The sequence below is a fragment of the Janthinobacterium sp. J1-1 genome (genome assembly GCF_030944405.1).
Taxonomy (GTDB): domain Bacteria; phylum Pseudomonadota; class Gammaproteobacteria; order Burkholderiales; family Burkholderiaceae_D; genus Janthinobacterium.
On sequence record NZ_CP132339.1, the window covers coordinates 911767 to 1027109 of the forward strand.

The window sequence follows — 115343 nt, forward strand, 5'->3', positions numbered from 1 at the left end:
CTTGTCCGAAGCGGAAGCCGGTTCGCGCCTGGGTTACAAGAAGCAGATTGAACAGCGCGCCGACCACGCGCGCGCCCTGCTGGCGCTGCGCCGCGCCTGGCGCCATTTGCCGCGCAGCTGGCGCCGTCCCGCGCGCCGCGCCGCGCTGGTGGCCGAACACCAGAATGCGCACCAGGTCGACCTGCGCGTGTCCAGCCTGCAAAGCAGCCTGGCGCGTGACGACTGGGAACTGGACGCCACCGTGATCGACCAGCATCACCGCCTGTCGGAACAACTGAGTGGCCGCCAGTCCGAAACGGACGAGCGCCGCTACCAGAACAACCGTGCCATCGAAGCGACGGGCAATGCGCGTGGCGCCTATATGGAGCGGCTGCGCTACACCATCAAGACCTACAGCAAGAACATCAAGGAGCTGGGGGAATTGGCCGGCATCGAAGTGCATGCCGACCCGGTGCGCCTGGAAAACGACGACGTGCAGCTGTCGCAGGCGGGCCTGCACGTGCGCTTCAAGTTCGACGGCAAAGGTATCATCGGCATGAACGATGGCGAAGCATCGGGCGGCCAGCAGGTGATGAAGTCGCTGGTGCTGCTGATCGGCCTGCTGAAATCGGAAGGCGGCTCGGGCGGCTTCGTGTTTATCGACGAACCGTTTGCCCACCTCGATATCCGCAATATCCAGCTGGTCGGCGAGTTCCTGAAAAACACCGAAGCGCAGTATTTGATGACCACGCCGCTGACGCACAATACCGACGTCTACGATCCATCGGAACTGACTTTGATTACCAGCAAAAAGAAAAAGGACACGCAATGGGCGCAACCGATATTCGTACTGCAGCGGCGCCAGGAACCGGCCGCTGGCAAAGTGGCGTAGCCAGCCTGCTGGTGGCACTGGCCATTCCCGCCAGTGCCCTGGCCAATGACGGCATCGGCTCGGTCAGCGCCGGCGGCATTATCGTCGGCAAGACCGATGCCGTGGCCATGAAAAAGGAAGTGCTGACCGTCAGCCCGGACCTGATCAAGGTCGAGTACGAGTTCCTCAACGAATCGAAAAGCGACGTGGAAGAGACCATCATCTTCCCGCTGCCCGCCTACGAGGCCGGCTATCATCCGTCGCCCACGTATTACGGCCAGCCGCAGCAGTTTTCGATCGAGGTCGACGGCCAGCGCAAGGACTACCAGACGGTGCTGGTCGCCAAACGCGACGGCAAGGACGTCACGGCGCACCTGAAAGCGCTGGGCCTGACGGACAAGCAGGTGGCGTATTTCCCGTCGTTCAGCCCCTTCGACAGGAAGGTGGAGCCCTTGACCGCCGCACAGAAAAAAACGCTGATCGACGACGACTTGCTGGCCAAGCTGTCCGACGACGAACAGTGGGTGCCGGCCTGGTCCGTGACGGTGGTCTACCAGTGGAAGCAGAAATTCCCGGCCGGTAAAACGGTGCGCGTGCGCCATCAATATGCGCCCTTCGTGGCGGCCGGTCCCGGCGCCTCCTACCTGGGCGAAGGCAAGGAATTCGAACAGAAATACTGCGGCGACAAGGCCTTTTATGCGAGCTGGAACAAGCTGGCCAAGAAGCAGGGCGAGAGCGGGTTCGTCAACGCCAAGTGGGTCTCGTACATCCTGAAGACCGGTAACACCTGGAAGAACGGCATCGAGGACTTTACCCTGAACCTGGTCAAGGGCAAGCCGGACGAGCTGATCAGCCTGTGCTTCCCCGGCACCTTCACCAAGCTTAATCCGACCACCTTGCAAGTGAAACTGCGCAATTTCCGCCCCACCCAGGACTTGAACGTCTACTTCGGCAATGTCGAGGGTGGCAGCGAGAATACGGGCGAGGCGCCCGTGCTGCGCGGCAATTATTTAATCAAGAAATAGAAAGAAGCGCCGTGAGTCCTGTTGCCATCCACCGTGTTGTTCGTCTGCTGTGCCTGGGCACGGCGTTCGCCGCCTCTGCCGCCCATGCGGGTACTTACACCGATTTCGTGCAAGCCAATGACCGCTATGCCGTGCTGATGCTGCACGCCAAGCCCGAGCAGGGCTTGCCGCAGCTGAGCGATCCGGCCGTCGCGCCGCTGCTGGCCATCGTCACCGACGGGCCGCGCCTGTTCGCGCAGCCTGAAGCGCCGCTGGCCAATATGCAGACCAGCCTCGGCATCTGTACCCAGGTCACCGACTATGCCAGGTATTACCAGAAGGCCGGTCTGGCCGGCCTGTCGTCGCAGGAGGCGCAGCGCGCGCAGGTCGAGCGGAACCTGGCCCGTTATGGCGATGAAATGAGCGCGCTGTTCGGCTTTGTGATCGATTGCAATGCGCACCTGGTCACCCTGATGGAGGCGGAACGCCAGGCCAAGCCGGAAGAGGCCGCCACGGAAGCCGGCAAGGCGCGCCTGCACGACTTCAGCGTCAATTCGGCGCGGGCCTATGCGGGCCTGGTGCAGTTCGTGGCCATGCCGTACTGGAAGCTGCCGCAAAAGAAAACCATGCTCGAGGCGGCGGCGCGCCATGCCACCGTTCATGCGGCCATGATGAAGCCGGAACTGCGCCAGGCGCTGCTGTCCGGTTTGTCCGAAGCTTATCCCAGTGTGGATCCGTCGCTGGCCGCGCCGCTGGCCACCATCCGCCAGGCGCTGGCCGTCACCGGCTGCACGGGGCTGTGCGAGTATTGACCTAAACCACCCTGGCCTCGGTTTCCAGGGGGGCCAGGTCGCGCAAATCGTTCTTCTGGAAATAGCTGGCGCAGATGGCCCGTACCGCTTCCGCCGTATAGCGGATCACGGGCCGCGCATCGATCATGTGCCACTGCGACAGCAGCATCGGCTTCGGTTCGGGCAGCGCCAGTTGCACCAGATTCCCGTTGCGCAATTCTTCCTTGACCAGCAGGCCGGGCACCACGGCCACGCCCAGGCCTTCCTTGACCAGCGACACCAGCGCCGCCAGTGACGGCGTGCTGGTGATGCGCAAGTCCGCCAGCGGAATCGCGCTTGAGGTCGCCATCTGTTGTATATGGCTGACGGTGGCGTTGTACGGCGCGGAATTGCTGATTTGCGTCATCAGCGGGTGGCGGAAAATTTCCGACATGTCCGCGCCTTCGCGCAGCAAGCCTTGCTTTGACACCCACAGATTACGCAAGGTCAGCAGATTCTCGGTGACGAAATGCGGCCCGATCGGGTCGACGCCGATGCAGATGATCAGATCGAGTTCGCCATCGGCCAGGCGGCGGATCAGATTGGTCGTGATATCGACCGTCAGGTCGACATCGATGCCCGCATACTTTTCCCGCATGAACATCATAAAGTCGGGCAGCAAGGTCAGCACGACCGTTTCGATAATGCCGGCCCGGATGCGGCCGGAAATCACCTCCGATTGTTGCGCCGCATCAGCCAGCTCCACCACCGTTTTCAACACCGCTTCCGCGTAGGGCTGCAAGCGCCGTCCCGTATCGGTCAGCACCAGCGCATTCTGCGTTTTCTCAACAGCTTCACTCCCAGTTCTTCTTCCAGGCTGCGGATGCGCATGGAGATCGTGCTGGGCGTGGAATGGAGGCGGTCGGCCACGCGCCGCAGCTGCGGCGTGCGCGCGAGCTCGACGAATGTCTCTAAAAATCGACTGTTCATGTTTTTTTTCTGCACCAATAGTGGGAATCGATTGCACCAGGAAGGCACGCATTTTGCCGTGCCGGCAGCCGAAAAAGAGTGCCGATGGACACCGCCATGGGCATGCCGTTTATCGTGCAGTGCACCAGTTTGGGTGTTCGTTTTTCTTGATGACTCGTGCATTTTATTTCTTGATGGACGCAGTGTACATGGCTTTTTATAGTGGTCCACAAGCCCGATGGCAGACCATCGGGCTGGCAGCAAGCCTGTACGCAAACGGTTTATATCAAGGAGTCTTCATGCCACAATTCAAGGAAATCGGCGCGCCGTCACTGGACGATATCCGCGCCGCAGCACAGCGCATCGCGCCGCATGCCATCGTCACCCCGCTGCTGGAAAGCGCCAGCATCAATGCGCTGACCGGCGCGCGCGTGCTGTTCAAGGCCGAGGTCTTGCAGAAGGCCGGTTCGTTCAAATTCCGCGGCGCCTGCAACCGCCTGCTGCAGCTTAACGAGGAACAAAGAAAGGCCGGCGTGGTCGCGTTTTCCTCGGGCAACCATGCGCTGGCCATCTCGACGGTGGCACGCCAGCTGGGCATCGCCGCCACCATCATCATGCCGCAGGATGCACCCAGGACCAAGATCGACGGCGCGCGCAACAACGGCGCCACCGTGCGCCTGTACGACCGCAAGACCGATGACCGCGAAGCCATCGGCCGCGAGATCGCGGGGCCGACCGGCGCGGTGATCGTGCCGCCATATGACGACCTGTTCATCATGACCGGCCAGGCCACCGTCGGCCTGGAAATCATCGACGCCGCGCAGGCTGCCGGCATCCATGTCGACGCCGTGCTGGCCGCCTGCAGCGGCGGCGGGCTGGTGGCCGGCGTGGCCTCGGCCGTGCGCGCGCTGTCGCCAAGCACCGCCGTGTATGCGGTGGAACCGATTGAATTCAATGAACTGCAGCGCTCGCTGGCCAGTGGCCAGCCTGAAAAAAATCCGCCCGAGGCGCAGTCGATCTGCGATGCGCTGCAAGTGGCCACGCCCGGCAAGCTGACCTTTGCCGTCAACCGCGAGTTGCTCGCTGGCAGCCTGACGGTGACCGATGACGAGGTACGCCACGCCATGCGGGTCGCCTTCAGCCAGCTGAAGCTGGTGGTCGAACCGGGCGGCGCCGTGGGCCTGGCGGCCGTGCTGGCCAACAAACTCGATCTCCAGGGCAAGACCATCGTGGTGATGCTGAGCGGCGGCAATGTCGACGCCGACCTGTACGCCGCCACCCTGCAAGCCTGAATCCCTTCCTTTCCTTCACCTCTGCACAGGAACAGACCATGCTCGACAAAAATTCAACGCGCTACCAGAACGTGGCGCGCACCATCGACAGTTTCATGACGCTCGACTATACGGGCGTCGGCCTGATCGGCAAGATCTACGGCGCGCTGCAACAGCATCAGGACGGCTATTGCTGCATGGGCGCGGCCGAGCGCCTGGTCGCCACCGCGCGCGCCCATCCCGGCGCCCCGATGCTGATCGCCACCGGCTTTCCCGAAGGCGGCGGCGTGCCCGAAACCGACGGGCCGGTGGGCGCGGCCCTGCTGGCGCGCGCGCTGTTCATGGGCCTGGGCGTCATTTCCGTGATCGTCGTCGACGAGGACTGGGCCGGCATGATGAAGGCCACCTGCATGGGCGCCGGCATGTCGCCGCGCGACCTGCCCGCCTCGGGCAAGGCCGAACCGGTGGAATTCCTGCGTCCGGTCTATATCAAGACCGTGCCGAAAGACGATGCCGGCTGCCACCGCATCAGCGATGCGCTGCTGGACGTCACGCGGCCGTCGCTGCTGCTGGCGATCGAGCGTCCCGGCTGCAATGTCAACGGCCTGTATCACGGCCTGGGCGGGCGCCCGCTGGACGGCATGGTGGCCGATCTCGACTATCTGTTCCGCCAGGCCAAGTCGCAAGGCGTGCTGACGCTGGGCATCGGCGACGGCGGCAATGAACTGGGCATGGGCGTGATCGCCGCCGAGCTGCCGACCTTTTCGCCCAAGGCGGTCGATTGCGGCATTCCGGGGCGTGGCGGCGTCGGCGCGGCCACGGCCGCCGACTGGCTGGTGGTGTCGAATGTATCGAACTGGGGCGCCACCGGCATTATCGCCGCGCTGTCGGCCCTGTTGGAAAACCCGCAGGTGTTCCACGAGCCGGAACTGGAAGTGCGCGCCACCGAGCTGTGCGTGGCCAATGGCGGCGTGGACGGCATGTTTATGGCGCCCGAACCGGCCAATGACGGCATCCATATCCGCGAATGGGAAGGCATGGTGCGCAGCCTGCGCGGCAGCGTCATGCGCGCGATGGGCCATTCGATCAACTGGAAGGGCGACCAGGGCGACTGGAGGCAATTGAAATGAGCGCAAGCACCAATATTGCACTGTCGGCGGCCGGCCAGGCCATCGAGGCGCGCCTGGCGCAACTGGGCATCACCCTGCCGGCACCGGGCATCGCCAGGGGCAGTTATGTGCCCTGGGTGATCAGCGGCAAGCAGGTCTTTATCGCCGGCCAGGGGCCGCGCCTGGACGGCAAGATGATGCATGCCGGGCAGGTCGGCGTGGACATCGGCGTGGACGAGGGCAGGGATGCGGCGCGCATCTGTGCGCTGAACCTGGTCGCGCAGCTCAAGTCCGCATGTGGAGGCGACCTGGGCCGTGTGGTGCGCGTGCTGCGCCTGGCGGGCGTGGTGAACTCCGGCGCCGGCTTTGCCGAGCACTCGAAGGTGCTCGACGGCGCTTCCGACCTGATGCGGCAAGTGTTCCTGGAACGGGGCTTGCATGTACGCATGGCAACAGGAGCATCGTCGCTGCCGTCGAACATGGCGGTGGAGATCGAAGCGGTAGTCGAGATCGACTGAACGGGGCCGCTGCCAGCCGGCAGCGGTCAGTGACCTATTGATATGAAATGTACGGGAGAAATACTATGACCACCCTCAGCATGGCCGCCCCCCTGGACGCGCCGCCGAAAGCCGCCGTCTACCGCAAGGTGGCGTTTCACATCATGCCTTTCCTGATGCTGTGCTATGTGGCAGCCTACCTGGACCGCATCAATATCGGTTTCGCCAAGCTGCACATGCTCAATGACCTGGGCTTCAGCGAAACGGCGTATGGCCTGGGCGCCGGCCTGTTTTTCATCGGCTACCTGATCTTCGAAGTGCCGAGCAACCTGCTGATGATGCGCATCGGCGCCAAGCGCACCATCTCGCGCATCATGATCTTGTGGGCCTTCGTGTCGGCCTGCTTTGCCTTCGTGCAAACGCCGACCCAGTTCTACATCCTGCGTTTCCTGCTGGGCGTGGCCGAAGCGGGCTTTTATCCGGGCGTGATCCTGTACCTGACCTACTGGTTTCCGTCGGCGCGCCGCGCCAAGATGGTGGCCCTGTTTGTCGGCGCGGTACCGTTGTCGGGCATGCTCGGCGCACCGCTGTCGGGGACCATCATCAGCATGAGCGACGGCCTGCACGGCCTGACGGGATGGCAGTGGATGTTCATTATCGAAGCGATTCCTTCGCTGGTGCTGGGCTTGCTGTGCCTGAAGTTCCTCGATGACCGTCCATCTGACGCCAACTGGCTGAGCAAGGAAGAAAAAGCGGCGATCGAGGCCGACCTGGAAGCCGACCGCGAACGTCACAAGGGCGACGCCTCGACGGTCTCGCTGCTGGCCACCTTCAAGGACCCGCGCGTGTGGAAAATGACGGCCATCTGCTTCTGCTCGGCGGTGTGCTCGTACGGCGTGTCGTTCTGGCTGCCGACCCTGGTGTCGCAGCTGAAGGTGGGCGACGTGATGCACGTGGGCCTGTACACGGCGGTGCCGTTCACCGCGGCATTCGTCTGCATGTATCTGATCGGCCGCCATTCGGACCAGACCCGCGAGCGCCGCTGGCACCTGGTGGGCCCGTTTGCCTGCGTCTGCCTGGGCCTGGTGGGCAGCATCACCCTGCACGATTCCATGGGCTGGGCGCTGGTGGCCCTGTCGGTAGCGGCGGTGGGCGCCTACAGCACCACGGCCATGCTGTTCAGCATTTCCAGCCTGATCCTGTCCGGCGTGGGCATGGCGGCCGGCGTGGCGGCGATCAACTGCGTGGGCGGCCTGGGCGGCTTCCTCAGCCCGTATATCGTCGGCCTGGTCAAGGACATGACGGGCAGCACCGACAACGGCGTGTATTTCATCGCCTGCTTTGCGGTGGTCGGCGCGCTGATCACCCTGAGCCTGCCCAAGAAACTCGTCAACCGTTGATCTGAGGAAAATGACATGCTTGACACAGTAAAACAAGGCGCCGCACTGGCATTGATCGCCACTGCCGCCATCGCCGGCAGCGCCCACGCGCAGAGCGCCGTCACCCTCTACGGCCTGCTGGACACGGCGCTCGTCAAGGAGAGCGGCGGCAGCGCCTGCTCGGTAAGCAAGCTCAGCAGCGGAGTGGGGGCCGGCTCGCGCCTCGGTTTCAGGGGAAAGGAAGAGCTGGGCAATGGCTGGTCGGCCGTCTTCCTGCTGGAAAATGGTTTCCAGTCCGACACGGGCGCCATGGGGCAGGGCAGCCTGCTGTTCGGCCGGCAAGCCTATGTCGGCCTGCAAAGCCCTTACGGCACGCTATTGCTGGGGCGCCAGTACACGCCGGAATACCTGGTCAAGGCCAGCACCGATCCGTTTGGCGCCGGCCATGTCGGCGACATCAAGAATATTGTCGCCACCAGCGGCAATGCGTCGAGCCGGATGGACAACACGCTCAAGTATCTGTCGCCGGCCATGGCCGGCGTGACTGTGGAACTGGTGGCGGCGCCCGGCGAGGTGGCGGGTGACAGCGCGGCCGGCCGGCAGTACGGCGGCGCGGTCGCCTATGTGGCGGGGCCGCTGCAGCTGCGCGCCGGCTATCACAACCGCAACAATGACACGGCGACCCTGAAAAACACGGACAACGCCCGCAATGCGGTGGTGGCCGCCGTCTATGACTTCGGCGTCGCCAGGGCCCACCTGCTGTACGGCACGAATCATGGCCTGAACAGTTCGTCATTCCGCAACAACGCCAACCCGTTCGGCCGGGCCGTCACGCCGGTGGCCTCGGCCGACAGCCGCGATGCGATGCTGGGCCTGACGGTGCCGTTCGGGCCCCATGCGCTGCTGGCCTCATACTTGCGCAAGGATGACCGGACGGCGCGCAACCAGGATGCCAGCCAGGTGGCGCTGGGCTACCGCTACAGCTTGTCGAAGCGCACCAGCCTGTACGCGGTCTATGCCCGCATCGACAACCGCAACGGCGCCAGCTATACGGTGGGCAACTCGATCGAAGCGGGCACAGGCGACCGTGCCGCCAGCGCCGGCATCAGCCACGCCTTCTGAGCGGGTTGTTTACCGGGCCGCTTCCAAGGGCTTGTTGCGCTGGCGCCAGCGCAGCAGGCCCCAGGCGTAAGCGGCGTAGTAGCCGGTGACCATGCCGTAGGCGGCCATGGTCAGCGGGCTCTGGCCGAACGGCGGTGGCGGCACCGGCACGTCCAGGCGCGTGTTCAGGTAGATTTCCATGCCGCGGTACAGCAGGCGGGCGATGAACAGCATGGTGATGGCCAGGCCCAGGTAGCGGTGCTGGGTGAAATAATAATCTTTGCCGACCTGTTCGAAGCGGGTCAGCTTGATGCCCAGCACGCCCAGCCAGCCGCCGGCCAGCACGCCGGCGCCCAGGCTCGACAGCGGCAGGATCTCGAACTTGGTCGTCGTTGCCAGGAACACGATCAGCGCGGGAACGCCGAACGCCACCAGGCGGTGCCGCCACAGCTGCGACTTCTGGCGCGCCACCAGTTTTTTCAGGCGCGAATAGATGCGCCAGACCAGCAGCGGGACCAGGAACAGCAGGGCGAGGGTGGTGGTTTCCATGGATGATGAGCGAACGGTAAAACAACGATTGTAAGCCAGATCGCCATGGCCATGGCCGGTGATGAAATGTTGCTTATTGACATTTTGATGGCGGGTCAGCACTATGCCCTGTCACAGGGCGCCGCCACGAGCGAGCGCGCTGGGCCACCGCCTCTCTTCATAGACCCTCATTGGAGCGCCATGTCACCCCGTTTTCCCTTGCTGCCTGTTACCGTCGGCCTGATCGCCGCTTCCTCCATGGCCACCGCCCAGACCGGCGGCTATCAACAGCCACCGGCTGCCCTGCAAGCCATCGTCGATGCGCCGCGCGCGCCCACCCTGAGCCTGAGCCCGAAACGCAACCTGGCGGCCATGCTGCCCACGCCTTCCTTGCCCAGCATCAGCGAAGTGGCGCAACCGGAATTGAAACTGGCCGGCCTGCGCATCAACCCGCGCACCTATTCCGCCAGCCGTTTCAGTTTTTACACGGGGCTGGGCCTGCTCGATATCGACACGCAAAAAGAACTCAAGGTCAGCGGCCTGCCGGCGGCGCCGCGCATCGCCGACCTGGCCTGGTCGCCCGACCAGCGCTACCTGGCGTTCAGCAATGTGGTGTATGCCGACGCCGCCAAGGGCGTCAAGGAATCCGGCGTGGAACTGTGGCTGCTTGACGTGCAGAGCAAGGTCGCGCGCAAGCTGTCCAGCCAGCCTTTGTCCGGCGTGTCCGGCCGCGGCTTTTCGTGGATGCCAGACAGCAAGACCTTGCTGGTGCAGCTGAAACCGGCCAAGCTGGGCGCGGCGCCCGCCGTGAACGGCATTCCGACCGGCCCGGCCATCCAGGACAGCCTGCCTGGCGGCGCCGTCAAGCAATTGCGCACCTATCCCGACCTGCTGAAAAACGAGCAGGACGCGCAGCTGTTCGAACACTACATCACGGTGCAGCTGGCCTTGCTGGACGTCACCGGCAAGCAGCGCCTGGTGGGCCAGCCCGGTGCGTACTCGCGCGCCACCGTGGCGCCGGGCGGCAAGTATCTGCTGACGGAAACCATCGAACGTCCGTACTCCTACATCGTGCCGGCGCGCGACTTCGGCAGCAAGATCGAAGTGCGCGACCTGGCCGGCAAGGTGGTGCATCTGGTGGCCACCCTGCCGCTGGAGGAAGGCCTGCCACCGGGTAATGACGCCGTCTCGCCCGGCGTGCGCAAGGTCAGCTGGCGCGTCGATGCGCCGGCCACCCTGGTGTGGGCCGAAGCGCAGGATGGCGGCGACCCGGCGAAGAACGCCGAGATCCGCGACATCGTCTACACCCAGGCCGCGCCGTTCACGGCCCAGCCTGGCGTGCTGGCCAAGCTCGCTTCGCGCTACGGCGGCATCGCCTGGGGCCGTGGCGACCTGGCCCTGTTGAGCGAAGCGTGGTACAAGACGCGCGCCGTCAAGCAATGGCGCATCAAGCCGGATCAACCATCGGTTGAAGCCGGCACGCCGGGCGACCTGGTGTATTCGGGTTCGTTCGAGGACCGCTACAACGATCCGGGCCAGCCCGTGATGCGGGCCGATGCGGCCGGCTTGCCGCGCATCCTGATCGCCGCGGACGGCACTATCCTGCTCGACGGCGCCGGCGCCTCGAAGGACGGCGACCGTCCCTTTATCGACCGCCTGGACCTGGTGTCGAAGAAAAAGGAACGCCTGTTCCAGAGCGCCGCGCCCTACTATGAAAACGTGGTGGCCGTGCTGGACGAAGACGGCGGCCGTTTCCTGTCGACGCGCGAATCGCCGACCGAGCAGCCGAACTACTATGTGCGCAATCTGAAACCGGGCGCGACCGCGTTGACGCCGCTGACGCATTTCCCGCATCCGCTGCCGCAACTGAAAGACGTGCAAAAGGAACTGATCCGCTACAAGCGCGCCGACTGTGTCGACCTGACGGCGACCCTGATGCTGCCACCCAACTATGACGTGAAACGCGACGGCCCGCTGCCGACCCTGATGTGGGCCTACCCGCAGGAATTCAAGACGGCCAGCGCCGCCAGCCAGACCAAGGGCTCGCCGTACAAATTCAATGCCGTCAGCTACTGGGGTCCGGCCGCTTTCCTGTCCATGGGTTACGCCGTGCTCGACAATCCGTCCTTCCCTATCGTGGGCAATGGCGAACAGGAGCCGAACGACACCTATCTGCCGCAGCTGGTGGCCGACGCCGAAGCGGCTGTCGACGAGGTGGTGCGCCGTGGCGTGGCGGACCGCGACCGCATTGCCATTGGCGGCCACTCGTATGGCGCCTTTATGACCGGCAACCTGCTGGCCCATACGCGGCTGTTCCGCGCCGGCATTGCCCGCAGCGGCGCCTACAACCGCACCCTGACGCCGTTCGGCTTCCAGTCGGAAGACCGGCCATTCTGGCAGGCGCAGACGGTGTACCAGGCCATGTCGCCGTTTAACTACGCCGACAAGATCAAGGACGCGCTGCTGATGATCCATGGCGAGCAGGACAACAATTCGGGTACCTTCCCGATCCAGAGCGAGCGGATGTTCCAGGCCATCAAGGGCCTGGGCGGCACGGCCCGCCTGGTGATGTTGCCCAACGAAAGCCACGCCTACCGCGCGCGCGAATCGATCATGCACATGCTGTATGAAAGCAACAAATGGCTGGAAAAATACGTGAAAAACGCCGCCCCGCGCACGCCAGTGGCAGCCAGGGACGGCCAATAAGGGGCGGCGGCCAGCGAGTCGTGGTATGGTCTTCCTTTGCCTGTTCGCCAACGGAGGCCTGCCATGACAAGCTATGCCATTGAAGCGCACCGCGCGCCCGACCCGGCGCCGGTCGACGATCCGCAACCGGTGCCCGAGCCCGATACGAGCCCGGGCCACCGGCCTGGCCCGGTCCATCCGGTGCCGCAGGATGATCCGGTCCCCGATCCGCACCCAAGTTAATTCGTCAAAGAAAGGCTGTACCAGATGGCATTGATCAAGGAAAACTACACCCGCAAGGTCAGCGGAGAATCGTTCGACTATGAACTCGAGTACACGCCCGGCAGCGACGTCGGCTGGATCGCCCGCGTCTACCACGACGGCGTGCTGAAGGGTTCGCCGCACGGCGCGCTGACGGCCAACGTGCTGTCCGGCCCGGCGCTGGAACAGTATCTGAGCGCGTATGTCGAAGGCATGATCGAGCGCGGGCTCGATGTGGCCGAATAAGCGCCAGCAAGCAGCAGCAAAAGAAAAGGGCGCCGAGGCGCCCTTTGTGTTTTCCGCTACCGTTCCGGGTCAGTCAAACGCCCACGTATACAACACATCCAGCGCATTGTTGGTGCCGGTCTGGAACTGCAAGGTAAAGCGGCGGTTCAGCTTGTAGCGCAGTTTCACCAGGCTCGACGCCGTGCTGGCGCCTTGCTCGAACGTCAGGTAGGCGCGCGACGACAAACGCTTGCCGACCGTGACGACCGTGCTTTCCAGGCCGGCCGCTTGCGACAGCCCCACTTCGTCGAGGCCCAGCGAGCTGGCCAGCTTGCCTTGCATGCCGCCGCCCGAGCCGCCGAAGAGGGCGCCGGCCGCCGTGGTCAGCAAGGCCATTTCATCGCCGGCCGCCGTTTCCGCGCCGTGGCCCAGGATCAGCCAGGCCAGCTTGTCGCTGTCCGACACGTTCGGCGTCGATACCAGCTTGGCCGTCGGCGCCTGCGCCGTGCCGCGCACTTCCACGCCCGCTTCGACATTGGTTTCCGACAGCGCTTCGCCTTCGGGACGCTTGCGCACGGCCAGCACGTTCAGCGACGGATTGTCGTAGGCGCCCGTGAAATTGATCACACCGCGGTCGATCGACAGCTTCTGGCCGTAGGCCGCATACAGGCCGTTGACGACGCGGATGCTGCCGGTGACGCGCGGCGCATTGCGGTTCTGTACGCGGGCGCGGATATTGCCGGCGAGATCAGCATCGATGCCCATGCCGCGCAGGTGGAAAGCGTTGCCCAGGTCGAATTCCACGTCGATATTCAATGGCAGTTCGGGCGCGGCCTTGGTGGCGCGGCTGTTCTTGCCCAGTACCACCACGTCATCGCTTTGCGTTGGCGTGCCTTCCGGCGCCAGTTCGATCAGCGCGCGGTTGGCCTTGAACTTGCCTTCCAGGCTGAACAATTTCTCGTTGCGCAGCACGGTGGCGTTGCCCGACAGGATCAGGGTGCGGTCCGGACGCGACAGGGCCGTCAGGCGGTCGGCCAGCAGTTTCAGTTCCATCGTCGCTTCGCCGTTCGCAAAGCGCACCCAGCCGTCAAGCTGGGCCTTGCCGTTGCCGCCGTCAAAGCTCAGGCGTTGCAGCTGCAATTGATCGCCAGCCAGTTTCGCCTGCAGCACGCCATTGCGCAATTTCAAACCTTGCTCGGCCCAGTTCACCAGCAGACCGGTGCCCGCGATGTCGCCGTTCAGCAAGGGCGCGCCGATAGTGCCGCTGCCCGTCAACGCCACTTTCAGGGCGCCGCCCAGTTCCAGTCCCGGTTGTCCCGCCAGTGGCGCCACCCACGCCAGCGAGGCGATATTGGTGGTGCCCGTCAGGCTCAAGGCGCTGCTGTTGCTGATGCGTCCGCCCAGCATTTGCACGGTGGCATTGATATCGCTCTGGCCGGCGCGCGTGCCGTCCAGTTTGACATTCAGGCGCAATTGCTGGTTGGCGACATCGATCCTCGCGTCCAGGGTGCGCAGGCCCAGGGTCAATGGCTGGTCGACGCCTACCGTGACATCGCCTTTTTCGCGGAAGACATGCAGCATGCCGGCCAGCGCCGGTTCCTTCTGGCTGGCGGTGGCGGCTTGCATGTCGAGCGACCATTGCGCGCCCAGGGTCAGGTCGCCACGCATGTTTTCCTTCAGCGCCGGCGCGAACTGCGCCAGGTAGTTCAAGGCCACGCCGGTCGCCTGGCCGGTGCTGGTCCAGCGCGGACCGTTCTTGGCCAGGCTTTGCATGGTGATGCTGCCGGCCGGCAGCTTGATCACGGTATTGCCCACGCTCAGCTGCTCGGGATTGCCCAGGCCGGCCACGCCGCTACCGGCCGGGCCCGCCACTTTCACGGGTACCGGCGCCTGCAGCACCAGCGCATAGCGGCCCTTGTTCTGCAGGCTGTCGATGCTGCCGGTCCAGCTGGCGCCGCTCTGGCTGCCCCTGGCGGCAATCGTGGCGTCGAAGTCGTCATTGCGCGCCGCCACACTGATCGTGTGGTTGCCGCGCGTGCCGGTGGTGCCCAAGCGGGCCGTGGCCAGCTTGAAGGTCGGCGTGCTGTAGCCGGTGATTTCCAGCGCGCTGACCATCGGGTCCTGCGCGCCCTGGCCGGAGCCGACGCTGGCGCTGCCCTTGACGGCTTGCAGGCGCTGGTCGCCGAAGAAGGTGAGATTGCTGCCGTCCAGGCTCAGTTGCGCGGCCGGTGCATCCATCTTGCCCGAGACCACGCCCGACGCATGCAGCACGCCGGCAAATTGCGGCCCCAGGGTGGCCAGCTGCGGCGCATCAAGTTTCCAGTTCAGCTTGTCATTCGCGCCGCCCAGCGCGCCCTTGGCGACCAGGCTGTTGGGGCCCAGGCGCAGTTCCACGTCGGCATTGTCGACCCGTTTGGCGGACGCCGTCAGCTTGGCGTAGCCGGCCAGCGGCGCATTCTGCAAGGTCGATTCGCGCAGCGCCAGGGTCAAGGCCATGCGCCAGTCGGCACTCAAATTGCCGCTGCCGTTGAAGTCCGCATTGATATTGCCGACTGGCAGGTCGCCGAAGGCGGCCGGGTTGAGTTTTTGCACGGTGCCGGCCATTTTCACTTCCGGCGACTGCTTCGGTCCCGTCAGGCCGATGTCGCCGCTGGCGTGGATCACGCTGTCGGGCGCCGGGCGCTTGCTGCTGGACAATCCCAAGCCTTTCGCGTCGGCCACGAACGTCGTGCGCGGTTCTTTCATGGTCCCTTGCACCACGCCGCTGGCCAGTACCGCGCCGACCAGGTCGCCCTGCACGGCGGACAGTTGCCGCGCATCGACATTCCAGTTCAGTTTTTCGCCGGCGCCGCCAAAGTTGCCCTTGGCCGCGATGGTGTTCTTGCCCAGCGCCAGCTGCACATCGATGCCGCTGAAATGCTGCGCATCGGCCGTCAGCTTGCCCTTGCCGGACAGTGGCTGGTCGAGCAGCTTGCTGGGGCGCACCGTGAAGTCGGCATTGGCCAGCCATTGCGGGGCCACATGGCCATGCGCGCGCACGTCCAGGTTCAGGTCGGCGACGGGAAACGCGCCGAAGTCGGCGGGGTTCAAGCGGCTGGTGCTGGCGACGGCCTTGAACGGTTGATCGTCCTTCAGGCTGAGCTGGCCGCTGGCGTTGATGCTGCTCTTGCCCGCTTGCAGGGTGGCTTTGCTGAGGTTGACCAGGGAATCGGCCAGCGTGGCTTCCAGGTCCAGGCGCAGCTTGGCTTCACCGAGTTTGGCGCGCACGGTCTGCGTCTTGCCGTCGCTGTCGAGGGTGATGTCGCCGGCGATCTTGGTGCTGTTGATGCTGCTGTAGATTTGCTGCAGGTCGATCTTGTCGGTATGCAGCGCGATATTCGCCTGGCCGATGCCGGCGTCGGGCGCATCGCGGTCGATCTTGCCGCTGCCGGTAAATTTGCCGGCATTGCCGAAGTCGATGATGGCCGAGTCCAGCGTGGTGGCCGTCAGGGTGCCACCCAGGCGTGCGTCGAACTGGCGCAGCGGCAGCTTCTGCTGGTCCAGCGGACCCGGCGTGGCGTGGTTGACGATCGCCAGCTTGCCCGAGACACTCTGATTGGCGCCGATGGCCGCATCGAGGTCCAGGCTCAGGTCGGCCTGCGGCAAGGTCGCATCGAACTTGCCCGGATTGATATTGCTGCCCTTGACCTTGGCCGAGCGCAGGATGATGACCGGATCGAACGGCGCCAGCGCCAGTTGCGCATCGGCCGTGGCGGCGCCGGCATTGCCCTTGGCGTTGATATTGAGCACATTCAAATCGCCACCGAGCGCCAGGTTCAGGGCCGCCGGTTTTTCACCGGCCGGCGCCACCGCCTGCGTCAGGCTGGCCGTGCCCTTGAGCTTGAACGGTTTCACCGCGGCGATGGTGGCGTCGGCTTTCGCCAGGCCGAACGGCGTCACGCCCGAGGCGTTTTTCAGCTGCCATTCGGTCTTGTCGCCTGACAAAGCAAAGCGGATCTTTTCAAACACGGTATTGCCGGTATCGCCGATCAGGGTGATCTTGTCGAGGCGCGCCTCGCTGATGCCGATTTTAAAAGGCGAGGCCAGGCTGTCGGGCATGGTCGACGGTTCGTCGGACTTGCCGATGGTTTGCACCGACAGGCTGGCCACATGCAGCTCGGAAATCGCGATGCCTTCCGAGAAGTACTGGAATGGCGACCAGTTGATGTCGATATTGTCGGCCGTGATGTGCTGGGTCTTGCTGCGGTAGCTGACATGGTCCAGGTGCATGCGGTCATACAGCGAGCCGGACACGCCGGACACTGCGATCTGGCCGCCGCTGGCGCTGGCCACTTTTTGCACCAGCAGTTGCAGGGTCGATTCGCGGCCCAGGAACCAGAAGGCGCCGCCCAGCAGCACGGCCAGGCTGGCGACGGCGATCAGCAGGTAGCGCGGCCAGCGGCGCTTTTTCGCCGGCGGCGGTGGTGGTGGCGAGGCGGTGGAGGACTCGTTGGTAAGATCGGACATCAGAAAGTGAATCCCAGAGAAAAGTGCAAACGATAGGCATGGACGGCGTGGCCGTACGCCACGTCGACATTGATGGGGCCGACGGGGCTCTTGTAGCGCCCGCCCAGGCCATAGCCCGATTTCAGTTCCAGCGCATCCTTGACGCTGTCGGCCGAATTGCCGGCGTCATAAAAGGCGGCAATCGCCCATTTCGGCTTGAACCAGTACTGGTATTCGGCGCTGGCGGTGGCCAGGTAGCGCCCGCCGACGGTGGCGTCGCCTTCCTTCACGCCCAGTTCCTGGTAGGCATAGCCGCGCACGGACTGGTCGCCGCCGGCGCGGAACAGGTAGACGGCCGGAACGCCTTTTTTCTCTTTCGAGCCCAGCGCGCCCATTTCGCCGCGCACGATCAGTTCGCCTTTTTCACCGAGCGGCTTGTAGTACACGCCCTTGCCGGAGACGCGCACGAAGCGCTCGTCGGTCAGCACCGGCAGCAGCGCGCCGCCGACCTGGGCATTGATCACATAGCCCTTGGTGGGAAACAGCAGGCTGTCGAGGCTGCGCTTGGTGATGGCATAGGTCAGCGGCAAGCTCTTGCTGCGCGTCTGTTCCAGGCCGACCACGGTTTTGTCCTCGCTCAAGAATTCGAAGGTCAGGCTGCGTTCCAAATTGGTGCCGCCCCAGTTGCGCTTGGCGGCGATGGTCGACACGGCCGTAATCTCGTTGGAGATGTCGCTGCGCTCGAACGAGGCGCCGATACTGTCGTTGTAGCCGCGCTCGGTGGTGGGGAAATAGAAATTGGTGTGCGCCGCCTGTTTCTTGGTTTCCATCGTGATCGCGCTCTTGAACCGCGTGCCCCAGACATTCAGGTTGTCGTAGTTGAGCTGGGCGCGGTTCCCCGTATTGGTACTGAAACCGATACCGGCGCTGACGTTCTGCTGCTTGTTTTCCGTCACGCGCACCACCAGCGGCAGTTGCGGCGCGGGGCCGCGGCTGGCCTGGGCGGTTTCCACGCTCTCGCCCTCCTGCACCGCCTGGCCCGCCTCGATCTGCTCGCCCAGGATGGTGCTCATGTCGGCGCTCACTTCCACGCTGGCAAAGTAGCCGGTGTCCTGCAGGCGCGCCTGGTACAGCTGCAGCGCCGATTCGCTGTAGTAGTCGCCGGGGCCGATCTTGTTCAGGTTGCGGATGATGCTCGGGTCGTAGCGCTTCAGGCCCTCGATGCGCAGCTCGCCAAAGCGCAGCTCGGGGCCGCTGCTGAGGATCACCAGCAGCGACACTTTGTGGGTCTCGGGATCGACCACCGCTTGCGTATCGACCAGCTGGGCGCGCGGGTAGCGCGTCTGCACCACTTCGCGCAGCAGGGCACGCTTGGCGGACTCCCATTCGGACTGGCGGAAGATGGCGCCCTTCTTCAGGCCCCAGCTGCGCTTCAGGCCTTCGGTATCGTAGGGTTCGCTGGCCGCCAGCGGCGGGGTCGGATCGAAACCGCGCAATTCCAGCTCGACCTTGTCGACCGTCACCGGCTGGCCCGGTTCGACATCGACGGTGACGACGGGCCGGCTGCCGGCGGTGTCGACGTTGACCGTGACGACGGGCGTATAGAAGCCGGCCGTGGCCACCAGGTTTTTCACCTGCTCGGGCGCGTCGCGCACCAGGCGCTGCAACTGTTCGCGGTCCATGCGCGGATTGCCGCGAAAACGTTCCAGATCGAGGTTTTTTTCCAGCAGCTCATCGAGGTCGCCCGGCGCATTGACGCGCACATCGTATTGCAGGGCTGGCGCGACGGGCGCGGTCTCGGCGGCCGGCTCTTCAACCGGCGTGTCCGCCATGGCTTCCGGAGCGGTTGCCGGGGCCGTTTCCGGGGTGGCGGGAACCGGCACCGCAACGGCCTCCTGCGCGCGCGCAGGGGCCATGGGGAGGGCCAGGATGGCGCCGCCGGCGGCGGCCAGTGTCAGTTGCCCCATTACTTTTGCCACCAGTTGTGCCAAAATTCGTGGTCGTATCGCCTTGCCGGTGGCTAAGTGCCGTATGGGACGTGCAGAAAACATGGTGCTCCAGATGAGTAAATGCTGATCGCATGTTACCGGAAGTGAGAAATTGATGGCGGACGAATAAGACTATTTTGTGCAGGGTATTTTATTGCCCGGCGCAAGCTCTGCCAGCGTGTCCTTAATTAAGAAAGAATATTATGTTAGCAACTGATACGGCACTCGTATTGTTTAGCGGTGGGCAAGACTCCACCACCTGCCTGGCCTGGGCCCTGGAGCACTACAGCCGTGTGGAAACCATCGGCTTTGACTACGGCCAGCGCCATGCGATCGAGCTGACCGTGCGCCCGGGCCTGCTGGCCAAGATGCGCGAGCACTCGCCCGAGTGGAATGCGCGCCTCGGCGAAGACCATATGATAGACCTGTCCCTGATTTCGGCCATTTCCGATACGGCGATGACGCAGGACGTGGAAATCGTGATGCAGGAAAATGGCCTGCCGAACACCTTCGTGCCTGGCCGCAACCTGCTGTTCATGACGGTGGCCGCCACCGTGGCCTACCGCCGCGGCCTGACGGTGCTGGTGGGCGGCATGTGCGAAACGGATTTCTCGGGCTACCCCGATTGCCGCGACGACACCATGAAGGCGCTGCAAGTGGCGCTGAACCTGGGCATGGCCACGCGCCTGAAGCTGGAAACACCGCTGATGTGGCTGGACAAGGCGCAAAGCTGGGACCTGGCGGAACGCCTCGGCGGCCAGAGCCTGGTCGACCTGATCCGCAGCGACACGCATACCTGCTACCTGGGCGAACGCGGCCAGCTGCACGACTGGGGCTATGGCTGCGGCACCTGCCCGGCCTGCGCGCTGCGCGCGAATGGTTATCGCCAGTACATCGCGAGCAAGGCGGCCTTGCCTGTACTGTAACAGTGTGGTCTTTTTGATACAGGGTGCAAAATTTGCAAGGCCACCCGTTGTAACGTAGTATCGTTGACATCCGCTACCGATGGTAGATGCGCGCCGCCGCGCTTGCGCTGGCGCGAATTTCGATCAGTCTTCCAGCCCGCCATGAACAGACGCGCGTCGCCGTTGTCGTCCAGATCGCACCGCCCGCAATGGGTGGGACCGCCGTTGTTTGCGGCCCTGGTGCTGACCTTGGGACTGGGCCTGAGCTATGGCGCCTGGCGCGCCGCCAGCGATGCCAGCGAACAACAGCTGCGCGCCGATTTCGATTTCCATGTACGCGAACTGGTGGGCAGCATCAGCGGCCGCATGCGTACCTACACCGACCTGTTGCATGGCGTGCAGGGCCTGTACGCCAGCTCGACGAATGTCACGCGCGAGGAATTCCATGCCTACCTGGCGGTGCGCGACCTGGCCCGCCACTACCCCGGCATCCAGGGCGTCGGCTATTTGCCGCTGCTGCCCGGCGCGCAGCGCGCGGCGCACGAAGCGCAGGCGCGCGCGCAGGGCTTTCCCGGCTACGTGATCCAACCGCCGGGAGCGCGGCCGGCGATCGCGCCGATCACCTACCTGGAACCGGTCAGCGACAGCAACCTGCGCGCCATGGGCCATGACCTGCTGGCCGAACCGGCGCGGCGCGCGGCCCTGGAGCAGGCGCGCGACACGGGGCAGGCGGCCATGACGGGCAAGCTCCAGCTGTTGCAGGATGGCGGCGCCAGCGCCAGTACCACGGTGTACGGCTTTCTGCTGGTGATGCCGATCTTCGACAATGGCCTGGCGCACGACAGCGTGCAGCAGCGCCGCGCCGCCCTGCGCGCCTGGGTCTTCGCGCCGTTTCGCATGCAGGACCTGATGCGTGGCGTGGGTGGCGAGGCGTCGCGCCTGCTGGACCTGGAAATCTACGACGGTGACCACCTGGACGCCGGCGCCCGGCTGTACGACAGCCTGCCCGGGATGCCGGTGGCGCCGGGCCGGCTGGCCAGCACGCAGGCATTGACCATCGCCGGCCATGTCTGGACCGTGCGCGTGCGCGCGCTGCCTGCTTTTGACGGCGACCTGCTGGCGCGCCCGCGCATGGTGGCCTGGACCGGCCTGTTCGTCAGCCTGGCGCTGGCGCTGGCCACCTGGCTGCTGGCGGCCAGCCGCTACCAGGCGCAGCGTTCGCTGGCGCGCGCCAACGAACTGGCTGGCCAGCTGGAGCAGGGCCAGGCCAGCGTGCTGGCGATGGCCGAGGCGGCGCAGCGCAGCCAGGCGATGCTGCGCAATATCCTCGATTCCACCCTCGACGGCATCCTGGTCGACAGCGCCGATGGCCGCATCTTCACCTCGAACCGGCGCTTTCGCGACCTGTGGCAAGTGCCCGATACGCTCGACTGGCAGGCCGACAGCGCGGCGCTGGTACTGCATGTGCAAAGCCGGCTGGAAGAGGCCACGCCTTTCCTCGACGCGCGCCGCCATGCGCCGCACGGCCACCGCGAACAGCGCGACCTGCTGCACCTGCGTGACGGCCGGGTGATCGAACAATATATCCGCAGCATGCAACTGGGTAATGAGCAGGCCAGGCTGTGGACCTTCCGCGATATCAGCGAGCGCAGCCTGGCCGAGCGGCGCGAAACGACGCGGCGCCAGGTGCTGGAAATGCTGGCCATCGGCGCGCCGCTGGAGCGGGTGCTGGAAAGCGTGGTGCTGGGGGTGCAGGCCGATCATCCGGCCATGGTCTGCAGCATCCTGCTGCTCGACGAACACCGGCATCGCCTGGTGCTGGGCGCGGCACCCTCGCTGCCGGCGTTTTTCAACCTGTCCAGCCATGGCCATGGCGTCGACATGCTGCGCGGCGTGCATGGCGTGGCGGCGCTGGCCGTGCGCAGCGGCCAGCGCATCAGCGTACCCGACCTGCGCGCGGCCGAAACACTGCCGGGAGAGATGGAACTGGCGACGCAGGCCGGCCTGCAGTCGTGCTGGGCCGAGCCGGTGCGCGGCGGCTCGGGCAAGCTGCTGGGGGTGCTGATGGCCTACCACCGCCAGCCGCTGGCGCCGGGCGCCTCGCACCTGGCGCGCTTGAGCGAAGCGGCGCACCTGGCCGGCATGGCGATCGAACAGGCGCAGGTGGCGCAGGCGCTGCGCGCCGGCGAAGCGCGTTTTCGCAGCCTGTACGACCATGCGCCGGTGGCCTTGTGGGAGCAGGACTGGTCTGCCGTGCGCGAGGCGCTTGACGTCATCAAACAGTCGGAGGTACAGGATTTGCCGGCGTATTTCCAGCAGCGTCCCGACGAACTCAAGCGACTGGCCGGCCTGGTGACCATCATCGACGCGAACGGCGCCGCGCTGGCGCAGGTCAGGGCCAACCTGGACGACCAGCGGCGCGGCAAGCTGGGCCTGGCGCAAAACTTCGACGAGGCGGCCTTGCCCGCGTTTGGCGCGGCGCTGCTGGCGCTGGCCGGCGGCGCCCACCTGTATGAATGCGAGAGCAGTTTTCTGCGCCTCGATGGGGCGGCGCGGCAAAACGAACTGAGCTTGCTGGTGATGCCGGGCCATGCCGACAGCCTGGACTTCGTGATGGTGTCCTCGCTCGATATCACCGAACGCAAGCGCATGAATGCCGAGCTATTGCAGCTGGCCACCACCGACTTTTTGACCGGGCTGCCGAACCGCCGCCATTTCATGACGGCCTTGGCCAATGAGCATGCGCGGTTGCAGCGCGAACTGGCCAGCGTGGCCACCGTGCTGATGCTCGATATCGATCATTTCAAGCGCGTCAACGATGAACACGGCCATGCGGTGGGCGACGTGGTGCTGCGCCACCTGGGCGCCCTGATATGCCAGGCGCTGCGCAAGGTCGATGTGCCGGGCAGGGTGGGCGGCGAGGAATTCGCCATCCTGTTGCCGGGCACCGACATGGCGTCGGCGGCCGTGTTTGCCGAGCGCTTGCGCGCCCGCGTGGCCGACAGTTCGGTCAGCATCGACGGTGGCGTGCTGCTGTGCGTGACGGTGAGCATCGGCATGGCGGCCATGAGCGGCACCGATGCCGGTTGCGATGCGGTACTGGTGCGCGCAGATGAAGCGCTGTACCGCGCCAAGCGGGGCGGACGCAACCGGGTGGAACATCATGACGGCGGTGGCTCTGGCGGGGTGCTGAGCCAGTTCATGGCCAACTGATCAGAGACCTGCCCGGTGCGCCCGCGCCTGCTTGCGGCTGCGGCTGGACAACAGCCAGATCACGGCGGCAATCACCAGCAGCGGCAGCAGGACCGGCGCACTGCAGGCCAGCAGCACCAGGACCAGCACGCCCCCGCCCAGCACCACGCCGGCCACCATGAACATGCCGACACCGGCCACCACCACGCCCACCACCATGGCGGCGCAGACCAGCGCGATCAGTGCGATCAGCAGGCCGCCGCCGGCAAACACCAGCCCGAACAGCCATTCCAGCGGACCGTCGAAATCGTCGCCGTTGAACTGCATGTGCACGTCGCTGGCGCCGATCTTGTCAAGGAACAGGCAGGCCAGCACGAGGATCAGGACGAAGGTGAGTATTTTTTTCATGGCAGGCCTCTGAAAGATGTATTGGGATAAAGCATGTTCACACTGTAGCGGCGGCCCGGTGGCCCTGCCAGACGCGTGCGACAGGCGGTCGTTTTCGCGGCATGGATGGCACGTGGACGGATGAGATGGTGGTGTCAAACAAGTTTTCTTTTCTTGCAATACGCGCATGGCGACCTATACTGAGCATTCACATTTGCAAGGAGGGCACCATGCTTGTGACTGCAGCTATCGGGGATCAATCGCTATCCCTGCATCATTGTCGAATCACGCGCCAGCGTAGCGCCGTCAAGTCTTGCGCCGAGCCTGTCGGCGCGCCATCGGCAATACCGCCGATCATCATCAACCCCTACAATTACCGCGTGCCGCTGCCGGCCATCGACCCGCGTTGGACCCCGCCGGGGCCACCGCTGACCTGGCCGGCGCGGCCCGCCATGTCGATGTGCTGAGCGGGGTGTGAAAAGGTGGGGCGGCATGCTGTTTGCAGTGTGCCAAACGCGGCACGGGCGGGCGATTTCGTCTATCATGCAGGCCCCACCTTCCATCACGAGCACCGCCATGAGTACCGATCTTCCCGAGTTTTCCGAGCCAGATGAGCAAGACAGCGACGCGCCCATTCAGGAGCCGCGCCTGTGGACCGGCAACGGCTGGACCGCGCGCGTGATCAAGAACGAGGAAGACGAAGGCTGGGCGGTGGCCATGATCAAGGATGGCGAACCGGAACCGGCCCTGGTCGGCCCGTGGACCATGGGCCGCGACAAGAAAAACCCCAAGCCGCTCGACGTCAACGCCTTCAACACCCTGGTGAAAACGGCGTCCGAGGTGCTGCGCCGCCATGAACAGCAACTGCACGCGCAATTGCACAAGAGCCTGTACGTGGCCACCGACGAAGGCCAGGTCAAGGTCATGTTCGACATCGTGCCCGACGAAGAGCACCCGTATGCCGAGCTGAGCGCGTATGACGCCGACGGCGAACAGATCGCCAAGGTGCGCGCCCCGGCCGCATTCAAATTCAACGCGACCGCGGCGGCCAACTGGATCGAGGGCGGTTACCGCAAACCGTAATAATTCGAATAACAACCGGCATGACCGTAGATACTGTTATCCCCGTCAAGCGTTGTGCAAGGTTGGATCAAATATTTTTCCCGACCTGAGCACGCCGAATGCCACGTGCACCAGCTTGCGCATCATGGCGCCGATGATCAGTTTCGGTGCCTTGCCGGCAGCGCTGAGCCGCTGGCCAAAGCGCTGACCCCATGGTGTCCTGTATACGGTCACCATGGCTGGCATGTACAGCGCCTTTCGCAGGAAACTGTGACCAATCTTCGACATGCGTGGCTTGCCACGTACGCTCGATCCTGACTCGTGCTGGCGCGGGTCGAGTCCCGCAAACGCCACGGCTTGCTTGGCGTTGTCGAAGCGCTCGGTATCGGCATAGTACGACAGCAACACTGGTATCGTGCGCTCACCCAGGCCAGGGATGCTGTCGAGCAGCTCGCGCTTGTCGCGTAAATCCGGATCATCGTCGATATGGCGCTTGATGGCGCGAATGAGTTCCTTGATTTCTTTGTCGAGCCAGGCAATGTGATCCTCGATACCCTGGCGGTCCGCTTCTCGAGCGACGTCGAGCCGATTCGTTTCCTGCAACCGCATCGCTTGCACCGCTTCGAGGCGCAGCACCAAGGCGCGCAGTGCCTGCGCGGCGGGCGACGGCGCTGTCCACGGCTCCGGTTGGCGCTCATGGGCAAAGTCGGCAATCAACTGCGCATCGACCTTGTCGGTCTTGGTGCGCACCATGCGCGAGGCGCCAAAGGCCTTCATCTGTGCCGGATTGATGACACTGACCACCATGCCAAGTCCGGCCAGATATTCGGCAACCCCTTCCCAGTAAGTGCCAGTCGCTTCCATACATACTCTCGGGTTGCCGGCATCATGCTTGAGCAGCCATTCGCTCAGTGCAGCAAATCCTTTGTGATTGTTCTCTACTACCTTGTTACGGTGCTTGCCATTGGGCAGGCGCAGTGCGCAGTCCAGCTTGGCCTTGGCAACGTCGATTCCTAAATTAAACATGCTGTGGTCCTCTTGCGATCTACCTTGTGAATGCGGGCTACCGGCGTGCCGGTGCCAAAGATACTGTCCGATCTTGACATGGAGGGTGGGTAAGTGGTGCGAGATCTACATCGCTGGCTTTGAGCCTAAGGGCGGATACGGCATCCAGTTACCCGGTCTTGATATGCCTACCAAGAATTTTGACAGCGGCCGATGTTGTTCGCAACACCACCAACCGCATGAGAGGAATAATACAAGGTCGGATTAGGCCGCAGGCCGTAATCCGACAACATTGTTGGCTCCAAAAATGCACCGCCAACAATGTTGTCGGGTTACGCGCGTAGCGCTAACCCGACCTACGCTGACTCTTTCTTCCGGTAAGCCAGGCTATACAACAGCGGCAACACCAGCAAAGTAAGCACCGTCGACGACAATATCCCGCCGATCACCACCGTGGCCAGCGGGCGCTGCACTTCGGCGCCGGTGCCGGTGGCGATCGCCATCGGCACGAAACCCAGTGACGCCACCAGCGCTGTCATCAGCACCGGCCGCAAGCGCGAGAGGGCGCCGTCGCGGATGGCGTCGTGCACAGCAAAACCCTGTTCGCGCAGCTGGCGAATAAACGAAATCATCACCAGCCCGTTCAGCACGGCCACGCCGGACAGGGCGATAAAGCCTACCGCCGCCGAGATTGACAGCGGTATGTCGCGCAGCCACAGCGCGAGTATGCCGCCCGTCAGCGCAAACGGAATGCCGCTGAACACCAGCAGGCCATCCTTCACATTGCCGAACATGGCAAACAGCAAGATGAACACCAGGCCCAGGGCCAGCGGTACCACCAGCTGCAATCGCGCGGTGGCCGACTGCAATTGCTCGAACTGGCCGCCCCAGCTGGTCCAGTAGCCGGCCGGTATATTGACCTGGGCTTGCAGCTGCTGCGTGGCGTCGGCCACAAACGAGCCGATATCGCGCCCGCGCACATTGGCGCTGATGACGATGCGGCGCTTGCCGTCCTCGCGGCTGATCTGGTTCGGCCCGGGCGCCACTTGCAGGCTGGCGACTTCGCCGAGCGGAATGAAGCGCGCGCGGCCTTCCGCATTGGCGCCCTGGGGCAGGGCGATCGGCAGGCGGCGCAATTGCTCCAGGTCGCTGCGCAGGCTGTCGGGCAGGCGCACCACGATGTCGAACCGGCGGTCGCCCTGGAACAGGGTGCCGGCCTGCTGGCCGCCGATGGCGGTCGAGATCGCCGCCTGCACGTCGGCCATGTTCAGGCCATAGCGGGCCGTCTGCTCGCGGTCGATCTGCACCGTCAGCATCGGCAGGCCGCTGGTCTGTTCGACCTTCACTTCGGTGGCGCCGGCCACCTTGCCCAGCACGCCGGCAATGGCGGCCGCCGTCGCATCGAGCACGGCCATGTCGTCGCCATACAGTTTCACCGCCACGTCGCTGCGCACGCCGGAAATCAGCTCGTTGAAACGCAGCTGGATCGGCTGCGAGAACTCGTAGTTGCTGCCCGGCAGGCTGGTGGCCGTCGCCTCGATTTCGGCCAGCAATTGCTCGCGCGGCTTTTTCGGTTGCGGCCACTGCGCGCGCGGTTTCAGCATGATGTAGCCGTCCGAGATATTCGGCGGCATCGGGTCGGAGGCGATCTCGGCCGTTCCCGTGCGGGCGAAGACGCGCTCGATTTCCTTGTGATTGCTCATCAGCCTGGTTTCCAGCTGCTGCTGCATCGCCAGGGATTGCGTGAGGCTGGTGCCGGGAATGCGTAGCGCCTGGATCGCGATATCGCCCTCGTTCAGGCTGGGCACGAACTCGCTGCCCATGCGCGTCGCCAGCAAGCCCGACAGCAGCACGGCCACCGCCGCGAACACCAGCACCACCGGCGTGTTGGCCATGGCCTTGTCCAGCGCCGGCGCATACCAGCGCTTGGCCGCGCGCATGATGGCGTTTTCCTTTTCCGCCACCTTGTCGCCGATAAACAGCGCCACCGCGGCCGGAATAAAGGTGATCGACAGCAGCATGGCGCCCAGCAGCGCAATCACGACTGTGAACGCCATCGGCGTAAACATCCTTCCTTCCACGCCCGTCAGCGCAAAGATCGGCAGATACACGACCATGATGATCAGCTGGCCGTACAGCAGCGGCCGGCGCGCTTCCTGCGAGGCCGCAAAGACTTCCTCGTACCGTTCCTGCAGGGTCAGGCGCCGGCCCAGCTTTTGCTGGGCATGGGCCAGGCGGCGCACGCAGTTTTCCACGATCACCACGGCGCCGTCGATAATGATGCCGAAGTCCAGCGCGCCCAGGCTCATCAGGTTGGCGCTGACGTGGTACTGCACCATGCCGGTAAATGTGAACAGCATGGCGAGTGGAATCACCATCGCCGTGATCAGCGCGGCCCTTATGTTCCCCAGGAACATAAAGAGGATGGCGATCACCAATACCGCCCCTTCCAGCAGGTTTTTCTTGACCGTATTGATGGCTTTGTCGACCAGCACCGTACGGTCGTACACGGTGACGGCATGCACGCCTTCCGGCAGGCTGCGGTTGATCTCGACCATTTTTTTATCCACCGCCTGCGACACGGCGCGGCTGTTCTGTCCGATCAGCATGAAGACGGTGCCGAGCACCACTTCGCGCCCGTTTTCGGTGGCCGCGCCGGTGCGCAGTTCGCGCCCGATGACGACGTCGGCCACGTCGCGGATGCGGATCGCCACGCCTTCGCGGTTGGCCACCACGATATTGGCGATATCGTCCTGGCTCCCGACCTGGCCCGGCGCGCGTATCAGCAGCTGCTCGCCCTGGCGTTCGATATAGCCGGCGCCCACATTGCCGTTGTTGCGCTCCAGCGCCGCCACGATTTCCTGCAGGCTGATGCCGTAGGAGCCCAGCTTGTCCGGATGCGGCGCCACCTGGTACTGCTTGGCGTAGCCGCCGATGGCGTTAATTTCCGTGACCCCCGGTACATTGCGCAGCTGCGGCTTGATGATCCAGTCCTGGATTTCGCGCAGGTCGGTCGGCGTGTAGGGCGTGCCGTCGGCCTTCCTGGCGCCCGGTTTGGTTTCCACCGTCCACAGATAGATCTCACCGAGGCCGGTGGACACCGGCCCCATCTTCGGCGTGATGCCGGCCGGCAGGCTTTCCTTCGCTTCCTGCAGGCGCTCGTTGATCATCTGGCGCGCAAAATAGATGTCGGTGCCGTCCTTGAAAATCACGGTGACCTGCGACAGGCCGTAGCGCGACAGCGAACGGGTTTCTTCGAGCTTCGGCAGGCCGGCCATCGCCGTTTCGATCGGAAAGGTGATGCGCTGCTCGGTTTCCAGCGGCGAGTAGCCGGCGGCGGCCGTATTGATTTGCACCTGCACATTGGTGATATCGGGCACGGCGTCGATCGGCAACCGCTGATAACTGTAGATGCCGAAGGCGGCCATGGCGGCCACGGCCAGCATGACCAGCCAGCGCTGCGCGATGGCAAAGCGGATCAAGCGTTCAAACATGATGGTTTCCTTGGCGTGATCAGTGTTCGTGGCCGGCGGATGCCTTGCCCAGCTCGGATTTCAGGGTAAAGCTGCCTTGCGCCGCGTACTGCGTGCCCACCGCCAGCCCCCTGGTGATTTCCGTCAACTGGCCGTCGCTGCGGCCGGTAATCACCGGCGTGGCCTGGTAGCCGCCCTTGACCTGCACGAACACGGACGGTTTGTCTTCCACCGACTGGATCGCCGTGCTGTGCACCGTGACCGGCGCATCCTGTTCGCCGGCGATCACCTCCACGCTGACGAACAGGCCCGGGCGCCAGGCCATGTCGGGGTTCTGCAGGCTGATGCGCGCCTTGGCCGTGCGCGTCTGTTCACCGAGCAGCGCGCCGACATAGGTGATGGTGCCCTTGGCGCTGGCATTGAAGGCCGAGGCTTTGACCAGCACCTTGCCACCGGTGCGCACGGTGGCCAGGTCCTTGGCCGGCACGGCGATTTCCGCCCACACGGTCGACAGGTCGGAGATCACAAAGATATTCGCGTCTTCCTTGACGGCTTCACCGAGCGTGATGTGTTTTTCCAGCACCATGGCGTCGAACGGCGCGCGGATCTCGTAGCGGTTCAGCGGTCCTTTGCCGGCGCCCACGGCGCCCAGCGCCTGCAGTTTCTGCTGCGCATTGAGCACCGCGATTTCCGCTTCGCGCCAGGCCTGCTGGGCTTGCAGGTAATCGAGTTCGGCCGAGATCTTTTCCTGCCACAGCATTTTTTCGCGCTCGTAGGTGGCATGCGCCAGCGACAGCCGCCGCTGGGCCGACAGCAGTGCGCTGCGCTGCTCGGACAATTCCGTGCTGGCGATCACGGCCAGCACCTGTCCTTTTTTCACCAGCTGGCCCAGGTCCGCATGCACGGCTTCCACCACGCCGGCCAGGCGCGGCACCACGTGCGCCGTGCGGTCTTCATTGAAGCGGATTTCGCCGGGCAGGGCGACGCTGGTCCGGATGCGGCCAGGCGCGGCGGTGGCGATCACCACGCCGGCCGCCTTGCCTTGTTCTGCCGTCAGCTGCAACAGGCCCTCGCCTGGCGGCGCGGTTTTCTCTTCGGCATGGCCGTGTTTTTCCTCTTCATGCGCATGGTCGTCCCTGGCGCCGCCGCCGGTGCTGAGGATCAGGAATGCCAGCACGATGCCGGCGATGAGGATGGCCGCGATGGCGGTCAGCTGTTTTTTGTTCAATTGGATATTCATGGCATCTTTCTTACGGAGTCACGGGGGCGCCCAGCAGGCGCTCGAGTTCGGCGGCCGCGTGGTGCGCTTCGGTCAGCGCGCGCAGGGTCTGGCTTTTGGCTTGCAGCAAGGTGCGCTGGGCATCGAGCACATCGAGAAAGGCGAACTTGCCGAACTCGAAACCCTTGCTGGCCGCGTCCCAGGCGCTTTGCGCGCCGGGCACGATCTCGTTTTGCAGGCTCTCCACGTCCAGCCTGGCCGTGGCCAGCCGCTCGCGCGCCTGCGCCAGCGCCGCTTGCAGCTGCACTTGGGCGGCGGCCAGTTCATCGCCAGCCTTGTCGCTGCGGCGCAAGGCCTCCAGCTTGTTGCCGGCATTGCGGTCGAACAGCGGCAGCGGCAAGGCCAGGCCGATGATGGCCTGGTTGCGGCCCAGTTCCTCCGAGCGTTTCATGCCGATGCTCACCGTCACGTCCGGCGTGGCGCGCCGTTGTTCCACGTCCAGCATGGCTTGCCGCTGCGCCAGGTGGCTGCGCGCCTGCCGCACGCTTGGGGCGGCGTCCGATCGCGCCGCCAGTTCCAACGGCGAGGGCAGCGGCGGCAGCAGGTCGAGCCGGCCATCGGCGTAGGTAAAACGCGGCGCGCCGGCGCCCCACAGCGCGGCCAGGCGCTGGCGGGCCTGGGTGAGGTTGCCGCGCGCCAGGTTCAGTTCGAGCCGCACACTTGCTTCGGCTACCTTGGCGCGCGTCGCTTCCACCGGCGACGCCTTGCCGGCCGCCACGCGGCGCGCCGTGATCTCGCTGGCGCGCGCCGCCAGCGCCTGTGCGCTGTCGGCCAGGCGCAAGCCTTCCTGCGCGGCCAGCACGTCGACAAACGCGGTGGTGACAGCGGCGCGCGTGTCGGCCGCTTGCAGGGCCAGGGCCGCCTGCGCCAGGTCCTGGCCGCGCAGGGCGACGGCGGCGCGCGCGCCGCGCTTGCCGCCCAGTTCGATCAGCTGATTCAGTTGCACGGTGGTGCTGCGCGTGGCGCGGCGCGTATCTTCCACCACGGTTTGCAGTTCGGGGTTGGGCAGCGCTTGCGCCTGTTGCAGCGCGCCACCCTGGGCAGCCAGTTCGTGGCGCGCGGCCGACAGGGTGGGGTTGCCGGCCTCGGCCAGTTGCAGGGCGGCGGCCAGGGTCAGTGGGGCAGGTGGTTCGGCCGCGCCTTGGGCGCGGGCGGGCAGGGTCAGCAAGCTGACGCTGATGAACAAGATAAATCGGTACATCGAATTCTCCAGGCAATGGAAAGGAATTCGACGGGATGCGCAGCCATGCACGCGCATCAAGCGCGGCGCATGCTGTAACAGTGAAACTATCCCGCCGGTCTAGACGATGACCGGCGACCAGTCGGGCCGCTTGGGCCCATCGGGAATATGCGAGACGTACAGGAAGGAGGAAGTGTCGATGGTCAATGATGCCGTGTCGAACACGGGCATGCTGGCGCCGGGCGGCAACCAGGCGTGGCCGATGCCATGGCAGACATTGCAGTCGCTGTGCGCCTTGGCCTTGGCGTTCAGGTCCTTGCCGGCGTCGGCTTGTGGTTCGTCGCCGGCGCTGGCCTTGTGCTGGTGGCTGTGGTGGCCCGGGTGCTGGGCCGCCTTGCCTTCTTCGTGCAGGCAATAGGCGCTCGCCGCGGCCCAGGACATCTGGAGCGGAAGCACGAACAGCAGCAGGAGCAGGAAGAATTTTTTCATGGCTGCGCCCATTGTACCGAATTTACCGGGGCTGGGCGCGCCAGTTTTTCAGTTGCTGGGCGATCGCCTTGCCCTGGTAAATTTGCGGTTCGGAGTGTTCCTCTTCGCCGTCGCCACTGTACTTGAAGTCCTGCGCTTCGCGCGCGCGCACCAGCGTTTTCGCTTTCTCGAACGCTTCGGCAAAGCCTGCGCTTGTGGGCAAGGCTTGCTTGAAATACGCTTCGCTGAAATAGGTGAAATCGGCCTGGTCGTCGCAGCCGAACGAGGTGCGGTCCGGCCGCGCGGCCGTGATGATCAGGGTGTTGTCGTCCTTCAAGGGGCCGATAAAGCCGCCCGAATAGCAGGCCGAGACGACGATCACGCGCCACTTGACGCCGCTGTGTTTCAGCATGCCGGCCAGGTCCTGCGCCGGCAGGCTGTGCAGGTCCATGCCGTTTTGCGCCAGCGCCAGCTGGTGGTCGGCCGAGCCGTGGCTGGTCAGGAACAGGAACAGCACGTCGTTGTTCTTGTCCATTTTCGCGCCCAGCGCGTCGAGGCTGGCGCGGATGCTGGTGCGGGTGGCCATCGGCTGCTGCGCCACCGTATTGCGGCTGTTGACCAGCACCATCGAGCGCCCGGCCGTGCCATAGTCGCGGTCGAACTGGCGCTGCACGAAGGCCGTTTCGCGCCGGAACACTTCCTGCGCGCCATCGCCGCCGACACCGAGGAAATACAGATTGATCTTTTTCGCCGGGTCGCGCGGCAGCACCCCGGCCAGGGTTTTTTCCAGCAGGGCCGGCTGGTTGTACAACGCCAGTTCGATATTGTCGCGCGTGAGTTTCTCCAGCGCCGGGTCGTCGAGCTGGCCTTCGGTCCAGTTGCCGCTGTCGCTGGTGCGCCCGTCCGGCTGGGCATGCGCGTAGCGCAGCACGCCGGCGCCGTCGAACAGGCCGTTGCTGAAGTGGCCCCGGTATTCGTCGCCATCCGGCGTGCGCAACACGCCCTCGCCATCGAACTTCCAGTCCTTCAGTTCGCCTGTGTAAACGATGCCGTCGGGCGAACGCACCTGCATCGTGCCCTGCGGCTGGCCCTGCACGAAGCTACCCTGGAACTCCATGCCGTCGCTGTCGGTCAGCACCCCCGCGCCGTGCGGCTTCCAGTTGCGAAACGCGCCCACATAGCTGCCGTCCAGGCCCTGGTAGCTGCCCTGGCCGTCGAAATTGCCCTTGCTGAAATTGCCCGCATAGACTTCGCCCTTGGGCGAGGTGTAGCGGCCCTGGCCCTCGAACGCGCCCAGGCGGAACTGGCCCTCGTAGCGCACGCCGGAAGGCTGGCGCAAGCTGCCCTGGCCGCTGAACACGCCGCGCTCGAAACCGCCTTCATAGTAGGCGCCGCTGGCGTATTCCAGCCGCCCCTTGCCATGCATCTTGCCGTCGACCAGCGGACCGAAATAGCGTCCGCCATCGGCCGTCTGCGCCGCCGGCACGCGTGCCGGCGCGGCGCACAGGGGCGGCATGCCGAAGGCGGAAAACAACAGCAGGCCGGCAAGTGTGTAAGGGCGGACTGCGGCGCGTAGCGGTGTGGTCATGGGGGAATCGTGCGTGGAAGAGTCGCTAGTGTAGCCACTGTCGGCCGGTGCTGGCAAATCCTTGCCTGTTTATCGTGCCAAGGGGCAATTGAACTGATAATATTGATTTTTGGAATTATTTCAGCAGCAGTCAGGGAATCCCATGGAAAGTCGTCTCAGCCGCCTGGAAGCGGTACAAACCGTATTGCTGGAAATCGGCCAGCGTTCCAGCACCTGCAGCGATATCGCCGACTTCCTGCAAGCCGTGCATGCGGCGCTGGGGCGCATCATGTATGCGGCCAATTTTTACGTGGCCTTGAGCGACCGTGACGAAGGCACCGTGCGCTTTCCGTATTTCGTCGACGAGTTCGACAGTGCGCCCGATGCCGGGCAGGTGGTGCGCCTGGCCGGCTCCGAGCAGTCGCCCACGGCCTGGGTCATCGTCAACGGCAAGCAGCTGGTGATGACGGCCGGTGACGCGGCCATGCATGTGGACGGCGGCGCCGCCTGGGGCGGCGGCACGGCGGCCGAGCACTGGATCGGCTGCCCGCTGCTGGACCAGCAGCACCAGGTGCTGGGCGCCATCGTGATCCAGAGCTACGATGCCGAGCACCGTTTCAGCCTGGAAGACCAGGCCCTGTTCGCGCTGATTGCCACCCATGTGTCGAGCGCGCTGCAAGGCCTGCAAAGCATGGACCGGCTGGAAAAGGCGGTGCAGGAACGCACGGCCTTGCTGGCCCATGAAGTGGCCGAGCGGCGCCGCGCGGAAAACCTGCAGCATGCGCTGTTTGAAATCGCCAACCTGTCGGCCCAGGCAGCCGACGCCGCCACCCTGTATGCGCGCCTGCACGTGATTATCAGCGAGCTGGTGACGGCCAAGAATTTCCTGATCGCCCTGTATCACCCGGACACGCTTGACATCACGATCCCGTATTTTGTCGATGAAAAAGATGCACAGGCGCCCGTCAAGCGCTTTCATTATGGCGTCGGCATGAGTTCGTATATTTTGGCGCGGCGCCAGCCCTGTTTGCTCGATGCCGGCAGCTACGCGGCGCTGGTGGCCAGCGGCGAAATGAACGAGCCGCTGGGCAATGTGGGCATCGCCAGCTGGATGGGCGCGCCGATGCTGCTGGGCGAGCGCGCGTATGGCGTGATCATCGTGCAAAGCTATGACGCGTCGGTGGTGTATGGCCAAGCGGAACTGGACGTGCTGGCCTTCATGGCCAGCCATGTGGCGGTGGCGATCGCCCGCATGCAGGCCGACCGCGCCATGCGCCAGGCCAAGGAAACCCTGGAAGAGCAGAACGCGGCCCTGAACAGCGCGCTGCAAGCCTTGAAGGAGGCGCAGTCGGAACTGGTGCGCCAGGAAAAGCTGGCCTCCTTGGGCCGCCTGGTGGCCGGCGTGGCGCATGAAATCAATACCCCGCTGGGCATCTGCGTGACGGCCACCAGCCACCTGGTGCAGGAACTGAAACTGACGCGCGAGGACCTGGCCAGCGGCCAGTTGGATGAAGACGGCTTGCAGGAGTTTTTCGGCATTATCGACCAGACCCTGCGCATCATGACCACCAACACCCAGCGTGCCGCCGCGCTGGTGCGCAGCTTCAAGCAGGTCGCCGTCGACCAGTCGTCGGACGACATGCGCAGCTTCAACCTGCGCAAATATCTCGATGAAATTTTATTGTCGCTGCAGCCCAAGCTGAAGGGCAAGCCGATCAAGGTGGAAGTCGAGTGCGCGCCCGAGTTGCAGCTGCGCAGCTATCCCGGCGCGATTTCACAGATCGTCACCAATATGGTGGTCAATTCCATGGTGCATGGTTTTGCGGAAGGCGAACCGGGCAAGATACGGATCAGCGCCCGCAGCGACGGCGACATGCTGGCGCTCGATTACAGCGACGATGGGCTGGGCATGGACAGCGCCACGCTGGGGCAGCTATTCGATCCGTTTTTCACCACCAAACGGGGTTCCGGCGGCAGTGGGCTGGGGGCGCATATTTTGTATAACCTGGTGACGGGGCCGCTGGGGGGGACGGTCAAGGTTGCCAGTGCGCCGGGGATGGGGTTGCATTACACGATCCGCTTTCCCCTCGAACCGAAGAGTGTTTAAAAAGGCCTTGAACAGCGGGCCGGAGACGCGGGTCTGAGAAAATGCCGATGGCGGCGTTGCGGCTCCTCGCCGACCATGCGTACTGTCTTCGTCGCCGCGCCTTGCCCTCGACATTTTTCAGGCCCGCTTGGCCCGGAATGCCCAAGTTGGTGGCTTGGGCCGAAGCGTGGTTTGCTGGTGTGCGTATTGCTAGGGCAGGGAGCACTTGGTTATTTGATGAGTGGCTGCTGTCGACCCAAAGCGGACGTGGGCTAATAGTAATCTAGCTCACCGCGTGCGTGTGCTTCCCGAAGCAAAGCATCGACATCGACCAGCGGTTGCTCCGCGAATACCGTGTCCCACGGCGGGATTGGTCCGTCGGGCTCCTGAACCAATATAGTAAGCTGCTCGCTTCGCCTGCACCAGTCCACATAGAACCCTTCATCAATACAGTTCTCGACTTCCTCACAGACTTCAGAAAGTGAAACATCTTTTGCATTCGGTGCATTTGCACCTACATAGTGAACTAAACGCACCGGCGAGCTATCAGTGTGTTTCGAAAAAAAATCATAAAACGCTAATTTTCGTAAAGCTTTCTTCGTCGTCATTTCGTGTGTTTTGGTCATATTCCCTTGCCGTCCGCTCTTGGCCGAATGCCGTCGTTGCCCGGTTCCGCCCCAGAGCGGCACTTCAGCTTTGAGCTGAACAAGGAAGTTGTTTCGACGGTCAAATGCAAATAAACTATCGAGGGGACTTTGACATTAAGGCGCCGGTAACAACTCCAATTGCGATCCCCGTACCAATGCCTAGAGCAAGGTTGCCGATCGCGACGCCAATTCCACATCCAATCGCAACTCCAAGACAAATTCCAACGCCTATGAATTTGCCATCTTTTTTGTCGGGTGAATCGCTCATAGAATCCTTTTATGAAGGGGCCGAAAGGCCGCTACTGGCCGATTGCCGACCCTTGCCGATCCCCACCACTTTCGCAAACCGTGCATGACGAGATCAGCCGTAGCCACTTCTGCCTATCCTTCAGAGCCACATACTGCACGTGATAGAAACGGCTGTGACTGCACTGCCCATGCCGCGTCTGCCTTGCGTATCGCTACCGGTTGCGGCAATCCCGCCTAGTCCGGAAACCGCTGATTCAGCGCCAGCGCCGCATCCAGATTCGCAATCAACAACTCCACATACTGCGGATCGAGGTGGCTGCCGCTCACTTCGCGCAGGTAGCTGACCACGCGTTCAAGCGGCCAGGCGTCTTTGTAGCAGCGCTTGTGCATCAGCGCGTCGAAGACGTCGGCGACGGCGGCGATGCGGGCGTATTTGTGGATGTGCTCGCCGACCAGGCCTTGCGGGTAGCCGCTGCCGTCGTATTTTTCATGGTGCTGGTGGGCGATCACGGCGGCCGCCTTCAATAGCGGGCGTTGCGAGCCGTCGAGGATCGACATGCCGACCGTCGGGTGCTGCTTCATGATTTCCCACTCGGCCGCATCGAGCTTGCCCGGTTTCAGCAGCACCGCGTCGGGGGTCGAGATCTTGCCGATGTCGTGCATTGGCGCCGCATGGCGCAGCACCATGGTTTCCTCGTCCGACATGCCCGACGCCTGCGCCAGCAGCTGGCACACTTCGGCCATGCGGCGCACGTGGTTGCCGCCTTCGTGCGAGCGCGATTCGACCACGTCGCCCAGGCGCAGGATCAGCTCGGCCTGGGTGTCGGTGATTTCCTGCGTCAGCAGGATATTGTCGAAGGCGATCGCCACGCCCGAGCAGAATACTTCCAGCAGTTGCGCGTCGAGATCGGAAATTTCTTCCACGCCCTTCAGTACCAGCAGCGACGCCTTGCCGCTGCTGTTCGGAAAATAGCCGACATAGGTGTCGCCATGCAGGCGCGAGATTTTATTGCTCTTGGCGTGATCCAGCTGCGACAGCAGGGCAGGGCTCAGCATGCCGTCGTCGGTGTCGCCGATCTGCGCCAGGATTTCATAGTCCTGCTCGCCGCTGATGGCGCTGGCGCCGCGCAGGCGCAGCAGCATGCTCGTTTCCAGGCGCAGCAGGGCGACCACTTGCTGCAGCAGGCCGCTGGCGAAGTCGCGCAGGTTGCGCTGCTTGAAAATATGCGCCGAGGCGGCGATCACGCGCTCCAGGCCTTCGCGGTAATGCAGCTGCGACAAGCGCGCTTCCTCGACCTTCATGATGTCGCGGTAGGCGCGCAGGGCGGCAAAGGTGGTGGTAAACAGCTTGGTGCGGTCGAGCTCGGTTTTTTCCTTGTAATCGTTGATGTCGTAATTGACGATCACGCGTTCTTCCGGCGCCTGGCCCGGCTGCCCCGTGCGCAGCACGATGCGGGTAAATTGATTGCCCAGGTCTTCGCGCATCCAGCGCGCCACTTCCAGGCCGCTGTCTTCGCGCTCCATCACCACGTCGAGAAACACCAGCGCAATGCCTTCTTCGCGGGCCAGCACCTGCTTGGCTTCGGCGCCGCTGTAGGCGTGCAGGAAACTCAAGGCGCGGCCTTCGAGGCGGAAACGGGTGAGTGTCAATTTGGTGATGTCGTGGATGTCGGGTTCATCGTCGACAAGCAAGACTTTCCACGGCGGTAACTTGGGCGAGGCTGAAGACAAAAATGACATAAGGGCGAGTTCCGCTAAAGGGCATGACTGACCGCCACGCGCCAGGCAATCCCTGTGCGCCACCGCTGGCGTTGCGCGTTTTCCGGGCGCATTCTGACGATTGTAGACCGAGCGCATGGTATTAACAACAGGCAAGAAAAATTGTCCTGCTTCCATGCAACAGTGCTTTCAACTACATGGAAATATTGCCATACATACTTTATCGCTTACGCAACTATATTTTCAAGACAATACTTTGTTTTAATCAATATTGCCAATAAAACCGTTATAAAAGTCGGTGCGCGCCAGCGCGGCGCCTGGCCCCGACTTCGTAACAAGGTATGAATTCCAGTGGCGACGGCAGCACATGCGCGTATATTTGACACGGATGTTTTTTGAAAGGGATGATCATGAAAAAGAAAATCACGCATCTGCTGCTGGCGGGAACCGTCTTGCTGGCTGCTGGTGCCGCGTGGGCGCAAAGTCCCGTGTCGGGTCCGGCTTCCGGCAATACCGAAGTGCTGTATGACAAGCCGGATCAATTCACCGATATCTCGTTCGATCCGCGCAAGCGCGAAGAGGCATTGACGGAGTTGACGCGCCACTTTGACAAGCTGGGCGCGTCCTTGCCGGCCGGCCAGCGCTTGAAGATCGTGGTCACCGATGTCGACCTGGCAGGCCGCGAAGATCCGCACGTGCGCTCGGCGAACGAGATCCGCGTGCTGACGGGCGGCGTCGACTGGCCGCGCATCAGCCTGTCGTATGCGCTGGAACAGGACGGCAAGGTGATCAAGAGCGACAAGGCGCAACTGTCCGACATGTCTTACCTGACGCGCATGAACCGTTATTCCAGCGGCGAGCGCCTGCGCTATGAAAAACTGATGATCGACGAATGGTTCGCCAAAACTTTCAATGTACCGCGCAGCTAACGCTCAAGCCATGATCAGTCGATCCAGTTCACCTGGGTAAATTTGCTGCCGAATTCTTCCGGCATGGGCACGACCTGGCTGCGTTTGTAGTTGAAAAATACAAAGCCGGACTTGGCCATCGCGATCAGGGTGTTGTCGCGCGGACGCGTGATGCGGAAGGTGATGTCGCCGCCGTATTTGTTGAAGTCCATCACGCCCACTTCGAACAGCAACTGGTCGCGCGCATGGGCTTCGGCGCGGTAGGTGGTGGCCAGGTCAGTGACGATGATGCCGGTGCCGTCGGCCTCGATGTCGCGCACGCCGAATTCGAACAGGAAGCGGGCGCGCGCCTCCGAAATCATGGAGATCATGGAATCGTTGCCGAGATGGTTGCCGGCATTGATGTCGGTGGTGCGCACCGTCAATTGCGAAGAATAGCAGTATTGGTCTTCGGGAAATTCAAGTGTCAAACGGGCCATGGGTCTCTCTTGATCAGGTGTGCCGGACGTGGCGGGAAAGTCAATTCTAGCCGCTTCCCCGCCATGCGTCGAAAAAACCACCTGCGCGATTACTTGCGCACGATGCGGTAAACCTTGCCGCTGCTGCTGAGCATGTACAGCTCTTTCTGCGCATCCTGGCCGAACGACACGATATTGCCCACGTTGGTGATGGCCCAATCCGTCACGGCCGAGGCGCTGCCATTGCTGTAAGTAAAACTCTTCAGCCAGCCGCTGCAATAGTCGGAATACAGATAGTGGCCGGCCAGTTCCGGCAGGGCCGTGCCGCGGTACACATAACCGCCCGTGATCGAACAGCCGCCGGCGCTGTCGTGGCCGTAGTCGACCTTGGGCAGCACCAGCCCCGCCTGGTTGCAAGTGGCGCTGTTATAGCACTGCGTGCCTTCCATGATGTTCCAGCCGTAATTGTTGCCTGCCGTGCCGACTGGCGCCACATTGACCTCTTCGCGCTGGCCCTGGCCCACGTCGGCGATATACAGCAGTTGCGCGGTGGTATCGAAGGCATAGCGCCAGGGATTGCGCAGGCCATACGCCCAGATTTCCGCGCGCTTGCCTGCCGTATTGACAAACGGGTTGCTGGCCGGGATGGCATACGGTTGCGCGATGCTGCTGGCGTTGACGTCCAGGCGCAGCATTTTGCCGAGCAACAGATTGGTGTTTTGCGCATTGCCGGACGGGTCGCCGGCACCGCCGCCGTCACCCGTGGCCGCATACAGATAGCCGTCCGGGCCAAAACTGAGCAGGCCGCCGTTGTGGTTGCTGAAGCCGGGGTGGGGAATCGCGATGATCTGCACGCTGGCCAGCGCATCGGCGAGATTGGGGTTGCCGGCCGAAACCTGGCGCCGCTCGATGATGATATTGCCGATCAGGTCGGTGTAGTACAGGAAAAAGTAGCCATTGCTGGCGTACTGCGGATGAAAGGCCATCGACAGCAGGCCCCGTTCGCCATCGGTGCTGGTGCGGCTGCTGATGTCGAGGAACGGCGTGGCCAGCAGGTTGCCATTGTCGACGATGCGGATACGCCCGGCGCGCTCGACGATGAAGAGGCGGCTGTCGCCTGCCGGCGCGGTCAGGAAGGTCGGCGCCTGCAAGCCGCTGGCGACCTCCTGCAAGGCCAGCGCCAGCGGCGCCGTGGCCGCGTAGGCGACGCCGGCGCTGGTGGTGGCGCCGGCGGCAACCTGCACTTGCCGGGTCGCCGGCGTGGCCGCCAGGCTGCCACTGCCGTAAGCCACATTGGCGGCAGTGACGGCATACGCGCCTGGCGCCAGGTTGTTCAGGGTGGTCGACGCCGTCAGCAGCTTGCTGTAGGACGCCGGCCCGGTCACGGTGACGGCGCCACTCACGCCGGCCGGCAGGCCGCTGATGGTCACCACCAGGCTGCCGGTCGTGGGGCCGGGTGCGGGATCGTCGTCATCGTCATGGCCGCCGCACGAGGCCAGCAGGCCCAGGCTGAACAGCAACAGCAGCGCCAGCAAGGATTGTTTGAATGCAGTGAAGCAAGTTCGATTGCGCATGTCAGTCTCCAGGGATGGAACGACGCAGCCGCCTGTCAAATGATGGACGGCGTTGGAATACAATCATTCATTTTTTCGCTGGCAGACTTGATCCTTCGCAAGCGAGCGTGAACTGTCGCGAGCATACGCCTGCCGCAATCAGCTGTTCCGTTCGCTGCCGCACGATCGGACAACGGCGCCGCGTTTTCAGACAATCTCCCCGTTTGCCGCCCCGCCTGCGGTGTCGTCCGGCCATAATGCGCCATCTGAAACCGAGCAGGAGCAACCCATGAAAACCAAAGCAGCCGTGGCCTGGAAGGCCGGCGCCCCCCTGACCATCGAAACAGTCGACCTGGCCGGCCCGCGCGAAGGCGAAGTGCTGATCGAACTGAAAGCGACCGGCATCTGCCATACCGATTACTACACCCTGTCCGGCGCCGATCCGGAAGGCATCTTCCCGGCCATCCTGGGCCATGAAGGCGCCGGCATCGTGGTCGACGTGGGCCCGGGCGTCAAAACGCTGAAAAAAGACGACCACGTGATTCCGCTGTACACACCGGAATGCCGCGAGTGCAAGTTCTGCCTGTCGCAGAAGACCAATCTGTGCCAGAAAATCCGCAGCACCCAGGGCCGTGGCCTGATGCCGGACGCCACCAGTCGTTTCTCGCTGGACGGCAAACCGCTGTTCCACTACATGGGCACCTCGACCTTTTCCAACTACATCGTGGTGCCGGAAATCGCCCTGGCCAAGATCCGCGAAGACGCGCCGTTCGACAAGGTCTGCTATATCGGTTGCGGCGTGACCACCGGCGTGGGCGCGGTGCTGTTCTCGGCCAAGGTCGAGGCGGGCGCCAACGTGGCCGTGTTCGGCCTGGGCGGTATCGGCCTGAACGTGATCCAGGCCGCGAAAATGGTGGGTGCCGACAAAATCATCGGCATCGACATCAACCCGGCGCGCCAGGCGATCGCCCGCAAGTTCGGCATGACGCACTTTATCAACCCGAACGAGGTGGAAAACGTGGTCGACGCCATCGTCCAGCTGACCGACGGCGGCGCCGATTACAGTTTTGAATGCGTCGGCAACACCACCCTGATGCGCCAGGCGCTCGAGTGCACGCATAAAGGCTGGGGCAAATCGTTCATTATCGGCGTGGCGGCTGCGGGCCAGGAAATTTCCACCCGTCCGTTCCAGCTGGTGACGGGCCGCGAATGGCGCGGGTCGGCCTTCGGCGGCGCGCGTGGTCGCACCGATGTGCCGAAGATCGTCGACTGGTATATGGAAGGCAAGCTCAATATCGACGACCTGATCACCCATCGCCTGCCGCTCGAACGCATCAACGAAGGTTTTGATCTGATGAAGAGCGGCGAGTCGATCCGGTCGGTAGTGCTGTACTAAAGCAACATTTGCGACCAGCAGGGGATGGCGCGCTGTACTTCGCCGTCCGCCCCTGCTAATGTCAGGGCATCGCTGCGCAATCTTTGATGCCGGGAGCCCTGATGTTCGCCACTGCCTATCTGCTGACCTTGCGGCGCATGCTGCCCGTGTTGCTCGGCGCCAGCCTGTCCGCCGTGCTGGCGCTGTGGTGGCGCGACGCCGCCATCCTCGCCACGCCCGTCATCTGGCTGGCCTTGCTGGCCACGTATCTGCTGTGCGCGCTGATGTTTACGCCGCTGGAATGGCATCGCCAGCAACTGGCAACGCGGCATGTGCGTACCGGAAAATCGCGCTAGCGGCTGGTGCTGGAAAAGCGTTCGCGGTAGTCGCGCGGCGTGACGCCGAGCTTCTTGTGAAACAGGCGGCGCAGCCTTTCCTCGCTGTGCAAGCCCGTTTGCGCGGCCACCTGTTTCAGTGACGACACGTTTTCTTCCAGCAGCCGGCGCGCCACTTCGAAGCGCGCCGTTTCGATGAATTCGGTGGGATTGGTCTGCGTTTCGCGCTGGAACACGCGCGTAAAATTGCGCTCGCTCATGGCCAGGCTGGCCGCCAGCTGCGGCACGCTCAAGTCTTCGGCCAGGTGTTCCATGATCCATGCCTGCAACTGGCGTATGGTCGGGTGCGTCGTCATCTGGCTCGACAGGTGCACGGAAAACTGCGACTGCCCGCCCGGCCGTTTCAAATACACCACCAGGTCGCGCGCCACTTCCAGGGCGATATCGCGGCTGAAATCCTCCTCCACCAGCGCCAGCGCCAGGTCGATGCCGGCGGTGACGCCCGCCGAAGTCCATACATTGCCTTCCCTCACGAAGATCGCATCGGCATTGACGTCGACCTGTGGATAGCGCCGGCGCAGGCTGTCGACCGCGCTCCAGTGCGTGGCGGCGCGCTTGCCGTCGAGCACGCCTGCCTCGGCCAGGAAAAAGCAGCCCGTGCACAGCGCCGCCAGGGTATCGATGCGCGGCGCGGCCTCGGCCACCCAGGCGGCGATCGCCGGGATTTCATCGAGTACCTGCTCGACATGGTGGCAACCGACAATCACGGCCAAGTCCGGCAAGCGGCTGGCGTCCAGCGCCTTGCTGGCATGCAAACTCATCAGCGTATCCGACTCCACCGGGCCGATGGCGGTGGACGCGATGCGCATGTCATAACCACCCGGCAAGTTGCGCAGGCGCAGATGGGTGTTGGCATAATCAAACACCTTCATGGCACCGATGGCTTCGAGGGCCTTGAAGCCCGGGTAAATAATGATATCGACAGTGCGCAGGGGGAAGGACTGGGGAGTGGGCTTGATCATTCTGTAGCGGCTGAGAGAGGAATGCTGCCATAATGCAACAACATGCATGAGGCGATGAGCTTAGCATGGATCATCACATGCAGTTACGCCTGCCATCCTTAGACTACGGACCATCGTGCGCATACCTCTCTTTGCTATAGGCCTATTTTTCTTGCTGTGGACTGGTTTAGCTCAGGCCGCTAATATTAACTTCGATGGCAGCAACATCACAAATTGTCCCAAATCTGGTAATCAATACACTTGTGATGCTTTTAATAAAGTAGATGCGTATACGATAGCAAGCGGCTATGCGGTAACGGTTAAGAGCAGCGTCACGCTCGACTACAATCAGTTTTTCACCATGAGTGGTACTGCCAAACTGACGGTTGTAGGCGATATAAGCTTTAGTGGCATCAAGCCTGCCAATTTGAACGTAACTGGCGGCTCTATTGTCGCGGAACCTGGCAATTTTGTTGTAGGGGCAATCGAAGGGGCGGTTGTGGTGGCCGATATTACAGCGGCTTCCGTCACACTCGGTACTGCACCAACTACGGTCAAAGGTAATATTACAGCTACTGGCGAGGTTAAAATTTCTTCCCGTTCGCTTGTGACTGGCTCAATCAAGGGTAACGTTATCAAAACCGATTCGGGTGTCACTATCAATGGCAATGTTACTGCCAAAAATTCCTTTGACTTGGGCTCAGGTAGCAAGATGAAAGGTGACATTATCGCGCCTAAAGTAAATATTTTGCCGGATAGCGTTCAGGTCGAAGGCAATATCACTGCCAGCACATCGCTGACAATTGGTGCCAAGAGTGAGATCAAAGGCAATGTCGATGCCGGCGATGTATCCCTCGCACCGGAAAATGCATATATCAGTGGCACTGCTCTTGTAGGAAAAATCTTCCTTGACTGGAGCACGCGCGTCTACCAGACGATTACCTGTAAAGCTGACACGGCAGATACCAAATGCACTTGCGTGACAAACAAAAGCGGCTTTCCCGTAGATAGCGTTAAGGGCCCCAAATGCGGCCCCGGCGTCCAATCCGGCCCCCACCATTTCGAAATCTCCCACCCGGCCGCGGCGCTAAGCTGCTCCCCGGAAAAAGTCACCGTCAAAGCCTGCGCCGACGCCAGCTGCGGCAGCCTTTATAAGAATGGCGCGACTGTCGTTCTGTCGCCTGGCGGCGCCACGGCGCAGACGGGCAATACCGGCAGCGTCGACAGCACGGTGGCGCAATATGCGGGGGGCACGGCCACCCTGAGCCTGACCAGCACGCCGTCCACCACGGGCGCGCTGGTGTGCAAAGACAGCACCACCGGCAGCACCACCAATTGCCAGATGCCGTTCAACAGCAGCGGCCTGCAGGTGAGCGGCGATCCGCGCTATGCGGAAGATGCGCAGTCGGTGTCGATCAGCGCGGTGCAGGCGTCGGGCAGCAATCCCCAGGTTTGCGTGCCGCTGTTTGCCAACCAGAATAAAACCATCAAGTTGAAATGCAGCTATGCCAACCCTGCCAGCGGCACCTTGCCCACGCGCATACAGGGGACGAACGGTACTTATGTGCCGCTGGCCGGTAACACCAGCAGCGCTTGCAGCGCGGCTGGCGCCGATGTCTTGTTGGGCTTCAATAGCGCAGGCGTGGCGACCCCCAGGATGCAATATGCGGATGTGGGCCAGGTGGGGCTGACTGCGACCTACACCTCGACCAGCGGCGCCGACAGTGGCTTGAGCATGACGGGCAGCGGCAATGTCATCGTCGCGCCGGCCAAGTTTGCCTTTAGCGCGATTGCCAGCCCGCAGCGTGCGGGCCAGGAAGTGCCGTCGGTGACGGTCACGGCGCAAAACAAGGCGGGCGCCACCACGCCCAATTTCGGTCGTGAGACGGTTACTCCGGATGTGGCACTCGACCGTGTTTTTGTGAAACCGGTCTTCAATGCGCCCAAGGTCGTCGCCAATCCCAAGCTTGAAGGCAAGCTTGTCTTCAGTAGTGGTGTTGGCACCGCAAGCGAGCTGGCATGGGCGGAAACAGGCACCATCAATATGACCGCCACCTTGAATAATTACCTGGGCGTGCAAAAAATCGATACTGTCACGCCACTGGCGACGGGCGTCAGCAATAATGTGCTGTTCATTCCTCATCATTTTCAGACCGCTGTTGATTTGTCCACCGAACCATACAAGCAATTTCCCGCCTTGTGCGGCACCCAGCTGGCCTGTCCTGACACCGGCGCAGACCCGCGGTTTGTGTATTCGCGCCAGCCTTTCGCGCTGGCCGTCACGGCGCAAAATTTGCAGGGCGTGACGACGGAGAATTTCGATGACGCCGATGGTGACTTGAAGAATCAGCAGGTATTGCTGTTGGCGCTTGATGCCAAGGATACGAGCAATGCGCCACCAGTCAATCCGGCCGGCGGCAAGCTGACCGATGGCAGCGCGGCCGGCACCACCCTGACCGGCGTGCCGATGAGCTCCTTCAGCAAGGGCGTGGCGCGCCAGGTGCTGGCCTATCAATTTCCCGGTGCCTATTCGCCCTCGGCCGCAGCATCGACGCTGGCGGCGCCGACAGGCGTGCTGTTGCGCGCCAACTTTACGTATTCGGTCAACAATCTGGTCACGTCGAAGCCCTCGTCGCAGGGCAAGGAAGCGGCGCTGACGGTGTTGACCGGCTTTATTTCCGTGCCCAACAGTTCCGGCTCGGAACTGCTGCCCATGCGCCTGGACGTGCAGCTGAAGTACTGGGATGGCAAGCTCTGGCGCGTCAACCTGGCCGACGGCATCAGCCGTTTCGGCAAGCCCCAGGTGGTGCTGGCCAACTGCCTCAAACAGCTGGTCTGCAGCAATCTGGTGGTGGCCGACCAGGTGTATCAGTTCAGCGGGGGCGTGCTGGCAGGCAATGGGCGGCTGACCCTGCAGGCGCCGAAGGTAGCCGGCAGCGTCGATGTGTCGGTCGGCGGCTTTTCCTATTTGCCATCGAGCGTGGGCCGCGTGGTGTTCGGCGTATTCAAATCCGGTCCGGTATTGTACTTGCGCGAAATGTACTAGGAATGTACCAGGTTCCGCGATTGTCGCCTGTCACAAGGCAGGGGCGGGGCGGGCGCAGGAAGCGGAAAAAACCAGTAAGATGCTTTTCTGTTTCCCCCTCACAGAACTGGAGTCTTCATGAGCATCACTACGCAGTGGATCGATATCACCGGCGCCGACGGCGCCACCTTCCAGGCCTACCTGGCCGTGCCGCATATCGGCAAAGGCCCCGGCATCGTGCTGTTGCAGGAAATTTTTGGCGTCAATGAACATATCCGCACGGTTGCCGAGCAATATGCGCTTGATGGCTATGTGGTGCTGGTGCCCGACCTGTTCTGGCGCGAAGGCGCGCACATCGAACTGGGCTATGACGAATCGGGCTGGAAGCGCGCCGTCGAACTGATGCAGGCGACTGACAACCCGCAAGCGCTGGCCGACATCACCGCCACCGTCGCCGCCCTGCGCGCGCGTCCTGAAGTCGAAGGCAAGATCGCTTCGATTGGCTATTGCTTTGGCGGCCGCTTGTCCTACCAGGCGGCAGCGGCCGGCCTGGTCGATACCGCCATCGCCTACTATGGCGGCGGCATCCAGAACAAGCTGGACCTGGCCGGCGAGATCAAGGTGCCGCTGCTGATGCATTTTGGCGGCAGCGACAGCCATATCCCGGCCGATGCCGTGAAAGCCATCGCCGAGCGTTTCGACGGCCGCGAAGAAGTGGAAATCCATGTCTACGCGCAAGCCGAACACGGTTTCAACTGCAATTACCGCGACAGCTACAACCAGCGCGCGTCGGTGCAGGCACACGGCAATTCGCTCATTTTCCTATCAGAAAATCTGTAAGCATTCGGCAGCAACGCGGCATGGGCGCTAAAATAGCGCCTGTGCCGGGCATTCCGGCCGGCCCGGCCCGCCTCGGCGCCCGGCAAACCTGGATGAGGAACCGAATTAAAGATGGCCCAAGTAACTGTTTCTGTGACACTGGCGGCAAGCGCCGAACGCGTGTGGGATTTTATCGGCGGCTTCCAGTCGCTGGCGGAGTGGTCGAGCTCGATCAAGACCAGCTTGCCGGAGCAGGGCGGCCGCGTGCGCCGCCTGAAAACCACGGACGGCGCCATCATCGCCGAACGCCTGCAAAGCTTCAGCGAAGCGGACAAAAGCTACAGCTACACCATCGTCTCGGGTCCGATCCCCGTGAAAAACTACCGTTCCACCCTGCGCGTCACCGGCGAGCCGGGCGCCACCTCCTGCGTGGCCGAATGGTCGAGCCAGTTCGACGCGGCCGAAGGCGTGGAAGAGGTAATGGTCGGCGCCTTCCAGCACCTGTATGAAACGGCGTTTGTCGACCTGAAACGGATCATGGCGATTTGAACTACAGCTCGTAGTTCCCGATGATATCCCTGGCGCGCGCCTGCTTCAGCCACGCCGGGAACTCCTGCATCATGCGGTCGTACAGCTCGGCTTCCGAAATCTGGCGCAGGTCGTCGATGGCGAAAAAATTGGCGTTGTCGATATGGCGGCCGGACAGGTCATCGAGCTTTTCCAGCGCGCCGTAGCTGGAGCCGCCGATGCCGATAAATTGCCAGAAGATCGGCAAGGTGCTGGCCCAGCGGATCAGGAACTGGATTTCGTCGTTGTGCGACACGCCGCCATCCGAAATGAACAGCACGAAGACCGGCGCCTTGGCAGCGATGGCGGGAGCAAATCCTTCCGGAAATACCTTTTTCGACGAGAAAATTCCTTTCTTCTCGGTCACGACAGCCGGTGGCGTCAAACCGGAAAAATGCGTGATCACGTCACGGATCACGGCCGGTTCATTGTTGTAGCCGGCATTCAAGTCGCTCATCCATTGCTGCCAGCCGCCTTTGTCTTTCTTGACATAGTTCTTGAAATTGCCGAAGGTGACATTCGACAGCTGCTTGCTCTTGAGCGCAAAAGCCCACGTCTCCAGTTCCTCGTCGTCATCGAAGTGCACACCGAGGGGAAACACGCGATTGACCACCTCCTGCACCTGCCCGCTGTCATATTGCCCGTACATCGAGCCGGACGCGTCGAGGACAAACGCCACCTTGGCGCGCACCCGCTCCAGCTGGTTCTTGGCCAGCGAGACACCGGCGATTTTTGCCAGCGAGACCAGTTGCGGCGCCTGTTGCTCGAAGCGTTTTTCCAGCGAGACCCTGGCTGGGGCCGCCGCTGCCGGCGTCGCAGTAGCGCCGGCGGGCGCGACGGCGCCGCCGAAATGCACCAGCAGGGCGTCGAGGCCGCCATTGAAACCCTGGCCGTTGACGCCGAGGCGCCAGTCGCCGTCTTTCCGGTACAGCTCGGCGACCATGATCGCCTTTTCGCCGCTGAAGTCCAGGCCGCTCAAGGCAAACACATGTTCGCCCAGGCGAAACTCCAGGCGGCCCAGTTCGCGCATGGTCTGGCTGTGCGCGGGATCGATGGCGGCGGTAAACACCAGCTTGTCGATCCGCGCCGGCAGCCTGGCCAGCTGGACCATGAACTGGCTGTCGGGCACATCGGCCAGCAGGCGGATTTCTTCCTTGGGCGAGGCGGTCTGGTTGTAGAACACCATATACGCCTCGTCGGACAACTTGCCGTTCGCATCAAGGCCGAAACAGCTGACGTCGATATGGAACGGCGCCTTGAGCGTGCACCTGACGGTGATGTCCGCCGCCACCGTACTGCTGTCGAGCTTGAGTTTCTGGCCTTTTTGTAATGACATGCTGGTCCTTGTCCGATAATCGATAGAGTTGCTTTTAAGTATTTAGCGCTTCACTTTGCCGAACGCCTCATCCTTGTTCCACACCGGCATGGTTTTGTCGTTGGCCACTTCGTAGCCCAGGTTCAGGGTGAACTGCGCCTGCTGCACCATGCCCGACAGGTCCCAGGACGGGTTGTATTCATCCGTGACCTGATGGTAGTCTTTCTTGAACGCAACCAGGCGCGCGCTTGATTCTTTCGGGTCCTTGACGAAGTCGAACGAGCCGTCGCCCGAGAACACGGCCGAGCCCACGTTGAAGGCGGGAATGCCGGCCTTGGCAAAGGCGAAATGGTCGGCCCGGTAGAAGGCGCCGGACAGGTCGGGAATGGCCGGTGCCAGGCGCAGGCCCATGCGCTTGGCGACCTTGGCGGCGCTGGCGTACAGGCTGCTGCGCTCGGCGCCGGCGACACCGATGTCGTGCGTCTTGCCGACAAAATTCATGCTGTCGAGATTCAGGTCGGCGGCGGTCCTGGCCAGCGGCCACAGCGGTGCACGCACGTAGGCATTGGCGCCCAGCATGCCGGTTTCCTCGCCGGCAGGCCACAGGAAGATCTGCGTGCGCCGTGCCGGTTGCTTGACGGCCACTTGCGCCATCGCCAGCAGGGCGGCCGCGCCCGAGGCGTTGTCGATCGCGCCGTTATAGATATGGTCGCTGCCGGCTTTGGCGCTACCGTCGTCATCCTTGCCCAGGTGATCCCAGTGCGCTGAGTAAATCACTGCCTCGTCTTTCAACTTCGGATCGGTGCCGGGCACGATGCCGGCCACGTTGAATTGTTCGATGGTACGGATGGTGCTGTTGAGGCTGACCTTGACGGTGGCGTTCAGGGCCACCGGCTTGAAGTCGCGCGTTTCGGCCTGGGCGCGCAGGGCGTCCAGATCCTGGCCCGCTGCCTTGAACAGGGTGCGCGCCATGTCTTCCTGCAGCCAGCCTTCCATCGCATTGCCGCTGCCGGCCAGGTTGAAACGCTCATGGCCGAAACCGTTGGCCGGTACCGACCATGGGTACGAGGCCGACGCCGTCGTGTGGATCAGCAGCACGCCGGCCGCGCCCTGGCGCAGCGCTTCCTCGTATTTGTAGACCCAGCGGCCATACCAGGTCAGCGACTTGCCGGCAAAGCGGTTCGGCTCGCTGGCGGTTGGCTGCGGATCATTGACCATCATGATCACCAGCTTGCCCTTCAGGTCGACGCCCTTGAAGTCGTCCCATTTTTCTTCCGGAGCGTCGATGCCGTAGCCGGCAAACACCACGGGGGCGTCGAACGCCACTTTTTCCTGCCCATTCGACGCGCCAAACACGATGCCCTCGCCAAACTTGGGCGCGATGGTCTTGCCGCCAGCGCTGAAGGTCACGGTGCTGTCGGGCAAGGCCTTGCTGCCGACGATCTTCAAGCCCTGGCGATACGTGCCGTCCTTCAGTGGCTGCAAGCCGGCCAGCGCCGCCTGGGTTTCCAGGTAGCGCACGGCCAGGTCGCCGCCGCGCTGGCCGGTGCCGCGTCCTTCGAGCAGGTCGTCGGCAAGAAAGGACAGGTGGGCGCGCAGCGGCGCTTCGGCAACGACAGGCAGTTTCTGGGCGCTGGCAGCCGTGCCAAACAGGGCAAGGCTGGCGGCGAGGGCGAAAGAGGTACGCATAAAGACTCCAAAATTTAAACAAGGACATGGCATGACGATGATGTGTCGGCAGCAATCTTACTCTACGGATCATCTTTCCTGAACGTACAGCGCGGCGTGCATGAGTCGAATCGGGCCACAATGGCCGCGAGGGCCGCCAACCGGCAGGCCATGACCAAGGAGGCTGGCATGACCGACGCACGCAGCACGACCGATAAGGCAACCGCAGGCAATACCCTGCGCACTCGTGATGGCACGACGATTTACTACAAGGACTGGGGCAGCGGCGCGCCCGTGGTGTTCAGCCATGGCTGGCCGCTGTCGGCCGATGCCTGGGAAGACCAGATGTTTTTCCTCGCTTCCAACGGCTACCGCGTGATCGCCCACGACCGGCGCGGCCATGGCCGTTCCAGCCAGCCGTTTGACGGCAACGACATGGATACCTATGCCGACGACCTGGCCGAACTGATCGAGGCGCTCGATTTGCAGGGCGCGACCCTGGTCGGCCATTCGACCGGCGGCGGCGAGGTGGCGCGCTATATCGGCCGCCATGGCACGGGTCGATTGTCGGGCGCGGTGCTGGTGGGCGCCGTGCCGCCGCTGATGCTGCAAACGCCGGACAACCCGCTGGGCTTGCCGATCGAAGCGTTTGACGATATCCGTAGCGGCGTGCAGGCCGACCGCAGCCAGTTCTTTCGCGACCTGAGCGAAGGGTTTTATGGCTACAACCGGCCCGATGCCAAGCCGTCGCAAGGCGTGCGTGACGCGTTCTGGCGGCAGGGCATGCAAGCAGGCATGCCGGCCGCCTATCTGTGCATCAAGCAGTTTTCGGAAACGGATTTTACGCAGGACCTGGCGAAATTCGACATTCCGACCCTGGTGATCCATGGCGACGATGACCAGATCGTGCCGATTGCCGCCTCGGCGCGGCGCTCGGCCGAACTTGTTATCGGCAGCCGGCTGCTGGTGTATCCGGGCGCGCCGCATGGCCTGGCGACCACCCACAAGGACCAGTTGAACGCGGACTTGCTGGAATTCCTGCGCCATGCGGCGGACGCGCCAACACTTGCTCCCGAGCATCTGTAACAGGATATGAATATATTGCAAAACAGGTAAGATTGCCTGGTTTTTGCACCAATTGCGTGCGGATCGCCGATTTTTCTGCGTTTTGGATGGCAAAAATTGGCGATCTGCGCTGCTGTTCCACCCGGTACGGGCCAGTAAAGAGTAAACTAGCAGATACACTCTTTCGCATTGGGCGATTCGAGCGAACTTGTGAGTGATTTCATGTCTGATACACCAATTTCCTTATTTTCCGATCTCAACCTGAGCGAGCCGCTGATACGTGCGCTCAAGGATGTCGGTTACGAAACACCGTCGCCTATCCAGGCGGCCACGATTCCCTTGTTGCTCGCCAACCGCGACGTGCTGGGCCAGGCGCAGACAGGTACCGGTAAAACCGCCGCCTTTGCCCTGCCCATCCTGTCGCGCATCGATCTGAAACAAAGCTCACCCCAAGCCCTGGTCCTGGCCCCGACGCGCGAACTGGCGATCCAGGTCGCCGAAGCGTTCCAGGTCTACGCTGCCCACATTCCCGGCTTCCATGTGCTGCCGATCTACGGCGGCCAAAGCTATGGCCCGCAACTGTCGGCGCTGCGCCGCGGCGTGCACGTCATTGTCGGCACGCCAGGCCGCGTCATCGATCACCTGGACAAGGGGTCGCTCGACCTGTCCAAGCTGAAAACCCTGGTGCTCGACGAAGCCGATGAAATGCTGCGCATGGGCTTTATCGACGACGTCGAACGCATCTTGAAAGAAACACCGGAAGGCCATCAGACGGCGCTGTTCTCGGCCACCATGCCTTCCGTCATCAAGCGCATCGCCACAACGTACCTGGTCAATCCGGCCGAAGTGACGGTGGCCGCCAAGACCGGCACGGCCGACAATATTCGCCAGCGCTACTGGCTGGTGTCGGGCATGCACAAGCTCGACGCGCTGACCCGCATCCTGGAAGCGGAAGCGTTTGACGGCATGATCATCTTCGCCCGCACCAAGCTGGGCACGGAAGAGCTGGCCGGCAAGTTGCAGGCGCGCGGTTTCTCGGCCGCCGCCATCAACGGCGACATCCAGCAGGCACAGCGCGAGCGCACCATCCAGCAGCTGAAAGACGGCAAGATCGACATCCTGGTCGCCACCGACGTGGCCGCGCGCGGCCTGGACGTGGAACGCATCAGCCATGTGGTCAACTACGACGTGCCGCACGATCCGGAAAGCTATACCCACCGTATCGGCCGCACCGGCCGCGCCGGCCGCAGCGGCGAAGCGATCCTGTTCATCACCCCGCGTGAAAAGAACTTGTTGAAAGCCATCGAACGCTCGACCCGCCAGCCGATCGGCATGCTGGAACTGCCGACCATCCAGGCCGTCAACGATGTGCGCATCGCCAAGTTCAAGGAACAGATCACGGAAACCCTGGCGCTGGGCGAACTGGAACAATTCCAGTCGCTGATCGAAGACTTCGAACGCGAACAGAATATCCCGGCGATTGAAATCGCCGCCGCCCTGGCGAAGATGGCACGTGGCAATACGCCGCTGCTGCTGGACAAGAACAAGGCGCGCGAACAGGCCACCTGGCAGGATGACCGCCCGGTACGCCAGGAGCGTTTCGAACGCAACGACCGGCCTGAACGCGGTGACCGCTTCGAACGTGGCGAGCGCAGCGAACGCCCGGCCTTCCCGAAAAAGGAACGCGTGCAACGCCCGGCGGACGCCGGCATGCAGACCTTCCGCATCGAAGTGGGCCATCAGCATGGCGTGAAACCTGGCAATATCGTCGGCGCCATCGCCAACGAAGCAGGCATCGATTCGAAAAACATCGGCCGCATCGAAATCTACGACGACTACAGCGTCCTGGACTTGCCGGACAGCATGCCGAAAGAATTGCTGGATCAGCTGAAAACCGTATGGGTCGCCGGCCAGCAACTGCGCATCAGCCGCGATGGCGATGCGCCCGACCTGGCGCCGGCAGCCGCACCGCGCAAGCCGTTTGCCGCCAAGGCCGCGCCTGCGTTCAAGGACGCCGCACCGGAAGTGCCTGCCAGCGACGCTCCTGTGCGTGCGCCAAAGAAAGAGCGTCCACGTCCGGGCGTGACGGCTTACCGCATCGAAGTGGGCCGCGATCATCTGGTTACGCCTAGCAATATCGTCGGCGCCATCGCCAACGAAGCGAACCTGGAAGCCAAGCATATCGGCCGCATCGATATCTTTGACAAGCACAGTGTACTGGACCTGCCGGAAGGCATGCCGCCGGAAATCCTCGATCACCTGAAATCGGTGTGGGTGGCTGGCCAGCAACTGCGCATCACCCTGGACGACGGTACCTCGGAGCGCAAGCCTGCGCCGCCGCGCCCGAAAGCGCCGCGCAAGACCTACAAGTAATCCTGCAGCGTCAGCCGCAGTGAGCAAAGGCGCCTTCGGGCGCCTTTTTTGTCGCCTATCGGCAACAATAATTTCTCTGTGGGAAACGCTTTTTTGCACCGCTGGCGCAATAAGTGTTCCTACTTACGGTTTGAATCGCGGCGTACCGCTTGGTAATGGTTGCCGGTAACTGGCAGGCATCGCCGTGCATTGCGCAGCGTATTGGAATGTTGAAGGCGAATGCGCAATGATGGCAGCGTAATGTATTAATATTTTTCGTGTTAATAAAATCAAGTCGATTAAATAAAAGGAAATATAAATAGATAAATGCCGTGTGTTTATGTTATTCCTTTACCTACGGCAAAACTGGCGCCATGGTATGGGCGCAAGGCTTGATGTGGTATATTGTTTTTATAATTTTGCTATGCTATTTACAAAAACAAGGAGCGAGAATGCGCTTGAATATGCCCGTCACGCAAAAAGAAACTATTCTTAATGAAGGCATGACGATTGTTTCCACCACGGATTTACAGGGAAACATTAATTATGTCAATCAGTATTTTATTGAAGTCAGCGGATTTTCCGAATCAGAATTGCTGGGTGCGCCGCAAAATATCCTGCGGCACCCCGATATGCCGGCCGAGGCCTTTGCCGACCTGTGGCGTACCATCCAGAGCGGCATGCCGTGGACCGGCATGGTCAAGAACCGCTGCAAGAACGGCGATTATTACTGGGTGCTGGCCAATATCACGCCGGTGATCGAAAACGGCCGTCCGGTCGGTTATATGTCGGTGCGCACCAAACCCACGCGCGAGCAGGTGGCCGAAGCGGCGGCGCTGTACCAGGGCTTCAAGGATGGCAACGAGGCCAAGCTGGCCTTCCGCAATGGCCGGATCGTTGGCCAGGGCCTGGGCGCCAGGCTGAAAGCCTTGAGCCAGCCCAGCCTGTCGCAAGGCATGGCCGTCAACGCCATCTTCTTCTGCGTCTCCATGGCCGTGCTCGCTGGCGCCGTCTGGAATATCGACAGCGACACCCATGCCGCCACGCGCGGCTGGCTGATTGCGCTGGCCGCCATGGCGTCGGTGATCATGCTGGTGTTCTGCGCCTATCTGCACAACTCGGTGGTGCAGCCGCTGAGCGAGGCCGTGATGGTGGCGCGCAAGATGGCCGGCGGCGACCTGACCGGCGTGATCGACAAGGTGCGCGACGACGACATGGGCCAGCTGATGGCGGCCCTGCGCCAGACCAATATCAATCTGCACAGCATCATCGGCGACGTGCGCGCCAATTTCGAGGATATCCGCGTCACCACCGCCGAGATCGCGACCGGCAATATGGACTTGTCCAGCCGCACCGAATCGCAGGCGTCCAGCCTGGAGCAGACGGCCGCCAGCATGGAAGAGCTGACTTCGACCGTGCAGAGCAGCGCCGATCACGTGGCCACCGCCAATGACCTGGCGGTGCAGGCCTCCGCCGTGGCCGCGAAGGGCGGCGCGATTGTTACCGAAGTGGTCAGCACCATGGATGAAATCAGCGGCTCGTCGCGCAAGATTCTCGATATTATCGGCCTGATCGACGGCATCGCCTTCCAGACCAATATCCTGGCCCTGAATGCGGCCGTCGAAGCGGCGCGCGCCGGTGAACACGGCCGTGGTTTTGCGGTGGTGGCCGGCGAAGTACGCAGCCTGGCCCAGCGTTCGGCCACGGCCGCCAAGGAAGTCAAACACCTGATCGATCATTCGATCGCCACCGTGAATGCGGGTACCGTGCTGACCAGCAATGCCGGCGCCACCATGCGGGAAGTGATCGCGTCGGTGGCGCGCGTGACGGAGGTGATGGATGAAATCTCGTCGACCACCCGCGAGCAGAACCAGGGCATCGGCCAGGTCAACCAGGCGGTGATCCATATGGACGGCATCACCCAGCAAAATGCGGCGCTGGTGGAGCAGGCCGCCGCCGCCGCCACCAACCTGGCGCAGCGCACCGACAGCGTGGCCAAGTCCATGTTCGTGTTCAAGCTGAAGCAGGCGCCAAGGCGCAGGGCGAGTGGCGGTGCGGTGCGGGCGCTGGCCAAGTAAGCCGGGCTATTTCTTCAGCTGGTACACCTCGCCGCGGCGCACCTTTTTTACCACCCCGTCCGGCCCGAACAGGATCAGGTACTCGCCGCCCGTTCCGGCGGCGGCGGGGTAGGTATACATCCACACCTCATTGCCGCTATCAAACCGTATCGAGGTGCTCTCGCCGAGCGCGGCGCGCACCTGTTCGCGGGTGCTGCTGCCCACCTGCACTGTCTGCTCCAGGGTGGCTTGCGGCACGGATTTGCTCGCTTGCAGGGCGCGCGTGCCGGAGCAGGCGGCCAGTGACAGCAGCAGGGGAAATATCAGCCACCTCATGGCGCCGCCTCATCCATGTAATCGAACTCCAGCAGGGTATCGTCGGGCCAGGCCTGGTCCCATAGTGGCGCGTAATAGGTGCGGTCCAGCAACACCTGGCAATCGCAATACGGCAGCGAGGCGGGTGTCTGTTCGCCGCCCGCATACAGCATCCTGAAGGGCAGGGCCAGGCGGCGCTCGCCGTGCACCAGGGTGACGCCCAGCAAGGGCCGGTCGGTAAAGAACAGGTAATTGCCGTCCGGCTCGGAACAGACCTTGTCGGTGCTGTACAGCATGCTCGATAGCCAGGAAATAATGGCGGGGTCGTTCGAGATCAGGCCCGAATCCATGCCGGCGCGGCATTCCAGGCGCAGGTCGCCCAGGCGCCGCGTTCCCGGTGGCAAGCCCGGCGTGGTGACCTGGGCGCGCCAGCTCATGGTGGTGGCCTTGCGGTTGGCGATCAGCACGGCATCTTCGCGCAGGGCCTGCGCGTTGCGCACGGGGGCGAAGCTATTGTCCTCAAGCAAGGGCAGCGGCACGCTGACAGTGTCGCCGGCGATGCGCAATTTCACGCCTTGCATGTCGACGCCGGGCTGGCGCGGCAGCAAGCGAAAACGCAGGCTGGCCTGCGGCGCCAGGCCATGGTCGCGTTCGAAGCGGTCCACGCCCTGCATCATCTTGCGGTAGGACTTGTCGACCGGGTCGCGCGTGGCGTCAACTTTTACCTGCGGCACGGGCGACGTTTGCGCCAGCGCAGCACCACACGGCAACACGGCCGCAAAAAGGAGAATAAATGGAATACGCATGGCCCGATGCTACGCCGATTCGCGTATCGGCCACGCACGGATGGGGGTAGGCTCAGTACTCGGAATATTTGCGGGCGTCGCCGCGCACCTGTCCGGCCGGGTATTTCAGCGCGTTCAGTTCCATCTTTTCCAGCACCGCCGCATGCAGGTCGACGCCGCTCTTGTCGGCCAGGCGCACCAGGTACATCAGCACGTCGGCCAGTTCATGGCGGATGCCGGTGCGTTTCGCCTCGTCGAGTTCCTCGTCCGCGCCGGTCGGCAGCCACTGGTAGTGTTCCACCAGCTCGGCCACTTCCACCGACAGCGCCATGGCCAGGTTTTTCGGCGTATGGAACTGGTCCCAGTCGCGCTCTTGCGCAAAGGCGGCCAGGCGTAGACGGATATCGATCAGGCTGTCGTTCATGATGGCGGTACGTTGACATAAAAGCCGATGGTATCACTGCGGCGTGGCCAGCCGCAGCGACAGGCCCACCGGCGACATCACAAAACCCATCAGCTCCTGCGCTTCGCCGCCGTCCGGCGTATCGACGCCGGCGATATCGAAGCTGCCCAGCAGCATGGCCATGGCGATCTTGATTTCCAGCAGCGCCAGATAGCGGCCCGGGCAGGTGCGCAGGCCCGAGCCAAACGGCATGGCGGCGCGCTTGTTGTTGACTTCCTGCTGGCCCTCTTCAAGCCAGCGTTCGGGCCTGAATGCCTGGGCATCGGGAAAGTGCGCGTCGGACAGCGTATCGTGGCGCAGCACGCACCACACCAGGCTGCCGGCCGGCACGGCCACGTCGCCCACCACCGTGTCGCGCAAGGCTTCGAGCGGCAAAAACGGCGCCACCGGCTTCAAACGCATCGCTTCGCTGGCGCAGGCGCCCAGATAGTCCAGGCGGTCCATCTGCTCGATGGTAAAGCCGGCCACGTCGGGCGCCACGCTGCGCACTTCCTCGCGCGCCCGCGCCAGGGCAGACGGGTTGCAACGCAGCAAATAAATCATCCACGAGATCGTGTTGGCCGTCGTGTCTTCGCCGGCCAGCAGCATGGTCAGCACATTGCCTGCCACGGCGCGGTCGTCCAAGCCGCTGTCCTGCTCGTCGGCGGCGGCGATCATCGCTTCGAGCAGATTGGGCGGACGCACGCGGCGTGCCGGGTCCTGGGCCATGCGCGCCCGCGCCTGTTCCACCAGATCGGTCACGGCCCGGTCCAGCGCCGCCACGTCGCGGTCCAGTCGCTTGTCGGCGGGCAATTTGAAATAGCGCCAGTAGGGCAGCATCGACAGGCTGCGCCGCGCCACGGCGGGCAGGATCGCATCCATATGGCGCTGGATCACGTCCTCGCCCGCTTCCAGCGTATTGACCTCGGTGCCGAACGCCAGCCCGGCGATGATGTCTACCGTATAGCGCTTCAGGTCGCCATCGAGATGGATCGCTTCGCCCCGGCTGGCGGCGCCGTGCCAGCGCCGCTGCAGGCGCTGCGCCACCGTCACCAGCGACGGGAAATACGCCTTGATGGCACCGGGCGCCATGCCGGCCATCACCATGCGGCGCTGGTTGCGCCAGGCGCTGCCTTCGGCCAGGAACAGGCCCGGGATGCCGCCCATTTCCTCGGACACGATGTAGCTCGATAGCGGGCGGCGAAAGCCGTCGGGCCGGTCACGCAGGATGGCGGAGACGGCCTCGCTGTCGGCCACCACCAGCACCAGGGTACGGCCAAACCAGGCGCGCATATAGGGGCCGTAGCGGCGTACCCAGCCTTCCACATCGCGGTGGATGCGTGGCAGTTTCAATTGGAAACTGTTGCCGAAGAAGGGCAGGGCGTATGGGCCTGGCAAGTGGCGGATCTGGCGCAGCGTGCGCGGAACGGCGGGCGCGGCAGGTGGGATGGCGAGGTCGAGTGGCGGCATGGCAAACTCCGGTGAACGGCGAACAATGGCCTGACTGTAGCGCGCTTGAATCGGCAAGTCTTGAACGTATACGACATCGCCCGTTCGCCGACGTTTCTCGCTACAATCGTTGTCATGGTTACCACCTCCCTGCCTGTCACGCGCCTGATCGCGCCGCGCCTGGCGCTCGCTTCCTGCGTGCGCGCCTTTCTCGTGCGCGACACCACGGCTTGCGCGCCGCTGCTGCCGGCGCAGCGCCTGAACCGTTTTCCGGCCGCACCGATGTGCAGCATCAGCTGGACGGTGTCGGGCGAGCTGGAAGCGGCCGCGCCGGGTTTGATGCTGCCTGACGTGCGCATGCCGGCGGCGCTGTTCGGTGGCCCGCGGTCCTATCCGCTGGTCAGCTATAACCCGGGACCGGTGCACTCGTTTATCGTGATGTTTTATCCGGCCGCGCTGCATGCCTTGACGGGCGTGGCGATGGGGCCGATGCTGGACCAGTTTCGCCCGTTTGACGAACTGTTCGATGCCGACTGGCAATCGTTGTCGCAGGCGGTGCTGGCCGCGCCTGACGATGAGGCGCGCGTGGCCCTGGTGGAGACTTTTCTTGCGCCGCGCTGGCAGCTGGCGCGCCAGCAGGACGATCATCCGGCCAGCGCCATCCACGACTGGGTGCGGCGCCTGGGCGTGCAGGCGGCGTCCAGCGGACTGGCCAGCGGCGCGCGCAATATCGAGCGCCGCATCAAGACCTGGGCCGGCCAGCCCATGCGTACCCTGCGCCGCATGCGCCGCGCCGAGCAGCTGTTTCTCGACGAGCGCGACGCCATGTTGCAGGGCAAGGTGTCGTGGTCCGATCTGGCGGCCCAGGGCGGCTATGCCGACCAGGCGCATTTCTGCCGCGAGACGCGGGAGATTACGGGATTGAGCCCGACCGAGCTGGCGCAGGCCAGCAGAAACGATGAAAGCTACTGGATTTATCGGGTGTGGGCGTAGAGCACCCCTTTCGCCAAGGTGATTTGATGATGGCCCGCGCCCGGCGCCATCATGGGAAAGCAGTTCTCTTCGCCATGCACGCGCACATCGAGGAAATACGGGCCGCTGGAAGCCATGCATTCGGCCAGCGCCGCATCTAGTTCTTCACGCTTTTCCACCGTCCGGGCCTGCCAGCCAAACGCGCGCGCCAGGGCCACGAAATCGGGCAGCGCCTCGGTATAGCTGTGGCTGTAGCGCCCGCCGTGGATCAGCTCCTGCCATTGCCGCACCATGCCCATGTAGCCATTGTTCGACAGCACCACCTTGACGGGCAGGCGGTGCTGCACGGCGGTGGCCAGTTCCTGGATATTCATCAGGATCGAGGCGTCGCCGCTGACGCACACCACGCGCTTGCCAGGGTGGGCGACTTGGGCGCCGATGGCGGCCGGCAAGCCATAACCCATGGTGCCGGCGCCGCCCGAGGTCAGCCAGCGGCCCGGCTGCTCGAAGCGCAAGTGTTGCGCCGCCCACATCTGATGCTGGCCGACATCGGTCGAGACAATGGCGTCCTGTCCCGCCAGCGCCGCCTGCAGCCTCTGCATCAGCGCCTGCGGCGCGATGACGTTCGGCGTGTCGTCGAACGTCAGGCAGTGTTCGTCGCGCCAATGGCCGATGCGTTGCCACCATGGCGCCAGATCGGGCAGGGCGCGTCCGCGCAGTCGTTCCAGCAAGGCCGCCAGCACCGGCGCGCAATCGCCGCGCAGGGCCACGTCGGCGCGCACCACCTTGTCGATGGACGCAGGGTCGATATCGACATGGATGACCTTGGCGCCGGGGCAGAAGGCGTCCAGCTTGCCCGTGACCCGGTCGTCGAAGCGGGCGCCCACGCACACCACCAGGTCCGCATGGTGCATGGCCAGGTTCGCTTCCAAAGTCCCATGCATGCCCAGCATGCCGAGAAATTGCGGACTGGAGGCTGGACAGGCGCCCAGGCCCAGCAGGGTCAAGGTACACGGTGCGCCGGTCAGCTCGACCAGGTCCGTGAAATGCGCGCAGGCGGCGTCGCCGGAATTGATCAGGCCGCCACCACCGTAAAACACGGGCTGGCGTGCGCCGGCGATCAGGCCGGCCGCCTGTTCCAGATCGGCCAGCTCGGGCAAGCGCAGTGGGGGCCTGGCGGCCGGCATAAATACGGGCGGGGGCGTGGCTGCCAGTTGCAGATCCTTGGGGAAATCGATCAATACGGGACCGGGCCGGCCCTGCGTGGCCTGCAGATAGGCTTCCTGCACCACCGCCGCCGTTTCTTCTGGAGTACGGATCTGCCGGTTCCATTTGGTGACGGGGCGGGAAATGCCGAGCGCATCGCATTCCTGGAAGGCGTTGGTGCCGATCGCCGTGGTCGCCACCTGGCCGCTGATGCAGATGATGGGAATCGAATCGCATAGCGCGTCGAGCAGGCCGGTGGTGGTGTTGCTCATGCCGGGGCCGGAAGTGACGAACACCACGCCGGGCCGGCCGGTGCTGCGCGCATAGCCTTCGGCCGCGTGCACGGCCGCCTGTTCGTGGCGCACCAGCACATGGCGCAGGCGCGGCTGGGCGTGCAGGGCGTCATACAGCGGCAGCACGGCGCCGCCCGGATAGCCGAAGACGGTGTCGACGCCGAGCGCCAGCAGGGTGTCGATCAGCACACTGGCGCCATTGCTGGCGGGAGGGGGAGAGTGAAGTGTTTGCATGCCTTATTTTCTGCGGGCAGATGCAGAAAAGGTTGCTGCTTTTCTCGATTAAAATACGATGTTCAGCAAAATTTGCTGCCAAATACAGAAAGTGCGGAATGAAACTCGATAAATTCGACCTCGCCATCCTGGCCGCGCTGCAGCAGGACGCCCGCATCAGCCTGCAGGAACTGAGCAGCCAGGTCGGCCTGACCTCCTCTCCCTGCTGGGCCCGCATCAAGCGCATGGAGGAAGACGGCGTGATCGAAGGCTATACGGTGCAGGTCAATGCGGCCAAAGTGGGGCTGGCCGATACCGTGATCGTGCAGGTCACGCTGGACGACCATTCCGACCAGGCGCTGTTCGAATTCGGCCATGCGCTGGCGCTGATACCGGAAGTGCTGGAAGCGTTTCTGGTGTCGGGCGACTATGATTATTATCTGCGCATCGCGGTCAGCGACACGCGCGACTACGAGCGGCTGCTGCGCGAGCGGCTGTATAAAATCCCCGGCATTCGCCACAGCAAATCGAGCTTTGTGCTGCGCCAGCTCAAGCACAGCCATTTGCCGCTGCAGCGTTGAACGCCGCAGGCAGGCGCCGTTCGATAGGAATAGCGCTTGCACGCAAGCATGTCCGCCGGTATCTTGTCGTTCAGCCATGGCTGTGTTGCCTGGCATTTCAGGAGGATCGCGAGTGACCAGTTTCCGCAACAATACCGACCGCCTGCTCGAAGTGCGCTTGCAGGACGAAAAAGTGCTGGCGATCGCCGGCGCCATGGTCGCCTACACGGGCAGCATCAAGTTTGAAAAATCCCTGCTCGGTGGCGAAGGCATCTTTGGCGCGCTCAAGCGCAAGGTGACGAACGAGGGCATGCAGCTGATGCAGGCCTCGGGCAATGGCACCGTGTTCTTTGCGCACAATGCGTTCGAGATCACCGTGCTGGCGCTGGCCGGCGAAAAGCTGACCATCGAAAGCAGCAGCCTGCTGGCCTACGACACCAGCCTGAAGACCGGCACCAGCTTTGCCGGCTTGCGCGGCGCCAGCTCTGGCCAGGGCCTGTTTTCCACCACGGTGGAAGGCAGCGGCAATATCGCCGTCATTTCGCAGGGCAATCTGATCATGCTGGAAGTGACCCCATCGACACCCTTGCGCGTGGACCCGGACGCCTTTGTCGGCTTCAAGGGCGATATCCGCCAGGAATTCGTGTTCGACGTCAACTGGCGCACGATGATAGGACAAAGCTCGGGCGAGTCCTACCAGCACAAATTCACCGGCCAGGGCGTGGTGTATATCCAGCCCGCCGAACGTTAAGCAGCCAGGAGCCACGCGATGCCGGTTTATCAGCAGATCAATGAAAAAATGCTCGAGGTCAAACTCAGCAACGAAGAAGTATTCGCGCGCAAGGGCGCCATGGTGTCCTACCAGGGCGAGGTGCAGTTCAGCCGCTCCTTCCTGGCGGGCCAGGGCGTACAAAGCCTGGCCATGCGCGCCGTCACCAACGAAGGCTACGCCATGATGGCGGCCAAGGGCAGCGGCAGCGTGTACTACGCGCATGCCGGCCTGTTCGTCACCATCATCCCGGTGCGCGGCGAAACGTTATACGTCGAAAGCGACACCCTGCTGGCCTTCGACGCCCGCCTGACGGCCGGCACCATGTTCCTCGGCAACCAGGGCGGCATCCAGGGCGTGGTACGCGGCGCGGTATCGGGCCAGGGCTTGTTTACCACCACCTTGCAGGGCACGGGAGAAGTGGCGATTTTGTCCGACGGCAATACCATCGGCCTGCCGGTCACGCACGACGTGCCGGTATTCGTCGACCCGCAAGCCTATATCGGCCACACGGGCCAGCTCAGTTCCAATATCGTCACCGACCTGAACTGGAAAACCTTTGTCGGCCAGGCCTCGGGCGAATCGTACCAGGTGAAATTCACGGGCCAGGGAACGGTCTATATCCAAGCGAGCGAAAGGTAAGCCATGACGATCTACAATCCCTCCACCTTGCCCAAAAACGATAACCTGAACCGCTTCTCGTACGTGATCGACGTCAAGGAACAGATCTTCATTCGCAAGGGCAAGATGATCGCCTTTTATGGCGAGCTGCGCTTCGAAGCCATGGGCAGCAGCGTGCTCGACCTGATCGTGCGCACGGCCTTCAATGCGCCCAAGTATGTGCACCATTTCGTGGTTGCCAACGGCCAGGGCCAGCTGATTTTGGGCGACAACGGCAACGACCTGGCCTGTTACGACCTCGACAACGCCAACATGACCATCCGCGCGAAAAACCTGCTGGGTTTTACCAAGGACGTGGTCTGCCAGGAATCGACCTTGCCAGGCTACCTGACCATGATCGGCACCGGCAAGGTGATCGCCTCGTCGAACGGCCCGGTGCACTTCCTGGAGCTGCCGTGCAGGGTCGACGAGCAGGCCGTGCTGGGTTGGGCCGATTGCCCCAGCCCCTCGTATCACTACGATTACGCCCACGTGCAGGGTTGGGCTTCGGCGGCCGGCGCGCTGACGGGCTTTACCCTGTCGGGTGAAGAAAAGCAGATCGACTTCACGGGCGCCGGCACGGTGCTGGTGCAGTCATCGGAACTCGACACGGTGGGCAGCTCGACCCTGTCGCACCTGCTGTCGCAACTGCCGCTGCTGGGCCAGGACGATCTGAACAAACTCAGCGCATCGGCACAGCAGCAGATGAAGGAAAACCGCCAGTCTTGAACTCACGCTCGCCAGTTCGGCGAGCGTTTTTCCAGGAAGGCGGCAACGCCTTCGCTGGCGTCTTCCTCCATCATGTTTTTCGCCATCACTTCGCCCGCATACGCATACGCCTCGGCCAGCGCCATTTGCCGCTGGCGGTAGAACATCGCCTTGCCGTGGCGCACTGCCGCCGGGCTCTTGTCCATGATGCTTTGCGCCAGCCGCGCCACCTCGTCGTCCAGCGCTTCGTCGGCCACGGCCGCGTTGATCAGGCCCCAGTCGGCGGCCGTGCCGGCATCGATAAAGCGGCCCGTCATCAGCATCTCGAAGGCGCGCTTGGTCGATACATTCCTCGACAAGGCCACCGACGGCGTGGCGCAGAACAGGCCCACGTTAATGCCGGACACGGCAAACCGGGCCGACGCACCGGCCACCGCCAGGTCGCAGCTGGCCACCAGCTGGCAACCGGCCGCCGTGGCGATGCCATGTACGCGCGCAATCACCGGCACCGGCAATTCCTGTATCCACCGCATCACGCGCGAGCACTGTGCAAACAGCGTCTTGTAATAGGCAAGGTTGCGCGTGGCCTGCATTTCGCGCAAGTCGTGGCCGGCGCAAAACGCCTTGCCTTCGGCCGCCAGCACCACGCAGCGTACTTCGGGCTGACCGGCGATGATGTCGAGTTCGGCCTGCAGCGCCGCCAGCATCGCTTCCGACAAAGCATTGAATTGCAGCGGACGGTTCAGGCGCAGGGTGGCCAGGCCGCCGGTGTTTTCGCGCAGTACCAGTGGCGCCGCCGTATCGCTTGAGGTATGCATAGAAGTCTCCACTGATGGATGGGCTTATTTGGCCGCGCTGACGCTGCCAATGCCGGCCACCGACTTGTGCACGATCTTCGGCTTGCCGTAATACACCAATTCGCCCATGCCGCGCACCACGGCGTTCAGTTCGCCCGAGGAATACACTTTGACCGAGCCGATGCCGTCGAAATTGACGTCGACGTTTTTTGCCAGCAAGGCTTGCGTATCGACTTCGCCCACGCCCTGGGCTTTCAGGCGCAGCCAGTCGATCTTGCCGTCAGCCAGCAGGCGTCCGGCGCCCTGGTAGCTGATATCGACGCGTGGGCCGTTCAGCTTGGTGAGGATTTTTTCACCGGCGCCATCGGCGATCAGCTTGCGCAACTGCGGCATGGTAACGATCACGCGCGGATCGCCTTCTACCTTCTTGATGGTCTTGTCCTTCATGGAAATCTTCAGTTCGCCATTGACCACTTCCGTGATCACGCCGCCGAGGAATTTCTGGTCGCCGCGCAGCACCAGGCTATGCTCCTTGCCCGATTCCACTTCGATGCTGATCGGGCCGCGGATATCGATGGCGTTGAAGGCAGTGACCGGGCGGGTCTGCTCGTCGGCATGGACCAATGGGCTGGCAACGAGGGCGGCGAACAGGAGCAGGTGGCGCATGGCGATTTCCTTGTAAGGTTGATCCGTCTATTCTAAGTTGCAATTTGAGCAAATGGGAAAATTTGCGATGAACGTCAACGATTGCGGCTTCAGCTGCGCGCCCGGCACGGTACTGTTGGGCTATGCTGGAGGTTGACGAGTCCAGGAGCTGCCATGAAAAATTATCACAAAGAAGATTATCCCGTCGCCGATATCCGCCGTTTTCTCGAACCGGGACCGGTGGTGCTGGTCAGCTCCACCTGGAAGGGCGAAAGCGACATCATGACCATGGGCTGGCACATGCTGATGGAGTTCACGCCCTCGCTATTGGGTTGCTTTATTTCCGACGCCAACCACAGCTACGAAATGATCAAGCGCAGCATGGAATGCGTGATCAACCTGCCGACCTCGGACATGGTCGACCAGGTGGTGGCGATCGGCAACTGCAGCGGCGAAGACACCGATAAATTCACCACCTTCGGCCTGACGGCGCAGCCAGCCGAGAAAGTGGGGGCGCCCCTGATCGCCGAATGCTACGCCAACTTCGAATGCAAACTGGCGCAGGTGGCGGGCAACCCCAAGGGCGGCTTCTTCATTTTCGAATGCGTGAAAGCCCATGTGGCCACCTCGCCCAAGCTGCCCGAAACCCTGCATTACCGGGGCAATGGCGAGTTCATGGTCTCGGGCAGGACGATCAGCCGCAAGAGTCTGATGAAGCCGGAAATGCGTTGACAGCCGTAGGTCGGATTAGCGCGCAGCGCGTAATCCGACAACATTGTTGACCTCGGCGACGGCTTAAATCACCCCCTGCGCCAGCATCGCGTCGGCCACTTTCACAAAGCCGGCGATATTGGCGCCATCGACATAACTGACCGTGCCGTCGGCGCGCGTGCCGTAGCGCTTGCACGCGGCATGGATGCCCTGCATGATCTGCAGCAGGCGCGCATCGACTTCCTCGCGCGGCCACGACAGGCGCGCCGCGTTCTGGCTCATTTCCAGGCCGGATGTCGCCACCCCGCCCGCATTGCTGGCCTTGCCCGGGGCGTACAGCACGCCGGCCGCCTCGAAGGCCTTGGCCGCTTCGATGGTGGTCGGCATATTGGCGCCTTCTGCCACGCACTGCACGCCATTGGCGATCAGGGTGCGCGCGTCGTCCAGCGTCAGCTCGTTCTGCGTGGCGCAGGGCAGGGCGATATCGACCGGCACATGCCATGGCGACACGCCCGCTTCGAAGCGCACGCCCGTGCGTTCGGCGTAATCGCTGACCCTGCCGTACAGATGGTTCTTGATCTCCATCAGGATCGCCAGCTTGTCGGTGGTAAAACCGTCTTCATCGATGATGGTGCCGCTCGAATCGGACACCGTGACGACTTTCGCGCCCATCGCCAGCGCTTTTTCCACCGCATATTGCGCCACATTGCCCGAGCCGGAGATGCTCACGCGCTTGCCTTCGAACGAGGTGCCGCGGGTTGTCAGCATTTCCTGTGCAAAATAGACGGTGCCATAGCCGGTCGCTTCCGGGCGCATCAGCGAGCCGCCATAGCTGGCGCCCTTGCCCGTAAACACGCAGTCGGCGCGGTTGCTGAGCTTTTTCATCATGCCGGCCATATAGCCGATCTCGCGCCCGCCAACGCCGATATCGCCGGCCGGCACGTCCGTGTCCGCGCCCACATGGCGGAACAGTTCGCTGACAAACGCCTGGCAGAAGCGCATCACCTCGCCCGAGCTCTTGCCCTTGGGATCGAAATCGGCCCCACCCTTGCCGCCACCCATCGGCAAGGTCGTCAGCGCATTCTTGAAGGTCTGCTCGAATGCCAAAAATTTCAGCACCGACAGATTGACGGACGGGTGGAAACGGATGCCGCCCTTGTACGGCCCGATGGCCATGCTGTGCTGGATGCGATAGCCGCGGTTGACCTGCACCTGGCCATGGTCGTCGACCCACGATACGCGAAACATCACCACGCGTTCCGGCTCGATCAAGCGTTCCAGCAAGCCTTGCTCCGCGTATTTCGGGTGCTGCTCCAAGAACGGCCACAAGCTTTCCATCACTTCCGTGACGGCTTGCAGAAACTCGGGTTGACCTGGATTGCGTGCGGCGACATGCTGGACATACTCGTGAGCAGATGCGTATTTCATCAGAATTCCATGGAGGTAAACAGTTATTTGGGCAACTATCTTCGCAGATTTTGCACGAAAATGGTGTGGAAATTTTGTTTGGAGGGGATTCTGCTACGTTTTGGAGCGTTTTTTCAGGCCGCCAAGATGTGAAAAATGCTTACGGTTTGCATATTTCGCCGCTGACCGAGCCACCGATACTGAGTCCTGTCGACAGATCGAAACCGAACTCGCAGCGATAGCCATCCTGGGCGCGATGGCGGCACAGCAGCATGTCGCGGTTGCGCAGGCGGATTTGTGGGTCGGGACAGCCATCGGGCAAATCGGGACCGATGGCCTCGAACATGTCCTTTGCGGCTGTGCCCCTCAAACGAAAGGCGACCTTGGTATCGCCGGCAACGGGAGGCACGGGGTCATCGAGATAAGCGCCATAAATGGCGTAGGAAGCTGAAAAATCCCTTTGGACATACTCCCAGACCGCGCGGGCTTGGTGTGCCAGCAACAGGCATAGCGCAGCGGCAAAAAGCAGGCTGGCGCGTTTCAGCATGTGGAGCCGCCGATGCTGTGCCCGCTCAGCAGATCGAAACCGAAGTCGCAATGATGGCCATCCCGAGGATGATAGGAACAGCTCACGTGCGCCCGTTGGCGCAAACGGTTTTCACCCTCCACACCGCAGGTATTGCGCAAGTCCGGACCCATCGCATCGAACAGTTGCTTTGCCGCTTTGCCGTCGATCCGGAACGCGATGCGCTTGTCCTTGCTGCTCGGTGGTAGCGGGTCGCCCAAACCGCCACCGTAGATCACATAGTGTCCTTGGACCGGCTGGTAAGAAAACAGCCACTGTTGCGTGGATTGCGCCATGCCGACGCCGAGAACAAGCGGGAGAGCAAGGAAGAAGAGCGATTTCATGTCACCGTCTCCGCTGTTCGCTGTCTAGTGGGGAAAAAGCCAGGTGCGCGTGGAGGTCAGCGCGTTTGATGATTGTTGCTGGTTTGTAAGGTCAAAACATTGCGAAGGATCACAGGCAGCCGCGAGGGCTACCTGCGGACTGCGCCAGGTGGAAACTCTTACCCCGCCATGCCGCGCAATATCAGTCCGGTAATATAGGCGCCGTAAGTACCCAGCGCGTAGCCGAGCACGGCCAGCAGCACGCCCACCGGCGCCAGCGCCGGGTGGAAGGCGCTGGCGATCACGGGCGCCGAGGCGGCGCCGCCGATATTGGCTTGCGAGCCGACCGCCATGAAGAACAGCGGGGCGCGGATCAGCTTGGCGACCAGCAGCATCAGGCCGCCATGGACCGCGATCCAGATCAGGCCCAGCAGGAACAAAAACGGCTTGTCGAGCAGGGCACCCAAGTCCATATGCATGCCGATGGTGGCCACCAGCACGTACAGCATGGCCGAGCCGATGGTCGAGGCGCCGGCGCCCTCCAGGCTGCGCGCCCGGGTAAAGCTCAGCAGCAGGCCGAAGGTGGTGGCGAAGACGACGATCCAGAAGAAATTCGAGGTCAGGCTGTAGTCCTGCAAGCGCCATTCGGCCGGCAGGGTATTGATCCAGGCGATAGTGGGGCCGGCAAGGAAGTGCGACAGCCCCGTCACGCCCAGGCCCACGCCGAGTATCATCATCACGTCGGTCAGAGTGGCGATGCGCGCATGCTGGGCACGGTAGCTTTCGATGCTGTCCTTGAGCGCATTGATGGCGGACAAGTCGGCGCCCGTCCAGCGGTCGAAGGCGCCGGCCCGCCCTGCCAGGAACAGCAGCACGGCGGTCCAGACATTGGCCACCAGCACATCGACGGCGACGAACTGGCCGAACAGGGTGGCATCGACTTCAAACACTTCCTTCATCGCCGCCTGGTTGGCGCCGCCGCCTATCCACGAACCGGCCACGGTGGTCATGCCGCGCCAGGTGTCGCCGGCCACTGTTTCCGGATGGATCAGGCGCATGGCTTCGAACGATACCAGGGCACCGAGCATCACCCCGAGCGTACCGGTCAGGAACATGATGATGGCCTTGGGGCCGAGGCGGATGATGCCGCCGAAATCGATGGCCACGCACAGCAGTACCAGCGCGCTGGGCAGCAGGTAGTCGCGCGCCACGGCATACAGGCCCGAGGCGTTGCCGTCGATAATGCCGAAGGTGTTGAGCAGCGCCGGTATCAGATAGCACATCAGCAGCGACGGGATATAGGCATAGAATTTTTTCCAGAAGCCGGTCGTACGCGAGGCGGACCAGAAGACGGCCCCCAGGGTCATGGCGAGCAGGCCGAGGACAACGGCGTCATTGGTGATCAGGGCTTGTGTGGCAGGTGGCATCGGTGATTCCGGTGGACGTGTCAGTGGCGGCCGGGATGCGGATAGCGGCCCCGGGCGTGGCGTGGTCGTATCCTATAGCAATGTTGGTGGCCAAACAAATTATTTGGCCGCCATCGCCGAATGTTTGTTTTGTAAAATCAAACACATGCGCACGGCTTTGCGCGCCCGGCAGGCAGGCCGGCGCTGTGTGTTGCATGCAAATGATAAGCTCGTCGTTCCGTATATTTGCAGGAGGCGCCGTGGTATTTCGCTATGTGGAGTTGTCCGGGGAGGAAGCAAGAAAGCTGTTTCCCCGCACAGTCGGCCATGTCTTGTCTTTCAGCCACTGCTTTGCCGTGGATGATGAGCGCGGTGCCGTGCTGGCGTGCCTGGGCGGGAAGGGGAGCCTGGCGCCGGAACGAGACGAACCGCCGACGTTCTACGATCTGCGGTGGGACGGCCACATCTATTCAGCCTGCGCGCATTACAAGACTTCCAAGGATGAGGACGGTTACATCACCACGTTTGACCTTAACCTGGGCATGCCCGCGCCGTTGTGGCACAAGGAAGACGAGGTGCGGGGGCTGTGGCGCGAAGCGCTGCAGGTGCAATACAGCGGCATGAGCAGAAGAGCCCAGCGCGTGCGGGTGAACTTTGTCGGCCACCCCGGCTGAACGTTTTTCTTACAGATAGCGGGCCAGCAGTGCCTTGTCCATTGCCCCATCGAGTTCAATCCGCACGAAGTGCCCGCTGCCCGGCGCCACGGCAATCTCGTCGCCGGCGTCATTGAGCATGCGCGTGATGGCGATATCGCGGTTGCCGGCCGGGTGCATCACTTCGATGCGGTCGCCGACGGCAAAGCGGTTTTTCACGTCGATCCTGGCCCAGCCGTTTTCCACGCTCAGCACGTCGCCCACGTACTGGCTGCGGTCCGCCTCGGACGCGCCGCGCATATAGTTCTGGTGGGTCTGCGTATGGTGGCGCTGGTAGAAACCGTCGGTATAGCCGCGGTTGGCCAGGCCCTGCAGCTGGCCCAGCAGGCTGATGTCGAAGGGCCTGCCGGCGACGGCATCGTCGATCGCCTGGCGATACACTTGCGCCGTGCGCGCCGCGTAGTACAGCGACTTGGTGCGGCCTTCCACTTTCAGCGAGTGCACGCCGATCTTGACCAGGCGCTCGATATGCTCGACGGCGCGCAAATCCTTCGAGTTCATGATGTAGGTGCCGTGCTCGTCTTCCAGGATCGGCATCAGCTGGCCCGGGCGCTGCGCTTCCTCGATCAGATAGGGCTGGTCGGCCAGCGGATGGCGCGGCTGTTGGTGCAGGGCCGAGAAGGAATTGGCCTGTTCCAATGCCTGCTCGAATTTCAGAGGGATCACCTGCATCGCGCCCAGGTCGCCGCTGGCGTCCTCGTTCGCGTTTTTCACTTTGTAGTCCCAGCGGCAGGAATTGGTGCACGTGCCCTGGTTCGGGTCGCGGTGGTTGAAGTAGCCGGATAGCAGGCAGCGGCCCGAATACGCGATGCACAGCGCGCCATGCACGAATACTTCCAGTTCCATTTCCGGGCAGCGCTGGCGGATTTCCTCGATCTCGTCGAGCGACAGTTCGCGCGACAAAATCACGCGCGTCAGGCCCATGCGGTGCCAGAATTTCACGTCGGCCCAGTTGACGGCATTCGCCTGCACCGACAGGTGTACGGGCACGTCCGGCCACTTGTCGCGCACCATCATGATCAGACCGGGGTCGGCCATGATCAGCGCATCGGGGCGCATGGCGATCACCGGTTCCATGTCGCGCAAATAAGTTTTCAGCTTGGCATTGTGGGCGAAGATATTGCTGGCGACAAAGAACTGCTTGCCGCGCGCATGCGCGCCTTCGATGCCTTCCTGCAGCGCCTGCAAGGTGGAAAAGTCGTTATTGCGCACGCGCAGGCTGTAGCGCGGCTGCCCCGCGTAGACGGCGTCGGCGCCATAGTCGAAGGCGGCGTGCATCTTGGCCAGCGAGCCGGCAGGCAGGAGTAATTCGGGAGCGTGGCGCATGGCAGGGATAGGCAAAGCCGGCGATTGTAGGCCGGTGGCGGCGCAAATGCCTTGCCTTGGATCAAGGAATTGCTGTTGCATTTCGTGATCTGCCAGTAACAAATAGTAAAGGAATGCTTGTGACAATTCCACTTTTAAATGATAATGGTTCTCATTTAATGATGGGGGGTGCCGGGTGGAGGTCAGTGTTGAGAGTCTGTATCGTGAGCATCGCGGCTGGCTGAACAGCTGGCTGCGGGCGCGGCTCGGGCATTGCTCGCATCGCGCCGCCGACTTCGTGCAGGACACTTTCGTACGCATCTTGCAGTCCGGCACCAGCGCCGCCGAGATCGTGCAGCCGAAATCCTACCTGGCCACCATCGCGCGCGGCCTGATGGTCGACCACTTCCGCCGCAGCGACCTGGAACAGGCTTACCTGGCGGAACTGGCGCACATGCCGGAAGCGCTGCAGCCTTCGCCCGAGGAGCGCGCCATCCTGCTGGAAACGCTGCTGACGATAGACCGCATGCTGGCCGGGCTGGGGCCGAAAGTACGGCAGGCCTTCTTGCTGGCGCAGATCGACGGCCTCGACTATGCGACAATTGCGCAGGAGCTCGACGTGTCTGTCAGCAGTGTCAAACAATATATGCGAAAGGCCGTCTTGCAATGTCTGCAATGTCTTTAAGCACTACGGACGTCGAAGACCTGCACCTGGAAGCGGCGGCGGAATGGTTTGTTTCGCTGGCGGAGGAGGGCGGCGCCGAAGCGCTGCGCCGCTGGCAGCAGTGGCATGACGCGGCGCCGGCGCACCAGCAGGCATGGGCAAAAGTCGAGCGTCTGCAAAGCCTGCTGGCCGGCGCGCCGTTGCAGGCGGCCCATATTCTGCGCACGCCTGTGCGCGAATCCCGCAAAAGCAAACCCGAACGGAAATCGCGGCGCCAGCTGATGGCTTGCATCGGCGTGGCCTTTACCACCGGCATGGGCTGGGCCTTGCTGCCGGCCGCACCCGAGCGCGCGCCGATCCGCTGGCTGGCCAGCGCGCGCGGCGAGCGCCGCCTGGTAACCCTGCCGGACGGCGGCCGTGCCTGGCTCGGCTCCAACACGCGCGTGGGTCTGGACTATGATGCGCACCGCCGCGATATCTACCTGGCCCAGGGCGTGCTGCAGCTCACCACCGGCAGCGATGCACAGCAACGTCCGCTACGCATCGTCTCGCGCGATGGCGTGGTGCGGCCGCTGGGCACGCGTTTGACCATCAGCCAGTTTGCCGCGCACACCATGCTGACGGTGCAGCAGCATGCGGCCCAGGTGCAAACGCCCGGCGGACCGGTGGTGACGGTGCAGGCCGGACAGCGCGTGCGCTTTGCCAGCACCGGCTGCGGCCGGGTGCAGCTGTCGCCGGTCGCCGACGATGCCTGGACCCGTGGCCTGCTGATGGCGCTCGATACGCCCCTGCCAGAATTTGCCGCTCAGTTCGCCCTGTATTCTGGGCAGGCGGTCGAGGTGGCGCCGGCGCTGGCCAGCCGCCGTGTTTCCGGCACTTACCAGATCGATGCGGCGGAACGCTCGCTCTATACCCTGGCCGATGTGCTGGCCATCCGCGCGGAACGCACGGCAGCGGGCTGGCGGCTGCGGCCCCGTTAAAATATTTTTTACTATCGACTGTCCTTTTTCGATATTGCTTCGGCCTACAGATAAGCCCATTATTTGTAGACGAAAAATGACTCTTGTTGCCGATAGCGCTGTCCCCGTTTCTTTTCCTGTACGCAAACTGCGTCCCCTGCTGGCCGCGCTGTTAAGCGCTGGCGTCATCCTGCCCGTTCTTGCCGCCGACGCGCCGCCGCGCCCGGCGCCGGCGAAAACCTATGCGCTGGGCTCTGCTCCGCTGGCCGATGTGCTGAACCGCTTTGCCGCCGAATCCGGTGTCATCCTGGTGTTTGACGCCGCCTTGCTGCAGGGTCTGCAGTCGCGTGGATTGCAAGGCAAATACGATGTGCCGTCGGGCTTCCAGGCCCTGCTGGCCGATTCCCGATTTGAAGTCGTGATGGGGGCCTCGGGCGGCTATATCCTGCGCGCCCGTCCTGTTCCAGCCGCTGTGCGCGACGAGCGTTCGGCGGCCGAAAAGCGGCCGGCGCACACGCTGTCGGAAATTACCGTCGAAGCAAAGACGCTGCCGACGGTCGAGCGCATGGACCGTGAAATGATCCGCAACATGCCGGCCATTAACGGCGACATGACCAGCCAGCTGAAACTGAACCCGAACATCCAGTACGCCGAAACGTCGCTGGCGTCGGCCACCGGCGGCGAAATCGCGCCGGCCGAGATCAGCATCCATGGCGCCAAGCCGTACCAGAATGAAATCCTGGTCGACGGCATCTCAATTTCCAACGATATCGATCCGGGCAACAAGATCACCACCACCAGCGTCGACCAGATACCGGGCGGCTCGCAGGCGCTGGCCATCGACAGCAGCATCTTGTGCGAGATCGATGTCAAGGATTCCAATGTCTCGGCCGAGTATGGCCGTTTTACCGGCGGCGTGGTCAGCGCTACCGTCTGTTCTGCACGCAAGAAGTTTGGCGGCAATGTCTCGGTGGGCTACAGCTCCTCCAGCTGGAGCAAGCTGTTCATCGATCCGGCCCGCCAGGAAGAATTCGAAGACTCGGCGAATGCCGATCTGCAGCCGCATTTCAAGAAATGGACATATAAAACCACGGTGGAAGCGCGGCCCAGCGACAGCTGGGGCGTGCTGATGAACGTGGTGCGCCGCAAATCCGAGATTCCGCTCAAGCGTTTCAATACCGAAAACGCCGGCACCACCGCCAGCCGCGAAGTCACGCAGACCCGGCAGCAAGATACCATGCTGCTCAAGGCCGACTACTCGCCGGCCGACAGCCGCCACAAGGGCGAAGTGACGGTGGTGTATGCGCCGTCGTCGAATACCTATTTCATGGAAAACTACCGCGACAGCAATTACACCATCGATAGCGGCGGTCTGAATCTGAGCGGCAAGTGGGAATCGCGCTACGACTTGGCCAGGCTGACGCACCAGGTATCGTATTCCAAGAACGAGCAGTCGCGCCGCAGCGATGCCGATTATTACCGCGCCTGGCGCTGGTCGACCGACAAGAACTGGGGCGACCCGACTGGCAGCACCAATCCGACCAGTGGCGAGGGCGCGCGCGGCGATATCGACCAGGAAATACAAACCATGCAGTACAAGTTCCGTGCCGCATTCGAGCCGTTCAACCTGGGCCAGACCCGGCATCGCGCCACGGCGGGCGCAGAACTGCGCCACCAGGAAGCCAATTACGAACGCCTGAAAGACCATTTTTACTATCTGACGCCAGCCAATTTGCCGACCACCGGCGCCGCCTCGCGCTGCACCCTGCCCGACGGCACGGTCGATACGGAAGCGTGCTCGGTCACCAGGACACCGCGCCAGAACGCAGGCCAGTATTTCGGCCGCCTGATGACCTATCACGCGGGCAAGTTTGATATTGAAAGCAATTCCTGGGCCGCCTATGCGGAAGACGAGGCGACCTGGCGCAACCTGACCCTGCGCGTCGGCGTGCGCGGCGACAAGGACAGCCTGGCCGGCGGCACCAATTTCGCGCCGCGCCTGAAATTGGGCTGGCAGGTGACGGACCCCTTGTACCTCGATGTCGGCGCCAACCGCTATTACGGCCGCAACCTGTTTGCCTATGCGCTGCAGGAAAAAGCCAATACCCTGCTGACGACGCAAACGCGCACCAACAACCTGGCCTGGGGCGCGGCCACCACCAGCAAGCCCCTGAACCGCCTGGAAGACATGAAGTCGCCGTATGACGACGAGCTGACCGCTGGCGTCACCTATGACTCGGACTTGCTGGCCGGCCCCTTGAGCCTGCGATTCACGCATCGTAACGGCAAGGACCAGGTGGTGCGCCTGGTACGCTCGGGCCAGACCGATTGCAACAGCAACAGCTGCTATATTTTCAGCAATGACGGCGGCAGCGACACCAAGGACATCACGCTCAGCTGGTCCAATGCGCGCGCCTTCAAGATCGGCGACGTGGCCAACCGCATGTGGATCGCGGTGAACAAGAGTGATGTCAAATCCAACTATGCGACCTATGCGGAAAACTACGGTTCGGCGATGTTGCGCGACGACCTGATCCGCTACGACTGCAAGGTGATCCGGTATTCGGAGCAACCTGCCGAGAACTACAACCGTCCCTGGACCTTGCGCATCGGCGCCATGAGCACCTGGCCTGCGCATAGCCTGACCGTCAGCAATATTTTGCGCATGCGCGGTGGCTACGAGAAAATTTTGCGTAACGGCACCTTCGTCCACGAAGGCGCGACCTTGGAAAACTACGAGAAGACCCGCTTGCCCCAGTCGAATGCCATCGATACCGTTGTGAACTGGAATCCGCGTGTGTACCGCAACCAGCGCCTCGATGTGAAACTGACCATCGAAAACATCACCAATGAAAAAAACAAGATGACGGTCAACGACACCTATGCCAGCTACGAACGGGGCCGCACCTTCGCGCTGGAGATCGGCTATGGTTTCTAACATGATGACTACGCGCAAAAAACTGCAGGGCATCGCTTTCTTTACCCTGTGCATCGCCATCGTGGCGCCAGCGATGGCCGCCACCGTTGAATCGTTCCGCTGGGACAGCCAGGTGCAGCGCGGTCAGCTGGCCAACGGCCTGACGTATTACATCGTCGACAGCGCCAGCGCCGCAGACCCGCAAGCGAGCAAGCAAGTGTCGCTGCAACTGCTGGTGCGCGTCGGCTCGCTCGATGAAAAGGACGATCAGTCCGGCGTGGCGCACATGGTCGAACATATGGTGTTTCAAACCACCAAGGCCCATCCGGAAGGCTTGAAGACCCATATGGAAAGCCTGGGCTGGCGCATCGGCTCGCACTACAACGCGCAGACCAATTTCGAGCGCACCCTGTATTACCTGACGGCGCCGCCCGGCCGTGTCGACGCGGGCCTGGGCGTGCTGGCCGAGATCGCCGGCGGCGCGCTGATACCGGCCGACGGCCTGGAGCGCGAGCGCCAGATCATCCTCGAAGAATGGCGCACCAAGCTGGGTGTGCGTGAACGGATGGACCGCCAGCGCCGCGCCATGCTGCGCGAGGGTTCGCTGTACCCGCAACGCCCGACCATCGGCACGGAAGCGAGCATCCGCCAGCAGCCGGTGGACAATTTGCGCAAGTTCTACAGCGACTGGTACCGCCCCGGCAATATGGCCCTGCTAATCGTCGGCAAGGTCGATGCTGCCGCCCTGAAACCTGCCATCGAACGTTACTTTGGCGGCCTGGTGCCGGCCGCTTTGCCGCAACGTAATGCGCCCGATCCCGTGCTGCGCGACCAGCTGCGCATCACGCGCCTGCAGGATGCGGAAAGCGGCACCAGCCAGGTTGGCTGGGTCACGCGTTTCACGGTCGACAAGCGCCAGGATGAAGCCGGCCTGCGCGAGCGCATCATCGACCGCATCGCCGAGCGCAGCCTGCGTGCGCTGGTGCGCGAGTCCGCCGACAGCCTGCCGGCCGGCGTTTCCTCGCTGACCGTCAGCAAGGGCGAGCTCGGCGAATCGACGGCCTCGCTGGGCTTTGCCTCCAGCGTGGCGGTCGACGCCCACCGGGCCGCCATGGAACAGATCCTGCTGGTGCAGGAACGCCTGCGCCGCAATGGGCTGAACGTAGCCGATATCGAGCGCGAAATTGCCGATGTGCGCCGCCTGAACGACAAGGGCCCGGCGCAGCAGGCCGCGCGCGACTTCAACGGCTGGCTGCAGATGCTGGGTGCCGCCGTGGAGGGCGAGCGCATCATGCAGGACCCGCTGCAAAAACAGGCGCAGATCAGCCGCATCCTGGCTGGCTTGAGCCCGGCCGATATCAACGCGCGTGCCCTGCAATGGGTCAATGCGCCCGACCGCGCGCTGTTCATGCTGGCGCCGGGCCTGAGCCCCTTGAGCCTGCCATCGAAAGAAGACGTGCTGGCCACGCAGCAAAAAATTGCCACGGCACCGCTGCCGGCCCTGCTGAAGGCGGAGCCAGTGACCACCGTGGCCAGCATGCCGCGGCTGTCGTCCAGTGGCGACATCGTGCGACAGGATGAGCTCGGCAATGGCGTGCAGCGCTGGACCCTGGACAATGGCGATGTGCTGGTCTGGCACGCCACGCCGGAAGACAGCACGATGCGCTTTGCCGCCCATGCGCTGGCCGGCTACCGCATGCCGGGCGCGCCGTCGTGGCAGTGGCAGCTGGCGGCCCAGCTGGGCCGCGACGCCGACCTGTCCGGCCAAGCGCCGGGCGAGCTCGATCGCTGGGCAAGCGAGCGCAAGGTCAAGCTGTCGCAGCAGCAAAGCCCGATCCAGCTCGGCTACACCGCGCAAGTCGCGCCCGCGCAGCTGGAAGACCTGCTGCGCCTGTATGCGGCGCGCCAGCTGCAAAGCGAGATTGGCCTTGAGGCGCTCACCAGCGTGGGCCAGCAACTGGCACGCCAGGCGGCGCGCCGCCCGGACAGCGCCGGCGAACGCGCGGGCCGCGAAATGAGCGTGCTGCGCTATGGCGAGCTGCCGCTGGACGGCTATCCCGATGCCGGCGCCCTGAAGCAATTGATGACGGAACAGGGTTTGCAGACGGTGCGCGGACAATGGCTGCAGCTGCGCCGCCAGCCGGTGACGTATTTTGTCAGCGGACCGCTGGACGCGGCCCAGGTCAGGGAACTGGCCGAGCGCTACCTGGCCGGCATTCCGCGCCAGGCCGCCGCGCAGGCGCCAACCGCGCTGGCGCAGCGCAAGGGCTACCGCGAAAGCCGCCTGGCCATCAGTGTCGAGCCGCAAGGCAGCGTGCGCGCCGAAGGCAGCCAGGACATGGAATGGACGCCCGAGCGCGCCATGCGCACGGCGATTCTGTCGCGCATCATCTACCGCAGCCTGCGCCAGGAACTGCGCGAAAAAGAAGCCGGCATCTACCGCCTCAACTACAAGCTGAGCCTGGACCCGCACAACCATGCCAACAGCGAACTGTCGTTCACGGCCGCGCCGGAACGCCTGGACGCCTTGTGGTCATCGGCCAAACGCGTGCTCGAACGCCTGCCTGCGCAACTGGACACGGCCATGCTGAAGGAAGAAATCGCCAAGATGCGCAGCGACGAGTCGAAACGGGTGGCGGACAGCACCACCCAGTTCAACCGCTTGCAACTGAGCTACACGCAATTTGGCGACGCCCGCTACCTGGCGGACAGCAAGCAACTGGCCGGTACGTTGACGCCCGAGAGCATGCGCGCGTTTGCGCAGGAGTTCAGGCTGGCGCAGGATATGGCGGTGGTGAAGGTGTTGCCGAAGAAGGCAGAGAAGGGGAGTTGATGCCGCATAAAACGCCAACCTGTACAGGGTTGGCGTTTTTTTGGAAACACCGTTCAATTCCTGTTCAAGCCGGCTTGCCCAGCTCCTTCTCCAAAAACTTCTCCAGCGCCTCCAGCGATTTGCCCTTGGTTTCGGGCAGGCAGGTGGCGACAAAGATCAGCGACAGCACATTGATGCCGGCAAACACAAAGAAGGTGGCGCTGCCGAACTGCGCCATGGCGATCGGGAACAGCAGCGCTACCAGGCCGTTGAATACCCACTGGCAGGCCACGGCCGTGCCAGTCAGCACGCCGCGCAGGTGCATCGGGAACAGTTCCGACATCAGCAGCCAGTACACGGGTGAAATCAGCATCTGCATGAACAGCAAAAAGCACAGGATGCAGGCCAGCGCTGCGTAGCTTTTCATGAGGCCCTCGGGCATGAACAGCAGCACGGCGCCCAGCGCGGCCTGGGTGGCGATCACGAAACCGAGGCCGGTGATCAGCATGGAGCGGCGCCCGTGCTTGCCGATCAGCCAGATGCCGATAAAGGTCGCGACCAGCGCCACCACGCCGTTGCCGATGGTGGCGGTCAGAGCCGCATTGGTACCGAGGCCGGTTGATTTGAGAATGATGGGCGTGAAATACATGAAGGCGTTGACGCCGGTAAATTGGGCCACGAAACCGAGGCCGATACCGATCCACAACAATTTCCGTATCCATGGCGTACCGAGCACGGCGGACCAGCCAGTCTGTTCATGCTCGATCTTGTTAAGCTTGACCATCTCGTCCAGTTCGAGCTCGATCTGCTTGTCGCTCGAACGGATCTGTTCCAGCACGGCGCGCGCTTCCTTCATGCGGTTCTTGCTGGCCAGCCAGCGCGGCGAGGCGGGCACGAACAGCATGCCCAGTCCCAGCAGGATGGCCGGCACGGCGGCGATCGCCAGCATATAACGCCAGACGTGCGGCGAACCGGAAAAATGCGCCAGCGCCGCGTTGAGGATATACGCGATCAGTTGTCCACCGACGATCATCAATTCGTTCTGGCTGACCAGCCTGGCGCGCCGGCTGGGGCCTGCCATCTCGGCGATAAATACCGGCACCGTCGACGAGGCGCCGCCGACGGCAATGCCCAGCACGAAGCGCATGACGACCATGATCGCCACCGACGGCGCCAGGGTGGTGCCAAGCACGCCGATCAGGAACACCAGCGCCAGGCCCAGCAAGGTTGTGCGGCGGCCGTATTTGTCCGACAGCGTGCCGGCCATCAATGAACCGATGGCGGCGCCGAACACCAGCGCCGACGTGACAACACCCTCCGTGACCGGGGTCAGGCCAAGGCCGCCCTCGGCCAGCGGCGTGCTCATGAAGGGCAGCGCGCCCGAGATCACGCCGGTGTCGTAGCCGAAGGCCAGCGCGCCCATGGTGGCGGCGATGGCGACCTTGAATACAAAGCGGCTCTCCTTGGTGTCGGGCGGCGTCGCCGTGGCGGACGGTTGTGTAGTGGAAAGCATGAATCGAGATCCTTCTGGAATGATGTGGCTGAAGCCCGCGTGACCAGAGAGGCGGCGTTGACAATCTCAGCATTAATGTTGTGCAGAATAAATGAAATTGCCGTGGGTGACAGTTAGTTGCCGGACATAAACGCCCTGCGGAGCCATCCGGACCCAGCCGATTCTGTACACTGCATCGTATCGACAATCAGTGGCGAGGCCGCAATGCGCAATATCGATTTCAGTTCCTGGGAAGCCGCCATGACCACCATCATCGGCCTGGCCGTCTTTACCTTGCTGGGGGTGGGCATCCGCATGCTGATGATGCAGACCATCCAGCAACGCCGCGAACGGATGAACCGGCAGATCAATGAGCGCGTGAAAACGTTGATGGCGGCCTACCGCACCCTGGGCGGCTCGTTTACCGGGCAACTGACGGTCGATCCGACCCACCTGCGCGACCTGCGCGAGCGCGCGCTAGCGGGTGGGGAAGGGCAGTACGACATCGGAACGACCAGTTCCGAGCGTGCCCGCCGCATCCGCGATGCGGTCGAAGCGGCGCTGGCGGACATATTGCTGCTCGGTACCGAAGAACACTGCCGGCTGGCCGGACAGGCAGCGGCCGACCTGGCGGCGGGCCGCCCCATCCATACTGCCGAACTGGTGATCAGCCTGCGCAGCTTTATCCGCAGCGCGCTCGACCTGGGGCCGATGCCGGACGATGTGCTGATCCCGTTGCAGGGACCGACGCGCACGCAGGGGAGTGCGGGACGGGGGAAGGGCGATGGGGACAAATCGGGGAATAACGGTGGAGGTGGCGGCAATGGCGGCGGTGGCATAGGCATGGACACCGCGCACGGGGCGGACGCCGTGCCGCCACATGCGACTTGAAGGCAGGAAGATAGACTTGAAATACAAGCGCCAATATGCATGGGTTGGCGTTTTGCTTTGCTTATCAATTTTTGGTGCTTCGAGGCAGAACTGAATCAAGGACGGATATTGGCTAAATCACTATGATTTCTGGCGAAGCTCTTGCCATTTCTTGTTGTAGTCAGCAAGAATGGTTTGGTATTCATCAAATATCTTGGCCAAGATAAGTCCCTCGTTTTTCTCGAAATCCTGGCCCCGTTCAATGAAATCCAATTGTGCCTCCAGCGCACGGAGACGACCATAAATTTCGGCATTCAAGTGCCATGACTGCTGCGGAGAAAAAAAAGCTCCAAAAGCGGCGATTACAGTACACAGTGCACCCAGAACCAGAACTATATTGCTGGCAGCAAAATCTGGAAGGAGCGTCAATTTTAGGCCTGAGACTATGGTAATCAACGCTGACAGGACAACGGCAACTGATTGATAACGATAGTGTCGCCATCGATACCATTGAACAGATAATTCAAGATGGCCAAGGCGCTCATGCATTTGACGGTGAAGATATTCACGCTGGGTTTCTGTGTCATTCATCAGAGTAATCCCCATATCAGAACGTATGTTTATAACAAAACAGAGGCTTGATTTCATCCGTGACATATTTTCAACTGTTTGGCATGCACAGTATCACTGCGACTTTACAGACTAACCCATCGGGCAAAATGGTATCGTCTTAAATACAGCCGTGTGATACTGCTCAATGCGGTATGGGCGGAACCTTCGTTTGCTTGAGGTGCGTTGTCCGCCATGGATGGAAGCGAGCGGAAGACGAAGAGTTCGCTAGTAAAACCAATACGTGCAATACAGCGAACACTAGAATTATGAATCCTGAAAACGAAACGCCCACTGCATGAGTGGGCGTTTCGTTTTCAGACTGTTCTTGGTGGCCCGGGGCGGAATCGAACCACCGACACAAGGATTTTCAATCCTCTGCTCTACCGACTGAGCTACCAGGCCAAGGCGGCGAATTATAGCAGAAAGAGTTTCTACCTGACCAGTGCATCCTGTGTTCAAATGCAACAGATGGCCAAAACATGGTGTTTTGGCATCCTTGTACGACCTGAAGGGATGCGACGATGCAGTTACGTTGTGGTGTGCGATGCCTGGCTGCGGCCGGGTTGATGAGTGTGATTTGCGGGACGGTGCGGGCCGATGGGCTCGATGACCTGAAGACGGCGCTGGCGAAATTGCAGGGGCAGTCGCCCGTGAAAGCGCAGGTGGAGTCAAAGACCTGGCGCCGGGAGGGCGAGGGCAAGGACGCCGAGGAGGATAGCGGCCAGGCCAGCGTGGTGGTCGACAGCGGCGCGGCGGGATTGCAGGTGTTGTACAGCAAGGAGTTGCTGGCGAAAGTGGAGGCCGAGCAGCGCGCAAAAGTGAAAGACCCGAAGGCGAAGACCTCGACCGACTTCGCGCTGGGCGAACTGAAGGGGACGGAATTGCGCGCCATGGTGTCGGCGGCGGGCGCCTTGTCGCGTGAGTTGGACGAGGCCGTGTTCAGCGGCGAGAAGATGGACAGCTACAAGGGCAAGCCGGCGCGCAAGCTGAGCTTTAGCTTGTCGATCGACAAGGTGCCCGAAAAAGACCGCAAGTACGTGAAAAAGTTCGATGGCGGCATCGATGTGTGGATCGCGGCCGATGGCACGCCGCTGGGCAGCAGTTTCCGCGTCGATGTCAGCGGCCGCGCCTTTGTGGTGGTCAGCTTCGCGCAGAAGACGGACGAGACGCGCCAGTATGGCGTTTCTGGCGACCATCTGCTGTTGCTGCGCAAGGAAAGCCGGCACGCGATCTCGGGTGCGGGCGAGAAAGTGGAAACCAAACTCGTCAAGACCTTGCAGCTGCAGTCCTGACGCGCTTTACATGATCGGGGCGATACCCTTGTTCAGCACGCAGCGGCCCGCCTCGCAGGTCGCACCGGGGTCGGTAACGATGGCGCATGTGCACATCATGCCGTCCGCCTGCTGCAGCTTGCGGCTGGCCTCGGCCTGCGCCTGGACCAGCGCCGTCAATTGCTTGCCGTCGCTGCTCTTGTTCGACCACGCCAGGTAGCGCTCGGGGCCGCCGCAGGCCTTGGCGCCGATGGCGATGGTCTCGCATTGTTTGGGCGCGTCGCAGGCGGCGTCGCCGACTTCCTTCTTGATCTGTTTGGCCAGGCTGGCGCTGCCCGGCGCCGGTGCCGGCGTGGCCGTGGGGGCGCTGCCGCAGGCAGTGATGATCAGCATGACAAGGCTGGCGCAGGCGGCGCGCAGCAGGGTGGGGAGCATAGGGGTTTTCATCGTTGCATGATGTGCCAGAGTCGATGGCGTGGCAAGCGCGATTTGCTAACCCCAAACGTGACCCCCGCCCTTATTTCAACGTCCGCTGGAACAGCTGGTAGATGCGGCGGTACTCGTCATACCACGCTTCCGGCTGCACGAAGCCGTGGCGTTCCATCGGGTAGCTGGCCATTTCCCAGTTGTCCTTTTTCAGCTCGATCAGGCGCTGCGACAGGCGTACCGAGTCCTGGTAGAACACGTTGTCGTCGATCATGCCGTGCGCGATCAGCAGGTTGCCTTTCAGCTGCTCGGCGTATTCGATCGGCGACGAGATTTTATAGGCTTGTGGATCGACTTCGGGCGTGTTCAGGATATTGGCCGTGTATTCGTGGTTGTACGTCGTCCAGTCGGTCACGGGGCGCAGCGCGGCGCCGTACTTGAACAGCTCGGGCGCGCGCATCAGGGCCATCAGGCTCATGAAGCCGCCATAGCTGCCGCCGTAGATGCCCACGTTGTTGATATCTCCCTGGTGCTGCGCCGCCAGCCAGTGCGCGCCATCGATGAAGTCCTCCAGTTCCGGGTGGCCCATCTGGCGGTAGATGGCGGTGCGCCAGGCGCTGCCATAGCCCATCGAGGCGCGGTAGTCGACATCGAGCACGATGTAACCCTGTTCGACCAGCAGGTTGTGGAACATCTGCTCGCGGAAATACACCGGGTAGCGCTCGGTGACGTTCTGCAGATAGCCGGCGCCGTGCGCGAACATCACGATCGGATAGCGCTTGCCCGCTTCCAGCTGCGCCGGGCGATACAGCTTGGCCCAGATCGGCGCCGCGCCATGCGTGGACGGCACTTGCACCAGTTGCGGCATGACCCAGTTGCGCGCCTTGAAGGCGTCGCTGCGTGTATCGGTCAGGATATTGGCCTTGCCGCCTGCGGCAGGCACGGTGGCCAGCTGCGCCGGCAGGTAGCTGGCCGAATAGCGCACCAGCAGCTTGCCCGCATCGGGCGACAGGGCAAAGCTTTCCACGCCTTTCAACGATGTCACCTCGCGCGCGCCGCCGTCCTTCGCGGTCGATGCGCACACTTCATAGATACCTGGCTGCTGCGGGTTGCACAGGAAATAGGCACGCGCGCCGTCGCGGGTCCATTCCACATTGCTCACTTCCCAGTTGCCGTGGGTGAGGGCGCGCGCGGGCGCGGCACCCGTCTTGGCATACAGATGGGCGTAGCCGCTTTCCTCGGACAAATACCACAGGGTGGCGCTGTCGGGCAGCCAGCCGAATTCGTCGGCGCGGCGGTTGACCCAGGCCGCGTCGCTGATGCGGTGCATCGGCACCAGCGCGGCGTTGGCCAGATCGACGGTGGCCAGCCAGCGGTCCTTGTTGTCGACGGCGCGCACGCGCACTGCCGCTTGCGCGCCGTCGGCGCTCCACACGATGCCGTCGCGCAAGGCGTCCACGCGTACCGGACGGTTGCCTTTCAGGGGCGGCAGTTTCTGCTCGGCGCGCAAGGCGGCCAGTCTCAAGGTTTGCGCGATCGGCATGTTGCGGCCCACGCGCGTGCGTTCATCGTCCGCTTCCGGGTAGCCAGTTTCGGTCACATAGCGCGCCAGTTTGCCCAGCTTGCCCTTTTCGGCCCCCTTGTCCTGCGTGACGAACAGCAGCCAGCGTCCGTCCGGCGACAGCACGCTGCCGGAAATCGTGACCTTGTCTCCCAAATAGATCGGCTCGGGCGCGCGTGTGGCGTCCAGGCGGCGCTCTTCCTTGCGGCGTTCCAGGCTGGTCTCGCGGTTCTCTTTCTGGCGCGCCAGGTTGACGATCAAACGCAGCTGCAGTTCGCGCTGGCTGTCCGCCTCGGGCTTGGCGTCCGGGTCCTTGGCCGCGCGCAGCAGCGCCACCGGCGCGCTCAGGCGGTCAAGCCGGTTCCAGCTATGCCAGTCGTCGCCGCTGCGGTATTGCACCGCTGCGCCGTCGCTGGAATACTGCGGGTCGCTGATGGCCGGCACGCCGCGCGTGATCTGCGTCAGCACGCCGCTTTTGAGGTCGCGTTCGAACAAATCGCCATTGCGCAGCAGGATGGCGCGCTTGCCGTCGCGCCGGTAGACCATCTGCTCGCCATCGAGATTGGCCAGCTGCGCGTCGGCCACCGGCTTGCCGCTATTGAGCGCGGCGCCGGCGCCGGCCAGCTGATAGATGTCGCGCAAAGGAGAACCGAGGCGTTTTTGCTTGTAATAGACCTGGCCATTCCAGCCCCACCACGCCGTTTCGACGGGCGTGCCGATCCAGTCGGGATCGGCCATGGCCTGGTCCAGCGAAATCGGCGTCGGTGCGGTAGTGGGGGCGGCATGGGCGAAGGAGCCGGCAAGGGCGGACAATAGCAGGGGAAGTACCAGACGCATTGGAGATCGCTTGGACAGGAAGTGAAAGGCGGCAGAGCCGGGCCGGAAGCCCGGTATTCTAGCGAAAGGGTTTCGCTAGGGAAATGGCGGAAAATCAAGAAGGCCGTTGCGTCAGCCAGTCGATCAAGTCTTCCAGGGGCATCGGCCGTGCATACAGATAGCCCTGCAAGCCGTCGCAGTCGTGGGCCACCAGGAAGTCGGCCTGCTGCTGCGTTTCCACGCCTTCGGCCACCACCCGCAAGCCCAGGTGGCCGGCCATGCCGAGGATGGCTTGCACGATGGCCGTGCCGCGCGTGTCGTGCGGGGTGGCGTCGACAAAGCTTTTGTCGATCTTGAGTTCGTACAGCGGCATCGAGGTCAGGTAGGCCAGGCTGGAATAGCCGGTGCCGAAATCGTCGATGGAAAAACGGATGCCCAGCGCGGCCAGTTCGCGCATGCGCGCCAGCGCCGCGTCGCGCTTGTCGACCAGCAGCCCTTCCGTCAATTCCAGCACCAGGGCCCCGGCCGGCGCACCCGACTCGCTCAGGGCCGCGCGCACGCGGGCCGCGAAATCGGGCTGGCGGAACTGGGCCGGGCTGACATTGACCGACAGCGCGAAGTGGTGGCCGGCCTGCGCCAGCCGCACCGCGGCCTGGCAAGCCTGCTGCAGCGCCCAGTTGCCCAGCTTGAGGATCAGGCCGGTTTCTTCGGCGATCGGGATAAACAGCGACGGCGCGATCATGCTGCCGTCCGCCTGCGGCCAGCGCATCAGCATTTCGGCGCCCGTCACCTGGCCGTGGCGGTCCAGCTGCGGCTGCACGTGCATGCGTAATTCGCCCGCGTCGAGCGCGCGCGCCAGCGCCCGTTCCATGGTCAGGCGGCGTTCCACGCCAGCCTGCATGGCCACTTCAAAAAAGGCAATGCCGTTGCGCCCTTCGGCCTTGGCGCGGTACATGGCGATGTCGGCCTCGCGCAGCAGATCGTGCGCCTTCTGGCCAGTCTTGGGCAGCAGGGTGACGCCGATGCTGGCCGAGCAGTGATACGACTGGGCGCCGATCTCGAAGTCGCACGCGATCGCGGCGCGGATTTTTTCCGCCACCAGGCCCGCCGCCTGGGCCGCGCTGTCCATGTCGTTGGCCAGGTGGGCCAGCAGCACCACGAATTCATCGCCACCGATGCGCGCCACCGTGTCGGCCTTGCGCATCAGCTGCGCCAGACGTTCGCCCGCCATGCGCAGCAGCGCGTCGCCGGTGGCGTGGCCGCGCGCGTCGTTGATGTACTTGAAGTGATCGAGGTCGATGAACATCAGCGCGCTGATGCCATGTTCGCGCGGCGCCGCCGCCAGCAGCTGGCCGATGCGGTCCATCAGCAGGCGCCGGTTCGGCAGCCCCGTCAGCACGTCATAAAAGGCCAGCTGGTGGATGTCCTGTTCCGACTTCTTGCGCTGGCCGATCTCGCGCTCGACGGCCACCCAGTGCGTGGGCGCGCCGCCGGCATCGGCAAACGGCACCAGTTCGGCCTCGATCCAGTAGGCGCGCCCGCCGCTGGTGTAGTTCAGCAGTTCGGTGCGCACCGGCTGCGACTGGCCCATGGCGTCGCTGATGCGGGCCAGTTCGGCCGTGTCCGTGTCCGGTCCGCGCTGGAACAGCAGGCTGCGGCCCAGCACGTCGTCGCGCGCGTAGCCGCTGCTGCGCTCAAACGCGTCATTGACGAAGATGATGCGCGTGGTTGGCGGCGTGCCTTGTCCGACTACGGCTTCGGCGATGATCACCATGTCGTTCAGGCGCGCCACCGCCATCGCCGTCAGGCGCAGCTCGGCATTGCGCTGGGCCAGTGCGGCGCTGCTGTGTTCGAGCGACAGCGCGCTGGCGTGCAGGCTGTCCAGCGAGTGCTCGAGGTGGCGCAGCAAGAAGGCCGACGACAAGGTCAGTATGGCGGCGATCAGCAGGAAGTTGAGCGTGACGATCAGTGAGCGCAGCAGCGGCGAATCGGGCACGCCGTGCAGATGCAGGCTGATGTCGGGATGCAGGCCCAGCAGGAACAGCGAGGTGGACGTCAGCACCAGCATCCACAGCGCGGGTTGCAGGCCCAGCAGCAGTGACGCCAGCACCGGGATGGCCAGCAGGTAGATCTGGCTGACCGGGCCGATTTTCAGCAGCAGGCCGACGCCGACGATGTAGATCACGGCCAGGAACTGCCACACGCGCCAGTGGTAGGAGGCACCGCTGCGATACCAGAGGGCGGCGATCCAGGCGATCGACGTCATGTCCAGCGCGACTATCGTCCAGATACCTTCGCGTGCCGCCAGCAGGGCGCTGGGGATGGCGGTAGCGATGCCGAGCAGCAGCACCGCCTGCAGCAGGCGCGCAAAAATCTGTCTGCGCCAATGCGCGAGATCATTCGATACCGCCACGCTGCCGTCCTCTCTCGGGAGTAGTGCTGTGTCGCCGCGCCGTGACGGCCATTGAATAAATATTACGCCTTATCAATCCTCAAGTCATCTTGAACATTCAGCATGGTTGCAGTCAGATAATTCTTGACTTGCCTGCCACGGCCTGCCATGACCATGCCTCCATATTGTTTGGTTTTACAGCGGTATTGTCTTGTCAAATATGCGGTGATGGCAAAAATATGGGTATCCGGATTGCCGCGGCAATGGTCCGGTCTGTCGGCCGGCGAGCAGATGGTGTGTCAATTCGCTACGGCTAATCACTTCCTGCGATGTCTACCCGTGATTTTAAGTCAACTGCTCTTTTTCTTCAGCGCCCTTGGCGCGGCCAATGGCTTCTTCCTGGCATGCTACCTGTTCAGCCGTCGATCCCATCGCCTGGCCAATGGCATGCTGGGCGCGCTGTTATTGGCGATTGGCGTACGTACCTTCAAATCGACCATATACCACTTCAATGCCGATCTCGCCGTCGGATTTCTTCAGGTCGGCCTGTCGGCCTGCCTGCTCATCGGTCCATTGTGAGGTTCGATACCTGGAATTTGCAAAGATGCGTGTGGCCGCAGACCGAAGATTGCCGCTGTAGCCGATTGCAGGCCTGCCAGTTTGCGCATCAGGCCCAGCCATGCGGCTGGGCCGAGCGCCATTTTTTCGAATGCTTATTTCTTCGGCGCGCTTATTTTTTTTGCGCACTCAGGCACGACTTCATGAAGGCCTTGCGCTCGTCGCCCTTCATGTCTTTCGCGTCGGCATTGCACGTCTTCATTTTATTTTGCTGGGCCGTACCCGTGGCGGGCACGGGCTTGGCGCTCAGGCATTCCTTCATGAAGGCCTTGCGTTCGTCGCCTTTCTTGCCGGCGGCATCGGCATTACAGGTGGTCATCTTGTTTTGTTGCGCCGTCTTGGCGGCCGGGGCCGCATCTTGCGCGACGGCAAACCCTGCGCTGGCAAACGAGGCGGCGATACAAAGAGCAATCAGTTGTTTCATGGCAGTTCCTTGCAAGAAGGCGGTTGAGTGAGTGCGGCTTGAGTGTGCGTATCAATATGCGGTACGTAACTAACTATATGACATTTATCAACAACTTTGGCATGGAAGTCGGCCTTCTTGTCTCTTTTTTGTGAGCGGGCGGTTTTGTCCTGCGCTATGCTTACGTCTTTCCGCCGGTCACCGCCGACGCATCTTCAATACGGAGTAGTAATCATGGTCTCGTTGCAAGAGCAGTTTTTAAAGGCCGGCCTGGTCGACAAGAAAAAGGTCAAGCTGGCCAACCAGGACAAGAGCAAGCAAAAGAAGGATGAGCGCAAGAGCGGCACGCAAAGCGTCGACGAAGTGCGCCTCGCCGCACTGGAAACCCAGCGCAAGAACGCCGAGCGCGCGCGTGAACTGAACGCTCAGCGCGACGCGGCCGCCAACCAGAAAGCCATCATCGCGCAGATCGCGCAGATGGTGCAGAAGAACCGCCAGAGCAAGGGCAACCACGCCGAAGTGCCGTACAACTTCACCTTCAACAACAAGATTGAACGCATCTACGTCACGCCGGCCGTGCAAGGCCATCTGGTGGCAGGGCGCCTGGTGATCGTCTGCCTGGCGGGCGCGGTGGAACTGGTGCCGCGCATTATTGCCGACAAGATCGCCGAGCGCGACCCGGCCATCGTTGTGCGCGTCAAGCAGGCCAGTACGCAAGTGGAAGAGGATGATCCGTATGCGGCGTTCCAGATTCCTGATGATTTGATGTGGTAACTGGCAGTCGCCAACGCCTGTGCCCCCGGCATAGGCGCTGGGCCAGCAAGTGGAGCGCCAAACGCAAAAACGCCACCCGAAGGTGGCGTTTTTGAAAGTAAAACCAATTCTTGGTGGCCCGGGGCGGAATCGAACCACCGACACAAGGATTTTCAATCCTCTGCTCTACCGACTGAGCTACCAGGCCAAGGTGGCGAATTATAGCAGACCAAAACATGAATGCAAGAGCCGGCGGCGATTTCGCCTGTTTTTTTATGCGGCAGCGCATTTCATTGCATCCAAGTCAAATATGAATTGATATAAACGGTATTTTTCTCAATAAAAGATGGGTGCATAGTGCGGTGATCGGCACCGCTGCCATTGGCAGGGACCTTGCACCATCATCCATGGAGAAAAATCGCATGAACGCCCCATCACCGCACCACGCCGGCCAGGACACATCGACTGCAGAGGCATCGGCATGAGCGCCCTGCACAAGCTGGGGCAACAGGGCTTGAGCATCGGCCTGGAACTGCCGCTCGATAATGACTGGTCGTCGATCGGGCGCCAGGCCAATGCGGCCTCCAGCCGCGTGCCGGGCGAGCCGGACCTGCGGCGCCACGCGCAGCTGGCCAGGCTGGCCGACCGCCTCGGTTTTCGCGCGCTGTGGCTGCGCGACGTGCCTTTGTACGACCCGTCGTTCGGCGACGCGGCGCAGGTGTTCGAGGTGTTTACCTATCTGGGCTACCTGGCCGGCATCACCGAGCATATCTTGCTGGGCACTGCCGCCGTGGTGCTGCCGCTGCGCGAGCCGGTGCTGACCCTGAAGGCGGCCGCCAGCGTCGACCAGTTGAGCGGCGGGCGCTTGCTGCTGGGCGTGGCCAGCGGCGACCGGCCGGTGGAATATCCGGTATTCGGGCGCGATTTCGAGCAGCGCGGCGCGGCCTTTCGCGAGCAGGTCGCCATGCTGCGCGACTGGGGTACGGCGCACCTGCCGGCCGGCATCCGCTTGCTGCCCCGGCCGGCCACGCGCTTGCCGCTGCTGGTGGCGGGGCTGGCGCAGCAGTCGCCGGCCTGGATCGGCGAGCAGATGGATGGCTGGCTCGCGTATCCGGGCACGCCCGACGACCATGCGCGCCGCGCGGCACAGTGGCGCGCGGTAGCGGGTGAGGGCAAGCCTTATGTCAGCTTTATCCACCTGGACCTGGACCAGGACCCCGCCATGCCGCTGCAGCGTTTCCGCTTCGGCGCCCGCACGGGGCGCGATGGCTTGATTGCGGAACTGGAGGCGATGCGCGAGGCGGGCGTGCGCCATATCGGCTTGCAGTTGCGGCAGAACCGCCGGCCGCTGGACGACACCATGCAGGAAATCGCGCAATATGTGCTCCCCGTGTTTCATGGCACCGCTTGATCCTGAGGTCGCCGCACTGTACTTCCGGACTATCTGAAAGGGCCGGTGCAAACGCTATAATGGCCGCATGAACAGTCCATCCTCCCCCTCCATGCGGCGCTTCATGCACAGCCACAGCGACGTTTGCATCGTCGGCGACGGCGCCATCGCGAAAACCACGGCGCTGGCGTTTGCCCAGGCCGGGCAGAGCGTCACCCTGCTGTGCCCGGCCAGGCCGTCCGCGCCGCTTGATGACGCCAGCTGGGATGTGCGCGTGTTTGCGCTCAATCACACGGCCCACCAGCTGCTGTCGTCCCTGAAGGTATGGGGTGCGCTCGACGCCGCCCGCGTGGCGCCGGTCGACGCCATGCTGGTCAACGGCGACGGCGCGCAGGCGGGGGCGCTGGGCTTCGACGCCTATGGCGCCCACGTGGGCACGCTGGCCTGGATCATCGAAGACCGCAACCTGGGCCAGGCGCTGGACGCGGCCCTGAAATTCGCGCAGAACGTCAACCTGGTGCAGGGCCACGCCACGCGCCTGGAATGGACGGCGGACGCCGCCATCGTGCACCTCGAAGGCGGCGATACCATCACCTCTTCGCTGGTGGTGGGCGCCGACGGCGCGCAGTCGTGGGTGCGCGGCCAGTGCGATATCGGCCTCGATTACCGCCCGTATGGCCAGCGCGGCGTGGTCAGCAACTTCGCCTGCGAAAAGCCGCATCATGGCGCGGCCCATCAGTGGTTTACGGGTGCCGACGGGATTATCGCGCTGCTGCCCTTGCCGGGCGACCGCGTCTCGCTGGTATGGTCGGCGCCCGATGCGCTGGCCGATACCCTGCAGGCCGAATCGGCCGCGCAGCTGGCCGCGCGCCTGTCCGCCTGGTGCCACGACAAGCTGGGCACCCTGACGCCCCTGCAGCCCGAACTGATACGCGCGTTCCCGCTGCGCCTGATCCGTCCGCACGCCATGGTCGCGCCGCGCGTGGCGCTGGTGGGGGACGCCGCTCACGTGGTCCATCCGATGGCGGGCCACGGCATGAACCTCGGTTTTGCCGACGTGGCGCAGCTGGTGAAAACCATCAACGAACGCGAAGCGCACCGCGGCATCGGCGACGAGCGCGTGCTGGCCCGCTATGCGCGCGCGCGCAAGGAAGACGTGATGCTGATGCTGATGGCGACCGATGGCCTGGCGCGCTTGTTCGGCGCCGATCTGGAGCCGCTGCGCGTGGTTCGCAATTTGGGATTAAACTTGCTGGATAAATTGCCGGCGCTGAAGCGGAAAATGATTTCGCATGCGCTCGGCAATCAACGATAACGGAAAGTCTGAGACAAGATCGCCGCGGCTGGAAGGCTGCGGCGATTGTTTTGTGATCAATTGGAGAAGTAAGTGATTAAAATAAGCAAAATGGCATTGCTGGTGACGTCCGGCCTGCTGATGTCGTGCGCCGGCGCCGAGACCCCGGTGGAAGCGACTATCAAGAAGCTGATCGAGCCACGCCTGGGCGAAGGCGCCACGGTCGACTCGATCAAGGAAACGCCGTACGCAGGCCTGTACGAAGTGCGCACCGGCGGCGACATCCTGTACACCGACAAGAATGCGCAATACCTGTTTGTCGGCCACGTGTTCGACGCCAAGACCTCGCAGGACCTGACCAAGGAGCGCCTGGACGAAGTCAACCGCATCAAGTTCTCGGACCTGCCGCTGGGCTCGGCCCTGAAAACCGTCAAGGGCAATGGCAAGCGCGTGATCGCCGTGTTCGAAGATCCGAACTGCGGCTATTGCAAGCGCTTCCGCCAGAACGCGCTGAAGGAAATCGACAACGTCACCGTCTACACCTTCATGTACAACATTCTGTCGCCGGACTCGATCGCCAAGTCGCGCAATATCTGGTGCGCACCGGACCGCAACAAGGCCTGGGACGACTGGATGCTGAACGGTAAAGTGCCGGCCACGGTGGCGGCCAACTGCGCCAACCCGCACGAGAAGATCCTGGCGCTGGGCCAGCAATTGCGCGTCTCGGGCACGCCGGCCATCTTCTTTGCCGACGGCAGCCGCATTCCAGGCGCGATCGATACCAAGACGCTGGAACAGAAACTGTCGACCATCAAGTAAGCAAGGGTCAGCAGGACCGACAGGCGCGCCCTCGCAGGCGCGCTTTTTTTTCGCCATTTTTTCCGCGCTTTTTGGGTATCATGGAGCGTTGGCGCCATGCCATCCCAATAAAGAGCCAGAGCCGCAGATGATCACCTTGAATATCAATGGCCGCGACATGCAGGTCGATGCCGATCCGTCCACGCCGATACTGTGGGCGCTGCGCGACAACCTGAACCTGACCGGCACCAAGTTCGGCTGCGGCGCGGCCCTGTGCGGCGCCTGCACCGTGCACCTGGACGGCCAGCCGATCCGCGCGTGCATCACGCCGATCTCGTCGGTGGGCCGGCAAAAGATCACCACCATCGAAGCGATGGAAAATGACCAGGTAGGCAGAGCAATACAGGCGGCCTGGGTGGGCCACGACGTGCCGCAATGCGGCTACTGTCAAAGCGGCCAGGTGATGAGCGCGACGGCGCTGCTGCGCGCCAACCAGTCGCCCAGCGACGCCGATATCGACAGCGCCATGAGCGGCAATATCTGCCGCTGCGGCACATATCAACGCATCCGCGCCGCCATCAAGGATGCCGCCACCACCCTGGCGCAAGCATGATCGGCATTTTGCTGGCGGCCGGCAGGGGACGGCGTTTCGACCCCTCCGGCGTGCAGAACAAATTGCTGCAGCCGCTGGCCGAAGGGCCATACGCGGGTCAGGCGGTGGTGGCGGCGGCGGCCCGCAACCTGCTGGCCGCGCTGCCGCGCGTGCTGGCCGTGGTGCGCCCGGACGACACGCAGGTGGCGCGCCTGCTCGGGTCCCTGGGCTGCGAGGTGCGCGTCTGCCATGACGCCGATACGGGCATGGCGGCGTCGCTCACTTGCGCCATCGATTACGCGCGCGGCGCGCCGGGCTGGTTGATCGCGCTGGGCGACATGCCGTACGTGGCGCCGGCGACCATCGCCGCCCTGTCGCATGCGATCGGCGACGGGGCGCAGATCGCGGTGCCGGTGTGCCAGGGCCGGCGCGGCAATCCGGTAGCCTTCAGTGCCTTCCACTTGCCGCTGCTGCTGGCGCTGGACGGCGACCAGGGCGCGCGCGCCATCGTGCACAGCCATGTGGCGCGCGAAGTGGTCGTGACCGATAATGGCGTCTTGCGCGACATCGATACGCCAGACGATTTGTAATCACGAGGAAAACATGAAAAAAGCACCAGTCAAAAAAGTCATCGCCAGAGCGCCCGCCGCCGGCATCGTCTATACCATCGCCGCGCTGGACCTGGCCGGCCACCTGTTCCGCGTCAGCCTGACAGTCAGCCAGCCGGCCGCCATCGGCCAGGTGCTGTCGCTGCCGGCCTGGATCCCGGGCAGCTACATGATCCGCGAATTTTCGCGCAATATCGTCAGCATCCGCGCCGAATGCGGCGGCAAGGCCGTGGCGCTGGCCAAGCTCGACAAACACTCATGGCAGGCCGCGCCCTGCGACGGCGCCCTGACGGTCGAATACGACGTGTATGCCTGGGACCTGTCGGTGCGCGCCGCCCACCTGGACCAGAACCACGGCTTTTTCAACGGCACCAGCGTCTTTTTGAGCGTGCTGGGTCAGGAATCCGAACCGCACGAAGTGAACATCGTGCAGCCGAAGGACGCCGCCTGCAGGAACTGGCGCGTGGCCACCACCTTGCCCGAACTGAAAGCCAAGCGCTATGGCTTCGGCAGCTACCAGGCCGCCAATTACGACGAGCTGATCGACCACCCGGTGGAAATGGGCGACTTCGCGCTGGCCACTTTCAAGGCGCATGGCGTGCCGCACGATATCGTCGTCACCGGCAAGGTGCCGAACCTGGACCTCGACCGCTTGTGCCGCGACCTGAAAGCCATCTGCGAAACCCAGATCGCCTTTTTCGAGCCGAAGAGCAAAAAAGCGCCGATGGACCGCTATGTGTTCATGACCATGGCGGTGGGTGACGGCTATGGCGGGCTGGAGCACCGCGCCTCGACCGCGCTGATCTGCGCGCGCGCCGACCTGCCGACCACGGCTTCCACCAGCGCCGAGATCGGCGACGGCTACCTGAAGTTCCTCGGCCTGTGCAGCCACGAGTATTTCCATACCTGGAACGTCAAGCGCATCAAGCCGGCCGCGTTCGCGCCGTACCAGCTGCAGGCGGAAAGCTATACGCCGCTGCTGTGGCTGTTCGAAGGCTTTACCAGCTATTACGATGACCTGATGCTGGTGCGCGCCGGCCTGATCGACGAAGCGGCCTATTTCAAACTGCTGGGCAAGACCGTCAACAGCGTCTTGCGCGGCAGCGGCCGCACCAAGCAGAGCGTGGCCGATTCGAGTTTTGACGCCTGGGGCAAATACTACCGCCAGGACGAAAATGCGCCGAACGCCATCGTCAGCTACTACACCAAGGGTTCGCTGATCGCGCTGGCGCTGGACCTGACCATCCGCAGCAAGTCCGGCGGCGAGCAGTCGCTCGATGACGTGATGCTGGCGCTGTGGCAGCGTTATGGCCGCGATTTCTACCAGGGTAAAGGAAACAGGAAAGGCGAAGGCCGCGGCGTGACGCCGGCCGAGGTCGAGGCGCTGTTCGATGAAATCAGCGGCAGGCGCATGAAACCGTTCTTCGAGCGCTATGTCCGCGGCACCGACGACGTGCCGCTGGCGCGCCTGCTGGCGCCGTTCGGCGTGAAATACAGCGATGCGCGCAAGAGCGAAAAACCGAGCCTGGACGTGAACCTGGCCAGCGACGCGAAACTGGCGCAAATCCACCAAGGCGGCGCCGCCCACCAGGCCGGCCTGTCGGCGGGCGATGTGCTGGTGGCGCTGGACGGCCTGCGCGTGACGGGCAGCAACCTGGACAACCTGCTGTCGCGCTATGCGGTCGGCGCACAGGTGGCCATCCATGCGTTCCGCCGCGACGAGCTGATGACCTTTACGGCCAGCCTGCAAGGCGACCGTGTACCGAATGTCAATTTTGTTATCGTTCCGGCATCGAAAAAATTATCGGCTTTGAAACGGCCAACGGCGCAGATGTTGTAAAAGCTGGTAAATGGCGGGGCAGCGTATCACTGCTATGGCAAGATTGGACCCGCCAGTAGTTTTAATACGGAGTTTCAAGGTACAATTTCTGTCGCGAAATTTATCATGCTTTTCGGCATGTTTGGCGCGACTTTTCGCCACCGTATCCGTTCCCTGTGAAACTCGACCCCGCCACTATTATTTTAATGTCCACTGTGATGGCGGTTGCCATGGCAGTCGTCATGTTTTCCGCACAGCGCAGCTTCCCGCTATCCGTGCGCGGCCTGCGGGACTGGGTGCTGGGCTTGTCGGGACTGATACTGGCCAGCGCCTTGTTCGCCCTGACCGGCCTGGTGCCGGAACTGATTTTGTTGCCGATTGCTAACTCCGTTTTCCTGTGGGGCGCCGGCATGCAGATGATCGGCACGCAGCGCTTTTATGGCCAACCGCCGGGCTGGGGCCTGTTCCACGTGACCTGGCTGCTGGGCCTGGTGGTGATGCTCATCTGGCTGGTCTGGCGGCCCGACTTTCCCACCCGCGTGGCGATGTATTCCTTCCTGATGATGGCGCTGCTGTTCAACCAGGCGGTGGTCATCGCGCGCCATGGCGAGCGCCACCTGACCACCTGGCTTTTCTGCGCCTTGAGCCTGCTGCCGTCGCTGGCCTTGCTGCATCGCGGCATCACGGCCTTGCAGGCCGGTGGTGCCGGCTATGACATCCTGCATGGCGGCCCCCATCACAGCATGTACCTGGCCATCCTGTCCTTCATGACCTTGCTGCTGCCGGTCGGTTTCATGACGGTGGCCACGCGCCAGCTGCACATGTTGCTGGAACAGCGCTCGAACCGCGATCCGCTGACGTCGGTATTGAACCGGCGCGGCTTCGGCGAAGTCCATGCCAGGGAAAGTGCACGGGCGCGGCGCGGCGGCATGCCGATCGCCGTGATGAGCATCGACCTGGATTTTTTCAAGGCCATCAATGACGTGCATGGCCATGCCGTGGGCGACCAGGTGCTGATCGACGTGGCAGCGGTGATCAGCGGCGTGCTGCGCGGCAGTGACGCGGTGGCGCGTTTCGGCGGCGAAGAATTCGTGGTGCTGCTGTCCGATAGCCAGCAGGCGCGCGCCGAACTGGTGGCGCAGCGCATCCGGCATGCGCTGCGCCAGCCGCGCGCGGTGCCGGGCTTGCCGGCCTATACGCTCAGCATCGGCATCGCCTGCCAGCGCGCGCATGGCGAAGAGCTCGACAGCCTGCTGCTGCGCTCCGACCAGGCGCTGTACCGGGCCAAGCAACTGGGGCGCGACCGTGTCGAAATCGCCGGCGATGCCAGTGTTGCCTTCGCTCTGCCGCCACCCATGAGCTTGTGCGGTTGAGAGCGCAACATGATATTTTCCTGAAACTGGCCATAACTGAACTAAAATCATTGTAATTAATTTTTAGGCTCTGCATGACTGTGGAAACACTCGATCCTCGCACCATCATGCTGATGACGACCCTGATGTGCGCGGCCATGAGTATTGTCATGTTTTCCGTGTATCGCAGCTTTCGGCGCGAAGTGGACGGCCTGGGCCACTGGTCGGCCGGCTTGCTGCTGCTGGTTTGCGCCTCCATCCTGTTTGGCACGCGCGGCACCCTGCCCGATGTCGTCTCGCTGCTGGGCGCCAATGCCAGCCTGTTGCTGGGCATCGGCCTGTCGATGCTGGGCACGGAAAAATTCTACGGCCAGAAGCCCAGCCTGCGCTTTTATGCGCTGGCCTGCGTCCTTGGCACTGCCGGCATCGCCTGGTGGCTGCTGGTGCACAGCGATTTTTCCGTGCGCGTGGCGATTTTTTCGCTGACCGTCTTCCTGTTCTATGCGCGCCAGGCGCAGCTGGTGTGGTCGCACGGCGAGCGGCACTTTTCGAGTTTTTTCTTCGGCGGCTTGATGCTGGTGCAAGCCGGCGTGGTGCTGACGCGCGGCGTCGCGGCGCTGTTGCAGGGCGGCGTCAGCGTGGTCGACATGCTGGCGGCGGGCACGCGCGCCAGCATGTACCTGGCGGCCGCCAATTTCATGGCGCTGCTGTTGACGGTGGCCTTCATGACGGTGGCCACGCGCCGTTTGCAAACCATACTCGAACGCCGCTCCACCCATGATCCGCTGACGCAGGTGCTGAACCGGCGCGGCTTTGGCGACGCCTACGCGCGCGAAAAGGCGAATTTGCGGCGCCACCGCCGTCCGCTGACCTTGCTCAGCATCGACCTCGATTATTTCAAGTTGATCAATGACCGCCATGGCCATGCCGTGGGCGACCAGGTGCTGGCGCATGTGGCCATGGTCATCAGCGGCGCGCTGCGCGAATCGGATTGCGTGGCGCGGTTCGGTGGCGAAGAATTCGTCGTGCTGATGCCCGACATGGCGCCGCATCATGCGCTCAGCGCCGCCGAACGACTCCGCGGCCTGCTGTGCGCGCCGAATGGCAAGGGACTGCCGCCGTGCACCGTCAGCATAGGCGTGGCCTGCCAGGCGTCGGAACACGAAGAACTGGAGCAGCTGCTGGGGCGCGCCGACGCGGCGCTGTACCTGGCCAAGGGAAATGGCCGCGACCGCATCGAATTCGATATCGGCGGACTCACCGCCGTGAAGTCCGAGGCGGTCGCCGGCGCCGCGGCGTCCTGAGTACTAGCTGAACAAACGCGCCAGTTCCACACCGGGATCCGGTGCGCGCATGAACGCTTCGCCGACCAGGAAGCTGTGCACATTGGCCGCGCGCATGCGCTGCACGTCGGCCGTGCCGAGGATGCCGGACTCCGTAATGATCAATTTGTCCTGCCCGATGCGTGGCAAGAGACCGATGGTGGTCTCCAGCGACGTCTCGAAGGTGCGCAGGTTGCGGTTGTTGATGCCGATCAGCGCGCTCTTGAGTTTTAAAGCCGCATCGAGTTCGGCGCCGTCGTGGCTTTCGATCAGCACGCCCATGCCCAGCTCGTGGGCGCAGGCCTCCATCTCGGCCATCAGGCCATGGTCGAGCGCGGCGACGATCAGCAAAATGCAGTCGGCGCCCATCGCGCGCGCTTCATAGATCTGGTACATGTCGACCATGAAGTCCTTGCGCAGCACGGGAATCGCGCAGGCGGCGCGTGCCTGCCGCAGGTATTCGACCGAGCCTTGAAAGAACTGCACATCGGTCAGCACCGACAGGCAGGCCGCGCCGTGCTGGGCATAGCTGGCGGCAATGTCGGCCGGGCGGAAGTCGGCGCGGATCACGCCTTTCGACGGCGAGGCCTTTTTTACTTCGGCGATGATGCCAGGTTTGCCATCGGCGATGTGCTGGCGCAGGCTCGCTTCAAAATTGCGCAGGTCGGCGCGCAGGGCGCTGTCGTTTTCCACGTCGCCACGCAGGCTGGCCAGGCTGCGGTAGGCCTTGGCCTTGGCCACTTCATCGGCTTTCACGGCCAGGATTTTATCGAGTATGTCGGACATGATGGTCGCTATTCCATAGGTTGCGGTGAGGATTACGCTTGCGCCGGGGCGCCCAGCTGCTGCGTGACGCGCACGAACTGCTCGAGTTTCGCCAGCGCCGCGCCCGAGCTGACGGCCGTGCGCGCACGCGCCAGGCCATCTTCGATCGAGCTGGCCACGCCGGCCGCATACAGCGCCGTGCCCGCGTTCAGGGCCACGATATCGGAAGCGGCGCCAGGCTCGCCGCGCAGCGCTTCCATCATCTTCGCTTTCGATTCGACCGAGTCGGCCACCTTCAGATTGCGGCTGGCGATCATCTGCAAACCAAAATCTTCCGGGTGGATTTCGTATTCGCGGATCTCGCCGTTGACCAGTTCACCCACCATGGTGCCGGCGCCCAGCGACACTTCATCCATATTGTCGCGGCCGTAGACCACGATGGCGTGCTGGGCCCCCAGGCGCTGCAGCACGCGCACCTGGATGCCGACCAGGTCGGCGTGGAACACGCCCATCAAGATGTTCGGCGCGCCGGCCGGATTGGTCAGCGGACCCAGGATATTGAAGATGGTGCGCACGCCCAGTTCGCGGCGCACCGGCGCCGCATGTTTCATGGCGGCGTGGTGGTTCGGCGCATACATGAAGCCGATGCCGGTCTGCGCGATCGACTGGGCGATCTGCTCGGGCTGCAGGTTGATGTTGACGCCCAGCGAGTCGAGCACGTCGGCGCTGCCGGACGAGGACGAGACGCTGCGTCCGCCATGCTTGGCCACGCGCGCGCCGGCTGCTGCCGCCACGAACATCGAGGCGGTGGAGATATTGAAAGTGTGGGCGCCGTCGCCGCCGGTGCCGACGATGTCGAGCAGGTTGGTGGTGTCGGCCATCGGCACCTTGGTGGAAAACTCGCGCATCACTTGCGCGGCGGCGGCGATTTCGCCGATGGTTTCCTTTTTCACGCGCAGGCCCATGGTCAGCGCCGCGATCATGGTGGGCGACATTTCGCCGGACATGATCTGGCGGAACAGGTACAGCATTTCGTCGTGAAAGATTTCGCGGTGTTCGATACAGCGCAGCAGGGCTTCTTGTGGGGTGATCGGCATGATGCTTCCTTCTTCAATGATGGCGCAGGAGGACACTGAGGGCACGCCGGGGGCGTGCCGGGAAAAAATCAGCGCTCGAGAAAATTCTTCAGCAGGGCGTGGCCGTGCTCCGACAGGATCGATTCGGGGTGGAACTGCACGCCCTCGATATCGAATTCCCGGTGGCGCACGCCCATGATTTCGCCGTCGTCCGTCCACGCCGTCACTTCCAGGCAGGAAGGCAGCGAGGCGCGTTCGATTGCCAGCGAGTGGTAACGTATCACTGTGAAGGGGGAGGGCAGGTCCTTGAAGACGCCCACGCCCGTATGCGCGATGACAGAAGTCTTGCCATGCATGACCTGCTTGGCGCGGATCACCTTGCCGCCGAATGCTTCGCCGATGGCCTGGTGGCCCAGGCAGACGCCCAGTATCGGTTTCTTGCCGGCGAAGTGTTTCAGTACCTCGACCGAAATGCCGGCCTGCGCTGGCGCCTTCGGGCCGGGCGAGATGCAGATGCGGTCCGGGTTCAGCGCCTCGATTTGTGCTATCGTGATTTCGTCGTTGCGGTACACCCGCACGTCTTCACCCAGTTCGCCGAAATACTGCACGATGTTGTAGGTGAAGGAGTCGTAGTTGTCGATCATCAGCAGCATCTTAAAACTCCCCATCCAGGCCATCTTGTACTTGTTCGGCGGCGCGCAGCACGGCGCGCGCCTTGTTTTCGGTTTCCTGCCATTCCATTTCCGGGATCGAGTCGGCCACGATGCCGGCGGCCGCCTGCACGTACAGCATGCCGTCCTTGATCACGCCGGTGCGAATGGCGATCGCCACGTCCATCTCGCCGCCAAACGACAGGTAGCCGCAGGCGCCGCCATAGATGCCGCGCTTGGTGATTTCCAGTTCGTCGATCACTTCCATGGCGCGCACTTTCGGCGCGCCGGTCAGGGTGCCGGCCGGGAAGGTGGCGCGCAGCACGTCGAGGTTGGACAGGCCGTCTTTCAGGGTGCCTTCCACGTTCGAGACGATGTGCTGCACATGCGAGTATTTTTCGATCACCATGCGGTCGGTGACCTGCACGCTGCCCGTCGTCGCAATGCGGCCGATGTCGTTGCGCGCCAGGTCGATCAGCATCACGTGTTCGGCGATCTCTTTCGGATCGGCCAGCAGTTCGGCGGACAGTTCCGCGTCGCGCTCGGGCGTGGCGCCGCGCGGACGCGTGCCGGCGATCGGGCGCAGGGTCACTTTCTTGCCGCCGTCCGGCGTGGTCTCGTTGCGCACCAAAATCTCGGGCGAAGCGCCGATGATCTGCATGTCGCCGAAGTTATAGAAGTACATGTATGGCGACGGATTCAGCGAACGCAGCGCGCGGTACAGGGTCAGCGGAGAGTCAACGTAAGGCTTGCGGATGCGCTGGCCGATCTGCACCTGCATCAAATCGCCCGCCATCACGTATTCATGCGCCCTGGCGACCGCCTTCAGGTAGTCTTCTTTCGAGAAATCGCGGATGGTTTCGGTGCGCACCGAGCTGCTGGTGACGGGGGCGTCGACGCCGCGGCGCAGCATCATGCGCAGGTCTTTCAGGCGCTGGCGCGCTTTGCTGAAGGACTCGGGCTGGGTGGTGTCGGCATAGACGATCAGATACAGTTTGCCGGACAGGTTGTCGATCACGGCCAGTTCTTCGGTCACCATCAGCTGGATATCGGGCAGGCCCAGGTCGTCTTTCGGCGCACCGCCGGCCAGCTTTTTCTCGATATGGCGCACCGTGTCGTAGCCGAAGTAGCCGGCCAGGCCGCCGCAGAAACGCGGCATGCCGGGGCGCAGCGCCACCTTGAAACGCGACTGGTACTGTTCGATGAAGTCGAGCGGATTGCCTTCGTGCACCTCGATCACGGCGCCGTTCTTGACGATCTCGGTGCGGTTGCCAAACGTGCGCAGCACGGTGGTGGCGGGCAGGCCGATGAACGAAAAACGTCCGAAGCGTTCGCCGCCGACGACCGATTCGAGCAGAAAGGTGTTCTTGCCGCCCTGCTGGGTCTGCGCCAGTTTCAGGTACAAGGTGAGCGGGGTTTCCAGGTCGGCGAAGGCTTCCGCGATCAATGGGATGCGGTTATAGCCTTGCTGGGCCAGCGATTTGAATTCGAGTTCGGTCATGTGTCTCTCCATGCCGCAGGGGTGCAAGTGTGCACAGCGCCCGCAGTGGGTTATCAAAAAACCTGTCGCATGCAAGCGTGCACACGACAGCAATCATCGTACGGCTCGGCCTCAGGCCTGCCAGGATTGCCAGCGTCGCCAAAGCCAGGCCTCAATCGAGCCGGTTTGGGTGACATTGTGTTTTTTGATGAGAAACGTGTTCACGATAAGGTGTTGGGTTTGGTCAGTATGCGGTTGAGTGTCGAATCAGGGTTGAACCACTTGCATGCTTATGACATGAGCCGCTTCGAGCAGCGTATTTACTATACCATCGGAATCGGTATCGTGTATAGAGTGTCCGTGGTTGTAGCCATACGGTACCGTCAACACGGGGCAACCCGCAGCGCGGGCCGCTTGCGCGTCGTTCGACGAGTCGCCGATGGCCACCACGGTCGACGGCGCCAGGTCGAAGTCCGCGCACACCTGCAGCAAGGGCAGCGGGTCCGGTTTCTTCTTCGCCAGCGAGTCGCCGCCGTAGACGATCTCGAAGTACTGATCGAGATTTTTCAGCTTCAAGAGGGGCAGGGCGAACGCGATCGGCTTGTTGGTGACGCAGGCCAGGCGCAGCCCGGCCGCCTTCATCGCCGCCAGGCCCTTTTCCACGTCCGGGTACAGGGTGCTGTACTGGCCGTTGATCGCCAGGTAATGGCGCTGGTAGCCATCCATCGCCTGTTCGAAACGCTGCTCCACGCCGGCAGGGTCGAAGTCCAGCGCCAGTACCGTGCGGATCAGGTTTTCCGAGCCCTTGCCTATCATCAGCGAAATCGCTTCGGCGCTGATCGGCGGCAGCTCGAATTCGCCGCGCATGCCGTTGATGGCGACATGAAAGTCGGGCACGGTGTCGAGCATCGTGCCATCGAGGTCGATAATGGCGGCGCGCACGCCGGCCAGCACTGCATGTTTCACCGTGCCCGCCGCCATCAGTTGCTCACCGTCTTGGCCACTGTCTTGGCCAACTCGGCGCGCATGGCGTCGATCACGGCCTTGTAGTCAGGCTTGCCGAAGATGGCCGAGCCGGCGACAAAGGTGTCGGCGCCGGCAGCGGCTGCCGCGGCGATATTGTCGATCTTGATGCCGCCGTCGACTTCGAGCATGATGTCACGGCCCGATTCATCGATCATGCGGCGCGCTTCGGCGATTTTTTTCAAGGCCTGCGGAATAAAGGACTGGCCGCCGAAACCGGGATTGACCGACATGATCAGGATGATGTCGATCTTGTCCATCACATGCTCCAGGTAATGCAGCGGCGTGCCCGGGTTGAACACCAGGCCGGCCTTGCAGCCGTTGTCGCGGATCAGCTGCAGCGAACGGTCCAGATGCTCCGACGCTTCCGGATGGAAGGTGATGATGTTCGCACCGGCTTTGGCGAAATCCGGGATAATGCGATCGACAGGCTTGACCATCAGGTGCACGTCGATGGGCACTTGCACATGCGGGCGGATGGCTTCGCAGACCAGCGGGCCGATCGTCAGGTTCGGCACATAATGGTTATCCATCACGTCGAAGTGGATGATGTCGGCGCCGGCGGTGACGACGTTGCGTACTTCCTCGCCCAGGCGGGCGAAGTCGGCGGACAGGATGCTGGGAGCGATGCGAAATGTAGTCATGGTGAGATAGGGCCAGAGGGTAGAAGATGCAAAGTTGCGCTATTTTACGCTTGACGCCGTTGCCATGCCCTTTTGAAACACAGAATACCTCTTGCGCACCAGCCGGCGAGGCTGTGGCGCGACACCTCATGAACCAGACAAGGACGACGATGGCGACTTATGAATTTACGGTAACGGTCAAGACACAGTATTTGCCGGAGCAATCGGCGCCCGACCAGGGCCGCCATGTGTTCAGCTACACGATTCGCGTGGTCAACACGGGCACCGCCGGCGCGCAGCTGATCTCGCGCCACTGGGTGATCACCGACGCCAACAACAAGGTGGAAGAAGTGCGCGGCCTGGGCGCCGTCGGCCACCAGCCGCTGCTGCAGCCGGGCGAGCAGTTCGAATACACGAGCGGCACCGTGCTGGCCACGCCGCAAGGCACCATGCTCGGTGAATATTTCTGCGTGGCCGAAGACGGCCACCAGTTCGAAGCGCAGATTCCCGAGTTCGTGTTGTCGCTGCCGCGCACGCTGCACTAAACTACGCGCACTTCCTTATTTCAGTTTTTCGGTGGCGTCCTTGTCGGTTGCCACCTGTTTCTGCGCTGGCGGCGTGGGCTTCTTGCCCGAATACATGGTCCACCAGACGATAAACGCCAGCAGGAAAAACGCCACCATCGCTTCCATTACCAAGATCCACATACGCTCTCCTATGTCTTTACGCCTCAGTCTACTCGTTTCAAGCGTCGCCGTCGCGCTGGCGTTGTCCGCATGCACCAGCACGGTGCCGCTGACGCCCGTGCCGGCCAAGCCGCCGGCCATTACGCCATCGGTCGTCAAGCCCGTGCCGGCCAAACCGGCCGCGCCTGACGCCAAGGACGCCCAGGCGCCCACTTTTGTGCCGGTCGGCTTTGCCGCCTTGCCCGGCTGGGCCCGCGACGACGTGCGCGCGGCCTGGCCCGCCTTCATGGCCTCGTGCGCCGTGCTGGTCAAGCGGCCCGACTGGAAAGAGTCATGCACGATTGCGCGCCAGGTCAATGCCGACAGCGACAAGGCGATCCGCCAGTTCTTCGAAGCGTTTTTCGTGCCGAACCAGATGGTCGCCGCCGATGGGGCCAATTCCGGCCTGGTGACAGGCTATTACGAACCGCTGCTGCATGGCGCGCGCAAACGCGGCGGGCCATACCAGACGCCGCTGTACAAGGTGCCGGACGATCTGGTGACGGTGGACTTGTCCAGCGTGTATCCGGAACTGAAAAACATGCGGCTGCGCGGCAAGCTGGTCGGCAAGAAAGTGGTGCCATATGCCACGCGCGCCGATATCGAGCGCGCCACCTCCGTGACGGGCAAGGAATTGCTGTGGGTCGACGATGAGGTGGAAGCGTTTTTTCTGCAGGTGCAGGGCAGCGGCAGGGTGCAGCTGACCGACACCCAGGAAACCGTGCGCGTGGCCTATGCGGATCAGAATGGCCATCCCTACCAGTCGATCGGCCGCTACCTGGTCGACAAGGGAGAATTGACCATGAGCCAGGCCTCGGCGCAGGGCATCAAGGCCTGGATCGCAGGCCATCCGACCCGCAAGGACGAGCTGTTCAACGCCAATCCCAGCTATGTGTTCTTCAAGGAAGAGCGCTTGCCCGATCCGAAGGTGGGGCCGAAAGGCGCGCTGGGCGTGCCGCTGACGCCGCAGCGCTCGGTGGCCATCGACTCGCGCTTCGTGCCGCTGGGCGTGCCCGTGTTCCTGTCGACCACGCAGGCGAACAGCGATATCCCGATGCAGCGCCTGGTGATGGCGCAGGACACGGGCGGCGCGATCCGCGGGCCGATCCGGGTCGATTATTTCTTTGGCTTCGGCGCGGAAGCGGCCGAGAATGCCGGCCGCATGAAGCAGAGCGGCATGGTGTGGGTGCTGCTGCCGAAGCAGCCGCAGTAGTGCTTGCAGTAATGTTTAACGCAATACCATGACAGGCAGGTGGGTATGCGCCAACACTTTTTGTGTTTCGCTGCCCACGAACAGCTTGTTCAGACCCTTGCGGCCATGCGAGGCCATCAAAATGATGTCGCACTGGTAGGCCTGCGCCGTATTGACGATTTCCTCATGCGGGCTGGGCGACAGTGCGACCACGCCTTCGAAGGCCACATTGGCGGCGCGCGCGGCCTCGCCGATTTTCTCGATCGCGCGCTGCGCCGATTCATTCATCTGCTGCTCGTACAGGCTGGCGTCGAGCACGATGCCGCCGTCGGCCATCGGCGAAAACGGAAATGGCTGCACCACGCTGACGGCGACCAGCTTGGCCTGGTTCAACTGGGCGAAGGCGATGGCGGTATTGGCGGCCTGGTCGGACAGCGGCGAGCCGTCGGTAGGGAAGAGGATCGTCTTGAACATAATGTGCTCCTTGGAAATATTTGCAGCTTATGGATTTACCCGGAGGAAATCCTTGATATAAATCAAGTCTGGCCGGCTTCGTGTTGAATAGTGTCGGCAAAGCAATCTTATACACCCTCTATCGATTTTGTGCTTCAGCCGCGCGCCTTGCGTAGCGGCGTGCCCCACACCATCGCGATCGTGAGCAGGATGCTGCCGGCCGCGATGCAGGCCATGCCGCTGCGCACGCCGAAGTGCTCGGCCACCCAGCCGGCCGCCAGCGCGCCCAGCGGCGCCGTGGCCACCGTCAAAAAGCGCATGGTCGAGGTCATCCGTCCCAGCATGGCGTCGGGCGTGACTTTCTGGCGCAGGCCCAGGTAGGGAATAAAGAACAGCATCACGCCGCAATCGAAAAAGAACATCAGCACGGCATACGCCGCCGCACTGGCCGTGGCGCTGCCGAACAGGTTGGCCGGTATCGCCGGCGTCAGCACGAAGCACAGCGAGGTCGACGCCAGGCCGATCAGGATTACCTTGCCGGCGCCATAACGGCGCGTCAGCGGTTTGACGACGATGGCGCTGACCAGCACGCCGGCGCCGCCCAGCATTTGCGCCATGCCCAGCACGCCGGGACTCATGCCCAGGTCATGCGTGGCGAACAGCACCGTCAAGGCCATGCTGGCGTAAAACAAAAAGTGCCAGACGCCGGCGCCCCAGGCCAGCGCGCGCAGCAGCGGTTCGCGCCAGACAAACAGCAGCCCATCGGCAATATCGCGCAAGGGGTGATTATGCGACGGCGCGGGACGCGGATCGCGCACGCTCATGGCGCGCAAATTGAATACGGAAATCAGATAGCCGCAGGCCGTGCACAGGATGGCGACTGGCGCTGACAGGGTTTGCACCAGCACGCCCGCCATGCCCGGTCCGATCAGGCGCGAGGCCGATTCCGTGGCGGCAAATTTCGATTGCGCATCGATCAAGCCGTCGCGCCCGACGAGAAAAGTCAAAAACACCTGTTCGGCGCCGCCGCCGACCACGAAACCGGTGCCGATAATAAAACCCACGATATACAGCCACGGCATCGACAGCACGCCGCACCAGTACGCCACCGCCACGCTGGCCAGCGCCAGGCCCGACATGGTTTCGCTGAACAGCATGATCGGATGCTTGCTGCGCCGGTCCAGCAGCACGCCGACGGGCAGGCCGAACAGCGCAAACGGCAGCGCCTGCAAGGCGACCAGGATGCCCATCTGTTCCGGCGTCGCATGCAGCAGCAATACCGCGCACAGAGGCAGGGCCAGCGAAGTGATCTGGGCGCCAAAGCAATTGAGGCCGTTGCTGAACCACAGGCGGCGGAAATTGACGGTGGCGGCGGAACCGTCACCGCGCAGGCGGCTGGTCAGAGAGTGGAATAGGGTGGAGAAAATACGGCACGCGTCGAGGTGGGTGAGCAGGTTGATAATAATAACAGCGCTGCCGCAGTGGCGCCGCCATTAGCCGCTACAATCGTCAGCACCGTTCATCAAGAGGAGACACCATGCAATACGAAGACCTGATCATCGAAATCCAGGACAAAGTCGCGCTGATACGCCTGAACCGTCCCAAGGCCCTGAATGCCTTGAACGAGCGCATGATGAACGAGCTGGGCGACGCGCTGCTCAAGTTCGACGCCGACGAGAATATCGGCTGCATCGTGCTGACCGGCAGCGAAAAGGCGTTTGCCGCCGGCGCCGATATCGCGGCCATGGCCGACTACACCTATCCCGACACGTTTACACAAGGCTATATCAGCCGCAACTGGGAGCATATCCTGCGCGTGCGCAAGCCGGTGGTGGGGGCGGTGGCCGGCTATGCGCTGGGCGGCGGCTGCGAACTGGCCATGATGTGCGATTTTTTGATCGCTGCCGACAGCGCCAAATTCGGCCAGCCGGAAATCAAGGTCGGCGTCACACCAGGTGCAGGTGGCACGCAGCGCCTGCCGCGCGCCATCGGCAAGGCCAAGGCCATGGACCTGCTGCTGACGGCGCGCACGATTGACGCGGTGGAAGCCGAACGCATCGGCCTGGTATCGCGCGTGGTGCCGGCCGACAAGCTGCTGGAAGAAACCCTGGCGGCCGCCAGAACCATCGCCGCCATGCCGACCTCGGTCGCCATGATGATCAAGGATTGCGTCAACCGCGCCTTTGAAACCACCTTGACCGATGGTGTTGCCTACGAGCGCCGTTTGTTCCAGGCCGCGTTCGGTACACCGGCGCAGAAAGAGGGCATGCACGCATTTTTGGAAAAGCGCTTGCCAAACTTCGACGGCCTTTGATATGATTCGCCTCCTCGCAAAACGACGCACACAAAACAAGGTGTTGCAGAGTTAAGTGGGGAGAAAAAGAAGGTTGACGAAATGCTGAAAAAGCTTCATACTCTTCCTTCTTCGCAGCTGACAAACACAACGCTTTGTCGATAGCGCGAAACACGCAGTACCGAATACCGTTCTTTAACAATTAACAGTCGATAAGTGTGGGCATTTGATGAAGTGCAGCGTTGATCTTCGGATTGACGTCAAACTTAAAATATCAAATGTTCACAAGAAATAATGAAATAGGATACTTCTTCGGAAGTAGCCTGTCAGTTTTTTGAGTGAGCAAACATCTCGCAATGCGAGGGGTTTGAACCGATTAAAAGGTTCGACCATGCCAATAAAATGGCAAAGTAACAGAGATTAAACTGAAGAGTTTGATCCTGGCTCAGATTGAACGCTGGCGGCATGCCTTACACATGCAAGTCGAACGGCAGCACGGAGCTTGCTCTGGTGGCGAGTGGCGAACGGGTGAGTAATATATCGGAACGTACCCTGGAGTGGGGGATAACGTAGCGAAAGTTACGCTAATACCGCATACGATCTACGGATGAAAGTGGGGGATCGCAAGACCTCATGCTCGTGGAGCGGCCGATATCTGATTAGCTAGTTGGTAGGGTAAAAGCCTACCAAGGCATCGATCAGTAGCTGGTCTGAGAGGACGACCAGCCACACTGGAACTGAGACACGGTCCAGACTCCTACGGGAGGCAGCAGTGGGGAATTTTGGACAATGGGCGCAAGCCTGATCCAGCAATGCCGCGTGAGTGAAGAAGGCCTTCGGGTTGTAAAGCTCTTTTGTCAGGGAAGAAACGGTGGGAGCTAATATCTCCTGCTAATGACGGTACCTGAAGAATAAGCACCGGCTAACTACGTGCCAGCAGCCGCGGTAATACGTAGGGTGCAAGCGTTAATCGGAATTACTGGGCGTAAAGCGTGCGCAGGCGGTTTTGTAAGTCTGATGTGAAATCCCCGGGCTCAACCTGGGAATTGCATTGGAGACTGCAAGGCTAGAATCTGGCAGAGGGGGGTAGAATTCCACGTGTAGCAGTGAAATGCGTAGATATGTGGAGGAACACCGATGGCGAAGGCAGCCCCCTGGGTCAAGATTGACGCCCATGCACGAAAGCGTGGGGAGCAAACAGGATTAGATACCCTGGTAGTCCACGCCCTAAACGATGTCTACTAGTTGTCGGGTCTTAATTGACTTGGTAACGCAGCTAACGCGTGAAGTAGACCGCCTGGGGAGTACGGTCGCAAGATTAAAACTCAAAGGAATTGACGGGGACCCGCACAAGCGGTGGATGATGTGGATTAATTCGATGCAACGCGAAAAACCTTACCTACCCTTGACATGGCTGGAATCCCCGAGAGATTGGGGAGTGCTCGAAAGAGAACCAGTACACAGGTGCTGCATGGCTGTCGTCAGCTCGTGTCGTGAGATGTTGGGTTAAGTCCCGCAACGAGCGCAACCATTGTCATTAGTTGCTACGAAAGGGCACTCTAATGAGACTGCCGGTGACAAACCGGAGGAAGGTGGGGATGACGTCAAGTCCTCATGGCCCTTATGGGTAGGGCTTCACACGTCATACAATGGTACATACAGAGCGCCGCCAACCCGCGAGGGGGAGCTAATCGCAGAAAGTGTATCGTAGTCCGGATTGTAGTCTGCAACTCGACTGCATGAAGTTGGAATCGCTAGTAATCGCGGATCAGCATGTCGCGGTGAATACGTTCCCGGGTCTTGTACACACCGCCCGTCACACCATGGGAGCGGGTTTTACCAGAAGTAGGTAGCTTAACCGTAAGGAGGGCGCTTACCACGGTAGGATTCGTGACTGGGGTGAAGTCGTAACAAGGTAGCCGTATCGGAAGGTGCGGCTGGATCACCTCCTTTCTAGAGTTTGCACGAGGCAGCAATGCTTCACCATCAAATGTTCACACTTATCGACTGTTAGCTGAAGAAGAAACAGTAGTCGTTTTGTAGCACCGCGTTGGGGCTGTAGCTCAGCTGGTTAGAGCACCGTGTTGATAACGCGGGGGTCGTTGGTTCGAGTCCAACCAGCCCTACCAGCTAATTAGTAAATCTCAGGGGGATTAGCTCAGCTGGGAGAGCACCTGCTTTGCAAGCAGGGGGTCGTCGGTTCGATCCCGTCATCCTCCACCAAGACTTTGAAAGTGCAAACGTAAGCCAGTGGGTTTAGGTTTGATCTTTTAGCGATCATTGCTGTTTCGTTCTTTAACAATCTGGAAGAAGTAAAGATTATTTATTGATCAAGTCTATGCGTGCAGGAATGCATGAGGCGACTTGATGGGTAATGATTGTATGTATCAACAAACAAGCAACAACGTTGTACTTTCTTATCCCTGTAGCGCTCTTTGATTACCTAGTAGTCAGAGGCTAACGTTATAGGGACAAGCGAATAAGTGCACATGGTGGATGCCTTGGGGATTACAGGCGATGAAGGACGTAGTAGCTTGCGATAAGCTGCGGGGAGTGAGCAAACACACTTTGATCCGCAGATTTCCGAATGGGGCAACCCACCCTTTTAGGGTATTGCATGCTGAATACATAGGCATGCAAGGCGAACGCGGCGAACTGAAACATCTAAGTAGCTGCAGGAAAAGAAATCAACCGAGATTCCCAAAGTAGCGGCGAGCGAAATGGGAAGAGCCTGTACGTGATAGTCGGACCGATAACAGAATCCTCTGGAAAGTGGAGCCATAGTGGGTGATAGCCCCGTATGTGAAATCGGACCGGTGATACTAAGCGTACGACAAGTAGGGCGGGACACGTGACATCCTGTCTGAATATGGGGGGACCATCCTCCAAGGCTAAATACTCGTAATCGACCGATAGTGAACCAGTACCGTGAGGGAAAGGCGAAAAGAACCCCGGAAGGGGAGTGAAATAGATCCTGAAACCGTGTGCATACAAACAGTAGGAGCGGACTTGTTCCGTGACTGCGTACCTTTTGTATAATGGGTCAGCGACTTACATTCAGTGGCAAGGTTAACCATATAGGGAAGCCGTAGAGAAATCGAGTCCGAATAGGGCGATCAGTCGCTGGGTGTAGACCCGAAACCAAGTGATCTACTCATGGCCAGGATGAAGGTGCGGTAACACGCCCTGGAGGTCCGAACCCACTAATGTTGAAAAATTAGGGGATGAGCTGTGGGTAGGGGTGAAAGGCTAAACAAACTTGGAAATAGCTGGTTCTCTCCGAAAACTATTTAGGTAGTGCCTCAAGTATCACCATCGGGGGTAGAGCACTGTTATGGCTAGGGGGTCATTGCGACTTACCAACCCATTGCAAACTCCGAATACCGATGAGTGCGAGCTTGGGAGACAGACGTCGGGTGCTAACGTCCGGCGTCAAGAGGGAAACAACCCAGACCGCCAGCTAAGGTCCCAAAGATTGGCTAAGTGGAAAACGAAGTGGGAAGGCTAAAACAGTCAGGATGTTGGCTTAGAAGCAGCCATCATTTAAAGAAAGCGTAATAGCTCACTGATCGAGTCGTCCTGCGCGGAAGATGTAACGGGGCTAAGCCAGTCACCGAAGCTGCGGATATTGTTCTGTGATTTATCACAGATATATATGGTAGGAGAGCGTTCTGTAAGCCTGCGAAGGTGTGTTGTAAAGGATGCTGGAGGTATCAGAAGTGCGAATGCTGACATGAGTAGCGATAATGGGGGTGAAAAGCCTCCACGCCGTAAGCCCAAGGTTTCCTGTTCAACGTTCATCGGAGCAGGGTGAGTCGGCCCCTAAGGCGAGGCAGAGATGCGTAGCTGATGGGGAGCAGGTTAATATTCCTGCACCGTCGTATGATGCGATGGGGGGACGGATCGCGGAAGGTTGTCTGACTGTTGGAATAGTCAGTTTCTGTCTCATAGAAGGCGCTTAGGCAAATCCGGGCGCAGGATTCAAGGGGATGGGACGAGTGCACTTGTGCACGAAGCAATCGGAAGTGGTTCCAAGAAAAGCCTCTAAGCTTGAGTCATACGAGACCGTACCGCAAACCGACACAGGTGGGCGAGATGAGTATTCTAAGGCGCTTGAGAGAACTCGGGAGAAGGAACTCGGCAAATTGGTACCGTAACTTCGGGAAAAGGTACGCCCCGGTAGCTTGATTGGTTTACTCCATGAGGGTGAAAGGGTTGCAATAAACTGGTGGCTGCGAC

Annotated in this window: 96 protein-coding genes, 4 tRNA genes and 2 rRNA genes (2 of these 102 only partly in view); 54 read left to right on the forward strand and 48 right to left on the reverse strand. The window is 62.5% G+C overall.

Going from position 1 to position 115343, the window contains the following annotated elements:
• The 3 genes in view from Q8L25_RS04105 to Q8L25_RS04115 are tightly spaced (at most 11 nt apart) and all read left to right on the forward strand, a layout consistent with a single transcriptional unit that may run on beyond the window.
• A protein-coding gene (locus Q8L25_RS04105) for an ATP-binding protein (protein WP_308923667.1) crosses the window boundary here: on the forward strand, nt 1-871 show its final stretch. 1961 nt of this gene lie to the left of the window's left edge; the window shows 871 of its 2832 coding nt (coding positions 1962-2832); the start codon falls outside the window, past its left edge; it ends in the stop codon at nt 869-871.
• On the forward strand, nt 808-1875 hold the full coding sequence (locus tag Q8L25_RS04110) for a DUF4424 family protein (RefSeq protein ID WP_308923668.1): 1068 nt from the start codon (nt 808-810) through the stop codon (nt 1873-1875). The genes Q8L25_RS04105 and Q8L25_RS04110 overlap by 64 nt, the downstream gene beginning before the upstream one ends.
• Before the next feature lie 11 nt (nt 1876-1886).
• Entirely contained in the window at nt 1887-2666 is a 780-nt protein-coding gene (locus Q8L25_RS04115) for a hypothetical protein (RefSeq protein ID WP_308923669.1), read from the forward strand.
• 1 nt (nt 2667) lies between these two features.
• Here the strand turns inward: Q8L25_RS04115 and Q8L25_RS04120 are convergent, their stop codons facing one another.
• A complete protein-coding gene (locus tag Q8L25_RS04120) occupies nt 2668-3450 on the reverse strand; it encodes a substrate-binding domain-containing protein (protein WP_308923670.1) in 783 nt (260 codons plus the stop codon).
• Nucleotides 3444-3776 (reverse strand): LysR family transcriptional regulator, encoded by a 333-nt coding sequence (locus Q8L25_RS04125; protein WP_308923671.1) that lies wholly within the window; start codon nt 3774-3776, stop codon nt 3444-3446. Before Q8L25_RS04125 ends, Q8L25_RS04120 begins: the two co-directional genes overlap by 7 nt.
• 116 nt (nt 3777-3892) lie before the next feature.
• Between Q8L25_RS04125 and Q8L25_RS04130 the strand changes: the two genes are divergently transcribed.
• From Q8L25_RS04130 to Q8L25_RS04150, 5 genes are all read left to right on the forward strand, one after another.
• Nucleotides 3893-4885 carry a threonine/serine dehydratase gene (locus Q8L25_RS04130; RefSeq protein ID WP_308923672.1) on the forward strand — a complete coding sequence of 331 codons (993 nt, stop codon included), beginning with the start codon at nt 3893-3895 and terminating at the stop codon, nt 4883-4885.
• Between the two features lie 38 nt (nt 4886-4923).
• Entirely contained in the window at nt 4924-5994 is a 1071-nt protein-coding gene (locus tag Q8L25_RS04135; protein WP_308923673.1) for a DUF4392 domain-containing protein, read from the forward strand.
• Nucleotides 5991-6491 carry a RidA family protein gene (locus Q8L25_RS04140; protein ID WP_308923674.1) on the forward strand — a complete coding sequence of 167 codons (501 nt, stop codon included), beginning with the start codon at nt 5991-5993 and terminating at the stop codon, nt 6489-6491. The genes Q8L25_RS04135 and Q8L25_RS04140 overlap by 4 nt, the downstream gene beginning before the upstream one ends.
• 65 nt (nt 6492-6556) lie before the next feature.
• Nucleotides 6557-7870 carry an MFS transporter gene (locus tag Q8L25_RS04145; RefSeq protein WP_308923675.1) on the forward strand — a complete coding sequence of 438 codons (1314 nt, stop codon included), beginning with the start codon at nt 6557-6559 and terminating at the stop codon, nt 7868-7870.
• A gap of 15 nt (nt 7871-7885) precedes the next feature.
• Nucleotides 7886-8971 (forward strand): porin, encoded by a 1086-nt coding sequence (locus Q8L25_RS04150; protein WP_308923676.1) that lies wholly within the window; start codon nt 7886-7888, stop codon nt 8969-8971.
• Nucleotides 8972-8980: 9 nt separating this feature from the next.
• Here Q8L25_RS04150 and Q8L25_RS04155 read toward each other — a convergent pair whose 3' ends face one another.
• A complete protein-coding gene (locus Q8L25_RS04155) occupies nt 8981-9499 on the reverse strand; it encodes a hypothetical protein (protein ID WP_308923677.1) in 519 nt (172 codons plus the stop codon).
• Between the two features lie 180 nt (nt 9500-9679).
• Between Q8L25_RS04155 and Q8L25_RS04160 the strand changes: the two genes are divergently transcribed.
• Together Q8L25_RS04160 and Q8L25_RS04165 are read left to right on the forward strand one after the other, a co-directional pair.
• The gene (locus Q8L25_RS04160) at nt 9680-12184 is read left to right on the forward strand and encodes a prolyl oligopeptidase family serine peptidase (protein WP_308923678.1); all 2505 of its coding nucleotides are present in this window, start codon (nt 9680-9682) and stop codon (nt 12182-12184) included.
• 246 nt (nt 12185-12430) lie between these two features.
• Nucleotides 12431-12670 carry a hypothetical protein gene (locus tag Q8L25_RS04165; RefSeq protein ID WP_308923679.1) on the forward strand — a complete coding sequence of 80 codons (240 nt, stop codon included), beginning with the start codon at nt 12431-12433 and terminating at the stop codon, nt 12668-12670.
• A gap of 69 nt (nt 12671-12739) precedes the next feature.
• Here the strand turns inward: Q8L25_RS04165 and Q8L25_RS04170 are convergent, their stop codons facing one another.
• Both Q8L25_RS04170 and Q8L25_RS04175 read right to left on the reverse strand, forming a co-directional pair.
• Nucleotides 12740-17155 carry a translocation/assembly module TamB domain-containing protein gene (locus Q8L25_RS04170; RefSeq protein ID WP_308923680.1) on the reverse strand — a complete coding sequence of 1472 codons (4416 nt, stop codon included), beginning with the start codon at nt 17153-17155 and terminating at the stop codon, nt 12740-12742.
• Nucleotides 17155-19101, reverse strand: coding sequence for a BamA/TamA family outer membrane protein (locus Q8L25_RS04175; RefSeq protein ID WP_308923681.1), 1947 nt, complete (start codon nt 19099-19101; stop codon nt 17155-17157). The genes Q8L25_RS04170 and Q8L25_RS04175 overlap by 1 nt, the downstream gene beginning before the upstream one ends.
• A gap of 224 nt (nt 19102-19325) precedes the next feature.
• On the opposite strand from Q8L25_RS04175, the gene queC reads away from it, so the two are divergent.
• Nucleotides 19326-20048, forward strand: a complete 723-nt coding sequence (queC, locus tag Q8L25_RS04180; protein ID WP_308923682.1) for a 7-cyano-7-deazaguanine synthase QueC — start codon at nt 19326-19328, stop codon at nt 20046-20048.
• Nucleotides 20049-20189: 141 nt separating this feature from the next.
• On the forward strand, nt 20190-23240 hold the full coding sequence (locus Q8L25_RS04185; RefSeq protein ID WP_308923683.1) for a CHASE domain-containing protein: 3051 nt from the start codon (nt 20190-20192) through the stop codon (nt 23238-23240).
• On the opposite strand, the gene Q8L25_RS04190 is transcribed toward Q8L25_RS04185, so the two are convergent.
• Nucleotides 23241-23627: a hypothetical protein gene (locus Q8L25_RS04190; protein WP_308923684.1), complete on the reverse strand. Its 387-nt coding sequence runs from the start codon at nt 23625-23627 to the stop codon at nt 23241-23243. It lies immediately after the preceding gene.
• A gap of 209 nt (nt 23628-23836) precedes the next feature.
• Between Q8L25_RS04190 and Q8L25_RS04195 the strand changes: the two genes are divergently transcribed.
• Together Q8L25_RS04195 and Q8L25_RS04200 are read left to right on the forward strand one after the other, a co-directional pair.
• Nucleotides 23837-24073 (forward strand): hypothetical protein, encoded by a 237-nt coding sequence (locus tag Q8L25_RS04195; protein ID WP_308923685.1) that lies wholly within the window; start codon nt 23837-23839, stop codon nt 24071-24073.
• 109 nt (nt 24074-24182) lie between these two features.
• Nucleotides 24183-24689 carry a hypothetical protein gene (locus Q8L25_RS04200; protein ID WP_308923686.1) on the forward strand — a complete coding sequence of 169 codons (507 nt, stop codon included), beginning with the start codon at nt 24183-24185 and terminating at the stop codon, nt 24687-24689.
• A gap of 45 nt (nt 24690-24734) precedes the next feature.
• Here the strand turns inward: Q8L25_RS04200 and Q8L25_RS04205 are convergent, their stop codons facing one another.
• From Q8L25_RS04205 to Q8L25_RS04230, 6 genes are all read right to left on the reverse strand, one after another.
• The gene (locus tag Q8L25_RS04205) at nt 24735-25694 is read right to left on the reverse strand and encodes an IS110 family transposase (protein WP_308923687.1); all 960 of its coding nucleotides are present in this window, start codon (nt 25692-25694) and stop codon (nt 24735-24737) included.
• Nucleotides 25695-26029: 335 nt separating this feature from the next.
• Nucleotides 26030-29167 carry a CusA/CzcA family heavy metal efflux RND transporter gene (locus Q8L25_RS04210; RefSeq protein WP_308923688.1) on the reverse strand — a complete coding sequence of 1046 codons (3138 nt, stop codon included), beginning with the start codon at nt 29165-29167 and terminating at the stop codon, nt 26030-26032.
• A gap of 19 nt (nt 29168-29186) precedes the next feature.
• Complete coding sequence (locus Q8L25_RS04215) at nt 29187-30386, reverse strand: efflux RND transporter periplasmic adaptor subunit (protein ID WP_308923689.1); 1200 nt, start codon at nt 30384-30386, stop codon at nt 29187-29189.
• A 10-nt stretch (nt 30387-30396) separates the two neighbouring features.
• On the reverse strand, nt 30397-31626 hold the full coding sequence (locus Q8L25_RS04220) for a TolC family protein (protein WP_308923690.1): 1230 nt from the start codon (nt 31624-31626) through the stop codon (nt 30397-30399).
• A 99-nt stretch (nt 31627-31725) separates the two neighbouring features.
• On the reverse strand, nt 31726-32094 hold the full coding sequence (gene czcI, locus Q8L25_RS04225; protein ID WP_308923691.1) for a cation efflux protein, CzcI family: 369 nt from the start codon (nt 32092-32094) through the stop codon (nt 31726-31728).
• A gap of 22 nt (nt 32095-32116) precedes the next feature.
• Complete coding sequence (locus Q8L25_RS04230; protein ID WP_308923692.1) at nt 32117-33661, reverse strand: C13 family peptidase; 1545 nt, start codon at nt 33659-33661, stop codon at nt 32117-32119.
• Between the two features lie 142 nt (nt 33662-33803).
• On the opposite strand from Q8L25_RS04230, the gene Q8L25_RS04235 reads away from it, so the two are divergent.
• Complete coding sequence (locus Q8L25_RS04235; RefSeq protein WP_308923693.1) at nt 33804-35747, forward strand: GAF domain-containing sensor histidine kinase; 1944 nt, start codon at nt 33804-33806, stop codon at nt 35745-35747.
• Nucleotides 35748-35998: 251 nt separating this feature from the next.
• Here the strand turns inward: Q8L25_RS04235 and Q8L25_RS04240 are convergent, their stop codons facing one another.
• The gene (locus tag Q8L25_RS04240; RefSeq protein WP_308923694.1) at nt 35999-36352 is read right to left on the reverse strand and encodes a hypothetical protein; all 354 of its coding nucleotides are present in this window, start codon (nt 36350-36352) and stop codon (nt 35999-36001) included.
• A 504-nt stretch (nt 36353-36856) separates the two neighbouring features.
• Nucleotides 36857-38362: a DUF3369 domain-containing protein gene (locus Q8L25_RS04245; protein WP_308923695.1), complete on the reverse strand. Its 1506-nt coding sequence runs from the start codon at nt 38360-38362 to the stop codon at nt 36857-36859.
• 389 nt (nt 38363-38751) lie between these two features.
• Between Q8L25_RS04245 and Q8L25_RS04250 the strand changes: the two genes are divergently transcribed.
• Nucleotides 38752-39270, forward strand: a complete 519-nt coding sequence (locus tag Q8L25_RS04250; protein WP_308923696.1) for a DUF3016 domain-containing protein — start codon at nt 38752-38754, stop codon at nt 39268-39270.
• A gap of 14 nt (nt 39271-39284) precedes the next feature.
• Here the strand turns inward: Q8L25_RS04250 and Q8L25_RS04255 are convergent, their stop codons facing one another.
• Together Q8L25_RS04255 and Q8L25_RS04260 are read right to left on the reverse strand one after the other, a co-directional pair.
• Nucleotides 39285-39728, reverse strand: coding sequence for a thioesterase family protein (locus Q8L25_RS04255; RefSeq protein WP_094443077.1), 444 nt, complete (start codon nt 39726-39728; stop codon nt 39285-39287).
• Between the two features lie 89 nt (nt 39729-39817).
• Nucleotides 39818-41281, reverse strand: a complete 1464-nt coding sequence (locus Q8L25_RS04260) for a PQQ-dependent sugar dehydrogenase (RefSeq protein ID WP_308923697.1) — start codon at nt 41279-41281, stop codon at nt 39818-39820.
• 268 nt (nt 41282-41549) lie between these two features.
• Between Q8L25_RS04260 and Q8L25_RS04265 the strand changes: the two genes are divergently transcribed.
• Together Q8L25_RS04265 and Q8L25_RS04270 are read left to right on the forward strand one after the other, a co-directional pair.
• Nucleotides 41550-42656 carry an S-(hydroxymethyl)glutathione dehydrogenase/class III alcohol dehydrogenase gene (locus tag Q8L25_RS04265; RefSeq protein WP_308923698.1) on the forward strand — a complete coding sequence of 369 codons (1107 nt, stop codon included), beginning with the start codon at nt 41550-41552 and terminating at the stop codon, nt 42654-42656.
• A 101-nt stretch (nt 42657-42757) separates the two neighbouring features.
• Complete coding sequence (locus Q8L25_RS04270; RefSeq protein ID WP_308923699.1) at nt 42758-42991, forward strand: hypothetical protein; 234 nt, start codon at nt 42758-42760, stop codon at nt 42989-42991.
• Here the strand turns inward: Q8L25_RS04270 and Q8L25_RS04275 are convergent.
• Nucleotides 42988-43992 (reverse strand): GlxA family transcriptional regulator, encoded by a 1005-nt coding sequence (locus Q8L25_RS04275; RefSeq protein ID WP_308923700.1) that lies wholly within the window; start codon nt 43990-43992, stop codon nt 42988-42990. The genes Q8L25_RS04270 and Q8L25_RS04275 overlap by 4 nt on opposite strands.
• Nucleotides 43993-44143: 151 nt before the next feature.
• On the opposite strand from Q8L25_RS04275, the gene Q8L25_RS04280 reads away from it, so the two are divergent.
• The 3 genes from Q8L25_RS04280 to Q8L25_RS04290 all read left to right on the forward strand — a co-directional run bounded on the left by Q8L25_RS04280 (nt 44144) and on the right by Q8L25_RS04290 (nt 48364).
• Nucleotides 44144-47017, forward strand: a complete 2874-nt coding sequence (locus tag Q8L25_RS04280; RefSeq protein WP_308923701.1) for a polymer-forming cytoskeletal protein — start codon at nt 44144-44146, stop codon at nt 47015-47017.
• Nucleotides 47018-47134: 117 nt separating this feature from the next.
• Entirely contained in the window at nt 47135-47836 is a 702-nt protein-coding gene (locus tag Q8L25_RS04285) for a dienelactone hydrolase family protein (protein ID WP_308923702.1), read from the forward strand.
• A gap of 111 nt (nt 47837-47947) precedes the next feature.
• On the forward strand, nt 47948-48364 hold the full coding sequence (locus Q8L25_RS04290; protein WP_308923703.1) for an SRPBCC family protein: 417 nt from the start codon (nt 47948-47950) through the stop codon (nt 48362-48364).
• A 1-nt stretch (nt 48365) separates the two neighbouring features.
• Here Q8L25_RS04290 and Q8L25_RS04295 read toward each other — a convergent pair whose 3' ends face one another.
• Together Q8L25_RS04295 and Q8L25_RS04300 are read right to left on the reverse strand one after the other, a co-directional pair.
• On the reverse strand, nt 48366-49718 hold the full coding sequence (locus Q8L25_RS04295) for a VWA domain-containing protein (protein ID WP_308923704.1): 1353 nt from the start codon (nt 49716-49718) through the stop codon (nt 48366-48368).
• A gap of 42 nt (nt 49719-49760) precedes the next feature.
• Nucleotides 49761-51386: a M28 family peptidase gene (locus Q8L25_RS04300; protein WP_308923705.1), complete on the reverse strand. Its 1626-nt coding sequence runs from the start codon at nt 51384-51386 to the stop codon at nt 49761-49763.
• Between the two features lie 168 nt (nt 51387-51554).
• Between Q8L25_RS04300 and Q8L25_RS04305 the strand changes: the two genes are divergently transcribed.
• The 3 genes from Q8L25_RS04305 (at nt 51555) to Q8L25_RS04315 (ending at nt 56860) form a co-directional block, all read left to right on the forward strand.
• Nucleotides 51555-52451 (forward strand): alpha/beta hydrolase, encoded by an 897-nt coding sequence (locus tag Q8L25_RS04305; RefSeq protein WP_308923706.1) that lies wholly within the window; start codon nt 51555-51557, stop codon nt 52449-52451.
• A 201-nt stretch (nt 52452-52652) separates the two neighbouring features.
• Nucleotides 52653-54803, forward strand: coding sequence for a DEAD/DEAH box helicase (locus Q8L25_RS04310; protein ID WP_308923707.1), 2151 nt, complete (start codon nt 52653-52655; stop codon nt 54801-54803).
• A gap of 431 nt (nt 54804-55234) precedes the next feature.
• The gene (locus Q8L25_RS04315) at nt 55235-56860 is read left to right on the forward strand and encodes a methyl-accepting chemotaxis protein (protein WP_308923708.1); all 1626 of its coding nucleotides are present in this window, start codon (nt 55235-55237) and stop codon (nt 56858-56860) included.
• A 6-nt stretch (nt 56861-56866) separates the two neighbouring features.
• Here Q8L25_RS04315 and Q8L25_RS04320 read toward each other — a convergent pair whose 3' ends face one another.
• Genes Q8L25_RS04320 through Q8L25_RS04335 form a run of 4 tightly spaced genes read right to left on the reverse strand, consistent with a single transcriptional unit; the run spans nt 56867 to nt 59851 of the window.
• The gene (locus tag Q8L25_RS04320) at nt 56867-57175 is read right to left on the reverse strand and encodes an outer membrane protein assembly factor BamE (protein ID WP_308923709.1); all 309 of its coding nucleotides are present in this window, start codon (nt 57173-57175) and stop codon (nt 56867-56869) included.
• Nucleotides 57172-57960: a hypothetical protein gene (locus tag Q8L25_RS04325; protein WP_308923710.1), complete on the reverse strand. Its 789-nt coding sequence runs from the start codon at nt 57958-57960 to the stop codon at nt 57172-57174. The genes Q8L25_RS04320 and Q8L25_RS04325 overlap by 4 nt, the downstream gene beginning before the upstream one ends.
• A gap of 52 nt (nt 57961-58012) precedes the next feature.
• A complete protein-coding gene (locus Q8L25_RS04330; protein WP_308923711.1) occupies nt 58013-58363 on the reverse strand; it encodes a nucleotide pyrophosphohydrolase in 351 nt (116 codons plus the stop codon).
• A 33-nt stretch (nt 58364-58396) separates the two neighbouring features.
• Nucleotides 58397-59851, reverse strand: a complete 1455-nt coding sequence (locus Q8L25_RS04335) for a cytochrome P450 (RefSeq protein WP_308923712.1) — start codon at nt 59849-59851, stop codon at nt 58397-58399.
• A gap of 114 nt (nt 59852-59965) precedes the next feature.
• Here Q8L25_RS04335 and Q8L25_RS04340 point away from each other — a divergent pair, with 114 nt between their 5' ends.
• Nucleotides 59966-60823: a helix-turn-helix domain-containing protein gene (locus Q8L25_RS04340; protein WP_308923713.1), complete on the forward strand. Its 858-nt coding sequence runs from the start codon at nt 59966-59968 to the stop codon at nt 60821-60823.
• Here the strand turns inward: Q8L25_RS04340 and ilvB are convergent.
• A complete protein-coding gene (gene ilvB, locus Q8L25_RS04345; protein WP_308923714.1) occupies nt 60805-62535 on the reverse strand; it encodes a biosynthetic-type acetolactate synthase large subunit in 1731 nt (576 codons plus the stop codon). The genes Q8L25_RS04340 and ilvB overlap by 19 nt on opposite strands.
• 98 nt (nt 62536-62633) lie before the next feature.
• On the opposite strand from ilvB, the gene Q8L25_RS04350 reads away from it, so the two are divergent.
• The 4 genes from Q8L25_RS04350 to Q8L25_RS04365 all read left to right on the forward strand — a co-directional run bounded on the left by Q8L25_RS04350 (nt 62634) and on the right by Q8L25_RS04365 (nt 65232).
• Complete coding sequence (locus Q8L25_RS04350; protein ID WP_065310010.1) at nt 62634-63095, forward strand: Lrp/AsnC family transcriptional regulator; 462 nt, start codon at nt 62634-62636, stop codon at nt 63093-63095.
• Nucleotides 63096-63207: 112 nt separating this feature from the next.
• Nucleotides 63208-63825, forward strand: a complete 618-nt coding sequence (locus Q8L25_RS04355; protein WP_308923715.1) for an AIM24 family protein — start codon at nt 63208-63210, stop codon at nt 63823-63825.
• Nucleotides 63826-63843: 18 nt separating this feature from the next.
• Nucleotides 63844-64485, forward strand: a complete 642-nt coding sequence (locus Q8L25_RS04360; protein WP_308923716.1) for an AIM24 family protein — start codon at nt 63844-63846, stop codon at nt 64483-64485.
• A 3-nt stretch (nt 64486-64488) separates the two neighbouring features.
• The gene (locus Q8L25_RS04365; protein ID WP_308923717.1) at nt 64489-65232 is read left to right on the forward strand and encodes an AIM24 family protein; all 744 of its coding nucleotides are present in this window, start codon (nt 64489-64491) and stop codon (nt 65230-65232) included.
• A gap of 2 nt (nt 65233-65234) precedes the next feature.
• Here Q8L25_RS04365 and Q8L25_RS04370 read toward each other — a convergent pair whose 3' ends face one another.
• Together Q8L25_RS04370 and Q8L25_RS04375 are read right to left on the reverse strand one after the other, a co-directional pair.
• A complete protein-coding gene (locus tag Q8L25_RS04370) occupies nt 65235-66029 on the reverse strand; it encodes an enoyl-CoA hydratase (RefSeq protein WP_308923718.1) in 795 nt (264 codons plus the stop codon).
• Between the two features lie 24 nt (nt 66030-66053).
• On the reverse strand, nt 66054-66674 hold the full coding sequence (locus Q8L25_RS04375) for a head GIN domain-containing protein (protein WP_308923719.1): 621 nt from the start codon (nt 66672-66674) through the stop codon (nt 66054-66056).
• Nucleotides 66675-66827: 153 nt separating this feature from the next.
• On the opposite strand from Q8L25_RS04375, the gene Q8L25_RS04380 reads away from it, so the two are divergent.
• The gene (locus tag Q8L25_RS04380) at nt 66828-67385 is read left to right on the forward strand and encodes a flavin reductase family protein (protein ID WP_308923720.1); all 558 of its coding nucleotides are present in this window, start codon (nt 66828-66830) and stop codon (nt 67383-67385) included.
• A 63-nt stretch (nt 67386-67448) separates the two neighbouring features.
• Here the strand turns inward: Q8L25_RS04380 and gdhA are convergent, their stop codons facing one another.
• The 4 genes from gdhA to Q8L25_RS04400 form a co-directional block, all read right to left on the reverse strand.
• On the reverse strand, nt 67449-68792 hold the full coding sequence (gene gdhA / locus Q8L25_RS04385) for an NADP-specific glutamate dehydrogenase (protein ID WP_308923721.1): 1344 nt from the start codon (nt 68790-68792) through the stop codon (nt 67449-67451).
• 139 nt (nt 68793-68931) lie between these two features.
• Nucleotides 68932-69318: a hypothetical protein gene (locus tag Q8L25_RS04390; RefSeq protein WP_308923722.1), complete on the reverse strand. Its 387-nt coding sequence runs from the start codon at nt 69316-69318 to the stop codon at nt 68932-68934.
• Complete coding sequence (locus Q8L25_RS04395) at nt 69312-69680, reverse strand: hypothetical protein (RefSeq protein ID WP_308923723.1); 369 nt, start codon at nt 69678-69680, stop codon at nt 69312-69314. The genes Q8L25_RS04390 and Q8L25_RS04395 overlap by 7 nt, the downstream gene beginning before the upstream one ends.
• Before the next feature lie 158 nt (nt 69681-69838).
• The gene (locus Q8L25_RS04400) at nt 69839-71086 is read right to left on the reverse strand and encodes a DUF819 family protein (protein ID WP_308923724.1); all 1248 of its coding nucleotides are present in this window, start codon (nt 71084-71086) and stop codon (nt 69839-69841) included.
• A gap of 239 nt (nt 71087-71325) precedes the next feature.
• On the opposite strand from Q8L25_RS04400, the gene Q8L25_RS04405 reads away from it, so the two are divergent.
• The gene (locus Q8L25_RS04405; protein WP_308923725.1) at nt 71326-71739 is read left to right on the forward strand and encodes a hypothetical protein; all 414 of its coding nucleotides are present in this window, start codon (nt 71326-71328) and stop codon (nt 71737-71739) included.
• Between the two features lie 9 nt (nt 71740-71748).
• On the opposite strand, the gene yegQ is transcribed toward Q8L25_RS04405, so the two are convergent.
• A complete protein-coding gene (gene yegQ, locus Q8L25_RS04410) occupies nt 71749-73104 on the reverse strand; it encodes a tRNA 5-hydroxyuridine modification protein YegQ (protein ID WP_308923726.1) in 1356 nt (451 codons plus the stop codon).
• A 175-nt stretch (nt 73105-73279) separates the two neighbouring features.
• On the opposite strand from yegQ, the gene Q8L25_RS04415 reads away from it, so the two are divergent.
• The 4 genes from Q8L25_RS04415 (at nt 73280) to Q8L25_RS04430 (ending at nt 80456) form a co-directional block, all read left to right on the forward strand.
• Nucleotides 73280-73768, forward strand: a complete 489-nt coding sequence (locus Q8L25_RS04415) for a sigma-70 family RNA polymerase sigma factor (protein ID WP_308923727.1) — start codon at nt 73280-73282, stop codon at nt 73766-73768.
• On the forward strand, nt 73759-74727 hold the full coding sequence (locus Q8L25_RS04420; RefSeq protein ID WP_308923728.1) for a FecR domain-containing protein: 969 nt from the start codon (nt 73759-73761) through the stop codon (nt 74725-74727). Before Q8L25_RS04415 ends, Q8L25_RS04420 begins: the two co-directional genes overlap by 10 nt.
• A gap of 76 nt (nt 74728-74803) precedes the next feature.
• Nucleotides 74804-77644, forward strand: a complete 2841-nt coding sequence (locus Q8L25_RS04425; RefSeq protein ID WP_308923729.1) for a TonB-dependent receptor plug domain-containing protein — start codon at nt 74804-74806, stop codon at nt 77642-77644.
• Between the two features lies 1 nt (nt 77645).
• Nucleotides 77646-80456 carry an insulinase family protein gene (locus tag Q8L25_RS04430; protein ID WP_308923730.1) on the forward strand — a complete coding sequence of 937 codons (2811 nt, stop codon included), beginning with the start codon at nt 77646-77648 and terminating at the stop codon, nt 80454-80456.
• 64 nt (nt 80457-80520) lie between these two features.
• On the opposite strand, the gene Q8L25_RS04435 is transcribed toward Q8L25_RS04430, so the two are convergent.
• Nucleotides 80521-81948 (reverse strand): sugar porter family MFS transporter, encoded by a 1428-nt coding sequence (locus Q8L25_RS04435; protein WP_308923731.1) that lies wholly within the window; start codon nt 81946-81948, stop codon nt 80521-80523.
• A gap of 204 nt (nt 81949-82152) precedes the next feature.
• Between Q8L25_RS04435 and Q8L25_RS04440 the strand changes: the two genes are divergently transcribed.
• Complete coding sequence (locus tag Q8L25_RS04440) at nt 82153-82818, forward strand: hypothetical protein (RefSeq protein WP_308923732.1); 666 nt, start codon at nt 82153-82155, stop codon at nt 82816-82818.
• Nucleotides 82819-82938: 120 nt separating this feature from the next.
• Here the strand turns inward: Q8L25_RS04440 and Q8L25_RS04445 are convergent, their stop codons facing one another.
• Together Q8L25_RS04445 and Q8L25_RS04450 are read right to left on the reverse strand one after the other, a co-directional pair.
• Nucleotides 82939-83388, reverse strand: coding sequence for an SLATT domain-containing protein (locus Q8L25_RS04445; RefSeq protein ID WP_308923733.1), 450 nt, complete (start codon nt 83386-83388; stop codon nt 82939-82941).
• 347 nt (nt 83389-83735) lie between these two features.
• Nucleotides 83736-83811 (reverse strand) — tRNA-Phe (locus tag Q8L25_RS04450).
• Between the two features lie 164 nt (nt 83812-83975).
• Between Q8L25_RS04450 and Q8L25_RS04455 the strand changes: the two genes are divergently transcribed.
• A complete protein-coding gene (locus tag Q8L25_RS04455; protein ID WP_308923734.1) occupies nt 83976-84701 on the forward strand; it encodes a hypothetical protein in 726 nt (241 codons plus the stop codon).
• A gap of 6 nt (nt 84702-84707) precedes the next feature.
• On the opposite strand, the gene Q8L25_RS04460 is transcribed toward Q8L25_RS04455, so the two are convergent.
• From Q8L25_RS04460 to Q8L25_RS04470, 3 genes are all read right to left on the reverse strand, one after another.
• Nucleotides 84708-85115, reverse strand: a complete 408-nt coding sequence (locus tag Q8L25_RS04460; protein ID WP_308923735.1) for a hypothetical protein — start codon at nt 85113-85115, stop codon at nt 84708-84710.
• An 82-nt stretch (nt 85116-85197) separates the two neighbouring features.
• Nucleotides 85198-87504, reverse strand: coding sequence for a S9 family peptidase (locus Q8L25_RS04465; protein ID WP_308923736.1), 2307 nt, complete (start codon nt 87502-87504; stop codon nt 85198-85200).
• A gap of 94 nt (nt 87505-87598) precedes the next feature.
• Nucleotides 87599-89896, reverse strand: a complete 2298-nt coding sequence (locus Q8L25_RS04470) for an EAL domain-containing protein (RefSeq protein ID WP_308923737.1) — start codon at nt 89894-89896, stop codon at nt 87599-87601.
• Between the two features lie 147 nt (nt 89897-90043).
• Between Q8L25_RS04470 and Q8L25_RS04475 the strand changes: the two genes are divergently transcribed.
• Complete coding sequence (locus tag Q8L25_RS04475) at nt 90044-90454, forward strand: hypothetical protein (RefSeq protein ID WP_308923738.1); 411 nt, start codon at nt 90044-90046, stop codon at nt 90452-90454.
• Between the two features lie 151 nt (nt 90455-90605).
• Here Q8L25_RS04475 and Q8L25_RS04480 read toward each other — a convergent pair whose 3' ends face one another.
• Nucleotides 90606-90917, reverse strand: a complete 312-nt coding sequence (locus Q8L25_RS04480; RefSeq protein ID WP_308923739.1) for a PsiF family protein — start codon at nt 90915-90917, stop codon at nt 90606-90608.
• Between the two features lie 213 nt (nt 90918-91130).
• Here Q8L25_RS04480 and Q8L25_RS04485 point away from each other — a divergent pair, with 213 nt between their 5' ends.
• A complete protein-coding gene (locus Q8L25_RS04485; RefSeq protein WP_308923740.1) occupies nt 91131-91670 on the forward strand; it encodes a DUF2058 domain-containing protein in 540 nt (179 codons plus the stop codon).
• Between the two features lie 111 nt (nt 91671-91781).
• Here the strand turns inward: Q8L25_RS04485 and Q8L25_RS04490 are convergent.
• Nucleotides 91782-91857: transfer RNA gene (locus Q8L25_RS04490), tRNA-Phe, on the reverse strand.
• A 273-nt stretch (nt 91858-92130) separates the two neighbouring features.
• Between Q8L25_RS04490 and Q8L25_RS04495 the strand changes: the two genes are divergently transcribed.
• The 8 genes from Q8L25_RS04495 (at nt 92131) to Q8L25_RS04530 (ending at nt 100806) form a co-directional block, all read left to right on the forward strand.
• Nucleotides 92131-93060, forward strand: coding sequence for a TIGR03571 family LLM class oxidoreductase (locus tag Q8L25_RS04495; protein ID WP_308923741.1), 930 nt, complete (start codon nt 92131-92133; stop codon nt 93058-93060).
• Nucleotides 93061-93127: 67 nt separating this feature from the next.
• On the forward strand, nt 93128-94354 hold the full coding sequence (locus Q8L25_RS04500) for an FAD-dependent monooxygenase (protein WP_308923742.1): 1227 nt from the start codon (nt 93128-93130) through the stop codon (nt 94352-94354).
• 72 nt (nt 94355-94426) lie between these two features.
• On the forward strand, nt 94427-95152 hold the full coding sequence (locus Q8L25_RS04505) for a DsbC family protein (protein WP_308923743.1): 726 nt from the start codon (nt 94427-94429) through the stop codon (nt 95150-95152).
• 127 nt (nt 95153-95279) lie between these two features.
• The gene (locus Q8L25_RS04510) at nt 95280-95744 is read left to right on the forward strand and encodes a 2Fe-2S iron-sulfur cluster-binding protein (protein ID WP_308923744.1); all 465 of its coding nucleotides are present in this window, start codon (nt 95280-95282) and stop codon (nt 95742-95744) included.
• Nucleotides 95741-96313 (forward strand): nucleotidyltransferase family protein, encoded by a 573-nt coding sequence (locus Q8L25_RS04515; RefSeq protein WP_308923745.1) that lies wholly within the window; start codon nt 95741-95743, stop codon nt 96311-96313. The genes Q8L25_RS04510 and Q8L25_RS04515 overlap by 4 nt, the downstream gene beginning before the upstream one ends.
• 13 nt (nt 96314-96326) lie before the next feature.
• Nucleotides 96327-98171 (forward strand): M61 family metallopeptidase, encoded by a 1845-nt coding sequence (locus Q8L25_RS04520; RefSeq protein WP_308923746.1) that lies wholly within the window; start codon nt 96327-96329, stop codon nt 98169-98171.
• A 209-nt stretch (nt 98172-98380) separates the two neighbouring features.
• The gene (locus tag Q8L25_RS04525) at nt 98381-99523 is read left to right on the forward strand and encodes a GGDEF domain-containing protein (protein ID WP_308923747.1); all 1143 of its coding nucleotides are present in this window, start codon (nt 98381-98383) and stop codon (nt 99521-99523) included.
• A 74-nt stretch (nt 99524-99597) separates the two neighbouring features.
• Nucleotides 99598-100806, forward strand: coding sequence for a GGDEF domain-containing protein (locus Q8L25_RS04530; protein WP_308923748.1), 1209 nt, complete (start codon nt 99598-99600; stop codon nt 100804-100806).
• A gap of 3 nt (nt 100807-100809) precedes the next feature.
• Here Q8L25_RS04530 and trpC read toward each other — a convergent pair whose 3' ends face one another.
• The 6 genes from trpC to rpe form a co-directional block, all read right to left on the reverse strand.
• Nucleotides 100810-101610: an indole-3-glycerol phosphate synthase TrpC gene (gene trpC / locus Q8L25_RS04535; RefSeq protein WP_308923749.1), complete on the reverse strand. Its 801-nt coding sequence runs from the start codon at nt 101608-101610 to the stop codon at nt 100810-100812.
• A 32-nt stretch (nt 101611-101642) separates the two neighbouring features.
• Entirely contained in the window at nt 101643-102686 is a 1044-nt protein-coding gene (gene trpD / locus Q8L25_RS04540) for an anthranilate phosphoribosyltransferase (RefSeq protein WP_308923750.1), read from the reverse strand.
• 68 nt (nt 102687-102754) lie between these two features.
• Nucleotides 102755-103318, reverse strand: coding sequence for an aminodeoxychorismate/anthranilate synthase component II (locus Q8L25_RS04545; protein WP_308923751.1), 564 nt, complete (start codon nt 103316-103318; stop codon nt 102755-102757).
• A 1-nt stretch (nt 103319) separates the two neighbouring features.
• Nucleotides 103320-104816: an anthranilate synthase component I gene (gene trpE, locus Q8L25_RS04550; protein WP_308923752.1), complete on the reverse strand. Its 1497-nt coding sequence runs from the start codon at nt 104814-104816 to the stop codon at nt 103320-103322.
• 246 nt (nt 104817-105062) lie between these two features.
• Nucleotides 105063-105776, reverse strand: a complete 714-nt coding sequence (locus Q8L25_RS04555) for a phosphoglycolate phosphatase (protein WP_308923753.1) — start codon at nt 105774-105776, stop codon at nt 105063-105065.
• Nucleotides 105776-106462, reverse strand: a complete 687-nt coding sequence (gene rpe, locus Q8L25_RS04560; protein WP_308923754.1) for a ribulose-phosphate 3-epimerase — start codon at nt 106460-106462, stop codon at nt 105776-105778. The genes Q8L25_RS04555 and rpe overlap by 1 nt, the downstream gene beginning before the upstream one ends.
• Before the next feature lie 149 nt (nt 106463-106611).
• Between rpe and apaG the strand changes: the two genes are divergently transcribed.
• Nucleotides 106612-106986, forward strand: coding sequence for a Co2+/Mg2+ efflux protein ApaG (apaG, locus tag Q8L25_RS04565; RefSeq protein WP_308925648.1), 375 nt, complete (start codon nt 106612-106614; stop codon nt 106984-106986).
• A 15-nt stretch (nt 106987-107001) separates the two neighbouring features.
• On the opposite strand, the gene Q8L25_RS04570 is transcribed toward apaG, so the two are convergent.
• The gene (locus Q8L25_RS04570; RefSeq protein ID WP_308923755.1) at nt 107002-107148 is read right to left on the reverse strand and encodes a hypothetical protein; all 147 of its coding nucleotides are present in this window, start codon (nt 107146-107148) and stop codon (nt 107002-107004) included.
• 10 nt (nt 107149-107158) lie between these two features.
• Here Q8L25_RS04570 and Q8L25_RS04575 point away from each other — a divergent pair, with 10 nt between their 5' ends.
• Nucleotides 107159-108379: a murein transglycosylase A gene (locus tag Q8L25_RS04575; RefSeq protein WP_308923756.1), complete on the forward strand. Its 1221-nt coding sequence runs from the start codon at nt 107159-107161 to the stop codon at nt 108377-108379.
• Between the two features lie 15 nt (nt 108380-108394).
• Here the strand turns inward: Q8L25_RS04575 and Q8L25_RS04580 are convergent, their stop codons facing one another.
• Both Q8L25_RS04580 and Q8L25_RS04585 read right to left on the reverse strand, forming a co-directional pair.
• Complete coding sequence (locus tag Q8L25_RS04580; protein WP_308923757.1) at nt 108395-108832, reverse strand: universal stress protein; 438 nt, start codon at nt 108830-108832, stop codon at nt 108395-108397.
• A gap of 134 nt (nt 108833-108966) precedes the next feature.
• On the reverse strand, nt 108967-110277 hold the full coding sequence (locus Q8L25_RS04585) for an MFS transporter (RefSeq protein WP_374694288.1): 1311 nt from the start codon (nt 110275-110277) through the stop codon (nt 108967-108969).
• A gap of 71 nt (nt 110278-110348) precedes the next feature.
• Here Q8L25_RS04585 and Q8L25_RS04590 point away from each other — a divergent pair, with 71 nt between their 5' ends.
• The 5 genes from Q8L25_RS04590 to Q8L25_RS04610 form a co-directional block, all read left to right on the forward strand.
• Entirely contained in the window at nt 110349-111125 is a 777-nt protein-coding gene (locus Q8L25_RS04590) for an enoyl-CoA hydratase (RefSeq protein ID WP_308923758.1), read from the forward strand.
• Nucleotides 111126-111526: 401 nt separating this feature from the next.
• A 16S ribosomal RNA gene (locus Q8L25_RS04595) occupies nt 111527-113057 on the forward strand.
• Between the two features lie 99 nt (nt 113058-113156).
• A tRNA-Ile gene (locus tag Q8L25_RS04600) sits at nt 113157-113233 on the forward strand.
• Nucleotides 113234-113251: 18 nt separating this feature from the next.
• Nucleotides 113252-113327 (forward strand) — tRNA-Ala (locus tag Q8L25_RS04605).
• A 246-nt stretch (nt 113328-113573) separates the two neighbouring features.
• A 23S ribosomal RNA gene (locus Q8L25_RS04610) occupies nt 113574-115343 on the forward strand; it runs 1120 nt beyond the window's last position.
• Together the 16S and 23S rRNA genes with 2 tRNA genes alongside form the textbook arrangement of a ribosomal RNA operon.

Coding starts and splice junctions, on each gene's coding strand:
- trpE (WP_308923752.1), bottom strand. CDS start 104,816: ATGACCGAACTCGAATTCAAATCGCTGGCCCAGCAAGGCTATAACCGC.
- Q8L25_RS04465 (WP_308923736.1), bottom strand. CDS start 87,504: ATGCGTCTGGTACTTCCCCTGCTATTGTCCGCCCTTGCCGGCTCCTTC.
- Q8L25_RS04360 (WP_308923716.1), top strand. CDS start 63,844: ATGCCGGTTTATCAGCAGATCAATGAAAAAATGCTCGAGGTCAAACTC.
- Q8L25_RS04250 (WP_308923696.1), top strand. CDS start 38,752: ATGAAAAAGAAAATCACGCATCTGCTGCTGGCGGGAACCGTCTTGCTG.
- apaG (WP_308925648.1), top strand. CDS start 106,612: ATGGCGACTTATGAATTTACGGTAACGGTCAAGACACAGTATTTGCCG.
- Q8L25_RS04375 (WP_308923719.1), bottom strand. CDS start 66,674: ATGCGCCACCTGCTCCTGTTCGCCGCCCTCGTTGCCAGCCCATTGGTC.
- Q8L25_RS04310 (WP_308923707.1), top strand. CDS start 52,653: ATGTCTGATACACCAATTTCCTTATTTTCCGATCTCAACCTGAGCGAG.
- Q8L25_RS04220 (WP_308923690.1), bottom strand. CDS start 31,626: ATGTACCGATTTATCTTGTTCATCAGCGTCAGCTTGCTGACCCTGCCC.
- Q8L25_RS04290 (WP_308923703.1), top strand. CDS start 47,948: ATGGCCCAAGTAACTGTTTCTGTGACACTGGCGGCAAGCGCCGAACGC.
- Q8L25_RS04365 (WP_308923717.1), top strand. CDS start 64,489: ATGACGATCTACAATCCCTCCACCTTGCCCAAAAACGATAACCTGAAC.
- Q8L25_RS04425 (WP_308923729.1), top strand. CDS start 74,804: ATGACTCTTGTTGCCGATAGCGCTGTCCCCGTTTCTTTTCCTGTACGC.
- Q8L25_RS04145 (WP_308923675.1), top strand. CDS start 6,557: ATGACCACCCTCAGCATGGCCGCCCCCCTGGACGCGCCGCCGAAAGCC.
- Q8L25_RS04190 (WP_308923684.1), bottom strand. CDS start 23,627: ATGAAAAAAATACTCACCTTCGTCCTGATCCTCGTGCTGGCCTGCCTG.
- Q8L25_RS04125 (WP_308923671.1), bottom strand. CDS start 3,776: ATGCACGAGTCATCAAGAAAAACGAACACCCAAACTGGTGCACTGCAC.
- Q8L25_RS04270 (WP_308923699.1), top strand. CDS start 42,758: ATGTTCGCCACTGCCTATCTGCTGACCTTGCGGCGCATGCTGCCCGTG.
- Q8L25_RS04245 (WP_308923695.1), bottom strand. CDS start 38,362: ATGTCATTTTTGTCTTCAGCCTCGCCCAAGTTACCGCCGTGGAAAGTC.
- Q8L25_RS04210 (WP_308923688.1), bottom strand. CDS start 29,167: ATGTTTGAACGCTTGATCCGCTTTGCCATCGCGCAGCGCTGGCTGGTC.
- Q8L25_RS04130 (WP_308923672.1), top strand. CDS start 3,893: ATGCCACAATTCAAGGAAATCGGCGCGCCGTCACTGGACGATATCCGC.
- Q8L25_RS04110 (WP_308923668.1), top strand. CDS start 808: ATGGGCGCAACCGATATTCGTACTGCAGCGGCGCCAGGAACCGGCCGC.
- Q8L25_RS04205 (WP_308923687.1), bottom strand. CDS start 25,694: ATGTTTAATTTAGGAATCGACGTTGCCAAGGCCAAGCTGGACTGCGCA.
- Q8L25_RS04215 (WP_308923689.1), bottom strand. CDS start 30,386: ATGAATATCCAATTGAACAAAAAACAGCTGACCGCCATCGCGGCCATC.
- trpC (WP_308923749.1), bottom strand. CDS start 101,610: ATGTCCGACATACTCGATAAAATCCTGGCCGTGAAAGCCGATGAAGTG.
- Q8L25_RS04555 (WP_308923753.1), bottom strand. CDS start 105,776: ATGGCGGCGGGCACGGTGAAACATGCAGTGCTGGCCGGCGTGCGCGCC.
- Q8L25_RS04150 (WP_308923676.1), top strand. CDS start 7,886: ATGCTTGACACAGTAAAACAAGGCGCCGCACTGGCATTGATCGCCACT.
- Q8L25_RS04155 (WP_308923677.1), bottom strand. CDS start 9,499: ATGGAAACCACCACCCTCGCCCTGCTGTTCCTGGTCCCGCTGCTGGTC.
- queC (WP_308923682.1), top strand. CDS start 19,326: ATGTTAGCAACTGATACGGCACTCGTATTGTTTAGCGGTGGGCAAGAC.
- Q8L25_RS04330 (WP_308923711.1), bottom strand. CDS start 58,363: ATGAACGACAGCCTGATCGATATCCGTCTACGCCTGGCCGCCTTTGCG.
- Q8L25_RS04350 (WP_065310010.1), top strand. CDS start 62,634: ATGAAACTCGATAAATTCGACCTCGCCATCCTGGCCGCGCTGCAGCAG.
- Q8L25_RS04400 (WP_308923724.1), bottom strand. CDS start 71,086: ATGCCACCTGCCACACAAGCCCTGATCACCAATGACGCCGTTGTCCTC.
- Q8L25_RS04390 (WP_308923722.1), bottom strand. CDS start 69,318: ATGCTGAAACGCGCCAGCCTGCTTTTTGCCGCTGCGCTATGCCTGTTG.
- Q8L25_RS04485 (WP_308923740.1), top strand. CDS start 91,131: ATGGTCTCGTTGCAAGAGCAGTTTTTAAAGGCCGGCCTGGTCGACAAG.
- Q8L25_RS04305 (WP_308923706.1), top strand. CDS start 51,555: ATGACCGACGCACGCAGCACGACCGATAAGGCAACCGCAGGCAATACC.
- Q8L25_RS04520 (WP_308923746.1), top strand. CDS start 96,327: ATGAAAAAAGCACCAGTCAAAAAAGTCATCGCCAGAGCGCCCGCCGCC.
- Q8L25_RS04500 (WP_308923742.1), top strand. CDS start 93,128: ATGAACAGTCCATCCTCCCCCTCCATGCGGCGCTTCATGCACAGCCAC.
- Q8L25_RS04265 (WP_308923698.1), top strand. CDS start 41,550: ATGAAAACCAAAGCAGCCGTGGCCTGGAAGGCCGGCGCCCCCCTGACC.
- Q8L25_RS04430 (WP_308923730.1), top strand. CDS start 77,646: ATGATGACTACGCGCAAAAAACTGCAGGGCATCGCTTTCTTTACCCTG.
- Q8L25_RS04420 (WP_308923728.1), top strand. CDS start 73,759: ATGTCTTTAAGCACTACGGACGTCGAAGACCTGCACCTGGAAGCGGCG.
- Q8L25_RS04140 (WP_308923674.1), top strand. CDS start 5,991: ATGAGCGCAAGCACCAATATTGCACTGTCGGCGGCCGGCCAGGCCATC.
- Q8L25_RS04575 (WP_308923756.1), top strand. CDS start 107,159: ATGTCTTTACGCCTCAGTCTACTCGTTTCAAGCGTCGCCGTCGCGCTG.
- Q8L25_RS04285 (WP_308923702.1), top strand. CDS start 47,135: ATGAGCATCACTACGCAGTGGATCGATATCACCGGCGCCGACGGCGCC.
- Q8L25_RS04340 (WP_308923713.1), top strand. CDS start 59,966: ATGGTTACCACCTCCCTGCCTGTCACGCGCCTGATCGCGCCGCGCCTG.
- Q8L25_RS04530 (WP_308923748.1), top strand. CDS start 99,598: ATGACTGTGGAAACACTCGATCCTCGCACCATCATGCTGATGACGACC.
- Q8L25_RS04255 (WP_094443077.1), bottom strand. CDS start 39,728: ATGGCCCGTTTGACACTTGAATTTCCCGAAGACCAATACTGCTATTCT.
- Q8L25_RS04510 (WP_308923744.1), top strand. CDS start 95,280: ATGATCACCTTGAATATCAATGGCCGCGACATGCAGGTCGATGCCGAT.
- Q8L25_RS04370 (WP_308923718.1), bottom strand. CDS start 66,029: ATGCATACCTCAAGCGATACGGCGGCGCCACTGGTACTGCGCGAAAAC.
- Q8L25_RS04160 (WP_308923678.1), top strand. CDS start 9,680: ATGTCACCCCGTTTTCCCTTGCTGCCTGTTACCGTCGGCCTGATCGCC.
- Q8L25_RS04545 (WP_308923751.1), bottom strand. CDS start 103,318: ATGCTGCTGATGATCGACAACTACGACTCCTTCACCTACAACATCGTG.
- Q8L25_RS04235 (WP_308923693.1), top strand. CDS start 33,804: ATGGAAAGTCGTCTCAGCCGCCTGGAAGCGGTACAAACCGTATTGCTG.
- Q8L25_RS04200 (WP_308923686.1), top strand. CDS start 24,183: ATGAGTACCGATCTTCCCGAGTTTTCCGAGCCAGATGAGCAAGACAGC.
- Q8L25_RS04515 (WP_308923745.1), top strand. CDS start 95,741: ATGATCGGCATTTTGCTGGCGGCCGGCAGGGGACGGCGTTTCGACCCC.
- Q8L25_RS04395 (WP_308923723.1), bottom strand. CDS start 69,680: ATGAAATCGCTCTTCTTCCTTGCTCTCCCGCTTGTTCTCGGCGTCGGC.
- Q8L25_RS04325 (WP_308923710.1), bottom strand. CDS start 57,960: ATGCGTATTCCATTTATTCTCCTTTTTGCGGCCGTGTTGCCGTGTGGT.
- rpe (WP_308923754.1), bottom strand. CDS start 106,462: ATGACTACATTTCGCATCGCTCCCAGCATCCTGTCCGCCGACTTCGCC.
- Q8L25_RS04435 (WP_308923731.1), bottom strand. CDS start 81,948: ATGCTTTCCACTACACAACCGTCCGCCACGGCGACGCCGCCCGACACC.
- Q8L25_RS04295 (WP_308923704.1), bottom strand. CDS start 49,718: ATGTCATTACAAAAAGGCCAGAAACTCAAGCTCGACAGCAGTACGGTG.
- Q8L25_RS04580 (WP_308923757.1), bottom strand. CDS start 108,832: ATGTTCAAGACGATCCTCTTCCCTACCGACGGCTCGCCGCTGTCCGAC.
- Q8L25_RS04455 (WP_308923734.1), top strand. CDS start 83,976: ATGAGTGTGATTTGCGGGACGGTGCGGGCCGATGGGCTCGATGACCTG.
- Q8L25_RS04165 (WP_308923679.1), top strand. CDS start 12,431: ATGGCATTGATCAAGGAAAACTACACCCGCAAGGTCAGCGGAGAATCG.
- Q8L25_RS04300 (WP_308923705.1), bottom strand. CDS start 51,386: ATGCGTACCTCTTTCGCCCTCGCCGCCAGCCTTGCCCTGTTTGGCACG.
- Q8L25_RS04185 (WP_308923683.1), top strand. CDS start 20,190: ATGAACAGACGCGCGTCGCCGTTGTCGTCCAGATCGCACCGCCCGCAA.
- Q8L25_RS04590 (WP_308923758.1), top strand. CDS start 110,349: ATGCAATACGAAGACCTGATCATCGAAATCCAGGACAAAGTCGCGCTG.
- Q8L25_RS04135 (WP_308923673.1), top strand. CDS start 4,924: ATGCTCGACAAAAATTCAACGCGCTACCAGAACGTGGCGCGCACCATC.
- Q8L25_RS04380 (WP_308923720.1), top strand. CDS start 66,828: ATGAAAAATTATCACAAAGAAGATTATCCCGTCGCCGATATCCGCCGT.
- Q8L25_RS04570 (WP_308923755.1), bottom strand. CDS start 107,148: ATGTGGATCTTGGTAATGGAAGCGATGGTGGCGTTTTTCCTGCTGGCG.
- Q8L25_RS04495 (WP_308923741.1), top strand. CDS start 92,131: ATGAGCGCCCTGCACAAGCTGGGGCAACAGGGCTTGAGCATCGGCCTG.
- Q8L25_RS04445 (WP_308923733.1), bottom strand. CDS start 83,388: ATGAATGACACAGAAACCCAGCGTGAATATCTTCACCGTCAAATGCAT.
- Q8L25_RS04440 (WP_308923732.1), top strand. CDS start 82,153: ATGCGCAATATCGATTTCAGTTCCTGGGAAGCCGCCATGACCACCATC.
- Q8L25_RS04480 (WP_308923739.1), bottom strand. CDS start 90,917: ATGAAACAACTGATTGCTCTTTGTATCGCCGCCTCGTTTGCCAGCGCA.
- Q8L25_RS04175 (WP_308923681.1), bottom strand. CDS start 19,101: ATGGGGCAACTGACACTGGCCGCCGCCGGCGGCGCCATCCTGGCCCTC.
- ilvB (WP_308923714.1), bottom strand. CDS start 62,535: ATGCAAACACTTCACTCTCCCCCTCCCGCCAGCAATGGCGCCAGTGTG.
- Q8L25_RS04460 (WP_308923735.1), bottom strand. CDS start 85,115: ATGCTCCCCACCCTGCTGCGCGCCGCCTGCGCCAGCCTTGTCATGCTG.
- Q8L25_RS04315 (WP_308923708.1), top strand. CDS start 55,235: ATGCGCTTGAATATGCCCGTCACGCAAAAAGAAACTATTCTTAATGAA.
- Q8L25_RS04260 (WP_308923697.1), bottom strand. CDS start 41,281: ATGCGCAATCGAACTTGCTTCACTGCATTCAAACAATCCTTGCTGGCG.
- Q8L25_RS04475 (WP_308923738.1), top strand. CDS start 90,044: ATGACCATGCCTCCATATTGTTTGGTTTTACAGCGGTATTGTCTTGTC.
- gdhA (WP_308923721.1), bottom strand. CDS start 68,792: ATGAAATACGCATCTGCTCACGAGTATGTCCAGCATGTCGCCGCACGC.
- Q8L25_RS04335 (WP_308923712.1), bottom strand. CDS start 59,851: ATGCCGCCACTCGACCTCGCCATCCCACCTGCCGCGCCCGCCGTTCCG.
- Q8L25_RS04240 (WP_308923694.1), bottom strand. CDS start 36,352: ATGACCAAAACACACGAAATGACGACGAAGAAAGCTTTACGAAAATTA.
- Q8L25_RS04275 (WP_308923700.1), bottom strand. CDS start 43,992: ATGATCAAGCCCACTCCCCAGTCCTTCCCCCTGCGCACTGTCGATATC.
- Q8L25_RS04195 (WP_308923685.1), top strand. CDS start 23,837: ATGCTTGTGACTGCAGCTATCGGGGATCAATCGCTATCCCTGCATCAT.
- trpD (WP_308923750.1), bottom strand. CDS start 102,686: ATGCCGATCACCCCACAAGAAGCCCTGCTGCGCTGTATCGAACACCGC.
- czcI (WP_308923691.1), bottom strand. CDS start 32,094: ATGAAAAAATTCTTCCTGCTCCTGCTGCTGTTCGTGCTTCCGCTCCAG.
- Q8L25_RS04170 (WP_308923680.1), bottom strand. CDS start 17,155: ATGTCCGATCTTACCAACGAGTCCTCCACCGCCTCGCCACCACCACCG.
- Q8L25_RS04525 (WP_308923747.1), top strand. CDS start 98,381: ATGGCAGTCGTCATGTTTTCCGCACAGCGCAGCTTCCCGCTATCCGTG.
- yegQ (WP_308923726.1), bottom strand. CDS start 73,104: ATGCGCCACGCTCCCGAATTACTCCTGCCTGCCGGCTCGCTGGCCAAG.
- Q8L25_RS04230 (WP_308923692.1), bottom strand. CDS start 33,661: ATGACCACACCGCTACGCGCCGCAGTCCGCCCTTACACACTTGCCGGC.
- Q8L25_RS04320 (WP_308923709.1), bottom strand. CDS start 57,175: ATGAGGTGGCTGATATTTCCCCTGCTGCTGTCACTGGCCGCCTGCTCC.